Source organism: Sphingomonas sp. PP-F2F-A104-K0414 (assembly GCF_004340945.1).
Taxonomy (GTDB): domain Bacteria; phylum Pseudomonadota; class Alphaproteobacteria; order Sphingomonadales; family Sphingomonadaceae; genus Sphingomonas.
The window spans coordinates 340617-453121 of sequence record NZ_SLYD01000005.1 but is presented as its reverse complement, the minus strand read 5'-3'; the positions used below and the strand labels follow the sequence as shown (position 1 = coordinate 453121).

Annotated in this window: 110 protein-coding genes (2 of these 110 cut by a window edge); 62 read left to right on the top strand and 48 right to left on the bottom strand. The window is 64.5% G+C overall.

Going from position 1 to position 112505, the window contains the following annotated elements; translation table 11 throughout:
• The 5 genes from rodA to C8J46_RS14610 all read right to left on the bottom strand — a co-directional run.
• Nucleotides 1-858, bottom strand: the 5' portion of a protein-coding gene (rodA, locus tag C8J46_RS14630; RefSeq protein ID WP_132740894.1) for a rod shape-determining protein RodA. The gene continues 207 nt to the left of window position 1, outside the view; only the first 858 of its 1065 coding nucleotides appear in the window; it begins with the start codon at nucleotides 856-858; its stop codon lies beyond the left edge, outside the window.
• Between the two features lie 38 nt (nucleotides 859-896).
• A complete protein-coding gene (mrdA, locus tag C8J46_RS14625) occupies nucleotides 897-2939 on the bottom strand; it encodes a penicillin-binding protein 2 (protein ID WP_207894194.1) in 2043 nt (680 codons plus the stop codon).
• Nucleotides 2940-2965: 26 nt separating this feature from the next.
• The gene (mreD, locus tag C8J46_RS14620) at nucleotides 2966-3496 is read right to left on the bottom strand and encodes a rod shape-determining protein MreD (protein WP_132740565.1); all 531 of its coding nucleotides are present in this window, start codon (nucleotides 3494-3496) and stop codon (nucleotides 2966-2968) included.
• Nucleotides 3493-4365, bottom strand: coding sequence for a rod shape-determining protein MreC (mreC, locus tag C8J46_RS14615; protein ID WP_132740562.1), 873 nt, complete (start codon nucleotides 4363-4365; stop codon nucleotides 3493-3495). Before mreC ends, mreD begins: the two co-directional genes overlap by 4 nt.
• A gap of 106 nt (nucleotides 4366-4471) precedes the next feature.
• Nucleotides 4472-5515 carry a rod shape-determining protein gene (locus tag C8J46_RS14610; RefSeq protein WP_055878614.1) on the bottom strand — a complete coding sequence of 348 codons (1044 nt, stop codon included), beginning with the start codon at nucleotides 5513-5515 and terminating at the stop codon, nucleotides 4472-4474.
• 170 nt (nucleotides 5516-5685) lie between these two features.
• Here C8J46_RS14610 and mutL point away from each other — a divergent pair, with 170 nt between their 5' ends.
• From mutL to C8J46_RS14555, 11 genes are all read left to right on the top strand, one after another.
• Nucleotides 5686-7491 carry a DNA mismatch repair endonuclease MutL gene (gene mutL, locus C8J46_RS14605; RefSeq protein ID WP_132740559.1) on the top strand — a complete coding sequence of 602 codons (1806 nt, stop codon included), beginning with the start codon at nucleotides 5686-5688 and terminating at the stop codon, nucleotides 7489-7491.
• A 44-nt stretch (nucleotides 7492-7535) separates the two neighbouring features.
• Nucleotides 7536-7802, top strand: coding sequence for a hypothetical protein (locus C8J46_RS14600; protein ID WP_132740556.1), 267 nt, complete (start codon nucleotides 7536-7538; stop codon nucleotides 7800-7802).
• A gap of 310 nt (nucleotides 7803-8112) precedes the next feature.
• Nucleotides 8113-8358, top strand: a complete 246-nt coding sequence (locus tag C8J46_RS14595; RefSeq protein ID WP_132740553.1) for a hypothetical protein — start codon at nucleotides 8113-8115, stop codon at nucleotides 8356-8358.
• Nucleotides 8359-8512: 154 nt separating this feature from the next.
• A complete protein-coding gene (gene rpsM / locus C8J46_RS14590; RefSeq protein WP_056015521.1) occupies nucleotides 8513-8881 on the top strand; it encodes a 30S ribosomal protein S13 in 369 nt (122 codons plus the stop codon).
• A gap of 84 nt (nucleotides 8882-8965) precedes the next feature.
• Complete coding sequence (gene rpsK / locus C8J46_RS14585) at nucleotides 8966-9355, top strand: 30S ribosomal protein S11 (RefSeq protein WP_031395237.1); 390 nt, start codon at nucleotides 8966-8968, stop codon at nucleotides 9353-9355.
• A 97-nt stretch (nucleotides 9356-9452) separates the two neighbouring features.
• Nucleotides 9453-10523 (top strand): DNA-directed RNA polymerase subunit alpha, encoded by a 1071-nt coding sequence (locus C8J46_RS14580; RefSeq protein ID WP_031395236.1) that lies wholly within the window; start codon nucleotides 9453-9455, stop codon nucleotides 10521-10523.
• Nucleotides 10524-10703: 180 nt separating this feature from the next.
• Nucleotides 10704-11126, top strand: a complete 423-nt coding sequence (gene rplQ, locus C8J46_RS14575; protein ID WP_056047937.1) for a 50S ribosomal protein L17 — start codon at nucleotides 10704-10706, stop codon at nucleotides 11124-11126.
• Between the two features lie 94 nt (nucleotides 11127-11220).
• The gene (guaA, locus tag C8J46_RS14570; RefSeq protein ID WP_056482672.1) at nucleotides 11221-12777 is read left to right on the top strand and encodes a glutamine-hydrolyzing GMP synthase; all 1557 of its coding nucleotides are present in this window, start codon (nucleotides 11221-11223) and stop codon (nucleotides 12775-12777) included.
• Between the two features lie 73 nt (nucleotides 12778-12850).
• On the top strand, nucleotides 12851-13783 hold the full coding sequence (gene bla / locus C8J46_RS14565; protein ID WP_243643407.1) for a subclass B3 metallo-beta-lactamase: 933 nt from the start codon (nucleotides 12851-12853) through the stop codon (nucleotides 13781-13783).
• A gap of 5 nt (nucleotides 13784-13788) precedes the next feature.
• Nucleotides 13789-14454 carry a DUF969 domain-containing protein gene (locus C8J46_RS14560; RefSeq protein ID WP_132740550.1) on the top strand — a complete coding sequence of 222 codons (666 nt, stop codon included), beginning with the start codon at nucleotides 13789-13791 and terminating at the stop codon, nucleotides 14452-14454.
• Nucleotides 14451-15392: a DUF979 domain-containing protein gene (locus C8J46_RS14555; RefSeq protein ID WP_132740547.1), complete on the top strand. Its 942-nt coding sequence runs from the start codon at nucleotides 14451-14453 to the stop codon at nucleotides 15390-15392. The genes C8J46_RS14560 and C8J46_RS14555 overlap by 4 nt, the downstream gene beginning before the upstream one ends.
• 4 nt (nucleotides 15393-15396) lie before the next feature.
• On the opposite strand, the gene cysS is transcribed toward C8J46_RS14555, so the two are convergent.
• Complete coding sequence (gene cysS, locus C8J46_RS14550) at nucleotides 15397-16824, bottom strand: cysteine--tRNA ligase (protein WP_132740544.1); 1428 nt, start codon at nucleotides 16822-16824, stop codon at nucleotides 15397-15399.
• A 165-nt stretch (nucleotides 16825-16989) separates the two neighbouring features.
• Here cysS and rpsU point away from each other — a divergent pair, with 165 nt between their 5' ends.
• From rpsU to C8J46_RS14520, 6 genes are all read left to right on the top strand, one after another.
• On the top strand, nucleotides 16990-17196 hold the full coding sequence (rpsU, locus tag C8J46_RS14545; protein WP_055878578.1) for a 30S ribosomal protein S21: 207 nt from the start codon (nucleotides 16990-16992) through the stop codon (nucleotides 17194-17196).
• Nucleotides 17197-17356: 160 nt separating this feature from the next.
• Nucleotides 17357-17935, top strand: a complete 579-nt coding sequence (locus C8J46_RS14540) for an FKBP-type peptidyl-prolyl cis-trans isomerase (protein ID WP_132740541.1) — start codon at nucleotides 17357-17359, stop codon at nucleotides 17933-17935.
• A gap of 187 nt (nucleotides 17936-18122) precedes the next feature.
• On the top strand, nucleotides 18123-18839 hold the full coding sequence (locus C8J46_RS14535) for a Crp/Fnr family transcriptional regulator (protein WP_132740538.1): 717 nt from the start codon (nucleotides 18123-18125) through the stop codon (nucleotides 18837-18839).
• Between the two features lie 47 nt (nucleotides 18840-18886).
• Complete coding sequence (locus C8J46_RS14530; protein ID WP_132740535.1) at nucleotides 18887-19069, top strand: hypothetical protein; 183 nt, start codon at nucleotides 18887-18889, stop codon at nucleotides 19067-19069.
• A gap of 105 nt (nucleotides 19070-19174) precedes the next feature.
• Nucleotides 19175-21310, top strand: coding sequence for a M3 family metallopeptidase (locus tag C8J46_RS14525; protein WP_132740532.1), 2136 nt, complete (start codon nucleotides 19175-19177; stop codon nucleotides 21308-21310).
• A complete protein-coding gene (locus C8J46_RS14520; RefSeq protein WP_207894182.1) occupies nucleotides 21310-22605 on the top strand; it encodes an MFS transporter in 1296 nt (431 codons plus the stop codon). The genes C8J46_RS14525 and C8J46_RS14520 overlap by 1 nt, the downstream gene beginning before the upstream one ends.
• Nucleotides 22606-22749: 144 nt before the next feature.
• Here the strand turns inward: C8J46_RS14520 and C8J46_RS14515 are convergent, their stop codons facing one another.
• From C8J46_RS14515 to C8J46_RS14495, 5 genes are all read right to left on the bottom strand, one after another.
• On the bottom strand, nucleotides 22750-24123 hold the full coding sequence (locus tag C8J46_RS14515) for a HAMP domain-containing sensor histidine kinase (protein ID WP_243643406.1): 1374 nt from the start codon (nucleotides 24121-24123) through the stop codon (nucleotides 22750-22752).
• A gap of 38 nt (nucleotides 24124-24161) precedes the next feature.
• Entirely contained in the window at nucleotides 24162-24881 is a 720-nt protein-coding gene (locus tag C8J46_RS14510) for a response regulator (protein WP_132740885.1), read from the bottom strand.
• Nucleotides 24882-24950: 69 nt separating this feature from the next.
• Nucleotides 24951-25481: an EF-hand domain-containing protein gene (locus C8J46_RS14505; protein ID WP_165886558.1), complete on the bottom strand. Its 531-nt coding sequence runs from the start codon at nucleotides 25479-25481 to the stop codon at nucleotides 24951-24953.
• Nucleotides 25482-25601: 120 nt separating this feature from the next.
• On the bottom strand, nucleotides 25602-26378 hold the full coding sequence (locus tag C8J46_RS14500) for a thioesterase family protein (protein WP_132740523.1): 777 nt from the start codon (nucleotides 26376-26378) through the stop codon (nucleotides 25602-25604).
• Between the two features lie 90 nt (nucleotides 26379-26468).
• Nucleotides 26469-28076, bottom strand: coding sequence for a class I adenylate-forming enzyme family protein (locus C8J46_RS14495; RefSeq protein ID WP_132740520.1), 1608 nt, complete (start codon nucleotides 28074-28076; stop codon nucleotides 26469-26471).
• Between the two features lie 73 nt (nucleotides 28077-28149).
• Between C8J46_RS14495 and C8J46_RS14490 the strand changes: the two genes are divergently transcribed.
• Nucleotides 28150-28764, top strand: a complete 615-nt coding sequence (locus C8J46_RS14490; protein WP_132740517.1) for a glutathione S-transferase — start codon at nucleotides 28150-28152, stop codon at nucleotides 28762-28764.
• A 399-nt stretch (nucleotides 28765-29163) separates the two neighbouring features.
• Entirely contained in the window at nucleotides 29164-30468 is a 1305-nt protein-coding gene (locus tag C8J46_RS14485; RefSeq protein WP_132740514.1) for an MFS transporter, read from the top strand.
• A 146-nt stretch (nucleotides 30469-30614) separates the two neighbouring features.
• Here C8J46_RS14485 and C8J46_RS14480 read toward each other — a convergent pair whose 3' ends face one another.
• Both C8J46_RS14480 and C8J46_RS14475 read right to left on the bottom strand, forming a co-directional pair.
• Nucleotides 30615-30986 carry an STAS/SEC14 domain-containing protein gene (locus C8J46_RS14480; RefSeq protein ID WP_132740511.1) on the bottom strand — a complete coding sequence of 124 codons (372 nt, stop codon included), beginning with the start codon at nucleotides 30984-30986 and terminating at the stop codon, nucleotides 30615-30617.
• 97 nt (nucleotides 30987-31083) lie between these two features.
• Entirely contained in the window at nucleotides 31084-32328 is a 1245-nt protein-coding gene (locus C8J46_RS14475; protein ID WP_132740508.1) for a TetR/AcrR family transcriptional regulator, read from the bottom strand.
• 156 nt (nucleotides 32329-32484) lie between these two features.
• Here C8J46_RS14475 and C8J46_RS14470 point away from each other — a divergent pair, with 156 nt between their 5' ends.
• The 9 genes from C8J46_RS14470 (at nucleotide 32485) to C8J46_RS14430 (ending at nucleotide 40367) form a co-directional block, all read left to right on the top strand.
• Entirely contained in the window at nucleotides 32485-33768 is a 1284-nt protein-coding gene (locus C8J46_RS14470) for an acyl-CoA dehydrogenase family protein (protein ID WP_056062247.1), read from the top strand.
• Nucleotides 33769-33957: 189 nt separating this feature from the next.
• Nucleotides 33958-35040: a Zn-dependent alcohol dehydrogenase gene (locus tag C8J46_RS14465; RefSeq protein WP_056062250.1), complete on the top strand. Its 1083-nt coding sequence runs from the start codon at nucleotides 33958-33960 to the stop codon at nucleotides 35038-35040.
• Between the two features lie 20 nt (nucleotides 35041-35060).
• Nucleotides 35061-36104, top strand: coding sequence for a phosphotransferase family protein (locus C8J46_RS14460; protein WP_132740882.1), 1044 nt, complete (start codon nucleotides 35061-35063; stop codon nucleotides 36102-36104).
• A gap of 139 nt (nucleotides 36105-36243) precedes the next feature.
• A complete protein-coding gene (locus C8J46_RS14455) occupies nucleotides 36244-37008 on the top strand; it encodes an SDR family oxidoreductase (protein ID WP_132740505.1) in 765 nt (254 codons plus the stop codon).
• Between the two features lie 15 nt (nucleotides 37009-37023).
• Nucleotides 37024-37821, top strand: coding sequence for an SDR family oxidoreductase (locus C8J46_RS14450; protein WP_132740502.1), 798 nt, complete (start codon nucleotides 37024-37026; stop codon nucleotides 37819-37821).
• Entirely contained in the window at nucleotides 37818-38159 is a 342-nt protein-coding gene (locus C8J46_RS14445; RefSeq protein ID WP_132740499.1) for a hypothetical protein, read from the top strand. Before C8J46_RS14450 ends, C8J46_RS14445 begins: the two co-directional genes overlap by 4 nt.
• A gap of 148 nt (nucleotides 38160-38307) precedes the next feature.
• Nucleotides 38308-39015: a guanitoxin biosynthesis heme-dependent pre-guanitoxin N-hydroxylase GntA gene (gene gntA / locus C8J46_RS14440; protein WP_132740496.1), complete on the top strand. Its 708-nt coding sequence runs from the start codon at nucleotides 38308-38310 to the stop codon at nucleotides 39013-39015.
• Nucleotides 39012-39635: an urea carboxylase-associated family protein gene (locus C8J46_RS14435; RefSeq protein WP_132740493.1), complete on the top strand. Its 624-nt coding sequence runs from the start codon at nucleotides 39012-39014 to the stop codon at nucleotides 39633-39635. The genes gntA and C8J46_RS14435 overlap by 4 nt, the downstream gene beginning before the upstream one ends.
• A 117-nt stretch (nucleotides 39636-39752) precedes the next feature.
• Nucleotides 39753-40367 carry a superoxide dismutase gene (locus tag C8J46_RS14430; protein ID WP_132740490.1) on the top strand — a complete coding sequence of 205 codons (615 nt, stop codon included), beginning with the start codon at nucleotides 39753-39755 and terminating at the stop codon, nucleotides 40365-40367.
• Nucleotides 40368-40514: 147 nt separating this feature from the next.
• On the opposite strand, the gene ispZ is transcribed toward C8J46_RS14430, so the two are convergent.
• The 4 genes from ispZ to C8J46_RS14410 form a co-directional block, all read right to left on the bottom strand.
• The gene (gene ispZ / locus C8J46_RS14425) at nucleotides 40515-41117 is read right to left on the bottom strand and encodes a septation protein IspZ (protein ID WP_132740879.1); all 603 of its coding nucleotides are present in this window, start codon (nucleotides 41115-41117) and stop codon (nucleotides 40515-40517) included.
• A 152-nt stretch (nucleotides 41118-41269) separates the two neighbouring features.
• A complete protein-coding gene (ftsY, locus tag C8J46_RS14420) occupies nucleotides 41270-42205 on the bottom strand; it encodes a signal recognition particle-docking protein FtsY (protein WP_132740487.1) in 936 nt (311 codons plus the stop codon).
• Entirely contained in the window at nucleotides 42202-43449 is a 1248-nt protein-coding gene (gene mtaB / locus C8J46_RS14415; RefSeq protein WP_132740484.1) for a tRNA (N(6)-L-threonylcarbamoyladenosine(37)-C(2))-methylthiotransferase MtaB, read from the bottom strand. Before mtaB ends, ftsY begins: the two co-directional genes overlap by 4 nt.
• 312 nt (nucleotides 43450-43761) lie before the next feature.
• Nucleotides 43762-45387, bottom strand: a complete 1626-nt coding sequence (locus tag C8J46_RS14410) for an EAL domain-containing protein (protein ID WP_243643405.1) — start codon at nucleotides 45385-45387, stop codon at nucleotides 43762-43764.
• Between the two features lie 367 nt (nucleotides 45388-45754).
• Here C8J46_RS14410 and ffh point away from each other — a divergent pair, with 367 nt between their 5' ends.
• The 4 genes from ffh to rimM all read left to right on the top strand — a co-directional run bounded on the left by ffh (nucleotide 45755) and on the right by rimM (nucleotide 48631).
• Nucleotides 45755-47296 carry a signal recognition particle protein gene (gene ffh, locus C8J46_RS14405; protein ID WP_132740481.1) on the top strand — a complete coding sequence of 514 codons (1542 nt, stop codon included), beginning with the start codon at nucleotides 45755-45757 and terminating at the stop codon, nucleotides 47294-47296.
• 68 nt (nucleotides 47297-47364) lie between these two features.
• A complete protein-coding gene (rpsP, locus tag C8J46_RS14400; RefSeq protein ID WP_056486332.1) occupies nucleotides 47365-47811 on the top strand; it encodes a 30S ribosomal protein S16 in 447 nt (148 codons plus the stop codon).
• A gap of 162 nt (nucleotides 47812-47973) precedes the next feature.
• Entirely contained in the window at nucleotides 47974-48153 is a 180-nt protein-coding gene (locus tag C8J46_RS14395) for a hypothetical protein (protein WP_132740479.1), read from the top strand.
• Nucleotides 48131-48631 (top strand): ribosome maturation factor RimM, encoded by a 501-nt coding sequence (rimM, locus tag C8J46_RS14390; protein ID WP_132740476.1) that lies wholly within the window; start codon nucleotides 48131-48133, stop codon nucleotides 48629-48631. The genes C8J46_RS14395 and rimM overlap by 23 nt, the downstream gene beginning before the upstream one ends.
• Before the next feature lie 71 nt (nucleotides 48632-48702).
• Here rimM and C8J46_RS14385 read toward each other — a convergent pair whose 3' ends face one another.
• Nucleotides 48703-49608 carry an NAD(P)/FAD-dependent oxidoreductase gene (locus tag C8J46_RS14385; protein WP_132740873.1) on the bottom strand — a complete coding sequence of 302 codons (906 nt, stop codon included), beginning with the start codon at nucleotides 49606-49608 and terminating at the stop codon, nucleotides 48703-48705.
• 77 nt (nucleotides 49609-49685) lie between these two features.
• Here C8J46_RS14385 and C8J46_RS14380 point away from each other — a divergent pair, with 77 nt between their 5' ends.
• Genes C8J46_RS14380 through rplS form a run of 4 tightly spaced genes read left to right on the top strand, consistent with a single transcriptional unit; the run spans nucleotide 49686 to nucleotide 51458 of the window.
• The gene (locus C8J46_RS14380) at nucleotides 49686-49970 is read left to right on the top strand and encodes an AbrB/MazE/SpoVT family DNA-binding domain-containing protein (RefSeq protein ID WP_132740473.1); all 285 of its coding nucleotides are present in this window, start codon (nucleotides 49686-49688) and stop codon (nucleotides 49968-49970) included.
• Entirely contained in the window at nucleotides 49967-50341 is a 375-nt protein-coding gene (locus C8J46_RS14375) for a type II toxin-antitoxin system VapC family toxin (RefSeq protein WP_132740470.1), read from the top strand. Before C8J46_RS14380 ends, C8J46_RS14375 begins: the two co-directional genes overlap by 4 nt.
• A complete protein-coding gene (trmD, locus tag C8J46_RS14370) occupies nucleotides 50338-51069 on the top strand; it encodes a tRNA (guanosine(37)-N1)-methyltransferase TrmD (protein ID WP_132740467.1) in 732 nt (243 codons plus the stop codon). Before C8J46_RS14375 ends, trmD begins: the two co-directional genes overlap by 4 nt.
• The gene (gene rplS / locus C8J46_RS14365) at nucleotides 51066-51458 is read left to right on the top strand and encodes a 50S ribosomal protein L19 (RefSeq protein ID WP_031395442.1); all 393 of its coding nucleotides are present in this window, start codon (nucleotides 51066-51068) and stop codon (nucleotides 51456-51458) included. The genes trmD and rplS overlap by 4 nt, the downstream gene beginning before the upstream one ends.
• 977 nt (nucleotides 51459-52435) lie before the next feature.
• Here rplS and C8J46_RS14360 read toward each other — a convergent pair.
• Nucleotides 52436-52975, bottom strand: coding sequence for a pseudouridine synthase (locus C8J46_RS14360; RefSeq protein ID WP_132740464.1), 540 nt, complete (start codon nucleotides 52973-52975; stop codon nucleotides 52436-52438).
• Between the two features lie 318 nt (nucleotides 52976-53293).
• Here C8J46_RS14360 and C8J46_RS14355 point away from each other — a divergent pair, with 318 nt between their 5' ends.
• Nucleotides 53294-54283: a toll/interleukin-1 receptor domain-containing protein gene (locus C8J46_RS14355; RefSeq protein ID WP_132740461.1), complete on the top strand. Its 990-nt coding sequence runs from the start codon at nucleotides 53294-53296 to the stop codon at nucleotides 54281-54283.
• 62 nt (nucleotides 54284-54345) lie between these two features.
• Here the strand turns inward: C8J46_RS14355 and rpoD are convergent, their stop codons facing one another.
• Genes rpoD through C8J46_RS14335 form a run of 4 tightly spaced genes read right to left on the bottom strand, consistent with a single transcriptional unit; the run spans nucleotide 54346 to nucleotide 59170 of the window.
• Nucleotides 54346-56373 carry an RNA polymerase sigma factor RpoD gene (gene rpoD / locus C8J46_RS14350; RefSeq protein ID WP_120299182.1) on the bottom strand — a complete coding sequence of 676 codons (2028 nt, stop codon included), beginning with the start codon at nucleotides 56371-56373 and terminating at the stop codon, nucleotides 54346-54348.
• The gene (gene dnaG, locus C8J46_RS14345) at nucleotides 56373-58235 is read right to left on the bottom strand and encodes a DNA primase (protein ID WP_132740458.1); all 1863 of its coding nucleotides are present in this window, start codon (nucleotides 58233-58235) and stop codon (nucleotides 56373-56375) included. Before dnaG ends, rpoD begins: the two co-directional genes overlap by 1 nt.
• On the bottom strand, nucleotides 58235-58660 hold the full coding sequence (locus C8J46_RS14340; RefSeq protein ID WP_243643404.1) for a DUF559 domain-containing protein: 426 nt from the start codon (nucleotides 58658-58660) through the stop codon (nucleotides 58235-58237). The genes dnaG and C8J46_RS14340 overlap by 1 nt, the downstream gene beginning before the upstream one ends.
• Nucleotides 58661-58717: 57 nt before the next feature.
• Complete coding sequence (locus tag C8J46_RS14335) at nucleotides 58718-59170, bottom strand: GatB/YqeY domain-containing protein (protein WP_132740452.1); 453 nt, start codon at nucleotides 59168-59170, stop codon at nucleotides 58718-58720.
• A gap of 140 nt (nucleotides 59171-59310) precedes the next feature.
• Here C8J46_RS14335 and carA point away from each other — a divergent pair, with 140 nt between their 5' ends.
• Complete coding sequence (gene carA, locus C8J46_RS14330; protein ID WP_132740449.1) at nucleotides 59311-60612, top strand: glutamine-hydrolyzing carbamoyl-phosphate synthase small subunit; 1302 nt, start codon at nucleotides 59311-59313, stop codon at nucleotides 60610-60612.
• 18 nt (nucleotides 60613-60630) lie between these two features.
• Here carA and C8J46_RS14325 read toward each other — a convergent pair whose 3' ends face one another.
• Nucleotides 60631-61062 carry a type II toxin-antitoxin system VapC family toxin gene (locus tag C8J46_RS14325; protein ID WP_132740446.1) on the bottom strand — a complete coding sequence of 144 codons (432 nt, stop codon included), beginning with the start codon at nucleotides 61060-61062 and terminating at the stop codon, nucleotides 60631-60633.
• Nucleotides 61059-61304 (bottom strand): plasmid stabilization protein, encoded by a 246-nt coding sequence (locus tag C8J46_RS14320; protein ID WP_132740443.1) that lies wholly within the window; start codon nucleotides 61302-61304, stop codon nucleotides 61059-61061. The genes C8J46_RS14325 and C8J46_RS14320 overlap by 4 nt, the downstream gene beginning before the upstream one ends.
• A 56-nt stretch (nucleotides 61305-61360) precedes the next feature.
• Here C8J46_RS14320 and carB point away from each other — a divergent pair, with 56 nt between their 5' ends.
• The 3 genes from carB (at nucleotide 61361) to C8J46_RS14305 (ending at nucleotide 65901) form a co-directional block, all read left to right on the top strand.
• Nucleotides 61361-64693: a carbamoyl-phosphate synthase large subunit gene (gene carB, locus C8J46_RS14315; protein ID WP_060526860.1), complete on the top strand. Its 3333-nt coding sequence runs from the start codon at nucleotides 61361-61363 to the stop codon at nucleotides 64691-64693.
• Nucleotides 64694-64768: 75 nt separating this feature from the next.
• A complete protein-coding gene (gene greA, locus C8J46_RS14310) occupies nucleotides 64769-65245 on the top strand; it encodes a transcription elongation factor GreA (RefSeq protein WP_056052861.1) in 477 nt (158 codons plus the stop codon).
• 5 nt (nucleotides 65246-65250) lie between these two features.
• A complete protein-coding gene (locus C8J46_RS14305; protein WP_132740440.1) occupies nucleotides 65251-65901 on the top strand; it encodes a rhomboid family intramembrane serine protease in 651 nt (216 codons plus the stop codon).
• Nucleotides 65902-66549: 648 nt separating this feature from the next.
• On the opposite strand, the gene C8J46_RS14300 is transcribed toward C8J46_RS14305, so the two are convergent.
• The 5 genes from C8J46_RS14300 to C8J46_RS14280 all read right to left on the bottom strand — a co-directional run bounded on the left by C8J46_RS14300 (nucleotide 66550) and on the right by C8J46_RS14280 (nucleotide 68571).
• Entirely contained in the window at nucleotides 66550-66777 is a 228-nt protein-coding gene (locus C8J46_RS14300; protein ID WP_056051043.1) for a DUF4170 domain-containing protein, read from the bottom strand.
• Nucleotides 66778-66857: 80 nt separating this feature from the next.
• Nucleotides 66858-67337 (bottom strand): hypothetical protein, encoded by a 480-nt coding sequence (locus C8J46_RS14295; protein WP_132740437.1) that lies wholly within the window; start codon nucleotides 67335-67337, stop codon nucleotides 66858-66860.
• Nucleotides 67338-67437: 100 nt separating this feature from the next.
• Nucleotides 67438-67710, bottom strand: a complete 273-nt coding sequence (locus tag C8J46_RS14290) for a phosphatase (protein WP_132740434.1) — start codon at nucleotides 67708-67710, stop codon at nucleotides 67438-67440.
• Nucleotides 67707-68057: a phage holin family protein gene (locus C8J46_RS14285; protein ID WP_243643403.1), complete on the bottom strand. Its 351-nt coding sequence runs from the start codon at nucleotides 68055-68057 to the stop codon at nucleotides 67707-67709. Before C8J46_RS14285 ends, C8J46_RS14290 begins: the two co-directional genes overlap by 4 nt.
• Before the next feature lie 4 nt (nucleotides 68058-68061).
• Complete coding sequence (locus tag C8J46_RS14280) at nucleotides 68062-68571, bottom strand: hypothetical protein (protein ID WP_132740430.1); 510 nt, start codon at nucleotides 68569-68571, stop codon at nucleotides 68062-68064.
• Between the two features lie 175 nt (nucleotides 68572-68746).
• Here C8J46_RS14280 and eno point away from each other — a divergent pair, with 175 nt between their 5' ends.
• Both eno and C8J46_RS14270 read left to right on the top strand, forming a co-directional pair.
• Complete coding sequence (gene eno / locus C8J46_RS14275; protein ID WP_132740427.1) at nucleotides 68747-70027, top strand: phosphopyruvate hydratase; 1281 nt, start codon at nucleotides 68747-68749, stop codon at nucleotides 70025-70027.
• A gap of 25 nt (nucleotides 70028-70052) precedes the next feature.
• The gene (locus C8J46_RS14270) at nucleotides 70053-70379 is read left to right on the top strand and encodes a septum formation initiator family protein (RefSeq protein WP_055878455.1); all 327 of its coding nucleotides are present in this window, start codon (nucleotides 70053-70055) and stop codon (nucleotides 70377-70379) included.
• 7 nt (nucleotides 70380-70386) lie between these two features.
• Here C8J46_RS14270 and C8J46_RS14265 read toward each other — a convergent pair whose 3' ends face one another.
• Nucleotides 70387-71001, bottom strand: a complete 615-nt coding sequence (locus C8J46_RS14265; RefSeq protein ID WP_165886557.1) for a hypothetical protein — start codon at nucleotides 70999-71001, stop codon at nucleotides 70387-70389.
• Nucleotides 71002-71188: 187 nt separating this feature from the next.
• A complete protein-coding gene (locus tag C8J46_RS14260) occupies nucleotides 71189-72013 on the bottom strand; it encodes an alpha/beta hydrolase (protein WP_132740421.1) in 825 nt (274 codons plus the stop codon).
• Nucleotides 72014-72138: 125 nt separating this feature from the next.
• Here C8J46_RS14260 and C8J46_RS14255 point away from each other — a divergent pair, with 125 nt between their 5' ends.
• Nucleotides 72139-73878, top strand: a complete 1740-nt coding sequence (locus C8J46_RS14255; RefSeq protein ID WP_132740418.1) for a DUF885 domain-containing protein — start codon at nucleotides 72139-72141, stop codon at nucleotides 73876-73878.
• Nucleotides 73879-74219: 341 nt separating this feature from the next.
• Here the strand turns inward: C8J46_RS14255 and C8J46_RS14250 are convergent, their stop codons facing one another.
• Nucleotides 74220-75635 (bottom strand): MFS transporter, encoded by a 1416-nt coding sequence (locus tag C8J46_RS14250; protein WP_132740415.1) that lies wholly within the window; start codon nucleotides 75633-75635, stop codon nucleotides 74220-74222.
• A 58-nt stretch (nucleotides 75636-75693) separates the two neighbouring features.
• On the opposite strand from C8J46_RS14250, the gene C8J46_RS14245 reads away from it, so the two are divergent.
• Nucleotides 75694-77841, top strand: a complete 2148-nt coding sequence (locus C8J46_RS14245; RefSeq protein WP_243643402.1) for a prolyl oligopeptidase family serine peptidase — start codon at nucleotides 75694-75696, stop codon at nucleotides 77839-77841.
• A gap of 165 nt (nucleotides 77842-78006) precedes the next feature.
• Here C8J46_RS14245 and C8J46_RS14240 read toward each other — a convergent pair whose 3' ends face one another.
• Complete coding sequence (locus tag C8J46_RS14240) at nucleotides 78007-78558, bottom strand: glycine zipper 2TM domain-containing protein (RefSeq protein ID WP_132740412.1); 552 nt, start codon at nucleotides 78556-78558, stop codon at nucleotides 78007-78009.
• Nucleotides 78559-78662: 104 nt separating this feature from the next.
• Nucleotides 78663-78956, bottom strand: coding sequence for a hypothetical protein (locus C8J46_RS14235; protein WP_132740409.1), 294 nt, complete (start codon nucleotides 78954-78956; stop codon nucleotides 78663-78665).
• Between the two features lie 172 nt (nucleotides 78957-79128).
• Between C8J46_RS14235 and C8J46_RS14230 the strand changes: the two genes are divergently transcribed.
• Together C8J46_RS14230 and C8J46_RS14225 are read left to right on the top strand one after the other, a co-directional pair.
• Entirely contained in the window at nucleotides 79129-79416 is a 288-nt protein-coding gene (locus C8J46_RS14230) for a type II toxin-antitoxin system RelE/ParE family toxin (protein ID WP_132740406.1), read from the top strand.
• Nucleotides 79416-79712: a HigA family addiction module antitoxin gene (locus tag C8J46_RS14225; protein ID WP_132740403.1), complete on the top strand. Its 297-nt coding sequence runs from the start codon at nucleotides 79416-79418 to the stop codon at nucleotides 79710-79712. The genes C8J46_RS14230 and C8J46_RS14225 overlap by 1 nt, the downstream gene beginning before the upstream one ends.
• Before the next feature lie 433 nt (nucleotides 79713-80145).
• On the opposite strand, the gene C8J46_RS14220 is transcribed toward C8J46_RS14225, so the two are convergent.
• Nucleotides 80146-82437 (bottom strand): UvrD-helicase domain-containing protein, encoded by a 2292-nt coding sequence (locus C8J46_RS14220; protein ID WP_132740864.1) that lies wholly within the window; start codon nucleotides 82435-82437, stop codon nucleotides 80146-80148.
• A 395-nt stretch (nucleotides 82438-82832) separates the two neighbouring features.
• Here C8J46_RS14220 and C8J46_RS14215 point away from each other — a divergent pair, with 395 nt between their 5' ends.
• From C8J46_RS14215 to C8J46_RS14200, 4 genes are all read left to right on the top strand, one after another.
• Nucleotides 82833-83582, top strand: a complete 750-nt coding sequence (locus tag C8J46_RS14215; RefSeq protein ID WP_132740400.1) for a Bax inhibitor-1/YccA family protein — start codon at nucleotides 82833-82835, stop codon at nucleotides 83580-83582.
• Between the two features lie 89 nt (nucleotides 83583-83671).
• A complete protein-coding gene (locus C8J46_RS14210) occupies nucleotides 83672-84463 on the top strand; it encodes a transglutaminase family protein (protein WP_132740397.1) in 792 nt (263 codons plus the stop codon).
• A gap of 141 nt (nucleotides 84464-84604) precedes the next feature.
• A complete protein-coding gene (locus tag C8J46_RS14205) occupies nucleotides 84605-84904 on the top strand; it encodes a hypothetical protein (protein ID WP_060526722.1) in 300 nt (99 codons plus the stop codon).
• A gap of 237 nt (nucleotides 84905-85141) precedes the next feature.
• Complete coding sequence (locus tag C8J46_RS14200) at nucleotides 85142-85696, top strand: hypothetical protein (protein WP_132740394.1); 555 nt, start codon at nucleotides 85142-85144, stop codon at nucleotides 85694-85696.
• Between the two features lie 123 nt (nucleotides 85697-85819).
• Here the strand turns inward: C8J46_RS14200 and C8J46_RS14195 are convergent, their stop codons facing one another.
• The 4 genes from C8J46_RS14195 to C8J46_RS14180 form a co-directional block, all read right to left on the bottom strand.
• Nucleotides 85820-86548, bottom strand: a complete 729-nt coding sequence (locus C8J46_RS14195) for an extensin family protein (RefSeq protein ID WP_132740391.1) — start codon at nucleotides 86546-86548, stop codon at nucleotides 85820-85822.
• Between the two features lies 1 nt (nucleotide 86549).
• Complete coding sequence (locus C8J46_RS14190; protein WP_132740388.1) at nucleotides 86550-87308, bottom strand: NUDIX domain-containing protein; 759 nt, start codon at nucleotides 87306-87308, stop codon at nucleotides 86550-86552.
• 57 nt (nucleotides 87309-87365) lie between these two features.
• Entirely contained in the window at nucleotides 87366-88748 is a 1383-nt protein-coding gene (locus C8J46_RS14185) for a S1 family peptidase (protein WP_243643401.1), read from the bottom strand.
• A gap of 125 nt (nucleotides 88749-88873) precedes the next feature.
• Complete coding sequence (locus tag C8J46_RS14180) at nucleotides 88874-89878, bottom strand: polysaccharide deacetylase family protein (protein ID WP_243643400.1); 1005 nt, start codon at nucleotides 89876-89878, stop codon at nucleotides 88874-88876.
• On the opposite strand from C8J46_RS14180, the gene C8J46_RS14175 reads away from it, so the two are divergent.
• Entirely contained in the window at nucleotides 89877-91073 is a 1197-nt protein-coding gene (locus tag C8J46_RS14175) for a cupin-like domain-containing protein (protein WP_243643399.1), read from the top strand. The genes C8J46_RS14180 and C8J46_RS14175 overlap by 2 nt on opposite strands.
• Before the next feature lie 77 nt (nucleotides 91074-91150).
• Here the strand turns inward: C8J46_RS14175 and C8J46_RS14170 are convergent, their stop codons facing one another.
• Nucleotides 91151-92629, bottom strand: a complete 1479-nt coding sequence (locus C8J46_RS14170) for a tryptophan halogenase family protein (RefSeq protein WP_132740382.1) — start codon at nucleotides 92627-92629, stop codon at nucleotides 91151-91153.
• 458 nt (nucleotides 92630-93087) lie between these two features.
• Between C8J46_RS14170 and C8J46_RS14165 the strand changes: the two genes are divergently transcribed.
• Nucleotides 93088-96510: a TonB-dependent receptor gene (locus tag C8J46_RS14165; protein WP_132740379.1), complete on the top strand. Its 3423-nt coding sequence runs from the start codon at nucleotides 93088-93090 to the stop codon at nucleotides 96508-96510.
• Nucleotides 96511-96640: 130 nt separating this feature from the next.
• Here the strand turns inward: C8J46_RS14165 and C8J46_RS14160 are convergent, their stop codons facing one another.
• Nucleotides 96641-98725 (bottom strand): TonB-dependent siderophore receptor, encoded by a 2085-nt coding sequence (locus C8J46_RS14160; protein WP_132740855.1) that lies wholly within the window; start codon nucleotides 98723-98725, stop codon nucleotides 96641-96643.
• Between the two features lie 68 nt (nucleotides 98726-98793).
• On the opposite strand from C8J46_RS14160, the gene C8J46_RS14155 reads away from it, so the two are divergent.
• A complete protein-coding gene (locus C8J46_RS14155) occupies nucleotides 98794-100002 on the top strand; it encodes a heparan-alpha-glucosaminide N-acetyltransferase domain-containing protein (RefSeq protein ID WP_243643398.1) in 1209 nt (402 codons plus the stop codon).
• 62 nt (nucleotides 100003-100064) lie between these two features.
• On the opposite strand, the gene C8J46_RS14150 is transcribed toward C8J46_RS14155, so the two are convergent.
• Together C8J46_RS14150 and C8J46_RS14145 are read right to left on the bottom strand one after the other, a co-directional pair.
• Entirely contained in the window at nucleotides 100065-100649 is a 585-nt protein-coding gene (locus C8J46_RS14150; RefSeq protein ID WP_132740373.1) for a glutathione S-transferase family protein, read from the bottom strand.
• Nucleotides 100650-100753: 104 nt separating this feature from the next.
• A complete protein-coding gene (locus tag C8J46_RS14145) occupies nucleotides 100754-101023 on the bottom strand; it encodes a DUF1488 family protein (protein WP_165886556.1) in 270 nt (89 codons plus the stop codon).
• A gap of 230 nt (nucleotides 101024-101253) precedes the next feature.
• Here C8J46_RS14145 and C8J46_RS14140 point away from each other — a divergent pair, with 230 nt between their 5' ends.
• The 3 genes from C8J46_RS14140 (at nucleotide 101254) to C8J46_RS14130 (ending at nucleotide 103900) form a co-directional block, all read left to right on the top strand.
• The gene (locus C8J46_RS14140) at nucleotides 101254-101856 is read left to right on the top strand and encodes a LuxR C-terminal-related transcriptional regulator (RefSeq protein ID WP_332754324.1); all 603 of its coding nucleotides are present in this window, start codon (nucleotides 101254-101256) and stop codon (nucleotides 101854-101856) included.
• A 318-nt stretch (nucleotides 101857-102174) separates the two neighbouring features.
• Complete coding sequence (locus C8J46_RS14135) at nucleotides 102175-102942, top strand: bacteriorhodopsin-like (RefSeq protein ID WP_132740364.1); 768 nt, start codon at nucleotides 102175-102177, stop codon at nucleotides 102940-102942.
• A gap of 37 nt (nucleotides 102943-102979) precedes the next feature.
• Entirely contained in the window at nucleotides 102980-103900 is a 921-nt protein-coding gene (locus tag C8J46_RS14130; RefSeq protein WP_243643397.1) for a Brp/Blh family beta-carotene 15,15'-dioxygenase, read from the top strand.
• Here the strand turns inward: C8J46_RS14130 and C8J46_RS14125 are convergent.
• Together C8J46_RS14125 and C8J46_RS14120 are read right to left on the bottom strand one after the other, a co-directional pair.
• On the bottom strand, nucleotides 103897-104871 hold the full coding sequence (locus C8J46_RS14125) for an FAD-dependent oxidoreductase (RefSeq protein ID WP_132740361.1): 975 nt from the start codon (nucleotides 104869-104871) through the stop codon (nucleotides 103897-103899). The two genes, C8J46_RS14130 and C8J46_RS14125, sit on opposite strands and share 4 nt — an antisense overlap.
• A 160-nt stretch (nucleotides 104872-105031) precedes the next feature.
• Nucleotides 105032-106801, bottom strand: a complete 1770-nt coding sequence (locus C8J46_RS14120; RefSeq protein ID WP_243643396.1) for an alpha-amylase family glycosyl hydrolase — start codon at nucleotides 106799-106801, stop codon at nucleotides 105032-105034.
• 591 nt (nucleotides 106802-107392) lie between these two features.
• Here C8J46_RS14120 and C8J46_RS14115 point away from each other — a divergent pair.
• The 3 genes from C8J46_RS14115 (at nucleotide 107393) to C8J46_RS14105 (ending at nucleotide 109253) form a co-directional block, all read left to right on the top strand.
• Nucleotides 107393-108106: a replication protein A gene (locus tag C8J46_RS14115; protein ID WP_207894181.1), complete on the top strand. Its 714-nt coding sequence runs from the start codon at nucleotides 107393-107395 to the stop codon at nucleotides 108104-108106.
• A gap of 263 nt (nucleotides 108107-108369) precedes the next feature.
• A complete protein-coding gene (locus C8J46_RS14110) occupies nucleotides 108370-108894 on the top strand; it encodes a hypothetical protein (protein WP_132740355.1) in 525 nt (174 codons plus the stop codon).
• Entirely contained in the window at nucleotides 108891-109253 is a 363-nt protein-coding gene (locus C8J46_RS14105; protein ID WP_132740352.1) for a hypothetical protein, read from the top strand. Before C8J46_RS14110 ends, C8J46_RS14105 begins: the two co-directional genes overlap by 4 nt.
• Nucleotides 109254-109860: 607 nt before the next feature.
• On the opposite strand, the gene C8J46_RS14100 is transcribed toward C8J46_RS14105, so the two are convergent.
• On the bottom strand, nucleotides 109861-110406 hold the full coding sequence (locus C8J46_RS14100) for a hypothetical protein (protein WP_132740349.1): 546 nt from the start codon (nucleotides 110404-110406) through the stop codon (nucleotides 109861-109863).
• Between C8J46_RS14100 and C8J46_RS14095 the strand changes: the two genes are divergently transcribed.
• Nucleotides 110407-111543 (top strand): ImmA/IrrE family metallo-endopeptidase, encoded by a 1137-nt coding sequence (locus tag C8J46_RS14095; protein ID WP_132740346.1) that lies wholly within the window; start codon nucleotides 110407-110409, stop codon nucleotides 111541-111543.
• Nucleotides 111544-111645: 102 nt separating this feature from the next.
• Nucleotides 111646-111990, top strand: coding sequence for a hypothetical protein (locus tag C8J46_RS14090; protein ID WP_132740343.1), 345 nt, complete (start codon nucleotides 111646-111648; stop codon nucleotides 111988-111990).
• Nucleotides 111991-112000: 10 nt separating this feature from the next.
• On the opposite strand, the gene C8J46_RS14085 is transcribed toward C8J46_RS14090, so the two are convergent.
• On the bottom strand, nucleotides 112001-112505 hold the 3' portion of the coding sequence (locus C8J46_RS14085) for a hypothetical protein (protein WP_132740340.1). Its footprint extends 83 nt past the window's final position; the window shows 505 of its 588 coding nt (coding positions 84-588); its start codon lies beyond the right edge, outside the window — the gene reads right to left on this strand; the stop codon is at nucleotides 112001-112003.

The window sequence follows — 112505 nt, the reverse complement described above, 5'->3', positions numbered from 1 at the left end:
GCGGGTCTGCGCGCGCTGGCCGACCTCGATCCCCCAGCGGATCACCAGCAGGAAGGCGAGGATCAGCAGGCAGCCGCCGACCAGCCCCCATTCCTCCGCCATCGTCGCGAAGACGAAGTCGGTATGGCCCTCGGGGAGATAGTCGAGATGGCTCTGCGTGCCCTGGAGGAAGCCCTTGCCCCAGATTCCGCCCGAGCCGATCGCGATCTTCGACTGGCTGATGTGATAGCCGGTGCCGAGCGGGTCGCTTTCGGGATCGAGGAAGATCAGGATGCGGTTGCGCTGGTAATCGTGGAGCAGGAAGTTGATCGAGAGCGGGATCGCCACCGCCGCCGCGATCGCGCCGCCGACGAACAGCCGCAGCGGGATGCCGGCGAGGAACATCACCGTCGCGCCGCCCGCGCAGATCATCAGCGCGGTGCCGAGATCTGGCTGGAGCATCACCAACGCCGCGGGCACGCCGATAAGCATCGCCGCAGGCCAGATCGCGCCGAACCGTCGCGTCTCGTTGGGCGGGAGCATGTCGTAGAATTTGGCGCAGGCGAGCACGATCCCGGGTTTCATGAACTCGGACGGCTGCAAACGGATGAAGCCGAGGTCGAGCCACCGCTGCGACCCGCCCGACACTTTGCCCAGCACCTCGACCGCGACAAGCGAGACGACGAGGATAGCGTAGGTCGGCAACGACCCCGCCTTCCAGACGCTCTCGGGGACGTAGGAGAGCCCGATCGCGCCGGCCAGCAGCACGAAGAAGCGGATGCCCTGCGACAGCGCCCAGGGGTGCAGCGAGCCGCCCGCTGCGGAATAGAGCACGATCTGGCCGAAACAGCCGATCGCGACGACCAGCAGGATGACCATCCACGGCAGCTTGGCGAGCGGTTCGGGGACGATGCGGTTCACGGCTGACGGTCCCTTGAATCATCTTCGGCGACGGTATTGCCGGGCGTGGTGAGGGCTTCCTGCGTCGCGTTGGCCATGTCGGTGGCGTTCTCGACCGCAGGCGCGTCGCTGGGGACAATCGCGTCGGTCTTGGTCGCGATCGCCGCAGGCGGCGCGGATTGCGCCTTTCGGTACGTCTCCGCGGTCGCCGCCATGCGCGTGCGGATGTCGCCGCCCCAGGTCGGTTCGACCTCGGCGAGCGATTTCAGCGCCCGCTCGCGGTCGAGCATATAGGTCATGATATCGCGGCCAATCATCGGCGTGTCGAGATTACGCACGGTATGGCCGTTATGTTCGAGCACCACAGCAAGGGCATAGCGTGGATTGTCGCTGGGCGCGAAACCGATGAACAGCGCATGATCGCGCATCTTGAACGGCAGCTGGCCATTCTTGAGGACGCCCGACCGCCGCTCGGCCATCGTGATGCGGCGGACCTGCGCGGTACCGGTCTTGCCAGCGATCGCAACGCCGGGGATCAGCAGCTTGGCCGCGCCGCCGGTGCCGCCCTGGTTGATCACCCCGAACATCGCATCGCGAACGCGCGCGAGATGTTCGGAATCGATCGCGAGGGCAGGGGAGTCGCGGTGCACCTGGCCGGCGAGAATGCTCGGCTGCAACGCGCGGCCTGAGGCGAGGCGAGCGGCCATCACCGCGAGCTGCAACGGGTTGGCGAGCACATAGCCCTGGCCGATCGACGCGTTGAGCGAATCCGCAACGGTCCAGTCGTGCTTGTACTTCTTCAGCTTCCACGCCGGATCAGGGACGGTGCCGTAACGCTGCGTCGAGAAGGGCAGGTCGAACTTCTGGCCCATCCCCAGCGTGCGCGCGATCGGCGCGATCGCGTTGTAGCCGACCCGCCGCGCCATCTCGTAGAAATAGATGTCGCAGCTCTGCATGATCGCGTTCTTGAGATCGAGCGGACCGTGGCCGCTCTTCTTGTGGCAATGGAACACGCTGGTCCCGAGCCGCATCGCCCCCGAACAATTGACGCGGGTCGACGGATCGACGCCCGCGTTCATCAGCGCGAGGCCGTTCATCGGCTTCACGGTCGAGCCCGGCGGATACAGCCCCTGCGTGACCTTGTTCATCAGCGGCACGTGATCGTCGTCGCTCAGCATCTGCCATTCGAGATGGCTGATCCCGTCCGAAAAACTGTTCGGATCGTATGCCGGCATCGACACCATCGCGAGCATCTCGCCTGTACGGGTGTCGAGCACGACGACCGATCCGGAGTTCGTGCCGAGCCGCCTTGCCGCGTACTCTTGAAGCCCCACGTCGATCGTCAGCCGTGCTGTCTTGCCGGGGACGTCGGGCTTGGTCGCGAGTTCGGCGACCAGCTTGCCGCGCGCGGTGACCTCCACGCGCTTTGCACCGGCGACCCCGCGGAGCTCGGTCTCGAGCATCTTCTCGAGCCCGTCCTTGCCGAGCTTGAAGCCGGGCGTGACGAGCAGCGGGTCGCGCGTCTTCTTGTACTGCTCGGCGTTGGGCACGCCGACATAGCCGGTCAGGTGCGCGACCGCGGCGCCCGCCGGATAGCTGCGCGCGAACCCGCGGGTGGGCGCGACGCCGGGCAGTTCTGGCAGCCGGACGCTGACCGCGGCGAACCGCTCCCAGTCGAGATTCTCCGCCACCTGGACGGGCTGGAACCCGGCCGCGTGTTCGAGGTCGATCGCGATCCGTTCGACTTCTTCCGGGGGCAATTGGAGGATGCGGCCGAGCAGCGGCAGCACGCGCTCCTTGTCGCGGAGGCGGTCGGGGATGATGTCGACGCGGAAATCGGTGCGGTTGTTGGCGATCGGCACGCCGTGGCGGTCGACGATCCAGCCCCGACGCGGCGGCAGCAGCGTCATGTTGACGCGGTTGCTCTCCGACATTTGCGTGTAGCGTTCGTTCTGCGCGATCGACAGCCACGCCATGCGGCCGGCGAGCAGCAGCCCGACGCCGCCTTGCGCCGCGCCCAGCATCCACGCACGCCGCGAGAAGCTGTACGCCTGCGACATCTCGGTGACGATCCGCGGAGTATTCCTCACTCGGCACCGCGCTTGTTCTGGATCGCCGCGACGATGCGCGCCGCCAGCGGGAACATGAGGATCGTGACCGCGATCTGCGCGATCAGGATCGTGTCGACATGCGCGCCGACCGGCACCGCGATGAAGCGCCCGACCAGGATGCACGCGGCGATCAGCCCGCCGGCGATCAGCCAGTCCTGCCAGTAGTCGCGAAACGCAAGCCGCTGTTCGATCATGTCGATCGCGACGAACGCGAGCGACCACATCAGCACCGCGCTGCCGAGCGGCTGGCCGCTGACGAGGTCGTCGAAGAAACCAAGCGGCGCGGCGGCCCAGGGCTTGAACGCGAACCGCGCGAGCAGGCGCCACGCGAGCAGCATGACGAACCCGAACGGGGGGAGAAGGGGGATCGTTGCGACCACCGGGATGATCGTGATCAGCGATCCGGCCATCACCGTCAGCCAAGGGATCGCACGCGACCGGCCCGCCGGGATCTTGGTCTCGAACGGCTTGTAGTCGACGCTGTCGACGACGCGAGCGCGACTCATTGCTGCGCTACCGGGCGGGGCGGGGGCACCGGCATGAACATCCGCTCGACCAGTGCGAAATCGAGCGTGTCGGGATCGGCGAACGCGCGCGCCATCACCGAGTCCGACCCAGCCTTGGTCACGCGCGCGACGGGAACGCCCGGCGCGTAGATGCCACCGGTGCCGGTCGTCACGAACAGGTCGCCCGCGTTGAAGCGGACGTTGGTGGCATTCACCGAGCGGATGTCGATCATCCCGTCGCCCCGCCCCGCCGCGATCGCCGGCATCCCATCGCGCGTGCGGCGGACCGGCACGATGCTGTCGCCGTCGCTCAGTAACAGCACGCGCGCCGCGTTAGGGCCTGTCTCGACGACGCGGCCGATCAGCCCATCGGGGCCGCGCACCGGCATGCCCGGTAGCACACCACTCCAGCGCCCGGCGTTTAGCAGCGCATAACGCCGCCCGCTCGACGCGCTAGAACTCACCAGCCGCGCGGTCACCACCGGCGCGGTCGAGCGTTCGCGGATAGCGAGCAGGCTGCGCAATCGGCGGTTGTCATACGCGATCGTCCGCGCGCGCATCAGCAGCGCCCGCGTCCGCTCGCGATCGGCGCGCAACGCGACGTTCTCCTGCTTCACGAAGAAGTAATTGCCGATAGCATCGGGAATGCCCGAGATCGACGTGCCTACGGTAGCGAGCCCGGTCGACACCGGCGTCGTCACGCCCGCCACGCCCATCCGCAGCGCGGAAAACGCGGGCGGATTGAACGTCGACGCGACGAGCAGCACCAGGCCCACCACCGCACCAGCGACGGCGAGCACATAGCCCATGAACACACCATATTGCCGACGCCGGGAAAACCCCGTGCGCCGGTCGCGGGCTGGCGCCATGCGCCTGTCCCCCTGTCTCGGGCGCCGGCGAACCGCGAGGGCCAGATCCCCCGCGACTCGGACGACGCGATTTCGTGTCCGCGTGTCTTAAAGCAAAAACAAACTCTTAGCCGCTCATCAGCACGCCGCGGAACAACGGATCCTCGAGCGCGCGACCGGTGCCGAGCGCGACGCAGGTCAGCGGGTCCTCGGCGACCGTCACCGGCAGTCCGGTCTCGTCGCGCAGCACCTCGTCCAGACCTTGCAGCAGTGCGCCGCCACCGGTGAGCACGATGCCCTGGTCGACGATATCCGCGGCCAGCTCCGGCGCGGTGTTCTCAAGCGCGACGCGGACGCCCTCGACGATCGTCGCGACCGGCTCGCTGAGCGCTTCGGCGATCTGGCCCTGGTTGATCTGGATCTCCTTGGGCACGCCGTTGACGAGATCGCGGCCCTTGATCTGGATGATCATGCCGATGCCGTCGACCGGCGGCTTGGCGATGCCGACCTCCTTCTTGATCCGCTCCGCCGTCGCTTCGCCGATCAGCAGGTTATGGTTGCGGCGCACATAGGAGACGATCGCCTCGTCCATCTTGTCGCCGCCGACGCGCACCGAGGTCGTGTAGGCGAGACCGCGCAACGACAGCACAGCGACTTCGGTCGTGCCGCCGCCGATATCGACGACCATCGAACCAATCGGCTCGGTGACCGGCATGTCCGCACCGATCGCGGCTGCCATCGGCTCCTCGATCAGCCAGACCTGCGACGCGCCCGCGTTCGATGCGGCATCGCGGATCGCGCGGCGCTCGACCTTCGTAGAGCCGGATGGCACGCAGATCACGATCTCGGGCCAGCGCGCGAACTTGCGTGGGCCGTGGACCTTCTGGATGAAATACTTGATCATCTGCTCGGCGACGTCGATGTCCGCGATCACGCCGTCGCGCAAAGGCCGGATCGCCTCGATGTTGCCCGGCGTCTTGCCCATCATCATCTTGGCGTCGTCACCGACCGCCTTGACGCGCTTGATCCCGTTGATCGTCTCGACCGCGACCACCGACGGCTCGTTCAGGACGATGCCGCGGCCACGGACGTAGACGACGGTGTTCGCGGTGCCGAGGTCGATCGCCATGTCGTGCGACATGAACTTGAAGAAACGCGAGTAGAAGGCCATTCAATCAGGGTCCCGTATCCAGTCCGCCGGACGGGCGAACCGCCAGCAAAAACATGCGCACACACATCATCTCGCGGAGCCCGCCGGTGGTTTCGAGCACCGGGTGCCTATACTATTTAAGTGGCGTTTGCGGGTCGCGGGATGCCGTCGCTTGGTCTAGACGCAAACCCATGTCAATACGGCGTCTCCCCGAGCATCTGGTCAATCGCATCGCCGCCGGTGAAGTGGTGGAAAGACCCGCCAGCGCGTTGAAGGAGTTAGTCGAAAACGCGATCGACGCAGGCGCGGGCCGCATCGCGATTCTCCTTGTAGAAGGAGGCACTTCGCGGATCGAAGTCGCCGACGACGGCTGCGGGATGACCCCCGCGGACATGGCCTTGGCGCTCGAACGCCACGCCACCTCCAAGCTGCCCGACGAGTTTATCGAATCGGTCGTGACGCTCGGCTTTCGCGGCGAGGCGCTGCCCTCGATCGCGAGCGTCGCGAGGCTGACGATCGAAAGCCGGATTCGCGGCGCCGAGGGCTGGGCACGAACCGTCGACAATGGCCGCGTCGAGCGCGAAGGCCCGGCCGCGCTCCCGCCCGGCACGCGCGTCGTGGTCGAGGACCTGTTCGCGCGCGTCCCCGCGCGCCGCAAGTTCCTCCGCTCCCCCCGCGCGGAGTATGCCGCCTGCCTCGACGTCGTCCGCCGGCTCGCGATGGCTCGGCCGGATATCGGCTTCACGCTGGAGCATGACGGTCGCCGCGCGCTGTCGGCGATGCAGGTCGAGGACCGGCCGGGCAGGGTGGCGACACTCACCGACCGCGCGCTCGCCGACAATTCGGTCGCGATCGATCTCGAACGTGAAGGCTTGGTACTCGGCGGCGTCGCCAGCCTGCCGACCTACAATCGCGGCATCGCCGACCACCAATATCTCTTCGTCAACGGCCGCCCGGTGAAGGACCGCCTGCTGATGGGCGCGATCCGCGGCGCCTATGCCGAGATGCTCCCGCGCGACCGCCACGCCGTCGTCGCACTGTTCCTCGACATCCCGACCGACCAGGTCGACGTCAACGTCCACCCCGCCAAGACCGAAGTCCGCTTCCGCGATCCGGCGATGGTCAGAGGCCTCATAGTCTCCGGCCTCCGCCGAGCCCTAGACGCCGCCGGCCACCGCAGCCAACGCGCCAGCGAATCTGCCCTCTCGATGTGGCAACCAGAAAACATCTCCTCTCCCCCCGGGGGAGAGGAAGGGGCCCGTCCGCAAAGCGGATGGGAAGGTGAGGGCACGCCCCAAAGGCTCCCGCTGGAAAACCGTCACTACGGCGCGGTCAACGACTCCCGCCCGACCTTCTTCGCATCGCCCCCGCAGGCAAGAGCCGAACCCGCCTGGGCACCCCCGCCCCAAACCACCGCCTTCCCGATGGGCGTAGCGCGCGGCCAAGTCGCAAAAACCTACATAGTCGCCGAAGCCGAAGACGGCCTCGTCCTCGTCGACCAGCACGCCGCCCACGAACGCCTCGTCCTCGAACGCATGCGCGCAGCCCTGATCGGCGGCACCATCGCGAGCCAAGCCCTTCTGATCCCCGAAGTCGTAGAACTCGACGAATCCGCCTGCGACCGCCTCGAATCCCGCGCCGAAGAGCTTTCCGAATTCGGCCTGGACCTCGAACGCTTCGGCCCCCACGCCATGCTGGTCCGCGCTACCCCAGCCTTGCTCGGCCAAAGCTACCCCAAAGGCCTCGTCACCGACCTCGCCGACGAACTCGCCGCCTTCGACGAAGCCCTCTCTCTAAAGGAGCGCCTAGACGCAGTAGCCGGCACGATGGCCTGCCACGGCTCCGTCCGCGCCGGCCGCATCCTGTCTGTGACGGAAATGAACGCGCTGCTCCGAGAAATGGAAGTCACCCCCCATTCCGGCCAATGCAACCACGGGCGCCCGACCTGGGTAAAACTCGCCCACGGTGACATCGAGAAGCTGTTCAGGCGAAAATGACACTGCACTCTGATGTTGATCAGCTCGTTGGAACGCTCGAAGCAATGACGAGATTGCTAAGGCTGCACGGTGACGGCGGATGGGCCGAGCAGATCGAGCGGTGCAGATCGAGTATCGCACGGTCCGACTATCATGGCGTCGACCGGCTTTTGCGTCTCTACGCCGGAATGGGATCGCTGAACGACGTGATCCTGCAATCCGATGGCGTCGCGCCAGCGGAAGACAACGAACAGTTCGACGCGCTTCGCACCGACGCTTGGGAACGAGCACACGTACTGGCGCGGAACAAAGCGGGCGCGAACGGCGAATGACCGCTCAATTCTGTCATCCTGACGAAAGTCAGGATCCAGAGTTTAGTGCGGCCCCGCTCATGGCTCCGGATCCCGGATCAAGTCCGGGATGACGCGTGGGGAGGGCGCGTCATCCTCCTTCCATCTTGCACATTGGCTTCGTGGTAGTGGGCCGTCTCCTCCGTCATGCCGGGCTTATTCCGGCATCCACCGTTCCGCGAACTCGGGGCGTGGAGTTCGCGGCACGGTGGACCCCGGAACAAGTCCGGGGTGACGGGGCGTAACCGGCCAAACATAGCCTTTGCTCGCCATCCCGGGCACAAGGTCGCAAATGGACTCCCTCTCCCTATTCGGCCTAGCCGCGGTCTCCTTCACTCTGCTATGCTACGCCAAGGAAGCCGGTTCCCACTGGTGGACGCTCGGCTTCGCGTTCGGGTGCGTGCTCGGCTCGATCTACGGTTTCCTCCAGGGAGCCTGGCCGTTCGGGGTGGTCGAGCTAATCTGGACGGTCGTCTCGTTCCGTCGCTGGCTCAAGATGCGCCAGGCCGTGCCGCTCCACGCGGAACCGCTCGCTTGACAGCGCGTTTGCGCGCCCCTAGTTGAATTCTCCCCGACACGACGGTTCCGGCGGCGCTTGTTTGCGTTCGTCGCTATCGTGCGTTTCGGTTCATCGCTAAGAGATGGGGTCTGTGCAGCCATGCCGGACCTCGTGGAGCAGGAGAACCAAGTTCATGGCACGTATCGCGGGTGTTAATATCCCGACCAACAAGCGCGTGGTGATCGCGCTGACCTATATTCACGGCATCGGTTCGACCAAGGCCAAGGAAATCGTCGCGAAGCTCGGCATCGCCGATACCGCACGCGTCCAGGACCTGACCGACCAGGAAGTCCTGCACATCCGCGAGACGATCGACGCCGATCACACCGTCGAGGGCGATCTGCGCCGCCAGACCTCGATGAACATCAAGCGCCTGATGGATCTCGCCTGCTATCGCGGCCTGCGTCATCGCAAGGGCCTCCCGGTCCGCGGCCAGCGCACGCATACCAATGCGCGCACCCGCAAGGGCAAGGCCAAGCCGATCGCCGGCAAGAAGAAGTAATCCACTTTTTCAATGGATTACTCCGCCGGCGCTGGTCCCAACGGGCCGCCCGGCGTCACGCAGATACAGGTCAGGAAATACACCATGGCACGCGAACCTCAGCGCATTAAGCGGCGCGAGCGCAAGAACATCACCTCTGGCGTCGCTCACGTGAATGCCAGCTTCAACAACACCATGATCACGATCACCGATGCCCAGGGCAACGCGATCTCGTGGTCGTCGGCCGGCGCAATGGGCTTCAAGGGCTCGCGCAAGTCGACTCCGTACGCGGCCCAGGTCGCAGCGGAAGACGCCGGCAAGAAGGCCGCCGAGCACGGCGTCCGCACGATCGAAGTCGAGGTCAAGGGCCCCGGCTCGGGTCGCGAATCGGCACTGCGCGCGCTTCAGGCAGTCGGTTTCCAGATCACGTCGATCCGCGACGTGACCTCGATCCCGCACAACGGCGTGCGCCCTTCGAAGCGTCGTCGCGTCTGATTCTCCGCCTCCCGTGCGCGGTTGATCGCGCCGCACGGGTGTATTTTATTGGTCGGCGGACACACCCGTTCGCCGGCCCCCAAATTAGGGGAAGCATGTGTCTGTCAACGCAAAGAACTGGCAGGAACTCAAGAAGCCCAGCGGCCTGGAGAAAAAGGCCGGTGGCGACACCAAGCGCAAGGCGACCTTCATCGCCGAGCCGCTCGAGCGTGGCTTCGGCCTGACGCTCGGCAACGCGCTGCGTCGCGTGTTGCTCTCGTCGCTGCAGGGCGCGGCCGTCACCTCGATCAAGATCGAGAACGTGCTGCATGAGTTCTCGTCTCTGGCCGGCGTCCGCGAGGACGTGACCGACATCGTCCTCAACGTGAAGCAGATCGCGATCCGCATGCAGGGCGAGGGGCCGAAGCGCCTCCAGCTCTCGGCAACGGGTCCAGGTGAAGTCAAGGCCGGCGACATCGCCGTCTCGGGCGACATCGAGATCATGAACAAGGATCTCGTGATCTGCCACCTCGATGAGGGTGCGACGCTCAACATGGAGCTGACCGCCGACATCGGTAAGGGTTACGTGCCCGCGACCGCAAACCGCCCGGCCGATGCGCCGATCGGTCTGATCCCGGTCGATGCGCTGTACTCGCCGGTACGTCAGGTTTCGTACAAGGTCGACCCGACCCGCGTCGGTCAGGACCTGGATTACGACAAGCTGACGCTGACGATCGAAACTGACGGCACGATCACCCCGGAAGACGCTGTGGGTTACGCAGGGCGCATCCTCCAGGACCAGCTCGCGCTGTTCGTCCACTTCGACGATTCGTCGGTCACGCGTTCGTCGGCCCCGATCGGCCAGGCAGCACCCGCTGCCGGTGGTGCGGAGCCCGCAGGCGACACCCAGCAGATCAACCGTTACCTTCTCAAGAAGGTCGACGAGTTGGAACTGTCGGTGCGTTCGGCGAACTGCCTCAAGAACGACAACATCATCTACATTGGCGATCTGGTCGGCAAGACCGAAGCCGAGATGCTGCGTACGCCTAACTTCGGCCGCAAGTCCTTGAACGAGATCAAGGAAGTGCTGTCGTCGATGGGTCTTCGCCTGGGTATGGAAATCCCCGGCTGGCCACCTGAGAACATCGAAGAGATGGCCAAGAAGCTCGAGCAAGAGATTATGGGGTAAGCGCTTCCGGACCCCATGCCGTCACCCCAGCGGAAGCTGGGGTATCGCGGTTCGGGTCCGGTCCGCTCCTCATGGAGATCCCAGCGTTCGCTGGGATGACGGTAATTTGGGTGGGCTCTTCGTCCCCACCAGCTCCCGGGTACCTCACACGGCCCCTGAACGAACGAAAAGGTATTAAACATGCGCCATCGCGTAGGCGGCCGTAAGCTTCAGCGGACCTCGGCCCACCGTCTTGCCCTGTTCCGCAACATGAGCGCCGCGCTCATCAAGCACGAGCAGATCACCACCACCGTCGCCAAGGCGAAGGAACTGCGTCCCTACGTCGAGAAGCTGATCACGCTCGCGAAGAAGGGTGGCCTGTCCAACCGTCGTCTCGCGCACGGCAAGCTGCTCGACGATGCGCAGCTGATCAAGCTGTTCGACACGCTCGCGACCCGTTATGCGGATCGCAACGGCGGCTACACCCGCGTCATCAAGGCCGGCATCCGCATGTCGGACGCCTCGCCGATGGCCGTCATCGAGTTCGTCGACCGCGACGTCTCGGCAAAGGGCCAGGATTCGGGTCCGGTGATGTCCGACGAGGATTACAACGAAGCGGCATAATCCCCGCCTCGTACCAGTCGAATTGCAGGCCGCGTTTCCCATCCGGGAGGCGCGGCCTCTTTCGTTAAGGCCTCCATCCGGCTATGCGCCCGACATGGAGCACCCAGACAGCATTCTCATCGTCGATTTCGGCAGCCAGGTAACCCAGCTGATCGCCCGCCGCGTGCGCGAGGCTGGCGTCTATAGCGAGATCGCCCCCTTTCAGTCCGCCGAGGCCGCGTTCGACCGGATGCAGCCCAAGGGCATCATCCTCTCCGGCGGCCCCGCCTCGGTCACCACCGAGAACTCCCCACGCGTCCCGCAGCGCTTCTTCGAGGCGGGCATCCCGATCCTCGGCATCTGCTACGGCCAGCAGGTCATGTCCGCACAGCTCGGCGGCAACGTTATCGTCTCGGGCGATGGCGGCGAGTTCGGCAGCGCGTTCATCGAGGTCAAGTCCAACTGCGCGCTGTTCGACGGCCTCTGGGCCGAGGGCGAACGCCACCAGGTCTGGATGAGCCACGGCGACAAGGTCGACGCGATCCCGCCCGGCTTCACCCCGGTCGCCACCTCGACCGGCGCGCCCTACGCGATCGTCGCCGACGAGGCGCGGCGCTTCTACGGCGTCCAGTTCCACCCCGAGGTCGTCCACACCCCCGATGGCGGCAAGCTGATCGCCAACTTCGCGCGCCACGTCTGCGGCTTGAGCGGCGACTGGACGATGGCCGAGTTCCGCGAGACCAAGATCGCCGAGATCCGCGCGCAGGTCGGCAAGGGCCGCGTTATCTGCGGCTTGTCGGGCGGCGTCGACTCCGCGGTCGCGGCTGTGCTGATCCACGAGGCGATCGGCGAGCAGCTCACCTGCGTATACGTCGACCACGGCCTGATGCGCGCGGGCGAGAGCGAGCAGGTCGTCAGCCTGTTCCGCGGCGCCTACAACATCCCGCTGATCCACGTGAACGTCGAGGAGCTGTTCCTCAGCGGCCTCGCCGGGATCACGGACCCCGAGCTGAAGCGCAAGTTCATCGGCAAGACCTTCATCGACGTGTTCGACACCGAGGCGAAGAAGCTCGGTGGCGCCGAGTTCCTTGCGCAGGGCACGCTGTACCCGGACGTGATCGAGAGCGTCAGCTTCACCGGCGGTCCCTCGGTGACGATCAAGAGCCACCACAATGTCGGTGGCCTCCCCGAGCGCATGAACATGAAGCTCGTCGAGCCGTTGCGCGAGCTGTTCAAGGACGAGGTCCGCGTGCTCGGCCGCGAACTCGGCCTGCCCGAGATCTTCGTCGGTCGCCACCCGTTCCCAGGACCCGGCCTCGCGATCCGGATCCCCGGCGAAGTCACCAAGGAACGCTGCGACATCCTGCGGAAAGCGGATGCGATCTACCTCGAGGAGATCCGCGCGGCGGGGCTCTACGATACGATCTGGCAGGCGTTCGCGGTGTTGCTGCCAGTCCGCAGCGTCGGCGTGATGGGCGACGGCCGCACCTACGACAACGTGCTGGCGTTGCGTGCGGTCACCTCGACCGACGGCATGACCGCGCAGGCGTTCCAGTTCCCCGGCGACTTCCTGCCGCGCGTCGCGACGAGGATCATTAACGAGGTCAAGGGCATCAACCGCGTGACCTACGATTACACCTCGAAGCCGCCCGGCACGATCGAGTGGGAATAAGCTAGACGCGCACTACGCGATCCTCCCCCGCAAGGGGGAGGTGTCTGGCTCTTGCCAGACGGAGGGGGAGGACATGAAACAGATGGCATCGCATTCCGCCCCCTCCGTCAGGCTACGCCTGCCACCTCCCCCTGGCGGGGGAGGATCGTTCGGCTTTCGCGCAAGGTCGTTGGTCGGCGCTGTAGCGATCGCCGCCAGCGCACCGCTGCTCCTCGGCGGGGCCGACCCGCCAGCCTGGACGCGCGCCCACGCCCCGTTCCCGATCGCCGGCCCGATCACCTATGTCGGCAGCGAAGGTATCGCCGCTTACCTCATCAAGACCAGCGCAGGCGCGATCCTGATCGACAGCACACTCGCAGAGAATGCCGGCATGATCGAACGCAACATCGCCGCCGCTGGAGCACGCCCGCGCGACGTAAAGCTGATCCTGGTCACGCACGCGCACTTCGATCACGCTGCGGGTGTCGCTGCGCTCAAGCGCGCAACCGGCGCTCGCGTGGTCGCCGGCGCTCGCGATGTCCGCGCGCTCGAAACCGGCGTACCGCCCGGCGAGACCAACTACGGGGTCATCCGATTCCCGCCCGTCCATGTCGACCGCGGCGTACGCGATGGGGACAAGGTCACGCTCGGCAATGTCACGCTTACCGCACGCGCCACGCCGGGGCACACGCCCGGCTGCACGACCTGGACGATGCAAATCCCCGCCAAGCTGCGCGCCCTCAACGTTGTGTTCCCATGCAGCGTCAGCGTCGCGGGCAACCGCCTGATCGGCAACCGCGCGTATCCCGGCATCGTCGCCGACTACCGCCGCAGCATCGCCATGCTCGGCACGCTGCCCGCCGACATCGTCCTCCCCTCGCACCCCGAACTCGCCGACGTGATCGCACGGGGCAAACGCCACCGAGCCGGTGACACCACCGCGTTCGTCGACCCCACGCTACTCCCGAAGATCGTCGCGAAGGCCAAGGTCGCGTTCGACGCCGATCTCGCGAAACAGGCACGCTAGACGGCATGCTGGTCCTGTGCGGCATCGCGGTGATCGTCGCCGGCTTCCTGCTCCGGTTCAACCCGCTGCTCGTCGTCGCGGTCTCGGCACTCGTGACCGGCCTCGCCGCCGGCATCGCCCCGCTCGCGATCCTCGCCGCGTTCGGCAAGGCGTTCAACGAGAACCGCTACGTCACGGTGATCTACATCGTCCTCCCAGTGATCGGGATGCTCGAACGCCACGGACTCCAGGAACGCGCTCGGCTCGCGATCAGCAAACTCCGCGGCGCGACGGTCGGGCGACTGCTGATCGGCTACCTGCTGTTCCGCCAGCTCACCGCAGCCCTCGGTCTGACCTCGATCGCCGGCCCGGCGCAAAGCGTCCGCCCGCTGGTCGCCCCGATGGCCGAAGCCGCCGCCGAAGCCCAGGGAGTGCCACCCGGCGGCGACCGCATCCCCGCAATGGCCGCCGCCACGGACAATATCGGGCTGTTCTTCGGCGAGGACATCTTCATCGCGATCGGCTCGATCCTGCTGATGAAGGGCGTGCTGGAGGGCTATGGCATCGTCATCCAGCCGCTCCACCTCTCGATGTGGGCGATCCCGACCGCGATCGCCGCGTTCCTGATCCACGGCTTCCGCCTCTGGCTGCTCGATCGCCGACTGGCGCGCGCCCGGAGATCCGCCAAGTGATCGGCACCGGCTTCATCTACGGCGTTGCGGGCCTGATGTTCGCAGCATTCGCGATCTTGAGCGCGACCGACCGCACCAACCCGAAGCGTTTCGGCAACGCGGCGTTCTACGCGGTGCTGGCGATCAGCTTCCTGTTTGGTGGGCGATTGGGCGATATCGGCAACGGCGTTCTCGTCCTCGCGCTCGTCGCGATCGCTGGATCGGGCGCGATGGGGCGGGGTGGGCGTGCCACGACCACATTCAACGAGCGCCGCGCCGAAGCCACGCGGCTCGGCAACCGGATATTCCTGCCCGCACTGATCATCCCCGCCGCGGCACTCGGCGGTACCGTCCTCTTCCGCGCCGTCCCGAGCCTCGTCGATCCCAAACAGGCAACGCTCGTCGCACTGACCTGCGGCGTCCTGATCGCGCTCATCGCAATGCAGCTCTGGTTCCGCCCCCGCATCGCGACACCGCTCGCAGAAGGCGTCAGGCTGATGGATGCGATCGGCTGGGCCGCCGTCCTGCCGCAGATGCTCGCCAGCCTGGGAGCGGTCTTCGCGCTCGCCGGTGTCGGCGACGTCGTCGGCGGTCTCGCCGGCCACGCGATCCCCGAAGGGAGCCTGATCGGCGCGGTGCTCGCCTACACGCTCGGCATGGCGCTGTTCACGATGATCATGGGCAACGCGTTCGCCGCGTTCCCGGTGATGGCCGCGGCGATCGGCATCCCGCTGCTCGTGCGCCATTACGGCGGCGATCCCGCGGTGGTCGCCGCGATCGGTATGCTTAGCGGGTTCTGCGGCACGCTGATGACGCCGATGGCGGCCAACTTCAATCTCGTCCCTGCCGCGCTGCTCGAGTTGAAGGACAAGAACGCCGTCATCCGCGCGCAGATACCGACCGCCTTACCGCTGCTCGCGGTCAACATCGGCCTGCTATACTGGCTCGGCTTCCGCTGAGCCTCTAGCCGAGCTTCCAGTCCCAGCCGAGCGGATCTCCGTCCATCACCTCGACGCCCGCCGCCGCCAGTTCGTCGCGGATCGCATCGGATCGCGGAAAATCCTTCGCCACGCGCGCGTCCCGCCGCTCCTCGAGCCGGGCGTCGATCGTCGCCTCGTCCAGCTTCGCGTCGACCGGGCGGATACGCAGATCCTCGCGGCGGATCGTCGCCAGGTCGAGCCCCAGCACCGCGTCGAAATCGATCAGCGCGTCCAGCCGATCCGCCGGCGCGACTCGCTTGTCGCCGAGCATCTCGTCGAGGATCGGCAACGCGCGCGGCGTCGAGAGATCGTCCGACACCGCGGCATCGAGCCGGTCGCGGTAGGCGAGGGCGCTCCCCGAGGGTCCACCCGGCGGTCGCTGGCGCAATGCATCGACGGTAATCGCCAGCCGCTTCAGCCGCGTCTGCGCTGCGGCGAGGTTCTCCCACGAGAATTCGAGCTCGCTGCGATACTGCGCCTGAAGGCACATCAGACGGTAGGCGAGGGGGTGGAAACCGCGATCGATCAGCGTCTGCAGCGTGGTGAACTCACCCCCCGATTTGGACATCTTGCCCGACCGCTCGACCAGGAAGTTGTTGTGCATCCACAGCGTCGCGCCGGTATCGCCGCAGTCGCAATGCGCCTGGTTCTGCGCGATCTCGTTCGGGTGGTGGATCTCGCGGTGATCGATCCCGCCGGTGTGGATGTCGAACGTCGCGCCGAGATATTTCTTGCTCATCACCGAGCATTCGAGATGCCAGCCTGGCGCCCCGCGACCCCAGGGCGAATCCCATTCCATCTGGCGGTTCTCGCCAGCGGCCGATGTTCGCCAGATCGCGAAGTCCTGCGGGTTGCGCTTGCCCGCGACCGGATCGATCCGGCTCTCGCCCGCATCGTCCTGCGACCGCGCGAGGCGGCCATAATCGGGCACCGTCGTCGTATCGAAGTACAGGCCGTCGGGCAGGACATAGCAATGGCGCTCGGCAATCGACTCCGCGAAGGCGATCATCTCGGCGATATGATCGGTGGCGAGCGGGAATTTGCTCGGCTCGCGGATGTTCAGGTCGACGAGGTTCTGCTTGAACGCATCGGTATAGTGCTTTGCGATCGCCCAGATATCCTGGCCGCTCGCACGCGCCGCCGCCTCCATCTTGTCGTCGCCGATGTCCGCGTCCGAGGTCAGATGCCCGACATCGGTGATGTTGATGATGTGCGTGAGCGGATAGCCCTTCCACGTCAGCACGCGGCTCAGCGTGTCGGTGAAGACGTAAGCGCGCAAATTGCCGATATGTGCGTAGTTGTAGACCGTCGGCCCGCATGAATAGATGCCGACATTGGTCGGATCGTTCGGCCGGAACGTCTCGATCGCGCGCGAGAGACTGTTATAGAGCGTAAGGGGAATTCGGGTCATGCGCCGCTCCTAGCGCTACGGTACGGGTCTCGCAAACGACGCGATTCAACGGGGGGCGGGTGCACAGGCTTGAAACCTCGGGCAGGCGCTGGTAGGGGCCACGGTTCATGCGGCGCGGACCTGTTCGCGACGGCTAAATCTATTCGACCGGAGCTAAACGGGTTTATGCAGATCATCGTACGCGACAACAACGTCGACCAGGCCCTTCGCGCGCTTAAGAAGAAGCTGCAGCGCGAAGGCGTGTATCGCGAGATGAAGTTGCGCCGTCACTACGAGAAGCCGTCCGAGAAGCGCGCGCGCGAGCGTGCAGCAGCGATCCGTCGCTCGCGCAAGCTCGACCGCAAGCGCGCCGAGCGTGACGGCGCACGGTAAGCGTTGACCGGTCCCGCGGATCGATCGCCATCGTGCGATCGGTTGCGGGATCACGATGTTCGGGGTTGCGATCGTCGCAACCCCGTGATGATTCAGTCGCAAGACTTTACAACGGCACGCGCGGCGCTCCGGCGTGACCAGATGACCGGGGCCAGATCCGATGTCGACCGTCACCGCCGTGCCGCTGCAGCCGACCAAGCGCAGCTATCTCGTCTATCTTTGGGTTGGGATCGCGCTCGCGTTGATCGCGGCTGTCGCGCTTGCGCGGCAGGGTGATGATCCGCTGGCGCGCAACGCCCGTGCCCGCGGCGTCGTGGTGACGGCATCGGGTCTTCAGTACAAGGTGCTGGCGCCGGGTAAGACTGGCGCTGCGAAGCCGACCGATGCGGACGTTGCGCTCGTCAATTACGAGGGCAAGCTGCTCAACGGCACGACCTTCGACAAGTCGCAGCAGCCGACGCCGATGCCCGTCACCGGCGTGGTCCCCGGCTTTTCGGAAGCGCTCAAGCTGATGCCGAAGGGCGCGAAGTATCGCTTCTGGATGAAGCCCTCGCTTGGCTATGGCGACAAGGCGACCGGGCCGATCCCGGCGAACTCGACGCTCGTATTCGACGTCGAACTGCTCGACTTCCTCCCGCAGAGCGTCGTCCAGCAGATGCAGGCGCAGGCCCAGATGCAGCAGCGCGGCATGCCGGGCGGCGCCCCGGGTGCTCCCGGTGCGGTCCCCGTCCAGCCCTGATTTCGGCTAGGCTGGCAGGGAGTCGTTGCGCCGTTCGGTCGGCGCGCGACCCGTCGGCCTTGAAATTGCCTGATGTAGAGCTTGTCGGGTTTCATCCTCGGTGAGGTCTTGATGAAGATCAGTACGGGTCCCGATCTGTTCTTCTAGGTTCGACCACGGTACGAGGTCGCGCGAAGAGGGGACTTGGATGATCTCGGGTAAATTTCTGTTGGGTCGTGGCCGGCACGAACTGAGCGACGAAGAAAAGCGGGTGCTGGAGGACAGCATCGGGTCGGTGCGGCAGGTCGCCGCCCGGAAGCAGATCGTACGCGCAGGCGCGATCATCGAGACCAGCACGTTGCTGCTCGAAGGGTTCGTATGTCGTTATATGGACGACCGTGAGGGGCAGCGGCAGTTGGTCGCGGTGCATGTCCCGGGCGATTTCGTCGACCTCCATGCCTTCCCGATGAAGCGGCTCGATCACGACATCGCAACGCTGGGGCCGGTCAAAATCGCCTGCTACGATCATAGCACGCTGCAGACGATCACCGAACGCTACCCGCACCTCACCCAAAAGCTTTGGTTCAGTACGTTGCTCGACGCAGCGATGCACCGCGAGTGGATTTTTAGATTGGGTCGCCTGGGTGCCGAGGGTCGGGTCGCGCATTTGTTCTGCGAACTCAACGAACGGCTCGAGATGGTCGGCCTTGCGGCCGATGGCCGGTTCATGTTGCCGATGACCCAGCCGGACATCGCCGAGGCCAGTGGGCTGACGGGGGTGCACGTCAACCGCGTGTTGAGAGCACTGCGCGAAAAAAATATGCTGACATTCAAGGCAAATGAGGTCCGTATTCTGGATCGGAAGGCGCTCGCAGCCGTTGCGGAGTTCGAACCACAATATCTGTACGGCTCCAAAGGCGACTGACTGTAACCAAGCAGCTTGTCGAGGGGACCGCTGCCGGGAGCGCGATCATGTTGGAGCCTGAAACCATCCCCGGCGTCGCCGCGGCGGAAAATGGCGTGGTCACGTTAGATGGACCCGATGGACTGGCGATCGCGATGACCCCCGAGGCGGCTGCGGAAACGGGGCGGCGGCTGATCGCAGCGGCCGAAATCGCGGCGACTCAGGCGACCGACGAACTGCCGTTGGACTGAGCGTCAAGCATGCTAGGCTAGCCCGGCGGGGGCTAATTGCCCCGCGCGGCTTCCTCTGTGTGACTTTATCACTATGCTACCCGGTACATCGACCGGGAGATCCATGTGCAGTTTCTATACCTCGCCGCCAGTGCCGTTGCGCTGATGGCGTCTACCTCCGTCGTCGTGCGGGCTGGTGCGGCCACGACGACACCCGCCGCAAATCCTCTGCTCGCCGATTGGACCGGCCCGATGGGCGGGGTGCCGCCCTGGGACAAGGTTCGCCCCGAGCTGTTCCCGCAAGCGTTCGAGACGACGCTGGCCGAGCGCACCGCGGACTACCGCAAGATTGCCGACAATCCGGCCAAGCCGACCTTCGCCAACACGATCGTGCCGATGCAGCTTGCCGGCAAGCGCTATGGGCAGGTGATGACGCTGTTCGGCGTGATGACCGGCAACATGAACACGCCTGCGTATCAGAAGCTCGACCGCGAATGGTCGCCCAAATTCTCCGCGGCGTCGGACGCGATCACGTTCGACAAGCCGCTGTTCGCACGGATCCAGGCGATCTACGCAGGCCGCAATTCGAGCGGGTTGAACGCGCAACAAATCCGCCTCGTGACTCGGATCTACGACAGCTATGTGCGCCAGGGCGCCAAGCTGAACGATGCGCAGAAGGCGCAGCTCTCGCAGTATAACCAGCAGCTCGCGACCGCCTTCTCGACGTTCGGCGAGAAGCTGCTCGCCGACGAGAGCAAGGCGATCTCGGTCACCGACGAAGCGCAACTGGCGGGGCTTCCCGACAGCGTGAAGGCGGTCGCCAAGGCTGCCGCTGCCGAGCGGAAGCTGCCGGGCTTTGCGATCGTCAACACGCGATCGGCGGTCGATCCAGTCCTCACCTACGCCACCGACCGTGCGCTGCGCGAGAAGGTGTGGCGCGCGTTCGTCAATCGTGGCGACAATGGCGATGCGAACGATACGAACGCGACGATCGCGCAGATCGTCAAGCTGCGCGCCGACCGCGCACACCTGCTCGGGTTCAAGACGCATGCCGATTGGCGGATGCAGGACACGATGGCGAAGACGCCTGCTGCGGCGATGGACCTGATGATGCGCGTTTGGCCTGCTGCGAAGGGACGCGTCGCCGAGGAAGTCGCAGACATGCAGAAGGTCGCCGGCACATCGCTGACGATCGAGCCGTGGGATTACCGCTTCTACCAGGAGAAGGTGCGGAAAGCCCGGTACGACCTCGATCAGGCGCAGTTGAAGCCGTATTTCGAGCTCGGCAACATCATCCAGGGGTCGCTGTACGCCGCCAACCGGCTGTACGGGCTGACCTTCAAGGAGATCACCGGCACCGTTCCCGTGTTCGAGCCGAACATGCGCGTGTGGAGCGTAACGGACAAGGCCGGCAAGGACGTCGGGCTGTTCTACCGCGACGATTTCGCGCGGACCGGTAAGCGATCGGGCGCGTGGGCGAACACGTATCGTGGTCAGCGGGGCCTCGCGCCAGCGCAGCTCGTGCTGTCGTCGAACAACAACAATTTCGCCAAGGGTGCGCCTGGCGAGCCGATCCTGATCAGCCTAGACGATGCGCAGACGCTGTTCCACGAGTTCGGCCATGCGATCCACGCAATGCTCCAGAACGTCTATTATCCGGGGCTCGCCGGGACGCCGCGCGACTTCGTCGAATATCCGAGCCAGGTGAACGAGCATTGGCTGCTGACCCGCGACGTGCTCGACAAGTACGCGCGGCATTACCAGACCAAGGCCGCGATGCCGCAGGACCTGCTCGACAAGATCGAGAAATCGCGGACCTTCAACCAAGGCTTCGCGACCACCGAATATCTGTCGTCGGCGATCGTCGACATGAAGATCCACACCGTCCCCGACGGCGTGATCGATCCGGACGAGTTCGAGGCCGCGACGCTCGCCGAGATCGGCATGCCCAAGCAGCTCGTGATGCGCCACCGCGTGCCGCAGTTCCAGCATCTGTTCGCGTCGGACAGCTATTCCGCGGGCTATTACAGCTACCTCTGGTCCGAAACGATGGACGCGGACACCTTCGCGGCGTTCGAGGAAGCCGGCAGCCCGTGGGATAAGGCCACGGCGGACAAGTTCGCCAAGCTGCTGCTGTCGACGGGGAACGAGACCGATCGTGCCGAGGCGTATCGCGCCTTCCGAGGCCGCGATCCGGATGTGAACGCGCTGCTCAAGAAGCGCGGCTTCGCCCCAACTTCAGCTGTGCAGGGAGCTAAATGATGGCGAGCACGACACTTCCACCGGAGAAGAACCACCGCCTCAAATCGATCCTCGGCGGGTCGGCGGGCAACCTGGTCGAGTGGTTCGACTGGTATGTCTATTCGGCGTTCGGACTGTATTTCGCGCCGGTGTTCTTCCCCAAGGGCAATGCGACCGCGCAGCTGATGAGCGTCGCCGCGGTGTTCGCGGTCGGCTTCCTGATGCGGCCGATCGGCGCGTGGGTGATGGGCATCTATGCCGATCGCCACGGGCGCAAATCCGGCCTGACGCTGTCGGTGACGCTGATGTGTGCGGGCTCGTTCCTGATCGCGATCACGCCGGGCTTCGCGACGATCGGCTGGATTGCGCCGGCGTTGTTGATCCTCGCGCGATTGATGCAGGGCCTCAGCGTCGGCGGCGAATATGGCGCGAGTGCGGTGTATCTGTCGGAGATGGCGGGCAAGTCGCGACGCGGTTTCTTCTCCAGCTTCCAGTACGTCACGCTGATCGCCGGGCAGTTGCTCGCGCTCGGCGTGCTATTGCTGTTGCAGTCGACGCTGGACACGGCCCAGCTCGACGCCTGGGGCTGGCGCATTCCGTTCGCGATCGGCGGTGTGCTCGCGCTGGTCGTGTTCCGCATCCGTCGCGGTCTGCTCGAGACCGAGAGCTATCAGAACGCCAAGGCCGACGGGACGCCGAAATCGAGCGGATGGCTCTTGTTCAGCAAATACCCGCGCGAGGCGTTCACCGTGCTGCTGCTCACCGCCGGCGGTACGCTCGCCTTCTATGCGTACACTACGTACATGCAGAAGTTCCTAGTCAACACGAGCGGGTTCAGCCGCGAATCCGCGACGCTGATCATGACCGCGGCGCTAGCGCTGTATGCGGCGTTCCAGCCCTTGGCGGGGGCGTTGTCGGACCGCATTGGGCGGAAACCGCTGATGGTCGGGTTCGGGATCGCCGGCGTGCTGTGCACGGTGCCGATCTTCACCGTCCTCGAGACCGCGACGAACCCCTATCTGGCGTTCGGCCTGGTGGTCGGATCGTTGTTCATCGTCACCGGCTACACCGCGATCAACGCGGTGGTGAAGGCGGAGCTGTTCCCGGCGCACGTCCGCGCGCTGGGCGTGGCGTTGCCGTATGCGCTGGCGAACACGATGTTCGGCGGGACGGCCGAGTATGTTGCGCTGTGGCTCAAGAACGAGGGCATGGAGCGCGGGTTCTACTGGTACGTGACGGCGATGATCGGCGTGTCGCTGATCGTCTACCTGCGCATGAAGGACACGCGGACCAACAGCCAGATCATCGAGGATTGAGCGCGCCCCAAACTGACCCAACCCTCCCGTCATCCTGACGAAAGTCAGGATCCAGAGCCTCACGCCGAGGCTTTCGTTGCTCTGGATCCTGGCCCGAGCCCAGGATGACGGATGGGGTAGCGTAGCCCCAAGTCCAAACCTGTCCTAGCGCGGGAGTTCGATGATCGCGTCGAGGCCGCCGCCAGCCTGATCCGACGGAGCACGGTTCACCAGCCGGATTTCTCCCCCAGCCTCGCGCACGATCGCGCGGGCCAGCGCCAGCCCAAGCCCGATCCCTCCCGTTTCGCGGTTGCGCGAACTCTCGAGTCGCGTGAAGGCGTCGAACACGTCGCCCATCCGGTCCTCGGGAATGCCCGGGCCTTGATCGGCCACCACGATGGCCACGGTCTTCGCACCCGCCTCGACCCGCACCTCCGCCGAGACACCATACTTCACCGCATTCTCGATCAGGTTGCGTACCGCGCGGCGCATCAGCGACGGCCGCAACCGCATTCGCAACCGATCCGCCTCGACGAAGCTCACCTCGCTGCCGATGTCGCGAAAATCCTCGACCACCGCATCGACCAACGCGGCCAGATCGACATCCGTAGGCGGCTCGCTCGGTCGTCCCAGCCGCGCCAGCGACAGGATGTCGTCGAGCGTGCGGTTCATTTCAGCGACGGTGTCGATCATCTTCGCGCGATCGATGTCGTCCTCGACCGACTCGATCCGCACCCGCAGCGCGGCGAGCGGCGTGCGCAGATCATGCCCGATCGCGCCGAGCATGCGATCCTTCTCGTCGAGCATCCCCGTCACGCGCAGCCTTAACGCATTGAACGCGGTGATCAGCGCTGCGACGTCGTCGGGCCCTTCCGCCGGCATCGGCGCGCCCGGTTCGCCGGGCCGAAACCGCTCCGCCGCCACGCGCAGATCGCGCAGCGGTCGCGACAGCCTGCGGACGATCCACAGCACCGGCAACAGGACGATGATGTAGAGGATCGCGGTCTGGCTCAGCAACGCGAACAGCAGACGCGCGCCGGGTTGCGGCCACGGCGCGGTGATCGTCAGCCAGCCGCGGCCGGGCTGTTCGACCGCGATCAACAGCGTGGCGCCATCGCGCTCGCCACGGCGGATCCCCGCACGGCGGCGATTGTCGCGGTCGCTGTCGTCGTCGAGCGTCGAGGGCTGCAGCCCGGTATCGATCCGCCCTACCGTCACGCCCTGATCCGCGAGCTGGCGGCGAAGTTCGGCGGCGACCTCGGGATGGCTTTCGTTTCCGGCGTTTCCGATCCGTCGGATCGGATCGGCGGGAAGACGGCGGACGCGGCCGCGGTCCGCGGTCAGGGGACGCCCGCCATGCGCCTCGCGGTCGAGCGCATCGGCGATCCGGGTCGCGACGGGGCGGGTCGCCTGCGAAAGGCGAAACTCGATCCGATCGCGCAGGACCAGACCGAAGTTGATCGCCTGCGCGACGAACAGTGCGAGCGCGATCAGCAACGCCATCTGCCCGGCCAGATTCCGCGGCCAGGGGCGGGTCATGAGCGTATGATCACGGGCGGGTAATCACAGGCGCGAGATCACAGGCGGGTCACTTCGGCGGCCAGCGTATAGCCGCCACCCCAGACCGTCTTGATCAACTCGGGCGTCTTGGCATCGGTCTCGATCTTGCGTCGCAACCGGCTGACCTGATTGTCGACCGCGCGATCGAACGCCGCGGCCTCGCGTCCCTGCGTCAGGTCGAGCAACTGGTCGCGCGTGAGCACTTGGCGCGGCCGCGTTACCAGCGCGAGCAGCAGATTATACTCGCCGGTCGACAGCGGCACCGACACGCCCTCGCGGTCGACCAGCGCGCGCTCGCCCGATTTCAGCACCCAGCCGGCAAAGGCATAAGCGTTCGCCTCGGGCGCATGTTGCCGCGCCCCGCCCGCGGTCGCGCGGCGTAAAATGACTTTCACGCGCGTCGCCAGCTCGCGCGGCGAGAACGGCTTCACGACGTAATCGTCCGCGCCCATTTCGAGCCCGACGATCCGGTCGGTCTCCTCGGTCCGCGCGGTCAGCAGGATAACCGGCACGTCACTGGTCGCGGCGATGTGGCGGCACAGCGACAGCCCGTCCTCGCCCGGCATCATGATATCGAGAATGACGAGATCGATCGCATACGCCGTCAGCCGCGTTCTTGCGCTCTCCGCATCACCCGCCTGCGTAACGCGAAACCCCTGTTTGGTGAGGTACGCGGCCAGCGGCTCACGGATCGAGCGCTCGTCGTCGACGAGCAGCAGATGCGGCATATCTCCCATCGGGGCAGTGTCTAGCATGGCGGCTGTCCAGGGGAAGCACCGGGACGTGGTGCCTCCCACCTTTCCGAATTATTGAGCAGGAGCGGGCGCTGGTGTCGTTGGCGCGGGCGGGGTGACGCCTTCGCGACGTTCGCGACGATCGACGTGGCGCATCTCGGCGGCATTGGCGCGCTCGGTCGCGTCGATCGTGCCGTCGTGATTGGCGTCCATCCGGTCGAACCGCTTGAGCGCGCGCGCCTCGAACTCTTCGCGGGTCACGCTCCCGTCGCCGTTCGGATCCATCCGGCGACCCATGCCGTCATGCTTGGCACCACCCGGCGGCGGCACCGGCACGTCGCGACCGCTGGCGATCATTCGGTCGTGCATCGCGGTCCGATATGCGCGCATCTCGCCGGCGGTCACTCGGCCGTCACGGTCGGTATCCATCTGCGCGAACCGCCCATCGGCCTGTGCGATCGCTTCAGCACGCGTGGCGACACCGTCGCGGTTGGCATCCTGATGCATCGGCGGACGCGGCGTAGGGGTAAGGGCGGTTTGCGCACTGGCAGCGGACGTGATCGCGCTGGCGGCGAGCATCAGGGTGAGGACGGTCTTGCGCATGTCGAACTCCGGCTGAGTGGGACGAATTCCCATCGAATAACGCCGGTCTAAACCCTGGTTGTCTCAGGCTTTTGCCGCCGCGCCGCCAATGTGTCGCAAGATATGTCGAACACGCGAAGTTCAGGCGAAGATCGCGACGCTCTGCATCTGTTCGGCAACCGGCGTGCCGTCGGCGTTCCAGATCGCCATCTGCTGGCTCGAACTCCCCTCCCGCGTGTAGTCGGTAGTCGCGCGGAGCAGCCACCAGCCGTCGCGCGTCAAGGGCTGCGGCCCGAGGATGTTGAGCAGCCACGTCATCGAACTGAGCGGGGCAGGGCCGCCAAGCAACTTCAGTGCGGCAGGCGGCAGGCAGTCCGCGATCGCGATCAGCTCGACCATCGGATCAAGGCCATCGCGCTCGACCAGCCGGGCCCAGCGGAGCCATTCCGCCGGCCCGACGCTGTCGTCGCGGCGATCGAGTAGATCGAAGTTGCGCGAAAACGCGACCGCGCTGTGGCCGCGGAACGTCTGCGTATCGGGCTCCGGCATCGGAAAGTCCGGCGCGCGACCGGTTTGGTGATCGACCCGCGACTCCACCGCACCCATGAACACGAACGTCGCCCGTAGCCCCAGTCCCGCCGCGCTCTCGACATCCGCCTGGACGAACGCGGCATTGCGACCGCGCCGCAACCGGCTCGCCCGAATCACGATCTCGCCCGACAGTGGCCCGATAAACGATACCTGCGCAGACCGCAGCGGCGGCAGGTCGACATCGGACTGCTGCGCGGCATGGAGCGCGAGCGCGGCGGAGAAGCCACCATATGCCGTTCGGCCCTGCAGCCAATTCTCCGGCACCGTCCCGCGCCAGCCATTTTCGGTCCGCACCAGCGTATCGATCGCCTGTTTGAGATTGGTCATCATGGTCCTTTCATCCTCCGTCATCCTGGGCTCGACCCAGGATCCAGAGCCAGATGCGCCAGCAATCGTAATCCTGGATCCTGACTTTCGTCAGGATGACGGAGCGGGCGGGGATGTCGGGGACGCGCTCAGCCGATCCCGCAGTTCGCGCTTGAGCACTTTGCCGATCGCGCTGCGGGGCAGTTCGTCCGCGACATGGAGGGCGGACAGTCGCTGCGTCTTGCCGACTTGTGCGTTTGCCCAAGTTAGGATCGCGGACGGATTCTCGGTCGTACCGTTTCGCGGCACATAGAACCCCACCGGCGTCTCGCCCCACGCCTCCGACGGAACCCCAATCACCGCGCAGTCCGCCACCGCGGGATGCTGCGCCAACACCGCCTCCAGATCAGACGGATAGATGTTGAACCCGCCCGAGATGATCAGGTCCTTCTTCCGGTCCATCAGCGTGAGAAAACCTTCTTCGTCGAACCGCCCGACGTCGCCGTGGCGGATATAGCGGTTGCCGTCCGCGTCATGCCATTCGGCGTCGCGCGTCGCCTCGGTACGGCCGTGATAGCCGTTCATCATCGCCGCGCTGCGGCCGACGACCTCGCCCATCTCGCCCGGCGCGACTTCGTTGCCCTCGTCGTCGATCAGGCGGATCTCGTGGCCCGGCATCGGCTGGCCGACGGTGTGGAGCTTGGTCGGGTTGGCGGTCGCGTTCAGCGCGCAACTCGCGCCACCCTCGGTCATACCGTAAAATTCGACCAGCAATCCCGGCCAGCGCGCGACGACGTCTGCCTTCAGCGCGGCGGAAAAGGGCGCGCTGGTGCTGGTCTTGAAGCGGAACGCGGACAGGTCGAAGTCATCGAAGTCAGGCAGCGCCATGATCCGCTGATACTGGACCGGGACCAGCATCGTGTGCGTCGCGCGGTAGCGCTCTGCGAGGTCGAGATACGCGCGTGCCTCGAACTTCTTCATCAGCACTACGGTGCCGCCCCAGCCGAGCGTCGGCAGGAAGCTGACCAGCGTGGTGTTCGAATAGAGCGGCGTGGCGATCATCGTCACCGCGGTGTCGAACCCCGCGGCGGTGTTGCGCGAAATGTGAGCCCAGCGCATCGCGTGGCTCTGGACGATGCCCTTCGGCGTGCCGGTCGTGCCGGAGGAGTAGATTATGTTGAACGGGTCTTCGGGCGAGATTGCAACGGGGGTGGGTTTGGCGCCATCGGGAGCGAGCCAATCCTCAAAAGCCTGAAAAGCTTGTTCCCCCGCGAAGGCGGGGCCCCAGTCTGGGCCCCCGCCTTCGCGGGGGAACAAGACCACGCGGGCCATCAACAGTTGCCCTTCCAAAGTCCGCGCATTCTCCGCATCCAGGAACACGATCGGCGCTCCGCTATCCGCAATCATCGCCGCGATCGCCGCCGGCGTAGCGGACGGAGCGATCGGCGTCGCCACACACCCCGCCCGTACCGCACCAAGGAATACCGCGGCATAGTCCGTCGTCGGCGCCGCGACGATCGCCACCGCAGTCCCCGGCGCTACCCCGTCGCGCCGCAACGCTACCGCGACCCGGTCCATTGTCGAGTCGAGTGTCCGATAGTCGATACTGCCCTGCGCATCGGTAACGGCCGTACGATCCCCGCGTTCGAGCGCATGCGCGCGGATCAAATCGGGCAGCGTGGCGAAGCCCGTGGCGAGCATGTCTGCGGCAGTCGTCATTCGCGCATCGCTAGGCGAACGCGCCCGGCAATGCCATACGGTATATTCGAAAACCGATATCGAGGAGACGCCGATGCTGTTCTACGATAGCGCGCTGCCCGCGCCCAACCCGCGTCGCGTCCGCATATTCCTCGCCGAAAAGCATATCCGCGTACCGATGGCGCAGATTTCGATCCCCAAGGCCGAGCACAAGGCAAAGGCGTTCCTGTCGGTCAACGCGCTTGGCCAGACGCCCGCGCTGGCGTTCGACGATGGCCGCGTGCTGACCGAAAGCGTCGCGATCTGCCGCTATTTCGAGATGCTCCACCCCGATCCGCCGCTGTTTGGCCACGGCGCGCACAACGTCGCTGAGATCGACATGTGGACGCGGCGGATCGAATTGCGGCTGATGACGCCGCTGTCGATGGTCTGGCTGCACACGCACCCCTGGACCGCGCGGATCGTCCAGCCGCAATATACCGAGTTCGGCGAAAGCCAGCGCCCACGCGTGCTGGCCGCGATGGCAGAGTTCGATCATGCGCTCGCGGGTCGCGACTGGCTCGACGGGGAGCGTTACACGATCGCCGACATCGTCCTGCTGACGACGATCGACTTCGCCAAGTTCGTCGGCATCGCAGTGCCTGACGAACTGGTGCACCTGAAGGCCTGGCACGCCCGCGCCACCGCCCGACCAAGCTCCCAAGCGTGAACGGCAGCGGCACATCCAGCTGTCCGATTTTACCAAGACTGCCAGGATCTGCAAAAGTCGCTTTGCAAAGCCGCGAATCTATGCGAGGGGGCCGCATACCCGGTATTCAGATTGCCCGGACGCTCCGCTCCATCGATGATGCGAGACGAGCCCGGCCACGACGTTGGAGAGGGGATAAGGCGGAAGAGCGACCCGAACGAGGACGCATCTTCCGCCGTCCTTCCCGCGAACCACCGGCCACACCCCGAAACGCGCAACGCTATGCTCCGGCGCGATAATTCCGCCTTGCGACGGCATGCCCTCGGCTCGTCGCAGATGTGCCCGGCGTGCAGCTTTAGCTTGTCTGGTACGCCCCGATTGCCCTAGCGTAAGGTCTGTTTCGACTTCGAGGTATTGCCGATGGCCGCAGCGTATCAGTCCCATCCCGAGATCGCCGATGCCTTGGCAATGAAGCGACGGGGCCTGACGCTCGCGCTGCTCACCTTCACCTATTTCTTCAGTTATATGGACCGCCAGATCCTCGCCATCCTGCTCGAGCGGATCAAGGCGGACCTGCTGCTGACCGATACGCAGCTCGGGTTGCTGTCCGGACTCGTGTTCGCGATCTTCTATGCGACGCTCGGCATTCCGGTTGCTCGACTCGCGGATCGGACCAGCCGGCGGAATATCATCGCCGCCAGCCTGACGATCTGGAGCGCGATGACGGCGCTGTGCGGGCTCGCGCAGAACTTCACGCAGCTGATGCTGTTCCGGATCGGCGTCGGCATCGGCGAGGCGGGGTCGAGCCCGCCCAGCCATTCGATCATCGCCGATCTCTATTCACCCGAGAAGCGTGCCAGTGCGATGGCGGTGTATTCGCTCGGCGTGGTGCTCGGCGCTGGCTTCGGCACGCTGATCGGTGGCGTCGTCGCGCACTCTTACGGGTGGCGGATCGCGATGATGACTGTGGGCCTGCCGGGTATTGTCTTGGCCGTGCTCGTCCGTCTGTTCATGGTCGAGCCTCGCCGCGGCTTGTCCGACGCGGCACGCGCCGTAGCGGCGCCGATGCCGAGCGTCGCGCAAGGCTTCGCCTCGATGTGGGCGAGCGCACCGGCGCGACACTTGGTGGTCGGCGTCACGCTGACATCGATGATCGGCTACGCGCTGACCGGCTGGGGCCCGAGCTATATCCAGCGGTCGCTCGGCATCTCGATGCTCGACATCTCGCGCTATATCGCGCTGCCGGGGGCGCTGTTCGGCGCGATCTCGGCGCTGGCGGGCGGCAAGATCGCGGATGTCCTCGCCAAGCGTCACGGCCTCCACGTCCAGGCCTGGGTGGTGCTGGTGATGAAGGGGCTTTCCCTCCCGTTCGCGCTCGCCTTCTACCTGATCGACGCGCCGGCGATCGCGATCGGCAGCTATTTCGTGTCACTGATCTTCGCCAATTCGTATCTTGGCCCGAGTTTCGCGCTGATCCAACATCTGGCGCCGCTGCAGATACGCGCGATGTGGGCGGCGATCACGCTGCTGGTGATCAACCTGGTCGGGCTGGGACTGGGACCGACGCTAGTCGGCTGGTTGAGCGATCTGCTGAAGCCGGGCTTTGGCGAAGATTCGCTCCGCTATGCGCTGATCATCATTGTGCTGATGACGCCGTGGGCACTGTTCCATTATTGGCGTGCGGGTGTCTTGCTGAAGCGCGCGGAGGATGCGGCGGTTCGATAGTCCCGCCAAAGCCGTCATCCTGCGCAGGCGGGAATCCTGACGCTCGGACTGCAGTAATGTCGCGGGGGCAACCGGTATGTATCCTGCCTCCGCTGAAATGCTGGAAGAGGTGTTGGGGGCTCGCGGTTTCCGGTGAAATTCCTGATCTAGACTGGCCCATCGTCGCGCATCCACGCCAGCGCCGTCTCGCGGTCGTCGAAGACCGCCATGTCGTCGCGCACCGACGCGATCCGCTTGACCTGCAATCTCGCAAGCTTGCCGTCGGTATACAGCGCAACCTTGCGCGATTTCAGCGGCATCGACACCGCGACGCGTTGCAGCATCGCGATCACCTCCTGCGGCTGGATCGCCGACTTCGAGAAATTGCACAGCAGCATGTGCCGCTTGCCGGTGGCCAGCACGCGCCGTCCCTCGCGCTCCAGGTCGCGCAGGAAGTCCTCGACATGTTCGATCGTCCAGAAGCCGGACGCATCGACCTCGATGATCCCCGTCGCAAGATCGGTCGTGATGGTGTGCATACCGCCTCCGTGGAGGCGCCGGAGTCAGCCGTCAGCGGTTAACGCCGCGTAACCAAACCGTTCCTGCTGCAAACCCGCACCAGTCCGGGGAGGGCGCTCAGGCCTTTGCCATCCGGTCGTCGAACAGTCCGAACATCAATGTCGAGGCGTACATCGCGATCGCCCGCTCGCGCGGCATCGTCGAGGCCCATTTGCGCATGTCGAACGCGGCGTTCTGGAGCGCCATCAACGCCTGCGCCGCAATCAGCGCATCGACCGCGCGGATCGAGCCTTCGCCGATGCCGTCCATCATCATGCCCGCATAGCGTCGTGCGATGCCGTTCGAGCGGTCGACCATCGCGTTGCGTACGCCGACCGGCAGGCCGCTGAGCGCCGTCGTTCGTAGCAGCGGGCCGCGCTCGGCGAACTGCACGTCGAGTAGCGTCGCGACGGTGCTCGACAGCTTGTGCCAGTAGCTCCCGCCCTCGGCCTCGCCGCGGCTCTGGGCATCGGCGATCGTGTCGAAGCTGCGGCGGTAGCACGCGATGACGAGGTCGTCCTTCGCATCGAGATGGTGGTAGAAACTGCCCTTGGTCACGTTCAGCTCGGAGGCGATCTTCTGCACCGATGCGCCGCGATAGCCGAGTTCGTTGATCAGGCGCGTCGCCGCCAGCAGGAACGCCTCGCGGCCCGGTTCCGCCTCGTCATGGCTGAGATCGAGCAGGGTAGGCGACCATTTGGCGGCCTTGCCCGCGATGCCGTGCGCGAACACGTCCATCAGCCGTTCCTCGACCCGGCCGTACTGGTCGGGCTCGTACCGCGTCAGCCAGATCGGCAGCCAGAACGTATTCTCGAGCAGCACATGCGCGCGTGCGCCGTTGAGATCGGTCTGCGCGCGCGACGAAGTCGGCCCCCACAACAGCCGCGTCCGACGGAACACCTCGCGCCAGCCCGCCATCAGCCGGCCGCGCATCGGCTCCTCGGTCGCGCGCAGATCGGACAGGACCGCGAAGGCCTTCTCCTCGCCGCGCTGGATCCGCCCGAGCCGGTCCATGTTGAGTGCGAGATAGCGCCGAACGCGTTCTTCCGGTGTCGCTTCTTCCGCCGCGACGTCGAGCATCGCGATCAGCGATTCGAGCGTGTTCTCGAACGCTGCGGCGGCAAGGTCTTCCTTGCGCTTGAAATAATAGGTAACGCTCGTCGTGTTGAGCCCGACGCGCCGCGCCACGTCCGCGAACGTCATGCCCTTGGCACTCTGTTCGTTGATCGCTTCTGCCGCCGCGGCGAGGATCGCGTCACGCTTCGCACGGAAGCGCTTGGTCCCCTGTTCGCTCTCGTCGCTGGCCTCTGCCGGAACCTTCATCGAAACACCCTAACAGCTTCGATTTGAAGATACAGTGCTTTTTAGGCGCTTTCAGGGCGGACTTGAAAACATGCTTTCCGGGGCCCTCCACACGCTTTACCGAATACGCGGTATGGTCTAACCCGCCTCCAAAGCGATGACGAACGGAGAGCCCGCATGGATTTTACGCTGAGCGAACGAGAGACGTATTTCCGGGATCGGGTCCGGGATTTCATCGACCAGAATATCCGCCCCCGTCAGGCCGATTACGACCAGCAGGCGCATGAGGGCGAGCGCTGGAAGGTGATTCCGGTGATCGAGGAGATGAAGGAGAAGGCCAAAGCCGCCGGCCTCTGGAATTTCTTCATGCCGCCGCATTCGGGCCAGACGCACGTCGACGATTCGTTCGAGTTCGAAGGCACGCAGCTCACCAATCTCGAATATGCGTTATGCGCCGAGGAGATGGGCAAGGTCAGCTGGGCGAGCGAGTGCTTCAACTGCTCGGCGCCCGATACCGGCAACATGGAAGTGTTTCACCGCTATGGCACGCGCGAGCAGAAGGACCGGTGGCTCGGGCCGTTGATGCGCGGCGAGATCCGATCGGCGTTTCTGATGACCGAGCCCGCGGTGGCGTCGTCGGATGCGACCAACATCGAGACGTCGATGGTTCGGGACGGCGATCACTATGTCATCAACGGCACCAAATGGTGGTCGTCGGGCGTGGGCGATCCGCGCTGCAAGATCGCGATCGTGATGGGCAAGACGAGCTTCGAGGGTTCGCGGCATCAGCAGCAGAGCCAGATCCTCGTGCCGATGGATACGCCGGGGGTGACGATCAAGCGCATGCTGTCGGTGTATGGCTATGATCACGCGCCGCATGGGCATGGTGAGGTCGTGCTGGAGAACGTCCGCGTGCCGGTCGAGAACGTGCTGCTCGGCGAGGGACGCGGGTTCGAGATCGCGCAGGGGCGGCTTGGGCCGGGCCGTATTCATCACTGCATGCGCACCATCGGCGTGGCCGAGACCGCGATCGAGGCCATGGCACGCCGCCTGCTCGACCGGGTCGCGTTCGGCAAGCGGATCGCCGACTTCTCGGTCTGGGAAGAGCGGATCGCGACCGCACGGATCGACATCGAGATGACTCGTTTGCTGTGCCTCAAGGCGGCGGACATGATGGATAAGGCGGGCAACAAGTCGGCGCAGATCGAAATCTCGATGATCAAGGTCGCCGCGCCGAACATGGCGTTGCGGATTCTCGACGATGCGATCCAGGCGCATGGCGGTGGCGGCGTCTCGGGCGACTTCCGGTTGGCGCATGACTGGGCGGCGATGCGGACTCTGCGGTTCGCGGACGGTCCGGATGAGGTCCACAACCGCTCGATCGCGCGCAACGAGTTCGGGAAATATGGGGACTTCCGTAAGGGCGGCGTTTCCAGCGGGGATGTCGGGGTGAGCCGGTAGGTTTTCTCCGTCCGTTCGTCCGCTATCCCCCGTCATCCCAGCGAAAGCTGGGATCTCCCCATTCGGGTCGCGGCGCCTGCCAACCGGGATACCCCAGCTTTCGCTGGGGTGACGGATTTGGTGGAGGGGCGGACTTCGGAATAACGGGCTGGGTGGAGTGCCCCGACCACAAAAATACGAAAGGCAGACATGAAAGCCGCAGTCCTTTTCGAAGCCAACACCCCGCTCAGCATCGAGGACGTGACCGTCTCGAAGCCGACGGCGCATGAGGTACTGATCCGCACCGTCGCGGTCGGCGTGTGCCGGTCCGACCTACATTTTGTCGACGGCGCCTATCCGCACGCGATGCCGACGATTCCGGGGCATGAGGCTTGCGGTGTGGTCGAGGCGATCGGCGACGAAGTGCGCGGCGTGAAGGTCGGCGACCATGTCGTCACCTGTCTCTCGGCCTTCTGCGGCCAATGCGAGTTCTGCGTCACCGGACGGATGTCGCTGTGCATCGACGCTAGCGTGCGCCGTCCTAAGGGCGCCGCACCGCGCCTGATGCTCGGCGACCGGCCGATCGCGCAGATGCTCAACCTCAGCGCCTATGCCGAGATGATGCTGGTCCACGAACACGCCTGCGTGGCGATCGACCGCGACATGCCGATGGACCGCGCGGCGCTGCTCGGCTGCGCGATCACGACGGGGGCGGGGGCGGTGTTCAACACCACCGACGTGACGCCGGGCGAGACGGTGTGCGTGGTCGGCTGCGGTGGGATCGGGCTGGCAGCGGTGAACGCCGCGAAAATCGCGGGCGCTGGCAAGATCATCGCGCTCGATCCCGTTCCCGAGAAGCGCGCGATGGCGGAGAAGCTCGGCGCAACGCACAGCATCGACGCGCTGTCCGACACCGCCGCGGACGAGGTCGTCGCGATCACCAAGGGCGGCGTGCACCATGCGATCGAGGCGGTCGGCCGTGCGCAATCGGCGGCCACCGCGGTGAAGGTCCTGCGTCGCGGCGGCACCGCGACGATCCTCGGCATGATGCCGCTCGGCGAGAAGGTCGGACTGTCGGCGATGGACCTGCTGTCAGGCAAGCGGTTGCAGGGCGGGTTCATGGGCTCGAACCGCTTCCCGGTCGACATCCCGCGGCTGGTCGATTTCTACATGCGCGGGTTGCTCGATCTCGACACGATCATCGCCGACCGAATGCCGCTGGAGCGGATCAACGACGCGTTCGACGAGCTGCGGCGCGGCGACACGACCCGCAGCGTGATCACCTTCTCGTGACGAGCGACGCTTCGACCAGCATGGTCGGCACGATCGCCGTCGGGGACAAGGACCGCCTCGACCTTGACAAGCTCGACGCATGGATGACCGCCAACGTGCCGGGCTATTCCGGGCCGCTCACCTACGCGAAGTTCGCCGGCGGCCAATCGAACCCGACCTACCGCCTCGACACGCCGGAGCGCGCCTACGTCCTGCGTCGGAAACCGTTCGGGCCGATCCTGCCAAGCGCACACGCCGTCGATCGCGAATACCGCGTCATCGCCGGCCTCTATCCCACCGGCTTCCCGGTGCCTCGGCCTTACGGGCTTTGCGAAGACGCGGCCGTGATCGGCTCGGCCTTCTACGTCATGGAGATGGTCGAGGGCCGGACGATCTGGGACGGCGCGATGCCCGACGCGACCCCCGCAGAGCGCACCGCGCATTACGAGGCGATGGTCGACACGCTCGCCGCGCTCCACAACACCGATTACGCCGCAGCGGAGCTGGGCGACTACGGCAAGCCCGGCAATTATTTCGAGCGCCAAGTCGGCCGCTGGACCAAGCAATACCGCGCCGCCGAAACCGAGCACATGGAGTCGGTCGAACGCCTCATCGACTGGCTCCCGCGCACACTGCCCGAGCAGACGCGGACCTCGATCGTCCACGGCGACTACCGCATCGACAACATGATCTTCGCGCCGGCTGAGGCCAAGGTCATCGCGGTGCTCGACTGGGAGTTGTCGACGCTCGGCGATCCGCTCGCAGATTTCTCATATCTGTTGATGAGCTGGGTGACTGAACCCGAAGGGCGGTCCGGCGTGCTCGGCATGACCGGGCCAGAGACGGGCATTCCGACGATCGAGCAGGTCGTCGAGCGTTATTGCGCCGCCACCGGCCGCGACGGGGTGCCCGATCTCAACTGGTATTTCGCCTACAACCTCTTCCGCCTGACCGGGATCGTCCAGGGGATCAAGAAGCGTATCGTCGACGGCACCGCGTCGAGCGCGCAGGCGGAGAAGACGGTCGCGAAGATCCACGGGCTGGCGGATGCGGCGTGGGGCTTCGCAGTGAAGGCGGGGGCTTAGTTCATGCCCCCGAATTCTCCCGTCATCCCAGCGAAAGCTGGGATCTCACGGTTTGGATCGTAGCGCCAGCCAACGGGGATACCCCAGCTTTCGCTGGGGTACGGGCTTGGTTCGAGATAAGTCGCTACGGGAGAAGAAGATGTCGCAGTTCGACCTAACGGGACAAGTCGCGATCGTCACCGGATCGTCGCGAGGAATCGGCCTCGCCTCCGCCCGCGAACTCGCCGAGCACGGCGCAAAGGTCGTGATCTCCAGTCGCAAGCAGGACGCCTGCGACGCTGTCGCGGCGGAGCTCAACGCCCAGCACGGCGACGGTACCGCGATCGCCATTGCCGCGAGCATTTCCGACAAGGCAGCCCTGCAACACCTCGTCGACGAGACCCGCGCCCAGCTCGGTCGCATCGACATCCTCGTCTGCAACGCCGCCTCGAACCCCTATTACGGTCCGCAGGCCGGCATTGCCGACGACCAGTTCCGGAAAATTCTAGACAACAATATCGTCTCGAATCACTGGCTGATCCAGATGGTCGCACCCGAGATGCTGGAGCGCCGCAGCGGCAGCATAATCATTATCTCGTCGATCGGCGGCCTGCGCGGCTCGCCCGTCATCGGCGCGTATTGCATCAGCAAGGCTGCCGACATGCAGCTCGCACGCAACCTCGCGGTCGAGTTCGGCCCGTCCAACGTCCGCGTGAACTGCATCGCGCCCGGCCTGATCAAGACCGACTTCGCGCGGGCGCTGTGGGAGGATCCCGGCCGTATCGAGGCGGCGAACACGCGCGTCCCGCTTCGTCGGATCGGCGAGCCCGAAGAGATCGCCGGCGCGGTCGTCTTCATGGCGTCGTCGGCGAGCAACTTCATGACCGGCCAGACGATGGTCATCGACGGCGGCGTCACGATCTAACCGAAGGACCATGCGATGCGCTTTACCGACAAATCCATCATCGTCACCGGCGCAGGTTCCGGCATAGGCCGCGCCGCCGCGCTCCTGTTCGCGAGCGAAGGGGGCAGGGTCGTCGTCGCCGACAAGACCGAGGGCGCGGACGAAACCGCGCACCTGATCACGCAAGCCGGCGGCGCGGCGAAGGCGATCCGCATCGACGCCGGGCTCGAAGAGGACGTGATCCGTACCATCGCGCTCGCCTGCGACAGCTTCGGCGGCCTCGACGTGATGTTCGCCAATGCGGGGATCTCGGGCGGCATGGCGAACCTGTTCGACACCGACGTCGCGCTGATCACCGAAGTGCTGCGCGTCAACCTGATCGGCCCGTTCCTCGCGATCAAGCACGCCGCCCCGCGCATCGCCGAGCGAGGGAAGGGCGCGATCGTCCTCACCGCGAGCGTCGCCGGCATCCGCTCGGGCGCCGGCTCGCCCGCATACTCTGCGTCAAAGGCCGGTGTCATCAACCTCGCAGCCGTCTCCGCGCAGCAACTCACCGGCTCGAACGTCCGCGTCAACGCGATCTGCCCCGGCCTGACCGAGACCGGCATGACCAAGCCCGTCTTCGATTACGCGCGCGAGGCGAACAAGATGGACCGCGTCGGCCGCCTCAACCCGCTCCACCGCGGCGCGCAGCCCGAGGAATTGGCAAAGGTTGCACTGTTCCTGGCCTCCGAAGACGCGAGCTACGTCAACGGGCAAGCGATCGCTGTCGACGGCGGTCTCTCGTCGAGCCATCCCGTCACGCGGCAGGAGTACGGCAAGACCGCCGCATGACTCGAAACGCGGACAAGGCCCCGCCGCTGTCGACGCCCGACGGTCGTTACATCGTCGTCCGCGGTCGGTTGTGGCGCAAGGCGAACCCCGATCTGTCCGATGCAGATCGGGATCGTCTGGTGCACGATCTGATGGATGCGCGACGTGCTGTGGCACAAGCCCGACGGCGCAGCGATGTGGAAGGCGAGCATGCCGCACATGCCGCGGTCGACACGGCTAAGCGAGGCCTCGGGGAAAGAGGCCCGGTATGGTGGACGGATGGCGCCCCCGATTTGAACCGGCATATGGCAAGGACGACGTCCTATGCGGAATGGTTTTCTATAGCAGACACATCGTGACGTTGTGCGTTTAGCACCCGGCAACTCTCTAAAGTTACGCGATATTTACTATTAGGCGTCGTGAGATGTTCTGCCGAACCGCCCCCGTAATCGCCTTAACCCACGGCAATGCAAGGAACGGGTAGCGTCGGAAAGCGTCCTTGCTCCTATGGAAATCCAGCAGTCATCATTATTTCCCTGGCGCCACAAGGATCAGGACACGCACGTCGCGCTGCTCCGCGATCACATAGCGGAAGCGACCTTCCCGTGTGTCGGCGCAAAAGCCGCGGTGGCAAAAGGCACGTTGGAAGTGCTGTCTTGCAATAGGATCGATTCCGCGTGGGACGACGTTCGTATCCATGACGGTCTTTTGACCTTCGCAGCCGCATACCGCGCAGATCCGGCGCTGTTCCGGAGCTTTGCCGTCGTGTTCGACGAGCCGGTGACGTTCGACGAGCCGACCTTCGAGCGGCATCTCTGGAACCGTATCCAGTCGCTATCCGATAAGGATGTCTGGCGCGGACAGGATTACGACGAGCGCGTGAGTGCCGATCCGGACAGCCCGCATTTCTCGCTAAGCTTCGGTGGCGAAGCGTTCTTCGTGGTTGGCCTGCATCCCAATGCCAGCCGGCCCGCGCGACAGTTCGCGCGCCCGACGATGGTCTTCAATCTGCATGACCAGTTCACGCTCCTGCGTGCGCAAGGCCGTTACGAAACGATGCGCGAAAAGATCATGGTGCGTGACGAGGCTATCGCAGGGTCGCGCAATCCCATGCTGACGCGTCACGGCGAAATGAGCGAGGCTCGGCAGTATAGCGGGCGCTCGGTCGACGAGGTCTGGCGCTGCCCGTTTTCCTATCAGGGTGCATCGTCATGACGGGCGTAACAGACGCGCTAGCCGTGGTCGAGATTCCGGAGCGCGGCGGCACCGCGTTTCGTCTCGCGCGGGGCGAGACGCTGACCGTGATCGACCCCCGTGGCGAGCAGGTTGCCGATCTGCTCGCGTTCAACGCCGACGATCTCGACGAGGTCATCTCCTCGGGGCGGACGCTTGACTATGCCGAGACGATCTACCTTACGACGGGTCACATTCTCTATTCGAACCGGTCGCAGCCGATGCTGGAGATCGTCGCGGATGACGTCGGCCGGCACGACTTTTTGCTGACGCCGTGCTCGTACGACACGTTTCATCATTTCTATCCGACGCTGACTCCGCATCGGGGGTGTTTCGGCAATCTCGCGGCGGCGCTTGAGCCTTATGGCGTGGTCCCCGATCGGATTCCGACGGCGTTCAACTGTTTCATGAACGTGCCGATCGACGCAGATACGGGCAAGCTCAGTGTCCTGCCGCCGATCAGCAAGGCGGGCGACCAGATCGTCTTCCGCGCGGCGATGGATCTCGTAATTGGCCTAACGGCGTGTTCCGCACCGGATTCGAACGGCGGCACGTTCAAACCGATCCATTATGCGATCGGAGCCAATCCTCGACTGCGATAGGATGGCGCAAACTCAGGGTGCGCATGGCGCGCGCTACGCTTGCGTAACGACTTTGTGGGGACCATTTGGGGCGTGCGGGCGTTTGACGTCCGACCCTATTCACGAAGGAGAATCCTGATGGCTTTCGAACTCCCACCGCTGCCCTATGCCTATGATGCGCTTGAGCCGGTGATCGACCAGGAGACGATGAAGTTTCATCACGACAAGCATCATGCCGCGTACACCGCGAAGTTGAACGAAGGTGTCGAGAAGGACTCCGCGCTGCAGGGCAAATCGATCGAGGACATCCTCGGCATGATCTCGTCGCAGCCGCCGCTGGTCCGCAACAATGGCGGTGGCTTCTGGAACCACGACTTCTTCTGGAAGACGATGGCGGCCAAGAACGGCCAGGCCCCGTCGGGCAAGCTCGCCGAGGCGATCGATCGCGACTTCGGCAGCCTCGACAAGCTGAAGGAAGAGTTCAACACCAAGGGTGCGGGGCAGTTCGGCTCGGGCTGGGCATGGTTGATCGCGGACGCGAGCGGCAAGCTGAAGGTGACGAGCACGCCGAACCAGGACAACCCGCTGATGGACGACGCTAAGGAGCCGGGCACGCCGCTGCTGGGCAACGACGTCTGGGAGCATGCCTATTATCTGACGTACAAGAACGATCGCCCGGGCTATCTGAAGGCCTGGTGGGACATCGTGAACTGGGACGTCGTTGGCGAGCGCTACGCGAAGCTCGCGGGCTGAGCCCAATTCGAACAACCCCGACCTCAATAACCACCGTCACCCCAGCGAAAGCTGGGGTATCCCGGTTGGCAGTCGTCTCGGCTAGAACCGGGAGATCCCAGCGTTCGCTGGGATGACGTGTCCGAGTCGGGATGACGGATAGTGAGATTACCCTTCGGGCGGCAGGTCGGTCACGGCCTTGTCGCCCGTTTGCAATCCATGCTTCAACAGCATCGGAATATTGGCGAACGCGAACAGCAACGTGAGCGGGATCGCGCCCCACAGCTTGAAGCCGACCCAGAAATTCCACCCGGCGTCCTTGCCCCACGCGGCCAGCGTGTAGCGCCAGACGAATTCGTTCAGCAGCGCCATGAAAATGAAGAACACGACCCAGTTGCGCGTCAGCTTGTGCCAGCCCTCGGCGGTGAGGCCGGGATACGCGCTTTCAAGCAACGATTGGAGCAGCGGGCGCCCGGTGAGTAGCCCGAACAGCAGGATCGCGGCGAACATCGCGTAGATGATCGTCGGCTTCATCTGGATGAAGCGCTGGTCGTGGAAATAGATCGTCAGTCCGCCGAACACGACGATCAACGCACCCGACAGCCACAGCATTGGCGAGATATGCCCCGCCTTCACCTTCGACACGATCATCGCGGCGATGGTGGCGATGATGAACGCGGTGGTGGCTGCGATCACGCGCGCGATCGGCAGGCCTGGGGTGAGGAAGTTCACCGCGAAGAAGATCGCGAGCGGGCCGTAGTCGATGGCCATGCGGAGGCCGGGGGAGAGCGGGGGCTTGGTCACTATATTATCCAGAAATCACGGTAAAATGCCGTTCGTCCTGAGCGTAGTCGAAGGACATTGCCACAAGCTGACTAGTCCTTCGACTTCGCTCAGGACGAACGGGGGGCGCGGGGCAGGTGTTACTTTCGAACGCTCTCCACACCTGCGATAATCCGGCTGACCTCGTTCGCATCGAAGGGGCGCAGATCCGTCATCCCCTCGCCGATCCCGATCGCATGGATCGGCAGGCCGTATTTCTCCGCCGCCGCCACCAGCACGCCGCCGCGCGCGGTACCGTCGAGCTTGGTCATCACGAGGCCGGTGACGCCTGCAACCTCCTTGAAGACCTCGATCTGCTGGAGTGCGTTCTGGCCGGTGGTCGCGTCGAGGACGAGGACGATGTCGTGCGGGCTCTCAGGGTTGATCCGGCCCAGCACGCGGCGGATCTTCGCCAGCTCGTCCATCAGCTCGCGCTTGTTCTGGAGGCGACCGGCGGTGTCGACGATCAGCACGTCGATGCCGGTCTCGGTCGCCTTCTTGACCGCGTCCCACACGACGCCCGCCGCATCGCCGCCCTCGGGACCGGTCACGATTGGCACGCCGACGCGCTCGGCCCAAGTCCGGAGCTGACCGATCGCGGCGGCGCGGAAGGTGTCGCCGGCGGCCAGCATCACGCCGTAATCCTGCTCCATCAGCAGATGCGCGAGCTTGGCGATGGTGGTGGTCTTGCCCGAACCGTTGACGCCGATGACGAGGATCACCTGCGGCCGCGGGAAGGCGTCGATCTCGATCGGCTTGGCGACCGTGGCGAGCACCTTTTCGACCTCTTCCGCGACGATAACGCGGATGCCGAGTTCCTCCATGTTGCGCTCGAAGCTGCCCTCGGCGAGGCGGTGGCGGATGCGGCCGGCGGTCTCGGGGCCAAGGTCCGACGCGATCAGCGCCTCCTCGATATCGTCGAGCGTCGCGTTGTCGAGCCGCGCGCCGCCGAGGCCGGCGAGGTTGCCGACGAGCCGGTCGGAGGTGCGCTTGAAGCCGCCGATCAGCTTGTCGTGCCAGGTTGGGGTGGTGCTCATGATGGTTCTCGTGTTGCGCTGAGGCGGTCGGACGTGGCGCCGGTGATCGTGATGCGGACGATGTCGCCGGGTATGGCGGGTTCGTCCAGTGCGACTTCGGCGAAATTGCCGATATGGCCGCGGTCGCCCGGGCGTTCGACGAGTACGTCCTGCGATGTGCCGACCAAGGTTTGCAGCCATCGCGCGCGAGTTGTCTCGCCAGCCGCGCGCAGGAGGGCGGCGCGGTGGCGACGGACTTTTGGCTCGACTTGCGGCATGCGCGCGGCGGGAGTGCCGGCGCGCGGCGAATAGGGGAAGATGTGCGGATGGACGATGTGGCAGTCGTCGATCAGCGCGAGCGTGTTGGCGAACATCGCCGCGTCCTCGGTCGGGAAGCCGGCGATCAGGTCTGCGCCGATCGCGATGTCGGAGCGCGCGGTCTTGAGGCGCTCGACCAGCGCGACGCTTTCCGCGCGCGAATGGCGGCGCTTCATCCGCTTGAGGATCATGTCGTCGCCCGCCTGGAGCGAGAGATGGACGTGCGGCATGATCCGACGCTCGGTGGTGAGCAGATCGAAGAGACGGTCGTCGATCTCGATGCCGTCGAGCGAGGAGAGACGCAGGCGTTCGAGCTTCGGCACGTGGTGTAGGATGCGTTCGACTAGGTGGCCGAGCGTCGGTGCGCCGGGAAGGTCGGGGCCGTAGCTGGTCAGATCGACGCCGGTAAGGACGATCTCACGGTGGCCGGCGTCGACGAGCCCGGCGATCCGCTCGACGACCGCGCCCGCGGGGACCGAGCGGCTCGGCCCGCGACCGAACGGGATCGCACAGAAGGTGCAGCGGTGGTCGCAGCCGTTCTGGACCTCGACGAACGCCCGCGCGTGGGCGGAGAAGCTGGCGGCGAGGTGCGGCGCGGTCTCGCGGACCTGCATGATGTCGGAGACGACGACTTTTACATCAGCCTTCCAAGCTGAATACGTCAGCTTGTCGGCATTACCGACGACGCGGTCGACTTCGGGCATCGCCGCAAAGCTCGCCGGATCGATCTGCGCGGCGCATCCGGTGACGACGATCTGAGCCTCGGGCCGGTCGCGTTTCGCGCGGCGGATCGCGACCCGCGTCGCCTTCACGGCGGCGTTGGTGACCGCGCAGCTGTTGACCACGACCATGTCCCGCCCGGCGACGAGCGCGCGGATGGTCTCGCTTTCGGCGATGTTGAGGCGGCAGCCGAGGCTGATGACCTCTGGCTGCGGGGCAGATGGCATGGAGCGCGATTTAGGAGGGGTGGGGGGCGAAGTCCACGCTTTGCATCGTGGTAGTGACGCATCCGACGTCCTGTTCTCCTGCGAACGCAGGAGCCCAGGGTACCGATCGAAGCACTGCTGGATTCTGGGCTACTGCTTTCGCGGGAGAACGAGAACTTATGGGGCTGCCTTATACACCGCACACCACCCCGGCGGAGGCCGGGGCCCAGTTGGGAGACGATGGTGGTGAGGGACGGTCCGTCGTTACTGCAGCCTTTCCAACTGGGCCCCGGCCTCCGCCGGGGTGGGGCTGTGTGAGTGGCTGGCAAAACCTCAGCCCGCCAGCCGCGGCGCAATCCCCGGCGGCGGCGGCGCATCACGGTCCGGCCGCTGGGCCAAAAGCCGCTTCTCCGCCAGCAACCGCCGGACCTGTGCCGCGCCGAGCGGCCGCCCGTACAGATACCCCTGGCCCTTCGCGCACCCGATGGCGCGCAGGCGTTCCTCGATCACGGCGTCCTCGATTCCCTCTGCGGTCGTCGGCAGGTTGAGGCTGTCCCCCAGCCGCGCGATGGTGTTCACGATCGCCATGCTCTCGGGATTATCCAGGATCGAGGTGACGAAGCTCTTGTCGATCTTGATCCGATCGAACGGCAGCGCCCGCAGATGCGCCAGACTCGAATAGCCCGTCCCGAAATCATCGAGCGCAAGGCGGATGCCCTGGTTCTTCAGGCTCCCCACGATCGACTGTGCGAGCGGGAGATTGTCGAACAATGCGCTCTCGGTAATCTCGATCTCGAGCCGGCTCGCGGGGAACCCCGTCTCGACCAACGTCTTAATGATCTTCTGCGCGAGCCACGCATCGCGCAACTGCAGCGGCGAGACGTTGACCGACAGCGTGAGCCCCGCGTCCCAGTCGCGCGCGGCAGCGAACGCCTGGCGCATGATCGACAACGACAGTTCGCCAATCAATCCGATCTCCTCTGCGATCGGGATGAACACGTCGGGCGCGATGATGCCCTTGGTCGGATGTTCCCAGCGCGCAAGGACCTCGAAGCCGGTGATGCGGCCAGTGGTCAGGTCGACCTGCTGCTCGAAATACGGGACGATCTCCTGCGCCGGGATCGCGTTTCGCAAGCCCGTCTCGAGTTCGCCGCGCAGTTGCAGCGAGCGCTCCATCGATCGGTCGAACCACGCATGGCGGCCGCGCCCAGCGGTCTTGGCGGCATGCAGCGCGATATCGGCGTTGCGCAGTAGCGCGTCGATCGATGCGCAGTCGCTGTCGGAGCGCGCGATGCCGATCGATACACCGGTATGGATGTCGACGCCATTGCTGCGGAACGGCAGCGCGAGGCCGGCGACCATCCGCTCGGCGATCCGGTCAGCGACGTTTTTGTGTGCGGAGTCGAACACGAACGCGCAGGCGAATTCGTCCTCGCCGAGCCGCGCGAGCAGGCTGGTGCTCGGTGCGATCGCGGCGATCGTCTCCGCGACATAGGCGAGCAGCAGGTCGCCGACCGCATAGCCGTGCAGGTCGTTGACGCTCTTGAAATGGTCGACGTCGATCGTCAGCATGGCCATTGCCTTGCCGCGGCGGCGGGCGCTGGCAAACAGCGTCGCACCGTCTTCGGACAGGCTGCGGCGATTGAGGAAGCCGGTGAGCGGATCGCGTTGCGCCAGCGCTTGCGCGCGGTGGCCGGCGTCGGTCAGGTCGCTCAGTTCCTCGGCGAGCGCACGGTAGCGGAACCAGCCGAACAGGATCAGCGCGACGTTCAGCAGCATCGCCGCGATCAGTGTCCGGTCGATCACGGCGGTGCTGCCGCGCAGATTCGCCAGCGCCTTGACCAGGACCGTGCCGCCGGTGCCGACGAACAGCAGGATCGCGGCGCCTGTCACGGCGCCGGTCATGAATTCCCGACTGATGTTGCGGGGCGCACGCGTCGCCGCCGACTTTGCGGTCATGGGAGTGTCCGGTCGTTGATTGGTCGCCGGTGTGGCATGCGACAGGTGTAGGAGATGTTAAGGCGGCGTCGGCTCGGGGCAGGGCGTGGCGTGGGTGCGACTGGTTGATCTACATTGCATCAATTGGTTCTCCCGGAAGGGCAGGAGCTCAGGCTGAGCTTCTGCCCTTCCGGGAGAATAAGGAGGTGCGCCCGCTCGACAATTGCGCTCCACGACTCGATCTTGCATCCGCGGCTGCATTCCAGTAGGTGGCCACCCACGTTCCGTTACGGGGCGCATTGGACGAGCATCCAAGGATGCACGCTGGCCGGCGAGGTTTCGCCCGCCGGCGCTTTTGCGTTTGGTAGCGGTGTATGGGAGTATTTCGATGTTCGAAAGCCTGAGCGATCGACTTGGCGGCGTCTTCGACCGCCTTCGCGGCCGGGGTGCGCTGACCGAAGCGGACGTGCGTGCGGCGATGCGCGAAGTGCGCGTCGCGCTGCTCGAAGCCGACGTCGCGCTGCCCGTCGCGCGCGAGTTCGTCGAGAAGGCGACCGAGAAGGCGATCGGCCAGAACGTCCTGCGCTCGGTCACGCCGGGGCAGCAGGTCGTCAAGATCGTCAGCGATGCGCTGGTCGAGATGCTCGGCTCCGATGCCGTCGAGCTGGAGCTGGGCGTCACGCCGCCGGCCGTCATCATGATGGTCGGCCTCCAGGGCTCGGGCAAGACGACCACCACCGCCAAGATCGCCAAGCGGTTGGCGGCGGGACAGGCCAATTTCGGCCAGGCCGGTCGCGAGCGCAAGAAGGTGCTGATGGCGTCGCTCGACGTCAATCGCCCGAACGCGCAGGAGCAGCTGGCGACGCTCGGCACGCAGATCGACGTCGCGACGCTGCCGATCGTGCAGGGCCAGCAGCCGGTCGATATCGTCCGTCGCGCGATGCAGGCGGCCAAGCTCCAGGGCTATGACGTCCTGATGCTCGACACCGCGGGTCGACTCCATGTCGACCAGGCGCTGATGGACGAGATGAAGGCGGTCGCCGACGTCGCGAACCCGGCCGAGATCCTGCTGGTCGTCGACTCGCTGACCGGCCAGGACGCGGTCAACGTCGCGCAGAACTTCAGCGATCAGGTACCGCTGACGGGTATCGTGCTTACCCGCATGGACGGCGATGCGCGCGGCGGCGCGGCGCTGTCGATGCGCGCGGTCACCGGCAAGCCGATCAAGTTCGCAGGGACCGGCGAGAAGCTCGATGCGCTCGAAGCGTTCCATCCCGAGCGCGTCGCTGGCCGCATCCTCGGCATGGGCGACGTCGTCAGCCTGGTCGAGCGTGCCGCGGAGTCGATCCAGGCCGAAGACGCCGAGCGCATGGCCGCCAAGATGGCCAAGGGTCAGTTCGACATGAACGACCTGCGCGCCCAGCTGGCGCAGATGCAGCGGATGGGCGGGCTCGGCGCGCTGGCGGGCATGATCCCCGGCATGAAGAAGGCGCAGGGTGCGGTCGCGTCGGTCGGTGGCGAAAAGGTGCTGGTGCACATGGACGCGATGATCGGTTCGATGACGATCAAGGAGCGCAACAAGCCCGAACTGATCAACGCCAAGCGCAAGATCCGCATCGCCAAGGGCTCCGGGACGACCGTCCAGGAGGTCAACAAGCTGCTGAAAATGCACCTCGAAATGTCGACCGCGATGAAGAAGATCAAGAAGATGGGCGGCATGAAGGGCATGATGGCGATGCTCGGCAAGGGTGGCCTTGGCGGCGGTCTCGGCGGCATCGGCAATGCGATCGGCGGGCCGCAGATGGGCGACATGCTCAACAAGGCTGGCGCGGGTGGCCTGCCCGGCGGTGGCGGTGGTCTGCCGGGGCTTGGTGGCCCCAAGATGCCGCAGATGCCGGCCGGTTTCGACGATTTTCTGAAGAAGAAATAACCTCCTTATCCAACCACGACACCTCGGCTCGCGCCGGGGGAGCTATCTAGAAAACGAAGGAAAATATCATGGCAATCAACATTCGCCTCGCGCGCGGTGGCTCCAAGAAGCGTCCTTACTACAAGATCGTCGTTGCCGATGCGCGTTCGCCGCGTGACGGCCGCTTCATCGAGAAGATCGGCAACTACAACCCGCTCCTCGCCAAGGACAACGAGCAGCGCGTTCAGCTCGACGCCGACCGCGCGAAGCATTGGCTGAGCGTCGGCGCGCAGCCGACCGACCGCGTCGCGCGCTTCCTCGACCAGGCTGGCGTGCTCGAGCGTTCGGCCCGCAACAACCCGAACAAGGGCAAGCCCGGCGAGAAGGCCACCGAGCGCGCCGAAGAGCGTGCGACCAAGGCGGCTGAAGCTGCCGAGGCTGAGGCCGCTGCGAAGGCTGCACCTGCCAGCGGTAGCAACGAAGAGACCGAGCAGGTCGCCGCTGCTGAAATCGAAGACGCAACGAGCGCTTCGTAAGATCCGGGGGCGGTCGGGACATCCCGGCCGCCCTTGTTCCGTCATCCCAGCGAACGCTGGGACCCAGAGCCAAGCGCGGCAACGTTCGTGACCCTGGGTCCTGGGTCGAGCCCAGGATGACGACGAGGGTAACGGACGCGTTCCGCACCCGAACCGGACTTCATGCGTTCTACTTTCGGTAACCCCGAACAGGAGCGTATGATGGCCCCCGAAACCGACCCCCGCACAGCCCCCGCACCCGAGGACATCGAAGATGCCACCAACCAAGGCGTCTCCGCCGACGACCCCGCCGAAGGCTCCGACGACACCCCCGGCCGCGATGAAGGCTCCGCGCAAGGCTGATGTCACGCTCGCCGTCGTCATCGGTGCGCACGGCATCGGTGGCGAGGTACGGCTGAAGGTCTTCGCCGAGAATTTCGGCAGCTATAAGAGCTTCAATAACGGCGCGCTGTCGCTGAAGTCCGCGCGAAATGGCAACAACGGCATGATCGCGCGCTTCGCCGAGGTCGCCGATCGCAACGCCGCCGAGGCGATGCGCGGAACCGAACTGACGGTGCCGCGGTCTTCGCTGCCGCCGCTGGAAGACGGTGAATATTATCACACCGATGTGATCGGGCTCGATGTCGTCTCGACCGATGGTGAGGCGATCGGACACGTTGTCGCTATCGATAATTTTGGTGCGGGCGACGTGATTGAGATCGAACGTCCTTCTGTGGACGACAAGCCTGGCAAGCGGTTCATGATCCCGATGCGCCCCGAAGCGGTTCCTGAATGGGATGCCGACCGTCTCGTCGTCGAGGCTTCGTTCGCCGCCGAGTAAGCGTTGTTCTCCTGCGAAGGCGGGAGTCCAGTCTGGGTCCCCGCCTTCGCGGGGAAACAATTACGGGACGATTACCGCCGAAGTGGTCGCTGTTCGGCGAGCATGTTGCGGATCGTTGTCGCGGCGACGCCGGCTTCACCCATTGCGTGGCTGATCTGGTCGAGGCCTTTCACGACGTCGCCCGCCGCGAACAAGCCGGGGATCGACGTGCGCTGGTGCGAGTCGACTTCCAGGCAGCCGTCCTCAGATGCGCGCGCGCCTGCGGCGACGGCCAGTTCCGAACGGATAACCGACCCGAGCGCCGGATAGATGCTGTCGAACGACAATCGTCCCTCGACTGTATCCAGCGCTAACGTGTCGCCTTCGATCGCGTAGTTGCCACAAGGACCACCAACGCTGACGATCCCGGCTTCGTCTAGCGCCGCGTCGCAGGTCGGATCAAGATCGTGGCCACCCTTGGGCGCGATCAGTGTCACGTCTTTCGTGTAGCCGCGCAGGAACAGGGCCTCGCGCATGCCGTGGTCGCCGGTGCCTATGATGCCGACGCGCTTGTCGGTGACTTCGTAGCCGTCGCAGATCGGGCAGTAACGGAGTAGCCCTGCCTCAAGCGCTTCGTCGTGGATCGCATCGGGCATGTCCGGACGGTTGTTCACGACTCCGGTGGCGAGCAGCACGCTCCGAGCTCGCGCGCGGCGATCGCCGAGCCGTACGGTGAAGCCGTCGTCGTCGACCTCGATCGCGTCTACCCGCACACCCTCGCGGACCGCGCCATAATTCTCCGCCTGCGCCAGCATCCGCGCGAGCAAGTCAGTCCCGCGGATGCCTTCCGGATACCCCGCATGATTATGCGTGCAGGGTATCAGCGCCGCGCGACTGCTCCCGCAGTCGAACAACCGGATCGAAAGATGAAACCGAGCGAGATAGATCGCCGCGGTGAGCCCCGCCGGGCCGGCGCCGATGATGATGCAATCGTCCATCCCGCGCGAGCGTTTCGCAGGCGTAATTGTTCCTTGCACCGGTTTCGTATATACGCCGTGTGCATACGGAGGCGGCAATGGCCAAGGAATATCGTGCGAAGGTCTTCAAGTCGGGCAACTCGGTCGCGTTGCGCTTGCCCAAAGCCCTGGGGATTGTGGAGGGTGCGGAAATGACCGTGCGTGAGGACAGCGGCAAGTTCATCGTCGAGCCTTATTCGCCAGTGCCCAAGAAGATCGATCTTACCGGCATCTACGGCTCGATCCCCGGGTTGAAGCTCATCTACCACGAAGACCGGATCTTCGACCCCTCGCCGCGTCCGTGGGATGATCCGTCCTGGCCGGGGCGGACCGACGAGCCGTGAAGTATCTGCTCGACACCAATATCTGCATCCTGTTGCTTGGTGGTAATGTCCCTCTGCTACGGCGACGTGTCGAGCGGTGCGACGAGGGTGAGCTGGGCATGTCGGCCATCGTCTTTGCCGAACTGGCAGTCGGCAGTTGGCAGGGCAAGCTGCCGCCTTTGCAGACGGTCGATGCGTTCAGCCGGTGGGTGCCGGTACTTCCGTTCGACGAATTGTCGGCCAAGACATATGCACAATTGCCTTTCAAGCGCGGGAGCTTCGATCGGCTGATCGCTGCGCACGCACTGTCGCTTGGACTGACCGTGATCACCAACAACGAGCGCGACTTCGCCGACGTGCCCGGCCTTCGCATAGAGAATTGGACGCTGTGACTTTCGCTGCCACGATATTGACGCTGTATCCCGAGATGTTTCCGGGGCCGCTGGGGACGTCGCTTGCGGGGCGGGCACTGGGGGAGGGGCGGTGGTCCTGCTCGCCGGTGCAGATCCGGGACTTTGCTACCGACAAGCACAAGTCGGTGGACGATACGCCGGCGGGGGGCGGGGCCGGGATGGTACTGCGCGCCGACGTGGTGGCCTCGGCGATCGACAGCGTGGCGGATGGGCGGCCGGTGCTGGCGATGACGCCTCGGGGGAAGCCGCTTACCCAGGAGCGGGTGCGGGCGCTCGCGCAAGGCCCCGGCGTCACGATTCTCTGCGGCCGGTTCGAGGGGTTCGACGAACGGCTGTTCGAGGCGCGGGAGATCGAGGAGGTCTCGATCGGCGACTACATCCTGTCGGGGGGCGAGATGGGCGCGCTGGTGCTGCTCGATGCTTGCATTCGGCTGCTGCCCGGCGTAATGGGCGCGGCTTCTAGTGGGGATGACGAGAGCTTCGAAACGGGGCTGCTCGAATATCCGCATTATACCCGACCTCAATCATGGGAAGGGCGCACGATCCCGCAGGTGCTGCGATCGGGGGATCATGCGAAGATCGCTGCATGGCGCAAACGCCGCGCGGAGATCGATACACGGTCACGGCGACCGGACCTTTGGGAGCGCCATGAGGGCGTTCGGGTCCAGTCGCCCTCTGGCGCGCAGCGACACGAGGACGAGACATGAACCTGTTGCAGACGATCGAAGCCGAGAACATCGCGAAGTTCCTGGCCAACAAGACGATCCCCGATTTCCGCCCCGGCGACACGCTGAAGGTCGGCGTGAAGGTCGTCGAAGGCGAGCGCACGCGTATTCAGAACTACGAGGGCGTGTGCATCGCGCGCTCGAACAAGGGCATGGGCTCGAACTTCACCGTGCGGAAGATGAGCTTCGGCGAGGGCGTCGAGCGCGTCTTCCCTCTTTACTCGCCGAACGTCGATTCGATCGAAGTCGTTCGCAAGGGCGCCGTGCGTCGCGCCAAGCTGTATTACCTGCGTGGCCGCACCGGTAAGGCAGCGCGTATCGCCGAGCGTCGCGACATGCGCCCTGCAAAGGGCACCGCAGCCGCCGAGTAATCGGACCGCTAGAGTTGGAGAAGGGCGCGGGGGCGATGGTCCCCGCGCCCTTTTTCGTTGTGCGCCTGAAATCAATGCGTTGCGCCGATGCTGCAGTGCGGAAGTGCACGAAGTTCACAGTCTCAGAGCGTTCTGCACATCGCCCGATATGGGGGCCGAGAGGGGCGTTCTGGGCCAAGGGTGATGCAGGCGGGATAGGGGCGGGGTCGGGCATCCGCTGAGGGTGCGCTCCGAGGCGCGTGTAGGACAGCGGATTAGCACGTCGGCCAGCGGCGGCCGTGGTGTCTGGGCGATTTCTCCGTCCTGGGCGTCGGAGGTGGTTGTCGGGTCGGACAGGCGCGCGCGTTCCTTCGCAGGCCGACTTCCGCGTCCTTGTTCTCCCGCGAAGGCGGGAGCCCAGTCTGGGTCCCCGCCTTCGCGGGGAAACAGGTCTTGCTGGCGGATGAGATAGCTGCTCGTTTGAGGTGAGAGGGGCGGTGCCATGCTGAGCGCGCTTGCGTGGACATACCCCACCCCGACCCTCCCCTGAAGGGGAGGGAGTTTCATAGTGCCACCATGCAATTTCGGCGCGTCATGCAACGCACTCCCCGCGCGGGCGGGGAACGCTATCCTCGGGACTTATGATCACATTGCGCCACGGAGCGTAGCTCAAGGAATGGATCCACGCGAAGGCGCTAAGGCGCGAAGAGAAGACCGGGCAAGTGCGCTAAATAGGCTGCTTCTCTTCGCGCCTTAGCGCCTTCGCGTGAACATGCCCTTCTCCGTCATCCTGACGAAAGTCAGGACCCAGGATCACGAACACCGCGCTGCTTGGCTCTGGGTCCTGACTTTCGTCAGGATGACGGCGTGGGTGGGGAGGCGTTCCGCTTGCAATCGCCAACGCTGCCGTCTGGAGGGCGTACTTCGGGGGGCGTGCGAGCCTCAGAGGCCCGCAGACCGCCGCCAGCTCTCCTCGACCACCCGTCAGGCGTCGGGTCTCAGGCGTCGCGCCACGTGCCGGGCTCCAGGCCCGCCAGCGTCCAGTCGCCGATGCTCCACCGGACCAGCCGCAGCGTCGGGTGGTCGATCGCGGCGGTCATGCGGCGGACTTGCCGGTTACGGCCTTCGCGGATGGTTATCTTCAGCCAGCAATCGGGGATGCTCGCGCGGACCCGGATCGGCGGGACGCGCGGCCAGAGGTCGGGGGGGGCGATCCGCTCGACGTCGGCGCGGGCAGGGCCGTCCTTCAGCAGGACGCCGCCCCGCAACCGATCGAGCGCGTCCTCGCCGGCATCGCCCTCGACCTGCACGAGATAGGTCTTGGCCAGCTTGAACCGCGGGTCCGCGATCCGCGCCTGGAGGCGACCGTCGTCGGTCAGCAGCAACAGCCCTTCGCTATCGCGGTCGAGTCGCCCCGCCGGATAGACGCCCGGCACATCGACGAACTGCGACAGCGTCGCGCGCGGGGTCGGACTGTTCACGTCGGTGAACTGGCTGAGCACGTCGTACGGTTTGTTGAACAGGATCACGCGGGGCATGTTGAGGGCTTTAATGTGATTTCTGATGGGATTCGATCACGATCTGCTGTGCCGCGATGTTGCTCAGTCAGCCAAAAGGTAAAAGGAATGCTCTGCTCTTGGCTGACGAATTGACGGTTGATGCCTAGCGGCTCTGGAATGTTACCGAACCGTTGGATGCGTCAAGCTAGCCGTGATACCCACGTGGGCGCACTGTGATCGACTTAACTGGTTGATCGTAGCCACAGCAATACCACGGTATATTCGAAAATAATTCCGTATCACGCATACTTGAACCACGACGCTTAAAAAGCGTGGGCAAAAAGATAGGTGTTTTGAATGAGCGGTCCCCCATCCGTTTTTATGTCTTATTCGTGGGATACCGACGAGCACAAAGCCTGGGTGAGGGAACTTGCAGAACGCCTGGTATCTAATGGAGTTCAGGTCCACCTCGACCAGTGGAGCCTAGTTCCGGGTGATAGCCTCACCGAGTTCATGGAGCATCAAATCCAAGCATGTGATTTTGCGCTTGTGATATGCACTCCAAACTATGCATCGAAGTCGACGGCGCGGGCAGGGGGCGTTGGGTACGAGCAGCAAATTATCTCGGGTAGCTTGGCTACGGGAGTTGAACGTCGAAAGTTCATACCGATAGTCCGCGCTGGTGAGATGAGGGTGGGGCCAGATTTGGCGATCCCTCCGCATTTTCTCGGTATTCTTGCAATTGATATGCGCGGCAGCCGGGGTATCGACGGGCAATTAGAAGCGCTCTTAAGGGCTATCTTTAAGGTCCCCGCAGTTGCTGCTCCAGCGCTTGGATTGCCACCTGCATTCGCTCAGAATGCTGGTAAAACATCCAACACGGCAGTGCCAGCGAAGTCCGCTCGGCTGTCTATGATTGAATTTGACGGTTGGCATTTAGTGAGCGGAGTTGCGATGAACGAGCAACATCCCGATACCTTCTCGATCCCAAGTGTAGAAGAGCGATCAAAAGTCGTTCCAACCGATTTCGTGAAGCTTAGATTTGAGATCGCCAATGAAGATTCGGAAAACGCCGGGGGCGTCACAACCTTGAGTGAGCGGATGTGGGTCGAGGTTCGTGGAGTTTACGGTCCGTACTTGTGGGGTACGCTATCAAATCAACCGAGCTTTGATGGAGCGGAGATAGACCTTAATTTTGGTTCTCAGGTAATTTTCTTGCCAGAGCACATTCTAGATATTGTCGATGCCGAGCGGCAGAAAATCGAGGAAGCGCAGATGATCGCTCTTTCAAAAGCTAAAACGAAAGATGCAAAGGTTAGTAAGGCGCGCGCAGCGAAAAAACGATGAATCAAAAGAGGGCTGCGGTTCATCACCGCAGCCCTCCCATGTAGTCGGAAAAATCCCAAACCTTACTGGTCGAGGAAACTCCGCATCTTCCGGCTACGCGACGGATGCTTCAGCTTCCGCAGCGCCTTCGCCTCGATCTGGCGGATGCGCTCGCGGGTGACCGAGAACTGCTGGCCGACTTCCTCGAGCGTGTGGTCGGTGTTCATGCCGATGCCGAAGCGCATGCGCAACACGCGCTCCTCGCGCGGGGTAAGAGACGCGAGCACCCGCGTCACCGTCTCCTTCAAGTTCGCCTGGATCGCGGCGTCCACCGGGATGATCGCATTCTTGTCCTCGATGAAGTCGCCGAGATGCGAATCCTCCTCGTCGCCGATCGGCGTTTCGAGGCTGATCGGCTCCTTGGCGATCTTCATCACCTTGCGCACCTTCTCCAGCGGCATGGAGAGGCGCTCGGCCATCTCCTCCGGGGTCGGTTCGCGGCCCTGCTCGTGGAGGAACTGGCGGCTGGTGCGGACCAGCTTGTTGATCGTCTCGATCATGTGGACCGGGATGCGGATGGTCCGCGCCTGATCCGCGATCGAGCGGGTGATCGCCTGGCGGATCCACCACGTCGCATAGGTGCTGAACTTGTAGCCGCGGCGATACTCGAACTTGTCGACCGCCTTCATCAGGCCGATATTGCCCTCCTGGATGAGATCCAGGAACTGCAGGCCGCGGTTCGTGTATTTCTTGGCGATCGAGATCACCAGCCGCAGGTTCGCCTCGACCATCTCCTTCTTGGCGATACGCGCCTCGCGCTCGCCCTTCTGGACCATGTTGACGATCCGGCGGAACTCGGTGAGCGCCATGCCGGTCTGCTGCGTGATGTCGGCGATCTCTGCACGGATGCGCTCGACCGCTTCGCCCTCGTTGGCGACGAACGCGGTCCACTTCTTGTCGACCTTGTTGACCGTCGCCAGCCAGTTCTCGTCGATCTCGTGGCCGATATAGCGATCGAGGAAGTCCTTGCGCGGCACCTTGTGGCGCTCAGCGAGGCGCAGCATCTGGCCGCCCAGCGCGGTCAGGCGACGGTTATAGGCATAGAGCTGATCGACCAGATATTCGATCTTGGCGTTGTGGAACTGGACGCTCTCGACTTCCGCCGTGAGTTCCTCGCGCAGCTTCTGGTATTTCCGCTCGTCGGCCGCGGAGAAATCGCCGCCAATGCCCATCGCGTCGACGCGGGCTTGCTGGATCTTGCTGAACTTCTTGTAAAGCGCGGTGATGCTGGCGAACCGCTCGAGCGCGATCGGCTTGAGCTGCTCCTCCATCTGCGCGAGGCTGAGGGTGTTGTCCTCCTCCTCGTCGTCCGATGCGCGCGGGGCACGGCGTTCGCCGTCCTCGTCCTCGTCGGCGGACGGCTCTTCGGGCTCGGCCTCTTCCTTGAACGAAGGGCCGGCGTTCTTCTCGCTGATCTCGCCGTCGTCGGCTTCGCCGTCCTCGGCCATCGCTTCGGGGGCGGGGTCCTTCGACAGCATCGCGTCGAGATCCATGATCTCGCGCAGCTGCATCGTGCCCTCGTTCAGCGCGGTCGACCAGTCGATGATCGCGTTGAAGGTGATCGGCGATTCGCACAGGCCGAGGATCATCGTGTCGCGACCCGCCTCGATCCGCTTGGCGATCGCGATCTCGCCCTCGCGGCTGAGCAGCTCGACCGCGCCCATCTCGCGCAGGTACATGCGGACCGGATCGTCGGTGCGATCGATCGTCTCTTTCTTCTTTTCGATCGCGGGGCCTGTGTCGGCATCCGCGTCGGCGGCCTCCGGCTCGTCCTCGTCGTCCTTGGCGGGCTCGGTCTCGCCGTCCTCGCCGGCTTCGTCGTTCTCGACGATGTTGATGCCCATCTCGCTCAGCGCGGCGCTGATGTCCTCGATCTGGTCGGACGACATCTCGCCCTGCGGCAGCGCTTCGTTGAGCTGCTCGTAAGTGATGTAGCCGCGCTTCTTGGCGCGCGCGATGACCTTCTTGATCGACGCATCGTTCATGTCGATCAGCGGCGCATCGCCGGTTTCGTTCGTCTCGGCGGGTTCCGCCATGTTCGCCTTAGCCATCAATCGCCCTCGGTACCCAACGCTCGGGCGTCTTCGTTCGACTGTACAAGATTTGCAAGTCGGACTTCCAACGCCTGTTTCTCTCTTACCATAGCCACTTGTCGTTCGAACGCATCTTCGGTGAAGTGCGTCTGCATCGCCGCGGTCGCCTGCTTGAGTGCCGCGTCTACCTCAGGGCGGGCGACCATGATCGCGATCGCCTCGTCGAGGTCGGCACGGACGCGGGCTGGATCGGCCGTGGTCTGCGTGAACGAATAGGGCATCGTATCGGCTCTCAACAGGTCACTCGCGACTGAATTGAAACCGGACCTCGCCAATATGGTGAGCAAGCGCCCGCTATCAAGCTTCTGGTCCTCAAGTGCAACATCTACGACCGCTTCGAACAATCGCCCGAGCGCGCCGTCGATCATTTGGAGGGAGCCGAGCACCTCCATGTGGCGCGCGATCTCGACCGGGTGGCGGATCAGGCCGGCGAGCACGGCCTTCGCCAAGACGCGGTCGATGCCGGTCGCGAGGAAGGCCTTGGCGTCTTCGGTCACGGGCGCGGCGGGGGGCTTCCAGCCGCCCTTCGGGCGCTCGCCTCTGGGCACGAAGGGGGCGCGCACCGGTTTGAAATGCTCGTAGAAGCGGTTCTTGAACTCGGCGTGATATTGCTGCTTCACCGAAGGGTCGGCGATGCCCTCCGCGAGTTCGTGGAGGCGGCGCTTGAGGCCGGCGCGCTGTTCGGGGGTGTCGAGCGCCTCCGCGGCGACTTCGGACGCCCAGAGCCGGTCGACGAGCTGTTCGGGGGTTTTGAGCAACGCCTCGAACGCCCCGGGGCCGCCGGCGCGGACGAGGTCGTCTGGGTCCTGACCTTGCGGGAGCGTGACGAAGGCAAGACTGCGGCCGGGCGCGAGTAGCGGGAGCGCGCGGTGGGCGGCCCGGAGCGACGCCTTCTGGCCGGCACCGTCGCCGTCGAAGCAGAGCAACGGCACGTCGACCATCCGCCACAGCCGTTCGAGCTGCGCTTCGGTCAGCGCCGTGCCGAGCGGGGCGACCGCTTCGCCGAAGCCCGCCTGGGCGAGCGCGATGACGTCCATATAGCCCTCGACCACCAGCACGCGGCCGGACTTGCGCGAGGCGGGGGCGGCCTTGTCGAGATTGTAGAGCGTGCGGCCCTTGTCGAAGAGCGGCGTGTCCGGGGAGTTGAGGTATTTCGGCTCGCCACCGTCGAGCACGCGGCCGCCGAACGCGATCGTCCGACCGCGGGGGTCGCGGATCGGGATCATCAGGCGGCCGCGGAATCGGTCGTAGGGGTCCTTGCCCTCGACCGAGATGAGCATGCCGGACTCGACGAGCATCGGGTCGCCGTAGTCCTTCAGCGCGGTCTTGAGCTTGCCGCGGCTGTCGGGGGCGAACCCCATGCCGAACGCGCGCGCGGTCTCGGACCTGATCCCGCGGCGGTCGAGCAGGGCGCGCGCGTCGGTGCCGGGGAGGCCGTTGAGTTGCTCGGTGAACCAGTCGGCGGCGTCGGACATGACCTCGTGCAGGCCCTTGGCGCGTTCGGCCTTGGCGGCGGACTGGCGGTCCATCGCGGGCATGTCCATCCCGGCGGCCTGCGCGAGTTCCTTCACCGCGTCCATGAAGGGGAGGCCACGCTGGTCGGTCATCCACTTGATCGCGTCGCCGTGCGCGGAGCAGCCGAAGCAGTGGTAGAAGCCCTTGTCGTCGTTGACGTAGAACGAGGGCGTCTTCTCGTTGTGGAACGGGCAGCAGCCCTTATGCTCGCGCCCGGCCTTTGTGAGTTTGGTGGTCTTGCCGATGAGCGCCGAGAGCGAGGTGCGGGCGCGGAGTTCGTCGAGGAATTGTGGGGTTAGGGCCACTAGATCGCCCCATGCACGACAGAGCCCCCCCGCCCGCTTGCGGGAGGGGGCTGGGGGGTGGGCACGCGCTCGGTTCCGATCGCAGCGTTCAGAATGGTTTCCAGCACGCCGGGCATGTTCGAGGTCAGATCGTTGTTCCAGAAGCGGACGACGCGGTAGCCCGCGGCTTCGAGTTGCACCGTGCGGGCGTCGTCATGGGGTTGGCCTTCGACATGCTGGCTGCCGTCGAGCTCGACGATCAGCTTGTGCGAGCGGCATACGAAGTCGGCGAAATACCCGGCGATCGGCATCTGGCGGCTGAACTTCAGGTCCTGCAACCTGGAGCGTTTGAGTTGCCGCCATAGCATCTGCTCGGCATTCGTCGCGTCGTTGCGGAGGTCGCGCGCTCTCTCGGTTGGTCGGTCCAGACGATGGCGCGGGCCCACCCCTCGGTCCCCTCCCGCTTGCGGGAGGGGAGGAAGAAGGGGGCCGCCCTTATCCATTTACGACAGTGCCGCCTTTACCAGGCTGCTCGCCTTGCTCATGTCCAGCTCGCTGGCGTGGCGTGCCTTCAGTTCGGCCATCACGCGGCCCATGTCCTTCATGCCGGTCGCGCCGAGTTCCGTCTTGATCGCCTCGATCGCCGCCGATGTTTCCGCCTCGCTCATCTGCTGCGGCAGGAAGCGTTCGATCACCGCGACCTCCGCCGTCTCCGCATCGGCGAGCTCCTGGCGGCCGCCCTTCGAGAACATCTCGATCGACTCGCGGCGCTGCTTGACCATCTTTTGCAGAACTTCGATCACCAGCGCGTCGTCGCTCTCGGGCGCCTTGCCGGTCCGCGCCTCGATGTCGCGGTTCTTGATCGCGGCCTGGATCAACGAGATAGCGTTGCGGCTCTGCTTGTCGCCGGCCTTCATGGCGGTCAGCTGCGCAGCCTTGATGTCGTCGCGAATCATGTACTGGTCTTTCAGGCGGTTCGGGATAGCCCGACGGGATAGCGCGTCCGCCGTCCGTTTAACAGATTGACGCTGCGGCACGCCGGCCTTAGCGGACACCACTTAGCGACATCGTCAACGTAAAGAGAGTGCCCAGCCTGATGGCCGACGCCCAGCCTATAGCCATGCCTGCCGGTGCAACAGGCGTCCTCGTGCTCGCCAATGGCGACGTGATCTGGGGTCGCGGGTTCGGCGCAGAGGGCAGTGCGGTCGGCGAAGTGTGCTTCCACACCGCGATGACCGGCTATCAGGAGGTGCTGACCGACCCGTCGTTCGCCGGGCAGATGATCTGCTTCACGTTTCCACACATCGGCAACGTCGGCGCGAACCCCGACGACGTCGAGGCGGACGACCCGCACGCGCTCGGCATCATCGTCCGCGAGGATGTAACGCAGCCGTCGAGTTTTCGCGCGGTCGAGGGTCTCGACGGCTGGATGAAGCGGCATGCGCGGATCGGCCTGTCGGGGGTGGACACGCGTGCGCTGACGCGGCGGATCCGGGTGGCGGGCGCGCCTAATGGCGTGATCGCGCATTCGGCGAGTGGTGAGTTCGATGTGCCGGCGTTGCTGGCGATGGCACGCGCGTGGCCGGGGCTGGAGGGCATGGACCTCGCCAAGGACGTGTCGACCGAGATGCATTATGGCTGGGGTGAGGATGCGCCCGGCGGTGTCTGGAAGCTGGGCTTCGGCTATGGGGACAGCGCGCAAGCAGGAGAGGGCGCTTCTGCTCCCCTCCCGCTTGCGGGGGGGGGCGGGGGAGGGGCTGATCAATCAGCGCTGACCCCGCCTGAGGCCATGCCCTCCCCCAACCCCTCCCGCGATGCGGGAGGGGAGCAGAAGGCGCGCCCGCATGTCGTCGCGATCGATTATGGCAGCAAGCGCAACATCTTCCGCAACCTCGTCGAGGCCGGCGCGAAAGTCTCCGTCGTCAGCGCCACCGCCAGCTTCGAAGACGTGATGGCGCTCGCCCCCGACGGCATCTTCCTGTCCAACGGCCCCGGCGATCCCGCCGCGACCGCCGACTACGCCGTGCCGGTGATCCGCCAGCTGCTGGAGACGGGCAAGCCGCTGTTCGGCATCTGCCTCGGCCACCAGTTGCTCGGCCTCGCGGTCGGCGCGACCACGACCAAGATGTTCCAGGGCCACCGCGGCGCCAACCACCCGGTCAAGCGCCTGTCCGACGGCGCGGTTGAGATCACCAGCATGAACCACGGCTTCGCGGTCGAGCGCGACAGCCTGCCGGCGAACGTCCGCGAGACGCATGTGTCGCTGTTCGATGGGTCGAACGCGGGGCTGGAACTGACCGATCGGAACGCGTTCAGCGTGCAGTATCATCCGGAAGCTAGCCCGGGGCCGCAGGACAGCCTGTATCTGTTCGAGAAGTTCGTCGGGTCGCTGCGGTGATTGGGACTTCGTCTGGCCTTACGTGTCCGCAGGAGATTCTTCCTGCCACGGATCGATCAGCGCGAGTCCCAAGCCGTCGAAATGCTTCGTGTTCCGTGTTGCGAGCGCCATCCCGCGAGCCAGCGCGGTCGCTGCGATCTGCGTATCTGCCGTACCCGGATTGCGGCCGGCTCGTTCCTGAAGCGCCAGCACGATCGCAAAATGCCGTGCCGCATCAAGGTCGAAGGGCGCTATCCGGTCACGGTAGGTATCCAGGAGCACCGCATATCCCTGCTCGATCGTCGCTCGCTTGCGCCCAACTGGCATCAATTCGGCGCCTGCCAACAGCTCGCCGGCTACGATGGTCGATAGCCACAGTCGGTCGGCGTTGTGTTGCGCCCATTTGCGCACGGTCGGGTCTGGTGTTGACCGAAATGCCTCGCTCCAGACATTGGTGTCGACGAGGATCATTCGTCGTCGAACGTCGGCACTCGAGCCCGGCTCCGCGGCGGGATCGGCAAGTCGACCCCCGGGCGGCTAGCCTCGTACAGCATCTCGAACATGCCTTTGCGCGGTTCGGACGCGTCGGGCCTGACCAGCGCGATCAGCGCGCGGCGCGCCTCGTCTTCGAGCGACCGACCATTGCGCGCGGCCCGTTCCCGCAGATCCTGCTCTACGTCGTCGGGCAGGTTCCGGATCGTCACGCTCGCCATGCCGCGTCTCCTGTGATGGCAATGCCATCAACGTATCCCATGATTGCAGGTTAACAATGCCAAAACGCACCGACATCTCCTCGATCCTCGTCATCGGCGCAGGACCTATCGTCATCGGCCAGGCGTGCGAGTTCGATTATTCGGGCACGCAGGCGATCAAGGCGTTGAAGGAGGAGGGCTATCGCATCGTCCTCGTCAATTCGAACCCCGCCACGATCATGACCGATCCCGAGCTGGCCGACGCGACCTATGTCGAGCCGATCACGCCCGCGATCGTCGCAAAGATCATCGAGAAGGAGCGCCCGGACGCGATCCTGCCGACGATGGGCGGGCAGACCGCGCTGAATACCGCACTCGCGCTGTTCCATGACGGGACGCTGGAGAAGTTCGGCGTGACGATGATCGGGGCAGATGCCGATGCGATCGACATGGCGGAGGACCGGCTGAAGTTCCGCGATGCGATGGACCGGATCGGGCTGGAAAGCGCGCGCTCGGCGATCGCACATACTGTCGAAGAAGCCTTGGAAGGCCTTGAGAAGACGGGACTTCCGTCGATCATCCGGCCGAGCTTCACGATGGGCGGCTCGGGCGGCGGCATCGCGTATAATCGCGAGGAGTTCATCGCGATCGTCCGCAACGGGCTCGACCTGTCGCCGACCACCGAGGTTCTGATCGAGGAATCGCTGCTCGGCTGGAAAGAATACGAGATGGAGGTGGTGCGCGATCGGAACGACAACGCGATCATTATCTGCTCGATCGAGAACGTCGATCCGATGGGCGTCCACACCGGCGACTCGATCACGGTCGCGCCGGCGCTGACGCTGACCGACAAGGAATACCAGATCATGCGCAACGCATCGATCGCGGTGTTGCGTGAAATCGGTGTCGAAACAGGCGGTTCGAACGTCCAGTTCGCAGTCAATCCGAAGGACGGCCGGCTGGTCGTCATCGAGATGAACCCGCGTGTTTCGCGCTCGTCCGCGCTGGCGTCGAAGGCGACCGGCTTCCCGATCGCGAAGGTCGCGGCGAAGCTCGCGGTCGGCTACACGCTCGACGAGATCGAGAACGACATTACGGGCGCTACGCCCGCCGCGTTCGAGCCGACGATCGATTACGTCGTGACGAAGATTCCGCGGTTCGCGTTCGAGAAGTTCAAGGGCGCGTCGAACACGCTGGGCACCGCGATGAAGTCGGTCGGCGAGGTGATGGCGATCGGTCGCAACATCCACGAATCGATGCAGAAGGCGTTGCGCGGGCTCGAGACGGGCCTGTCGGGGTTCAACCAGGTCGATCATCTGGTCGGTGCGCCGCGTGCGGAAATCGAGGCGGCGCTGGCCGTCGCGACGCCGGACCGGTTGCTGGTCGCGGCGCAGGCTTTGCGCGAGGGCTTCACGGTCGCCGAGGTGCATGCGATCGCCAAGTACGATCCGTGGTTCCTGGAGCGGATCGCCGAGATCATCGCGGCCGAGGCCGAGGTGATGAAGGACGGCCTGCCGATCGACGCGCCCGGCATGCGCCGCCTGAAGAGCATGGGGTTCAGTGACAAGCGGCTTGCGTGGCTGGCGCTGCAATCGGCCAATCTGCGGGGCATGAACCGCGGGATCGCGCGCGGCTCGGGGCTGATCCATGAGGTCGTCAAGGCGATGACCGGCGGCGTGACCGAGGAGGAGGTGCGCCAGCATCGCCTGAAGCTCGGCGTTCGGCCGGTGTTCAAGCGGATCGATACGTGCGCGGCCGAATTCGATGCAAAGACGCCGTATATGTACTCGACGTACGAGGCGCCGAGCTTCGGTGAGCCAGAGAACGAGTCCGAGCCGACCGATCGCAAGAAGATCGTGATTCTCGGCGGCGGGCCGAACCGGATCGGGCAGGGGATCGAGTTCGATTATTGCTGCTGCCATGCGTGCTTTGCACTCGCGGATGCGGGCTATGAGACGATCATGGTCAACTGCAACCCGGAGACGGTGTCGACCGATTATGACACGTCGGACCGGCTGTATTTCGAGCCGCTGACCGCGGAGGACGTGCTGGAGATCCTGCATGTCGAGCAGCAGAACGGCACTTTGGTGGGCGTGATCGTGCAGTTCGGTGGGCAGACTCCGCTGAACTTGGCGCGGGCGCTTGAGGCGGCGGGCATTCCGATCCTCGGGACGACGCCGGACGCGATCGATCTGGCGGAGGACCGTGAGCGGTTCGCGGCGCTGATCACCAAGCTCGGGTTGTTGCAGCCGGCCAATGGCCTCGCGCGGAGCCGGGACGAGGCGGTCGCGGCGGCGGAGCGGATCGGGTATCCGGTGCTGATGCGGCCTTCGTACGTGCTCGGTGGCCGGGCGATGGAGATCGTCGACACGATCGGGCAGCTCGAGCATTACATCGCGACCGCGGTGCAGGTGTCGGGCGACTCGCCGGTGCTGATCGACCAGTATCTGCGCGATGCGATCGAGGTCGATGTCGACGCGATCTGCGACGGCACCGACGTGGTGGTCGCGGGCGTGTTGCAGCATATCGAGGAGGCGGGCGTCCATTCGGGGGACTCTGCGTGCTCGATCCCGCCTTACTCGCTGTCGGCGGAGATCATCGCAGAGATCGAGCGGCAGACGGTGGCGCTCGCGCATGCCTTGTCGGTCGTGGGCCTGATGAACATCCAGTTCGCGGTGAAGGACGGCTTGGTCTACCTCATCGAGGTCAACCCGCGTGCGTCGCGCACCGTGCCGTTCGTCGCCAAGGCGATCGGTGCGCCGATCGCCAAAATCGCCGCGCGCGTCATGGCGGGCGAGAAGTTGGTCAATTTGCCGAAGATCGACCGGCATATCGACTATTATGCGGTGAAGGAGGCGGTGTTCCCCTTCAACAAGTTCCCCGGCGTCGATCCGGTGCTGTCACCGGAAATGAAGTCGACTGGCGAAGTCATGGGAATCGATCCCGATTTCACGATCGCGTTTGCGAAAGCGCAGCTTGGCGCGGGGACGATCCTGCCGACCAAGGGCAATGTCTTCGTCAGCGTGAAGGACGGCGACAAGGCGATGATCGTCGAGGCGGTGAAGGCGCTGGTCGACACTGGCTTCTCGATCGTCGCTACCGGTGGGACGGCGGATCATCTTGCTCTTGCCGGCTTGCCGGTCGAGAAGGTCAACAAGGTCGCCCAAGGCCGGCCGCATATCGTCGACCGGATCAAGGACGGCGATATCGCGCTGATCTTCAACACCACCGAGGGGTGGCAGAGCCTGAAGGACTCGCAGCCGATCCGCGCTTCCGCGCTGGGACAACGCATTCCGTACTTCACGACCGCGCCGGCTTCGCTCGAGGCGGCGAAGGCGATCGCCAAGCTTTCGACGCACAGCCTTGAAGTACGGCCGCTGCAATCCTATTATTCGCAGTCGCACGACTGATCCCGACATGAGAATGATGTGTGGGCGGGGCTGGTACAGGGCCTCGCGCGGGGAAATGGATTTGGGGACGAGATGATGGCGACCGTCGAAAAGATGCCGATGCTGCAGGAAGGCTATGAGACGCTGAGCGCGGATCTGAAGCGCCTGAAAGCCGAACGTCCGACGATCGTCGACGCGATCGAAGAGGCGCGCGCGCACGGCGACCTGAGCGAGAACGCGGAATATCATGCGGCGAAGGAGCGTCAGGGCCAGGTCGAGGCATCGATCTCGGACATCGAGGACAAATTGTCCCGCGCGCAGATCATCGACCCGAAGGATTTGTCGGGCGACAAGGTCGTGTTCGGCGCGACGGTGACGTTGCTCGACGAGAACGACAAGCCGGTGAAGTACCAGATCGTCGGCCAGACCGAGGCGAATGCGAAGACTGGCCGGATTTCGTACAACTCGCCGCTCGGGCGTGGGCTGATCGGGCGCAAGCTTGACGAAGAGGTCGAGGTCACGGTGCCGGCCGGCGAGCGGTATTACGTCGTCTCCAAGATCGAGTTCATCTGAGCCTTATGCAATTCTTCGAGACGCGGGCGACGGCGATCATCACGATCGTGACGGTCATCGTCTCGGGGTTCCTGGTGCTGAGCGGATCGCTTGGCTACTGGGCGGTGAACGCCGGGTTCATCCCGTTGCGGATGACCGATCTTGGTATTCCGAGCGAGCATATGTTCGTCGTGCCGTCTTGGGCGACGCCGCTGACCGCGACGTTGATCCATGGCGGCTGGGCGCACATCGCGCTGAACCTCGTGATGCTGGTGTATTGCGGGCAGTTCGTCGAGAAGGCGCTGGGGACGGTCGGGTTGGTCGTGCTGTACGTGCTAGGCGCGTATGCGGCGGCGGCGGGGCATTGGGCGTTCGGGCCTGAGTCTACCGCACCAATGATTGGCGCCAGCGGTGCGATTTCGGCAGTCGTTGGGGCTTATGCGCTGTTGTATGGCGAGCGGCGGGCGCAGGCGATCGGGCCGGTGCCGGCTGGGGTCGTGCACGTGGCGTGGCTGGCAGCGGCGTGGATCGGGATCCAGTTGCTGATGGGGCTGGCCGGGTTCGGGGCTTCGGTTGGCGCTAGTGGGCCGATTGCGATCGGCGCGCATATCGGTGGGTTCTTAGCGGGGCTGGTTCTGGCTCGGCCGCTGTTGCTCTGGCATTACCGCGCGGCTTGAGCGCCCTATCCCTGACAAGCGATCGCCGCCCCACGCTAGTCTACACCCACACCCTCACACCCTCACACCCACACCGTTCGTCCTGAGTAGCTGCTGAGCTTGCCGAAGCGGTGTATCGAAGGATGGGTTGGCGCTCGGGACCTGTGCTTCGATACGAGCCCTCGATACGCTCCTGACGGAGCTACTCGGTCTCTACTCAGTACGAACGGGTGGGGGGAAGGGGCGGCGCGAAGGACATGCGCGCTTGTGCGCCTTCGTCGGGTGTGCCGACGTTATCTCTACCCTATCTAGGCGGAGGTAGAGCGTGAGTGGAATGCGTCAGTCAACTAGCCAGCGCGAGGGGTGACGGGAGCACTGCTCGGCGTGCCCTCACCCATCGCCGCATTCGGCGTTTCTCCCTCTCCCGTCGGGAGAGGGGAGGGGCCCGCGGTTGCTTGGCCGTGGGAAGGGTGAGGGCAAGTTGTTTTGCGCTATGCCAGTTTCGCTAGGTCATGAGCACAAGCTTACTTCGGCGAAGGCAGACGTGCCGTCGCTCAACACCGTTATCCCCGCGCGGGCGGGGATCCATAGCCTATGCCGTTGCGATCAGTTCGCGACGTTAGCCAATATGGGTTCCCGCCTCCGCGGCAATGACGGCCCAGAGGTAGTTCAGGCTACCGTCGCACCCAAGTTCGGCTCGAGCATGCGGTGCAGATGCACCACCACGAACTTCATCTCCGCATCGTCCACGGTCCGCTGCGCTGCAGCACGCCAGGCCTTCTCGGCGCTGGCGTAGTCAGGGAAGACGCCGACGAACTCGATCTTGCTCAGATCGTTGAAATCCAGGGTGCGCGGGTCGCTGACGCGGCCGCCGAATACGAGGTGGAGCTTGCTCATGCGCTGCTTGTCCTTGGGAGGGAGGTTGCAGGTGCCCTAGCGTGTTCGACCCGCGCTTTGAACCCTTAGTCGGTCTCTATTTAGACAGCTGGCTTTTGCGAAACGGCCTTCGCACCTGCGGTACCCGCGGTGGTCAGCGCCTTGACGACGCCTTCGAGCATACCCTTGGCCTGACCGCGGGCATTGTCCTTGGTAAGGCCGAGCTCGCCCAGTTCCGACTGGCCCGCAGCCTTGGCGGCGGCGGTGGCGGCAACGACGGTCTCGCTGAGACGCTTGCCGACCGGCGCGAGCAATTCCTTCTCGCGCGCCGAACGCGGGATCAGCGCGCCGGCGAGCGCGCCGACGGCGAGACCGCCGACGAGGATGCCGAGCGGGTTGGATTCGAGGTTGTTGACGACGCGCTTGGTCTTCTCGCGCGAGACTTCGAGAACCTCGGAAGCCTTGTCGCCGGCCTCGTGATAGACCTTCGATGCGGTCTCGCGGACGGTGTCGAGGCCTTCGCGCAGACGGCTTTCGGTCTCGTGGGCGGCGTCGTTTGCGGTGGTCTTTGCGTCGGTCATGGAAATGTCCTTCTGATGGCAAGCTGCTCGCCGTTCAATTCAATGGGGGTTCAACGCGAGCCGGGACTTCAAGGTTTCAATGCGGTGACCGCAGTTGCAGTCAGCGCCCGCGGCGGAAGAGTCCGACGATCCGGTGTCGCGCGAGGAACAGCCCGGCGACCGCGGCAAACCCCGCGGTCGGTCCCGGATTGCGCTTCACCGTCTCGACGCTCGCGGTCAGCGCGGCGGTGCCGGCATCGGCGACGTCGCGGCTGGCGTTAAGCGCGAGCTTCCGCGGGTTGAGCCGGTCCTGCAACTGCCCGACCGTCATCATTACGCGCTGGCGGGCGAGGGCGGCTTCGATCTCTGCGGCGGCGACTTTGGCGGATGTCATGATACGGGCTCGCTTTTGGTCTGAAGCTTCGACTTGCCGATCATCGCCAGGCTGCCGGCCAGCGCCAGCACCGCAACGACGACGATCACGGTCGACCATCCAGGCCCTACCAGCGTTGCCAGCGTCAAGATCGCACCGACCAGCAGTGCGATCAGCGCGGCCAGCGCCAGCACGCCGGCAACTGCGAAGAACATCGCCGCCGACTTGTATGCGCTGGCCGTCTCGCCGAACTTCGCCTTGTAGACAGCGACTTCCGCGGTCGCGAGACTCTTCGTCTCGGTTGCCAGCCGGCCGACGATCGACGAAAGGCTTTCGTCTTCGCCGGTCAGCATCACGGGATCGGACAAGGCGTCAGGCCTTCGGGTTGGCGTCTACGCCCGACTGGACCAGTCGCGCGATGACGAAGCCGATGGCTGCTGCTGCGCCGACCGCGATCGCCGGCGACTTGCGGACCAGTTCGCGCGCGTCGTCGACCAGCTCGTCGATGTCCTTCGCCTTCACCTGGTCGGCGAAACCCGAGACGCTGTCGGCGGCGCTGCGGGTATAGCCGCCGTACCGGGAGCCGAGCTTGTCGTCGACCTGACCGGCGGCATCGTTGAGCAACTGCGCAATCTGCTCGAGCGCGCCGCTTGCACGGGCCTTGCCGTCCTCGGCGAAAGTGCGTGCCTTGTCGGCGGCCTGCGCGCTGTACTTGCTCGCGCTTTCCTTGATCGCCTGCTTGGCGTCGGCGGTCTTGCCGGAGAGATCGCTGGTGCCGTTGTCGCCCATCTTGTTATCGATCGTCTTGCTCACCTCGGTGCCGACCTCGTTCGCGGTCGTTTTCAGGTCGTTGACGGTATCGTTTACGCTGGAGTCGGCCATGACGGTCCCTTTCAGAATTGTTACGCCCTCAACACCGCCGCCGGAGCACGGTTCCCGAACCATCGCGCGATTGCACGACACTATTCTCGGGTGTCCGCGCGATTGCCCGATATGGCGCGAGACGGTAGAGGCGGCGCGAACGACCCGGCACCGGGATTTGTAGGAGCATCGTTACGTGACCGCAATCATCGACCTTCATGCACGCCAGATCCTCGACAGCCGCGGCAATCCGACCGTCGAGGTCGACGTGCTGCTCGAAGACGGCAGCTTCGGCCGTGCCGCCGTGCCGTCGGGCGCCTCGACCGGCGCGCACGAGGCGGTCGAGCGCCGCGATGGCGACAAGACCCGTTGGGGCGGCAAGGGCGTCGATGGCGCGGTCGACGCGGTCAACGACGAGATCACCGACACCGTGCTCGGCATGGACGCGGAGGACCAGTCGGACCTCGACCGCGCGATGATCGAACTCGACGGCACCGAGAACAAGGGCCGACTGGGCGCGAACGCGATCCTCGGCGTCAGCCTGGCCGTCGCCAAGGCGGCTGCCGAAGCGCGCGGCCTGCCGCTGTACCGTTATGTCGGCGGCGTGCAGGCGCATCTGCTGCCGGTGCCGATGATGAACATCATCAACGGCGGCGAGCATGCCGACAACCCGATCGACTTCCAGGAGTTCATGGTCGTGCCGGTCGGCGCGTCCAACATCCTCGAGGCGGTCCGTTGCGGCTCGGAGATCTTCCACACGCTGAAGAAGGGCCTGAGCGAGAAGGGCCTGTCGACCAGCGTCGGCGACGAGGGTGGCTTCGCGCCGAACATCGGCAGCACCACCGAGGCGCTCGACTTCATCATGTCGAGCATCGAGAAGGCTGGGTACAAGCCCGGCGAGGACGTGATGCTCGCGCTCGATTGCGCGGCAACCGAGTTCTACAAGAACGGCAAGTACGACATTTCGGGCGAGGGCCGGATCCTCGAGAGCGCCGAGATGGCCGAGTATCTGGCCGACCTGACCCGCCGCTACCCGATCTTCTCGATCGAGGACGGCATGGGCGAGGACGATTGGGAGGGCTGGAAGACGCTCACCGACCTGATTGGCGACAAGGTCCAGCTGGTCGGCGACGATCTGTTCGTGACCAACCCGAAGCGTCTGAAGCGCGGGATCGACGGCGGCTATGCGAACTCGCTGCTGGTGAAGGTCAATCAGATCGGCACGTTGACCGAGACCTTGGAGGCGGTGTCGATGGCGCAGCGGGCGAAGTACACCGCGGTGATGTCGCATCGGTCGGGCGAGACCGAGGATGCGACGATCGCCGATCTGGCGGTCGCGACCAACTGCGGGCAGATCAAGACGGGCAGCCTCGCGCGGTCGGACCGGTTGGCGAAGTACAACCAGCTGATCCGGATCGAGGAAGAGTTGGGTGACGCGGCGCGCTATGCGGGTCGCGACATCCTGATCGGCGGCTGATAAGCTGGAGTTCGGGAGAACGAGCATGGCACGCGTGACGACGAAGACCAGCAAGCTGCGGAAGACGATGCGCAAGGCCGCGTGGCCGGCGCTGGGGCTGACGCTGATGGCGTTCTTCGGCGCGTATGCCGTGCTCGGGCCGAACGGGATGTTCGCGTATGGCGACTACAAGCGCCAGCTTGCGAAGCGCGAGCAGGACTATGCCGCGCTCGATCGCAAGCGTGAGGTTCTGAAAAACCGCGTTGCTCTATTGAACCCGGATCATGCAAATCCGGATATGGTCGACGAGATGGTCCGCAAGGAGCTGAACGTCGCGCATCCGGACGAGGTTATCGTCCCGCTGGGCAATTGATGCCGGCTTACCACCACTGCACATAGGAAGGGCACGGGAACACCGTTTGTGGCCCGGAACGGCGTGAACGGGGTCGCCATACGCGCACGGCCTCGTAACTCGCTTGGCGCTTGAGGGCGATGCAATAGCGCCACGGCCGGCGGAGTGGGACCACGTTCGTCAGTACGTGATAGTCGCGTTTGGAGATGCGAATATCGTCACGCTCACCCTCCGATCCGATCGATAGGAAGGGCGTCGCCTTTGCAAGGTCCACCGCGTGGATGGGGAAAATGGTGGTGACGACGGGCTCGTCGGATCGCCAGAACAGGGCGACGTCGACCATTCGATAGGCGACCGTCGCGCCGACGATCACGCCAAAGACAAAGCCGATCGTAGCCATCAGGCAGCGGACCACCCAGGGTCGCGCCTTCGCTTTGTGGTGGCCGACCGCACCTTCTACCACACCGATCACGATGCCGGTCCGAAGCCCCGCCATACCGCCGAGCAAACTGATCGCGGTGACGAACCAGATGTTGATGGGTGAGACGACGATCGTCGAGGTGGCGTTGATCGTGACGACCCAGCCAAGGAAAGCCGCAACGGAAACGCCGATGGCGGCCCGATAGGCTTGGCGTGTCGGCAAGACGCGACGAGGCGCGCGAGTTTGGTATGAGAGGGCCACGCGGATGTCGTAGCTGGGAAACTGTAAACAAGTTAATTGAGCGCGACCGAGGCTGGTTTTTCGACCCCCGTTCCCGGTTCCACCTAATCCAGGGTTACTGGCGAGCGCCAGAACCCTGGATCAGAACGATGTGGAGACCCGGAAAGCGTTACTTACCCAGGAACGTCAGCAGATCGTTGGTGAAGCGATCGCTCTCGGTGATCGTCAGGCCGTGCGGTGCACCGTCATATTCGACGAGCTGCGAGCCGGCGATGCCCTTGGCTGCAGCACGGCCGGTGGCGTCGATCGGCACCGTCTTGTCGCTCGTCCCGTGCACGATCAGCGTCGGCACGCGGAACGCCGCCAGATCGCTGCGGAAGTCGGTGTGGCCAAACGCCTCCGCACAGCGCAGCGTCGGATGCAGGCCTGCCTGCATCGCCAGGCCCCAGGCCCAGTCGACAACCTCATCGCTGACCGGCGAGGTGATAAACCCGACGCCGAGGAACTGCTGGAGGAAGGTCTTGAAGAACGCCGGGCGGTCGTCCTCGATGCCCGCGCCGATGCTCGCCAACGTTTCCGCATCGACACCGTCGGGGTTGTCGTCGGTCTTGAGCATGTACGGCACCACCGACGCGATCAGCCCGGCGGCGACCACGCCCTTGCCGTCGTAGCGGCTCATGTAGCGCGCGATCTCGCCGCCACCCATCGAGAAGCCGACGATCGTCGCATCGGTATTCGCGCCGGTCGCTTCCATGACATCGGCGAGATCGTCGGTGAGCGTGTCGTAATCGTAACCGCTCCAGGGCTGGCCCGAGCGGCCGAACCCGCGACGGTCATAGGCGATTGCGCGGAAACCGGCGTGTGCGAGCGCCATCGCCTGCGCGTCCCAGCTGTCGGCGTTGAGCGGCCAGCCATGCGTGAGGATCACCGGGCGGCCGGTGCCCCAGTCCTTGACGTAAATATCGGTACCGTCACGGGTTTTTACGTAGGGCATGAAGCAATCCTGTCTCTCGAGGGAGGTGTGCGTTCAACGGCTCATCGTGCGGGCCGTTCCGCATGCTGGCGTACCAAGACTTCGACTGGCAGCATGGCGCCAGACGAATCGGAATTGGAGACAGGATGCGGATCGGACTTTTGACGACGGCGCTCGGCGCGGTCCTCGCCTTGAGCGCGTGCGGCCCTGCGCAGACGACCGCGAACACGCAGGCTCCTGCTGCGCCGACGACCGCCGCGAAGGGCGACTGGGCGGGGTTCCGCGATGGCTTCATCGACGGCTGGTTCAAGATCGATCCGGCCAACGCGGTCTACCAGGGCAAGCATGAGTATGATGGCGGGCTCGGCGACTGGAGCGCCGCGGGACTGAAGCGACAGGCGGACTTCCTGCACGGCGCGATCGACAAGGCGGGGGCGTTCAAGGATCTGAAGCCCGCCGAGGCGTTCGAGCGCGACTATCTCGTGCAGGTCGCCAAGGGTAAGCTGTTCTGGCTCGAGGATGCCGACCAGCCGCATCGCAACCCGGCCTGGTATGTGAGCGCGGGGCTCGATCCGAACACGTATATCGCGCGCAATTATGCCGATGCGCCGACCCGAATGAAGGCACTGACCGCGTTCTTCCAGAAGATCCCGGCGGCGGCGGGCAACATCAAGGCGAACCTGAAAGCCCCGATGCCGCTAAGCTATGTCAATTACGGGACGGCGGCGTTCAACGGCTTTGCCGACTATTACGCGGGCGACGCGGTGAAGGCGTTTGCCGGCGTGAAGGATGCGGCGGCACAGAAGCAGCTGGCCGATGCGGCAAAGGCGGCGGCAGCGGCGATGCGCGATCTGGGGACGTGGACCGAGGGCCAGCGCGCGACCGCGACGCAGGATTTTGCACTGGGGGCGGACAAGTTCGCACGGATGGTGGCGATGACCGAGGGCGTCGATACGCCGCTCGACCAGCTCGAGGCGGCGGGTGTCGCGGATCTGAGGCGCAACCAGGCGGCGCTGGCGCAGGCCTGCGGCGTGTTCGCCAAGGGGCTGTCGATCACGGCGTGCATGGACAAGATGAACGCGAACAAGCCGGTCGGCGGCCCCGTCGCGGAGGCGCGGCGACAAATCCCGACGCTGCGTAAATTCGTGGTCGATCACGACCTACTGACAATCCCGGGGACCGAGCAGGCGCTGGTCGAGGAGTCGCCGCCGTATAACCGGCAGAACTCGGCGTATATCGATCCGCCGGGACCGTTCGAGACGGGCGTGCCGTCGATCTACTATATCTCGCCGCCAGACCCCGCCTGGACCAAGACGGTGCAGGACGCGTTCGTGCCGGGCAAGGACGACCTGCTGTTCACATCGGTGCACGAGGTGATGCCGGGGCATTTCGTCCAGTTCCTGCATGCGAACCGGTCGCCGTCGCTCTTCGGACGGCTGTTCGTCGGCTATGCGTTCGCCGAGGGCTGGGCGCATTACGCTGAGGAGATGATGTGGGAAGCCGGGCTCAACAACGGCGATCCCGAGACGCACATTGGGCAGATCTCGAACGCGTTGCTGCGGGATTGCCGGTATCTTTCGGCGATCCGGATGCATGCGAAGGGGATGACGCAGGAGCAGTCGTTCCGGATGTTCGTCGACGAATGTTACCAGGACGAGGGGAACGCGAAGCAGCAGGCTGCGCGGGGGACGTATGATCCGGCGTATCTGAACTATACGATGGGGAAGTTGATGATCCGCAAGTTGCGGGCGGATTGGACCGCGACCAGGGGCGGGCGCAAGGCTTGGAAGGCGTTCCATGACCAGTTCCTAAGCTATGGCGGGCCGCCGATTCCCTTGGTGCGGGCCGCGATGATGGGGGAGGCCAAGGCCAGCGCAGCGTTTTGAGTTTGGGCTGATCCTCCCCGGAACGGGGAGGGGGACCAGCGAAGCTGGTGGAGGGGGCTCTCCCGGCGAGATACGGTCGTTAGTATTCCGGGTTGCGTTCTGCTGAAGCGGTTGCCGAGTTCGCTCTTCAAGGCGGTACGCTCCGGGTGATCCCCCTCCACCCCCGCTCTGCGAGCGGCGGTCCCCCTCCCCGTGCCGGGGAGGAATAGCGGGGTGAACATTGTTCTGCTGCTCCCTCTCCCCCTTCAGGGGAGAGGGCTGGGGTGAGGGGGAGCCAAGCAGTGCAGCGTTTGAGGCTGCCCCTCACCCCGACCCTCTTCCCGGAGGGGAGAGGGAGTAGGTCACCTCGCTTGGGAGGCCGGCTGGACGTCCTGCGTTTCTTCGGTCGGCGGGTTGCGGATCGAGGGGCGGAGGCGGCTCAGGCTGCATAGGCCTGCCACTAGCGCTAGACCTGCTGCGACCAGCGGCGGGGTCATGCCGGCGCCCACGCCCATCGCCAGGAGGGCGGCTACCAGGGTGGCGCCGGTGGTCTGGCCTACCAGGCGGACCGTCGAGACGAGACCGCCTGCTGCTGCGGCGCGTTCGCGGGGGGCGGAGCCGATGATGAGGCGCGCATTCGGCGCCATGAACATCCCAAACCCCGACCCGCACAACGCCATCCGCCACGCGATGTCGAAATACCCCGGATCCGCCGGCATGTAGGCGAGCAGCAGCAGCGCACAGATCGAGACGCTCATCCCGATCCCGCCGAGCAGCCCCGCCGGATACCGATCCGACAACCACCCCGACAGCGGCGCCACGACCATGTTCGCCAGCGGCCACGGCGCGATCGCCGCACCGACCTCCGCAGCGCTGAACCCATAGGCATGCGTCAACCGGAACGGCGTCGACAGCAGCAACGTCATCTGCGCGATGAACGCGGTGTACGCCCCGATCGCCGACAGCGCGAGCACCGGCCGGGCGAGCAGGTCGATCGGCAGGATCGGCTTGGTCTCGCCTTGTTCGCGCTTCACGAAGAACCAGCCGATCACCACGCCCGTCAGCACGATCGCCGCCGACACGATCGGGCTGTCGCCGTGCACCGCGCTCTCCGCGCCACCGATGACGAGCCCGATCATCGCCGCGCACATGACCGCGCCGAGCACGTCGAACGGCTCGTCGCGGCGGTGTGGCTCGGGCAGCGCCCGGCCGAGTAGCAGCGACGCGATCGCGAACGGCACCGCGCTGGCGAACACCCACGGCCACGGCGCGATCGCCAGCACCAGCCCGCCGATCGTCGGTGCGAGTGCTGCCGAACTCGACACCACGACCGAATTGATCCCAAGTCCACGGCCAAGCTGCTTGGCGGGATAGATCGAGCGGATCAGCGCCGACGAGACGCTCAGCGCCGCCGCTGCACCCAAAGCCTGCGCGGCGCGGACGACGAGCAGGAACGGCAGGCTCTTCGCGAAGAAACACAGCAGCGTCGCGACCGTGAACAGCAGCTGGCCGTACTGGTACATCCGCTTCAGCCCGATCCGGTCGCCGAGCCCCGAGAACGGCAGCAGCGCCATCGCCAGGATCAGCTGGTAGACCGTGACGACGGTCACCACCGCGCTGCTGCCGACGTTCAGGTCGCGCGCGATCGTCGGCAGCGCGACGGTGGCGATGCCGCCATCGATGATCGTCAGCGCCGTTCCCGCCGAAATCGCGGCGATCGCCATGAAGCGGCGGGGCTTGGGCAGGCCGTCGGCGGCCGATATCTGGTCCGGTTGCATTGCGGACCGCGATAGACCCCGGCATGTATCGCGCCAAGCAAATCAGGGAGATACGGTGATGCGGGTTCTGGCTTCGATGCTTGCGGCGACGATATTGAGCGGGACGGGGATATTGAGCGGGACGGGCGGCCTTGCAGGCGGCGCGGCGCTTGCCCAAGTCGCACCGATGACGAAAACCGACACTGCCGCCGACCCCTATATCTGGCTCGAGGACAAGGATGGCGCCAAGCCGCTTGCCTGGGTCGAGGCGGAGAATGCGAAGACGCTCCCGCGGCTCCAGAACGATCCGCGCTACAAGACCTTTTATGCCGAGGCACTGGCGATCGCGTCGGCCAAGGATCGCATCCCGATGCCGAACCAGATGTTCGGGCGGATCTACAATTTCTGGCGCGATGCCGACCATCCGCACGGGCTGTGGCGCTGGACGAGTGCGGCAGATTACGCATCGGCAACGCCAAAGTGGACCACCGCGCTCGATCTCGATGCGCTGGGCAAGGCCGAGGGCAAGCAGTGGGTCTGGAAGGGCTCGACCTGCCTCGAGCCCGAGCAGCGGCTGTGCCTCGTCGCGCTGTCCGAGGGCGGCGAGGATGCGGTGACGTATCGAGAGTTCGATCTGCAGACCGGTGCGTTCGTCGCGAACGGCTTCACGCTGCCCAAGTCGAAGCAGGATGCGAGCTGGGTCGACAAGGATACGCTGCTGGTCGCGCGCGATTGGGGTGCGGGGACGACGACGCAGTCGGGCTATGCGTTCGTGATGAAGCAGTTGAAGCGCGGCCAGCCGCTCGACGCTGCAACAGAGGTCTATCGTGGCGCCGCGACCGATCAGGGCGGCACCGCGGCGAACGTGCTGACCGACGAGAAGGGCAACCGCCTGATCGTTATCCAGCGCCGCAAGACGTTCTTCGGCGCGGACAAGCTGGTGTGGACGCCGGCGGGTGCGCGACCGCTTGCATTGCCCGACCGGACGTTCCCGGCAGGGATGATCGACGGGCAGGTAATCTTCTCGACCAGCGACCCGTGGGGCAAGATTCCCGAGGGCGCGATCGCGTCGGCGCCGCTCGCCGAGGTGGAGAAGGGCACGATCAACCCGACGATCGTCTTCGCGCCGGGACCGCGTCAGTCGGTCGACGGCATGGGGCTCACGAAATCGAAGCTGTTGCTGGTCGTGTCGGACAATGTCCGCGGCCGTGCGTCGGTATACACGCATGGGGCAGGGGGTTGGACCGCCAAGCCGATCGCGCTGCCCGACAACGCCTCGATCGACGTGGCGAGCACGACCGATCGCAGCGACGACGCCTATCTGACGGTGACGGGGTTCCTGACGCCGACCTCGCTCTATTCGCTGGATGCTGCGACGGGCGCTGCACCAAAGCCGATCAAGACTCTGCCGCCCAAGTTCGACGCGTCGAACGACGTCGTCGAGCAGTTCGAGGCGACCTCGACCGACGGGACGAAAGTGCCGTATTTCGTGGTCCACAAGAAAGGCATCACGCTCGACGGGACCACGCCGACGATCATGACCGCCTATGGTGGGTTCGAGGTGTCGATGACGCCGAGCTATTCGGGGAGCACGGGCAAGTTGTGGCTGGAACGCGGCGGGTCTTACGTGCTCGCCAACATCCGTGGTGGCGGCGAGTTCGGGCCCAAATGGCATGACGCTGGGCGGAAAACGAAGCGGCAGGTGATCTATGACGACTTCGCCGCGGTGGCGAAGGACCTGTTTGCGCGGAAACTGACGAGCCCGGCCAAGCTCGGCATTTATGGCGGGTCGAATGGCGGTTTGCTGATGGGGGTCGAGTTCAACCAGCATCCGGACCTGTGGAAGGCGGTGACGATCCAGGTGCCGCTGCTCGACATGATCCGGTACGAGGGGATCGCGGCGGGGGCGTCGTGGGTCGACGAATATGGCTCGGTTAGCGTGCCGGAAGAGAAGGCGTTTCTCGAAAAGATCTCGCCGTATCAGAACATCAAGAAGGGCGTCGCGTATCCGGAGCCGTATATCTGGACGACCACCAAGGACGACCGCGTCGGGCCACAGCATGCGCGCAAGTTCGCCGCGCGTCTGAAGGAGTACGGCCTGCCGTATCTTTACTACGAGGATACCGCGGGCGGTCATTCGGGCGATGCTGATATCGAGCAGGGGGCCCGGTTGCAGGCACTGCAGATGACGTACTTCACGCAGAAGCTGGTCGAGCCGGCGAAATAGGGGCTGTTAAAAGAGGGTTGCGGTAATCCTCCCCCGCCAGGGGGAGGTGGCTGGCGCTTGCCAGACGGAGGGGGAGGCGGGCGAAACGCCTGATCCGTGTCCTCCCCCTCCGTCGCCTTCGGCGCCACCTCCCCCTTGCGGGGGAGGATCAGGGTTCGCGACCGATCAGCGGCAACGAACCTGGTTGTTGCTCTGCTCCACCGCACGCCCGGCGAGACCACCCGCCGCGGCGCCCAGCAACGAGCCGACGATCCGCGAACGGCCGCCATCGATTACGTTACCCAAGATGCCGCCACCGGCCGCACCGATGATCAGCCCGGTCGTGCCGTCGTTGCGCTTGCAGTAATAGCGCCCATCCTGCCCGGCATAGACGCGGTCGTTGGTCGCCAGCGTGCGCTCTTGGTAGTTCGGACCCGCACGGTAATAGCGCGAGGGATCGTAATTGCCCTCGTCGCGCTCGTCTGGATACGCTTCCTGATAGCCGCCGCTGCGATCGGGCGCGGTACGATAGCCGGTCTGCGGCGCATAACCGCCGCGATTGCCACGCACCGACTGGTAGCGATCGAATTCCGTGCGGAAGATCTGCAACTCGCTGTCGAGCCGCGCCTGCGCCGCCGCGAACCGCGCGTCGTCGGCCTGCGACTGCGCAAGCGCGGGCGTGGCAACGGAAAGGCACGTCGCCGCAATCACCGCAGCCGTACCGAAGAAACGCTTCATGATCCAAATCCTCGTCAAAGGGTCACATGCAGGGACGGACGGCGGCGTCATGCCACCGCCCGCCTGGTGCCGACGCATTATACTACGCGCCGGCTCGGCTTACATCAGCGGCAGATCTGCACGCGACGATGGTTGCGCCATTCGGTGCGGCAACGGCGATTGTTGTTCCAGTTGCGACGATCATCGCCGCGGCCGCGATAGCGCCGGTCGTCATGGCGATCGCCGCGGTGATCGTCACGGCGGAAATCACGCCGATCCCCACGGTGATCCCCACGATGATCGTTGTCGCGATACTGCTCGCTATGCCCGCGATCACGCTGCGCTTCGGCAGGAGCGGCGGCGCCGAGGCCGAGCGTTGCAAAGGCCAACCCGGCGGCGATGAGATGCGTAAACTTCATGAGATGTCCTCTCGAACCCGACAATCGGGATGTGCCGGTGATACGGCTGTCGAGAGACATCGTTCCTGAACGGGGTTGTCGGCTGCGGTACAGGTTTGGAGACGCGAGTGACGACGCATGTAAAGCGTCACTTGTCGGTTGACGTCAAGGCGAGTCCGGCGCAGCATCGGGAATGGTCATCGACTCCATCCGGCATAAGGCCTTGCGGTCGTTTGCCGAAACCGGTCGGGCCAAGGGGTTGCCGGGCAACCTGGTCGATCGATTGCGTCATATGCTGGCGTATATCGCAGTGATGGAGAGCGTCGACGAACTGGCCGTACCGCCCAATTTCGGCGCGCATCGACTGACCGGCGATCGCGCCGGTCTATGGTCGCTGACGGTGACGAAGAACTGGCGGATGACGTTTCGGATCAACGATGCCGGTGGCGTCGAGGATCTCGATCTGGAGGATTATCACTGATGGCAATCAAGTTGCATGCAAGCTTCGCGGTCCACCCCGGCGCATGGCTGCGCGCCGAAATCGTCACGCCGCACGGGTTGAGCGTAACGGACGCCGCCGCCAAGTTGCGCGTGACGCGACAGGCGATGAGCAACCTGCTGGGAAGCCGTGCCGGATTGTCGGCCGAGATGGCGATCCGGTTCGAGAAGGCGTTCGGCTTGCAGGCCGAGACGCTGATGCGAATGCAGGCCGCGTATGATCTGGCACAGGCGCGGGCGCGTGAGGGCGACATCGAGGTTGAGCGAGTGGCGGCTTAGGCGCCGTCAAAAAACGACTATCTGACTGGTCTACATTTGGTGGGTCAACGCTTCAGATACGCGTCCAGGATTTACATTGAATTTCTGTGCCACGTCGCGCTGGTGTAGTTTTGGAAACCTAGCGGCGAATACCCTGATATCTTCCGCGAGTTCTGGTGTAAAATGCGCGCTTCGCACCGAGGCACGTGTGACGGGCGAATTTCGATACGTTTCGTCGGCTAGATCGTGAAGTTCTTCGATGCCGAACTCGTCTGCGATCTCACGAAGTCGAGAACGTATCTCAGGAATCGTTCGCTTGTTACCCGACATGTATCCGTCCTCGACTCGAAGTCTTGGGGAATGATCTCAAACTTACCGGATATTTGCAAGTTTACGGGAATGGGCGAAAAATGATCGGTTGAATTCGGCAAGTAGCGAGTGCCGACGCTTTACTTCACCCTATGGTCACGAAACTATCCATCACCCGCTTGCGCCCCGACTGTTCGAAGTCGATCTCCAGCTTGTTGCCTTCGATCTCGGCGATCGCGCCGTAGCCGAACTTCTGGTGGAACACGCGCATGCCGAGCGAGAGGTCGTCGCGGCCCTTGTTGCCGAGGCTGATCGCGCTGGCGCGGCTTTCGACGACGCGGGCGGGTTTGGTGGAGAAGCTGCTGCCGGTGCCCGCCGCACTCCCCGACGCGCGTTGCCAGCCGGGACCGCGGCCGGTGCCGCGCGCGACGTCCGCGAACGGATCGGCGCGGTCGGACCAGTTGGCCTGCCACAGGCTCGCGCCGCCGGACATCGTGGTTTCCGTATCGATATGCTCAGGTGGGAGTTCAGCAACGAAGCGTGACGGGATCGAGGAGTTCCACTGGCCGTAGATGCGGCGGTTGGCGGCGTGGATGATGACGGCGAGCCGGCGGGCGCGCGTGATCGCGACATAGGCCAGGCGGCGTTCTTCCTCGAGGCTCTTCACGCCGCCTTCGTCCAGGGAGCGCTGCGACGGGAACAGGCCTTCCTCCCAGCCGACCAGGAATACCGTGTCGTATTCGAGGCCTTTCGCGGCGTGGATCGTCATGATCGTGACCTGTGGATCCTGCGCCCCGCCCTCGTTGTCCATCACGAGCGACACGTGTTCGAGGAACGCGCCGAGCGAGTCGTATTCCTCCATCGCGCGGACGAGCTCGCTGAGGTTCTCAAGGCGCCCGGTCGCCTCGACCGATTTCTCGGCCTGGTACATCGCGGTGTAGCCACTCTCGTCGAGCAATTGCCGCGCGAGTTCGGCGTGTGGCAGGCTGGTCGCCATGTCGCGCCAGCGGGCGATGTCGCCGACCAGCCGGCCGAGCGACTTCTTAGCAGCCCCGGTCAGTTCGTCGGTGTCGAGGATGCGCGCGGCGGCGGTGGTCAGTGGCGTGCCGGTGGCGCGGGCGAGCTGGTGGATGCGCGCGACCGCCTTGTCGCCGAGGCCGCGCTTGGGGACGTTGACGATGCGTTCGAAGGCGAGGTCGTCCGCCGGTTGGTTGACGACCCGGAGATAGGCGAGCGCGTCGCGGATCTCGGCGCGTTCGTAGAAGCGGAAGCCGCCGACGATCTTGTACGGCATGCCGATCGCGATGAAGCGGTCCTCGAACTCGCGCGTCTGGTGCTGCGCGCGGACCAGGATCGCGACCTCGTCCAAGGATTTGCCCGAGCGCCGGACGATGTCGATCTCCTCGCCGACGCGGCGCGCTTCCTCGGGGCCGTCCCAGACGCCGATGACCTTCACCTTCTCGCCGACATCGCGCTCGGTCCAGAGCTGCTTGCCGAGCCGTCCGCCGTTGTTCGCGATCACGCCCGACGCGGCGCCGAGGATGTGCGGCGTGCTGCGATAATTCTGTTCGAGGCGGATCACCTTCGCGCCCGGAAAATCGCGTTCGAACTTCAGGATGTTCTCGACCTGTGCGCCGCGCCACGAATAGATCGACTGGTCGTCGTCACCGACGCAGGCGATGTTCTTGCGCTCCTGCGCGAGCAGCCGCAGCCAGAGATATTGCGACGAATTGGTGTCCTGATACTCGTCGACCATGATGTATTTGAAGCGCTGCTGATACTGCGCCAGCACGTCGCGGTGTGTCTTCAGGATGACGAGCATGTGGAGCAGCAGGTCGCCGAAATCGCACGCATTGAGCGCGATCAGCCGCGCCTGGTATTGCTGGTACAACTCGCCGCCGCGACCGTTGGCGTAGCGCTCGCTCTCGCCCGCATCGATATCGGCGGGGACGAGCCCCTTGTTCTTCCACTGGTCGATCAGCGCAGCGAGGCTGCGCGTCGGAAAGCGCTTCTCGTCGATGTCGGCGGCGAGGATCAGCTGCTTGAGCAACCGCAGCTGGTCGTCGGTGTCGAGGATGGTAAAATTCGATTGCAGCCCGACCAGTTCGGCGTGGCGACGCAGCATCTTCGCGGCGATCGCGTGGAACGTGCCGAGCCACGGCATGCCCTCGACCGCGTCGCCGACCAGCCGGCCGACCCGCTCGCGCATCTCGCGCGCGGCCTTGTTGGTGAAGGTGACGCTGAGGATTTCCGACGGCCATGCCTTCTTGGTGAAGATCAAATGCGCGAGCCGGGCGGTGAGCGCCGCAGTCTTACCGGTACCCGCGCCGGCGATGATCAGGACCGGGCCGTCGGTGGTCAGCACCGCCTCGCGCTGCGGCGGATTGAGGCCGCGGAGATAGGGGGGCTCGGCATGCGGCGCGGACGTTTGGGCGATCTGGTTCACCGGTGAACAGGTAGGGAACGGGGGACAATGGGGCAAGCGGGTAACGCTCCCGCGATGCGGCGATGTGTGGAACAAGAAGGGACCATTTAGCGAAGACGGCACCTGCGGGAGGGGGCTGTTCTATACCAACGCCGCGTATCTGCCGGGGATCGTCGACGCAGGCATATCCGCATCGTCCTGCCAATAATGGGTCGGCTCCCATTAAGTCAGCAAGCTCCGATGGATAGCCAACGAAGCGCAAACGGCAACAAGACGGCACTATGGAAATTGCGGCAGGTTAACCGCGAACCACAGCGCCGATGCAACCACTCAGCTTGAAAAGCGTCCTGTAAAAGACGATATTCACCGCAACCGGCACCATGCCGGACAAAGGAGCTGATTTCACAATGGCTAATTGGTCTGACCCCCGGCCCCGCGCCGCGCCGTTCGGAACGACGGCCACGGGCCAGCGTACTGAGGCCTATGACGCTGGTCTCCGGTCGTACATGCTGTCCGTGTATAACTACATGGGCTCGGCAGTCCTTCTGACGGGCATCGTCGCGATGCTGTTCGCGTGGGGTGGCGCAGAGTCGCCTGCCGCACAGGTGTTCGTCAACGGCGGCATCCTGAAGTATGTCATCATGTTCTCGCCGCTCGCGATCGTATTCGGCATGAGCTTCGGCCAGAACCGGATGTCCACGGGCACGATGCAGTTGCTCTTCTGGGGCTTTGCCGTCCTGATGGGCCTCTCGATGTCGACCATCTTCCTGGTCTATAGCGGCACGTCGATCGCAGGTGCGTTCTTTGCGACCGCAGCCGGTTTCGCTGGTCTCAGCCTCTACGGCTACACCACCAAGCGCGACCTGTCGGCGTTCGGCACGTTCCTGATCATCGGTGTCGTCGGCCTGCTGGTCGCGAGCCTGATCAACATGTTCCTGCAGTCGGGCGTGATGCAGCTGGTCATCAGCGGCGTCGGCGTGCTGCTGTTCGCGGGGCTCACCGCCTACGACACGCAGCGTACCAAGAGCCTTTACGCGCAGGTCGCGGGCACGGACATGGTCGGCAAGGTCGTCATCATGTCGGCGCTGAGCCTGTACCTCGACTTTATCAACATGTTCATGTTCGTGTTGCGTCTGTTTGGTAGCAGCCGCAACTAACTCCCGCTAAGGGTTGTAAGAACGCAGGGCTCGGCGGGACACCGCCGGGCCCTTTTCTTTATGGCCTTGAGACAGGAATGGGACGCGCAATGCGGCTCTCGATCGACGTGCGTCTGGATTACGGAATCACGGGGGATGCCGACGTGCTCCTCCAGATCGAGGCGGCGGCGATGGCCGACCAGAAAATCGAGTCCGAGTCCCTCACTCTGTGGTCCGACAGCGCGATCCGCGCGGTGCGCGGCGAAGACGGGATCGGCCAGCGCTGCTGGTCGCGCGGGCATGGCCGGTTTACCGCCGAATATAAGGCCATCGTCGCAGTGAACCGCGAGCGCGTTCAGCTCGAGCTGTATCCGGCGACGCCGCCGCGGATGCTCGACGGCGAGCTGACGCCGTATCTTATGCCGAGCCGCTATTGTCCGTCGGATCGGTTCGAGGGTTTCGTCGCACGCGAGTTCGGCGGGCTGGAAGGTGGGCCCCTGGCGGCGGCGCTGACCGAGTGGGTGTACCAGTCGCTCGATTATCGCTGCGGGTCGAGCAGTGGGGAGACGACCGCACTCGATACGTTCGCGTCGCGATCGGGCGTGTGTCGGGATTATTCGCATTTGCTGGTGTCGCTGGCGCGCGCGGGCGGAATCCCGGCACGCTGCGTGTCGGCCTATGCGCCGGGCGTCGATCCGCCCGACTTCCATGCGGTCGCGGAATTGTGGCTGGCAGGGGACTGGCGGCTGATCGATGCGACCAAGATGGCGACGTGCAGCGATATCGCGCGGGTCTGCGTCGGGCGTGATGCAACGGATATCGCGTTCATGACCGTGTTCGGGCAGGCGTATCTCTGGGAGCAGACGGTGAGGGTGACGCCGCTCGACTCTCCGTCATCCTGACGAAAGTCAGGACCCAGGGTTCCGGGGGGCGCGTTTGTGGCTCTGGGTCCTGACTATCGTCAGGATGACCGTTGCGCTTGCGCAGGAACGCTCCGCCCCTTCGACCGTTGGTCACCGCCAAGATTAAAAAGGGACGTCGCAATGACCGACATAGACAAGAGCGCGCTGGACAGCCTGTCCGTAGCGCCCGACGACAAGGATGCAGAAGGCAAGAGCTCGGGTCGCGATCCGCGCCAGGAAGCGGGCCAGGACAAGTCGATCGGCAAGCGCCTGCAAAAGAACCCCGACAGCGCCGACGCCCGTCTCGACAACGGGCTCGACGAGTCGATGGACGGCAGCGATCCAATTTCCGCGACGCAGCCGGGGTCCGGCAGCGAGCCGGCCAAGTCGTCGGGCTATGACGAGGACGCAGAGCGGGCATTGCGCGAAAAGCAGGCGTAACCCGAGCATCTGCTCAACGAACAGGCGTCGGTCGGCAACGACCGGCGCTTTTTTTGTTGCCCAAACGCCTCGCAACGCAATCGAATCGCACGATTTCGTTCGGTTCATCGCAGCCTTGTTGCAGCGCAACAGCTTTCATGGTCGCTTGGCGTTACGGAAAGATGACGCGCGATAGGAACGTTGTTAACCATCCGAGCGCATAGTCTGCCGGTTCCTTGACGAGAGCGGGGTGACGACATGGCTTCCAGAATGAAACCGGCACAAGGCTCGATGACGCTGGCCGAGATGAAGGAATTTGCGGCTTTTCCGAGTTCGACGCAGCGGTACATCCGCCGTTCGCTCGACGTAGGGCTCGACCGCGAGGACGCGATGCTGCGCTGGTCGCGCGACGTCGTCGAGGCGGCAAGCATCCGGGCGCAAGCGCGGCTCTACAATAATCTTCCCGATCTGCGCGCGATGGTGCCCGACGATAGCGGCCTCGATGCGATCGAACCGTTCCTGGCGCCGTTGATGACCCTGGTAGCGTTCGACTTGGGGCAAGGGCGGCTGACGAGCTTTTCGGCGCTGCGGTTTCTGTACGAGCGATTGATCGGCGCGGAGGTTAGGCCGTGGTTGCCGTCGGCGTTCTGTGCCGCGGCCGCGTTGCCGCATCTACATCCGGAACTGCGGCGGAAACTGCTTCAGTCGATCAGCGAGGCGGCAGCGACGGCGTCGGGCTGGTCGAACCGGCAGCCGGCGTTTTTCCCGTACTGGGTCGAGAAGGTGGATTCCGGCACGACGCTGGCGAGCTGAGGCTAGTCCCGTTCGCCCTGAGCGAAGTCGAAGGGTCTGTCTCGCGCGCAGGTGCTTCGACTTCGCTCAGCACGAACGGGCAGAGGGGCGGGCAAAGGGGCGGGCAGAGGGGAGCACGGTGGATCACCGGCACGCCCGCCAGCCCATCGCGCCACGATCGGCCTGATCCAGATGCAGATGGTCGGCGTGCGCGGCGTTGTAGTCGGGGGACAAGGTCGTCGCGAACACCTTGCACGCGCCGTCACGCACGTCGCGCAGGAAGGCTGATTTGGCGTCGTCGCCCTTCCAGTCCCGCGCGACGGTGATGCGCGTGCCGTCGGTCAGGCGGAATCCGGCGATGTCGACCGCGTCGGCGGTTGAGTGTTCGCTCCAGGTGCCGGCATCGCGCCCGTAGATCCGCCGGCAACTGTAACTCCCGAAATGATCGATACTGGCAACGCGCGCCCCGAAATGGCGTTGGGCTGCGGGCTGGACGACGTCCCATTCCCACATCGATAGCGCCGCGGCGACCGGGCAGGCGACGCCGAGGCCTGCGGGCACGAACGCGATCGTCCGAGCGCCATCGGTCAGCCTGACGCCATCCGAATACCCGCATTGCCCCTCGCCCTTGCGCGGCGGCAGGACGGTGTAGCGCACCCCCGCGCGATCGAGCAACGCGCGGCATTGCGGGAAATCCTCGGTCAGCGCAGTGAGCTTTCGTCCGGTGAGCATCCCGATCGGCTGACCGAGATCGAGCGGCGTCCAGGGCAGATCCTGCGGGCGCCCGCGTAGCCCCGACCAGAGCATCATGCCGAGCGCCGCGACAATCGCCAGCCCGACGAGCCAGCCGAGCGTCAGTCGCACCGTCCGCATGTCAGCCGCGCACCGCGTCCGATATCGGCTCCGAGGTGATCGGATAGCCGAGATCGTGCGGGATACAGAGATGTTCGACGCCGTCGCGCGTTTCGGTCCACGGCGTCACGGTCCGCACCGGATGCGCGCGCGCGTGCTCCACGGCGGCAGCAAAGTCGGCGAACTGTGTCAGCCGTTCGAGATTGCGCCGCGTCGGAAAAATGATCGTCGCGCGCCCCGCATCGGCTTCCGCCAGCACGTCGGCCGCCGTTGCCCAGAACAGCCGGACATTCTCCGTCGCATCGACCTGCGCTTCGGGGGCGCCCGCCGGCAACCGCGCCAGGTAGAAGCGCGTATCGAAGATCCGGGCATGCGCATGCGCCGGTCGCCAGCGCGCGAAATATTCCAGCGCATCCAGATCGAGACCGACGGCGGCGTCCGTCAACGCCTCGCCGAACGCGGTCCCGGCGTGGAGCGCCGCGCGCATGCGGGCGAACGCGGTCGGGGAGGGCATCGGCGATAGCCCGATCGGCAGACCGGCTTCCTCGATCGTCTCGCGTACGGCGGCGATCCGTGCCGCGCTTTCGGCGTCTCCCGTCCCGAGTACCGCGGCCAGCGCATGATCGCCGGGATCGACTCGCCCGCCGGGAAAGACCAGCGCGCCGCCTGCGAACGCCATCGCCTTGGCGCGTTCGACGAACAGGAGTTCCGGCGGTCCGTCGCCGGCGTCGCGGAACACGACCAATGTGGCGGCGGGAATTGCGGGCGGCGTGTCGGTCATATCGGGGCGTAACGCGTCAATTGCCGATCGGGTAGCGCAAGCGGTGTCCGTGCAACCTCAAGGCGTGACCGGGGCGGGGTTCGTGGCGGCGTAGGCCAGCGACCAGCCCGGCGGCAGATAGTCGGTCGACATGTAGTAATAGAACAGGCACGCGCCATCGCGCCGGTACGTTCCGCCCTTCACGAGACCGAGCGCAACATTACCGTCGAACACCGGCGCGCCGCTGTCGCCGGCCTTGCAGGTCGGGCCTTCGACCGCGATCCAGGTCGGCAGGCACGCGCCGCCGCACAGATCGCCCGCCGGTGCGAAATCGACCATCGCGACCAGCGCGCAACTATACCCGGTTCGTTCGCCGCGGTGGCAGACGAAATCCCCTGCACGCGTGCTCTCGCGGTTGCGCCAGGTCGAGACGGAGCGGGTCAGCGTCTTCGCGGTGTCGGCATAAAATAACGCGGGGAGCGGCGCGCCGGCGGCGATCGTGTTCACCTGCACGTCTTGATAGCCCCAGCCCCATTGCCCGACAAAGTCGAGCGGGACGTTGCCTTGGCGCGCGTCGACATAGGTCAGCGCGTCGGGACAATGCGCGGCGGTGGCGATGCCGGAGCGCGATCCGTCGGTGACGACGAACCCAGTCGTGCAGGCATAACGCTTGCCAACGACCGTCCCCACGACCCGCGCGCCGCCCTCGACCGACGGCGCCGGGGGCATCGGCGCGGGTGGCGGAACGATATCCGGGATCGGCGCGGGCAGATCGGGAGCGGCCTGGGTCTGAGACGGCAGCGCGTCCGTCTGGTCGTTGGTCGTACGGTCGATAGCCTCGATCCGGACGGGCACGCCGGTCATCGTCTCGATCTCAGCCTGCAACGCGCCGTCTCGATCGAGTTCGGCGTCGCGGCCGCTGATCATGACCAGCAGCGCGCCCGTCCGCGGGTCGATCCCAAGGCCGGGCGGATGTGGCAAGGCCGCGCGGATCCGCGCCTGATACGTGGCGATGATCGCCAGCATGCCCGTGCGGTTCATCGCCGCGCCGGTGCGAAACACGATCGGGACGACCATCCCGCCGGCCATGACCGACTGGTCCGGAACAGGGGCGGTGCCGGTCAGCAGGATGACGATCCGATAGGTCGGACTATGATCGATCGCGATACCCGCCCAGCGGTCGAGGTAGGTCTCGCGCAGGCGATCGGTCACCGCGACGCTGTCCGCCTGGGCGCGCAACCGGTGCATCGCCTCGTCGAGCGTGACGCCGAACGCGCGCGCATATTGGCCGGCATCCTGCATCAACGCGTCGACCGGCAACTGGATGCGCGGTCCAGCCGGCTGCGTGACCCCGCGCGTAACGGGCGGCGGAACGATCGTCGGAACCTGCGCTGCCGCGGGTAGCGGTATCGCGGTCAGCAGGGCGAGGGCCAGCAATTGCGGGACTCGAAACATCGACATGGACTGGGCATCGCACCGGAGAGGCAGGCGGGCGCACCACGCGGCACGTCCAGCGCGATCAAACGCATGCACCGCGGTGTCCGATCCCGTCGGCCGTCTTGCGGCGCTCTGGGACGTGGATACGATCAACCGCACGTCACGGCGGGTGGCCCAGCGAGCGCAGGGACCGTGGGTGGCCCGGCCAGCGAGGGCGTTGGCCCTGGTCGCGACAGGTCGAGCGCGGCGGCATAATAGGGATCGGCCTCGGCCTCTCCGAGCGTCACAAACCGAAAGCCCATGGCTTGGTACAGGGCCAGGAGGCGCGGCATCATGCGCGCATCGAACGCACCGACATGAAGCAGAAGGACATAGGGAATGTCGCGGCCGAGCTGCGCCTTTGCGCGCGCGCGGGAGGCGATCGCCGCGGCACGGGCATCGGCCAGAAAGCTGTCCTCGAGGCGACGAACCGCATCGGCGTCCCGACCGATATTGCACCCGGCATAGGGCGGATTCCATTTATAATCGTCGAAACTCATCGTCACGGCAGCGACCCGGTAGCCCTTCGCCCTGAGGCTTGCACGGGCGGCATCGCGTGTCGCGGGCGTCTTGCCTTCCGCCAGGAAGGGGTAGCGAAACCAGTGCCAGTCCGACTCCTGTATAGCTCCCCGTGCAGCCGCTTGTACGGCCCCTCGTACAGCAGCGGTGAGCGGCGCTTCGTTACGAGCGATATCGGCGGAAAAGGCGGCCGCGCCGATGTCGTCGAGATTGGCGTGCGAATAGCTATGGTTGCCGAGCGGCAGGCCGGCCGAGCGCCAAGCCGCGACCGCCTTGGCCGAGCCGGCCGGGTCGTCGGTCCCGAAGCCGCCGTTGAAAAAGCCGAAAGCCGGCGCGTTCGCCGCGCCCAGCGCGCGCACGAGATCGCGGATGACGTCTACCCGTGTCGTACCGGCAGGCAGGGGACCGTGCGCGGGAATATCGTCGAACGTCAGGGCGATCGCCGGACGCGATTCGCGATGGTGGGGTCGAAGTGCCGCGGCGGCCTGCGCCGGCCGGTCCTGACGATCGGTCGACATGCGCCCCGCACCGCCGGTCCGCGCGACGTCCCGCTGCGCCGCGGCGGCGCCAGGCCCCTTGGCCGCGACGACACTCATGGACGCCAGTATCAGCGCCGTCCGCCACCGCATCATCGTCCACTCCATGGTCATCGTCGTTCGCCGCATCACTAACGATGCGCGTCACGGTATCGCAAGTGGTTGGACGCGCGGTGAAAGTAGCAAGCCGATCGCGGTTGCGGTATCAAGCGGCATGAAGATCGATCATCCCGCCGCCACCGATGCGCGCGTCGAGGAACGCGCCGCAGTCGATGCCGCGACGTTCGCTGCCGAAGTCGCGACCAGCTCGACCCCGATCGTCTTGCGCGGGCAGGTTTCGCACTGGGCGAGCGTGCGCGCGGGGCTCGACGGCGATCGTGCGATTGCGGCCTATCTGGCGGGACTCGGCAATGGCGGCCAGCCGATGGAAGTGCTGATCGGCGGACCGGAGTTCGGCGGCCGCTTCTTCTACCGCGGCGACCAGCTCGAAGGCTTCAACTTCCACCGTGAAAAGGCGTCGCTCGGCGCGCTACTCAACGAGCTGCTCCGCCTGTCGGCGCTCCCCGAAAACGCGCGGCATATCCTTTATGCCAACGCCGCGACCGCGCCCGAGCACCTGCCCGGATGGTCCGCGGCGAACCCGCTCGACCTGCCGATGGGCGGCGCCGTGCCAAGGCTGTGGATCGGCAACGGGACGCAGACCGCAACGCATTATGACGGGTCGACCAATCTCGCCTGCGTCGTCGCCGGTCAGCGTCGCTTCACGCTGTTTCCACCCGATCAGGTCGGCAATCTGTATATCGGACCGCTCGACCGCACGCTGGCGGGGCCACCGGCGAGCATGGTCGATCCTCTGGCGCCCGATTTCGATCGCTATCCGCGCTATGCCGAGGCGCTCGGCCACGCGCTGGTCGCCGATCTGGGGCCGGGCGACGCGATCTTCATGCCCGCGATCTGGTGGCATCATGTCCAGGCGTTCGGTACGCTCAACGTGCTGTGTAATTATTGGTGGTCGTTCGATCCGACCGTTTCGGCCTTCAACGCGGTCGTGCATGCGCTGATGGCGGTACGCGATCGGCCTGCGGCGGAGAAAGCCGGCTGGCGGGCGTGGTTCGACCATTACGTGTTCGGCGACGACGCGGCGGCGGCGGCCGATCATCTGCCGATGGCGGCGCGCGGTGTACTCGGGCCGGCAAGCGACGAGCGCACCGAACGCCTCCGCAACTATCTGCTCAAGTCGCTCCAGCGCCGCTGATCGATACGGGTTCGGGCGATACGGGTTCGGGCGATACGGGCCCGATCGATACGGGTTCGGGCGCGGTGCGGCTTTGCTCAGCCGCGTTCGAGCCGCGCCAGCGCGTCGGCATGCGGCGGCATATGCGCCAATGAGGCGGTGACGACTTGCTCGATCTGCGCAATACGGTGCGCCGCACGCGCGATCGGCAGCGCCGCACAAAGCGGGTCGTGACCATCGACGACGGCGTTCTGCCCGATCAACAACGCAAGCCAGCTCGTCTCGTTGAACAGTTCGTCGGGTTCGCGGAAGATGCGCCCGCCATCCCGAAACATCGCGAGTTTTTCGGCAAGGCCCTCGGGAATCGGTGCCGCTGCCCGGTCGCGCCAGAAGTGTTCGGGTCGCGCGTTGAGATGATAATGCGCGACGAGGAAGTCGCGGATGCGGACGAACTCCGCGGTCATCACGCGGTTATAGCGCTCGATCACGACCGACGACGCGACACCCGTACCCGGCAGCATCCGCAACAGATGCTGGAGCCCACTTTGCACCAGATGGATGCTGGTCGATTCGAGCGGTTCCATGAATCCCGCGGCGAGCCCCAGCGCAACGCAATTGCCCGACCAGAATCGACGGCGGTGCCCGGTCGCGAAGCGGATCACGCGCGGATCAGCCAACGCCTCGCCCTCGATCCTGTCCAGCAGACATGCGGTCGCCTCATCCTCGCTCATGTAGCGGCTCGAAAAGACGTGACCGTTGCCGGTGCGGTGGCGCAGCGGGATGCGCCAGCGCCATCCGGCGGGTTGCGCGATCGCCCGGGTCAGCGGCAATGGGGCGGCGTCGGCGGACGAGGGCACCGCGACCGCACGGTCGCACGGCAGCCATGACGACCAATCTTCCCAGCCCGCGGCCAGCGCACCCTCGATCAGCAATGCACGGAAGCCGCTACAGTCGATGAACAGGTCGCCTGCGATCCGCGTCCCGTCGGCCAGGTGAACCGCGGCGATGCCCGCCGGGCCCTGTTCGACACGCACCACCATGCCTTCGCAGCGGACGACGCCGTGTGTTTCAGCTTGCTTGCGGAGGAAGTCGGCATAACGCGCGGCGTCGAAGTGATAGGCGTAACCGATGCGCGACAGCGGTGAGTCGCCGTTGGCGATCGGCTTAGAGAACCGTCCGGTTTCGGCTGCGCGTGCTTCCAGCGAATATTGGCCCAGGTCCTCGGCCTCGCCCGCCTGCCGGGCACGGAGCCATTGCGCGGCGAACGACAGGCCGGCGATCTCGGTGCCGATCTGGCCGAATGGGTGGACGTAGCTCTCAGTCGGATGCGACCAGCCTTCGAACCGGATGCCGAGCTTGTAGCTGCCACCGGTCGCAGCCAGGAACGCGTCTTCATCGATCCCAAGCATGGCGTGAAAAGTGCGGATCGGCGGGATCGTCGCTTCGCCGACGCCGACGGTTGCGATCGTGTCCGACTCGACCAACGTGACGCGGCCACCGGCCGGGACGAGCAATCGGCCGAATGCGACGGCGGCCATCCACCCAGCAGTGCCACCACCGACGATGACGACGGTCATGCCCCGCGCAGTTTCGGATCTGTCGGGTGATGGATTGGAGCTCATGCTATCCTCGGGGAGGGCGTATCTATGATGGGCGGCGCAACACGCCTTATGCCGGTGGTAAGGCCGATCTGGTCAATACCCGATCTCCAATTATCCCCGATACCGTAATGCCGGGCGCGTCCGCGGCCTGAGATAGTGTCGCCCTTAATCGATGTTAGCGCGGGTTGGCGGACTCACCAAATCCGCCCGAACTATTCGCCTATATCGTATAAATAAGATCGTACGCCGCCTGTTATCGTATATTTGATTGGCTTAATCCAAGGTATTGCCCGCTACGTGGTACCGTTACAAACAATGTAACAATTGTGGCGATCTGTTGCATTTTCGCACTAGCTGTCCGCTCACGTGCGCGCTACCAAGTGCCTTGTCAAAGCGCGCAATTCACAAATGATAGCGCTATCAGGGAAGAGGGGATGCAGGGCATCATGCAGCGAGAGTCTGGCAATACGCAGTCGTTTGTTCGCGGTGCGGCGCTGAAGAGTGGCGTGTCGCTTTTTGCGGTGTGTCTGGCCGCTTTGCCGTACGCGGCGATGGCGCAGTCGGTCGACGCTGCGGGTGACGCGCCCGCGTCGCAGAGCACGCCGACTCCTAACGCGCTACAGCGTACCGCACCTTCTGATCGCGCCGCCGCGGCACAGCCCTCGGCCGCAACCGGATCGCAGCCGTCTGCCAATGCACAAGTACCGTCCGGCGGTGCCGACGTGACTAAGGCGGAGCAGTCCACGGCGACCCCGCAGCAGGAAGCCGCGACACAGGACGTCGTCGTCACCGGCATCCGTCGCAGTCTGCAGACCGCGCAGGCGATCAAGAAGAATTCCGAAGTCGTCGTCGACTCGATCTCGGCAGAGGACATCGGTGCGCTGCCGGATCGCTCGGTGACTGAGGCGTTGCAGCGCGTTCCCGGCGTCTCGATCAGCCGTTTTGCGGCAGGGGCCGATCCCGATCACTTCTCGACCGAAGGTTCGGGCGTCGTCGTCCGCGGACTGACCTACACTCGCTCCGAGATCAATGGTCGCGATTCGTTCAGCGCGAACAATGGTCGCGGCCTGTCGTTTGCCGACGTGCCGTCCGAACTGCTCGGCGGTGTCGACGTGTTCAAGAGCCCATCCGCGGACATGATCGAAGGCGGCATCGCTGGCACGGTCAACCTGCGCACCCGGCTGCCGTTCGATTCGACGGGATTCACGCTCGGCGGCACGCTCGAGAACAATTATGGCGACTTCGTCAAGAAGTCGGCGCCGACCGTATCGGTCCTGCTCAGCGATCGCTGGGAGACGGGGATCGGCCAGTTCGGCCTGCTCGGCAGCTTCGTCCGCTCTCAGGTGCGCAGCCGTGCCGACAGCGTTCAGATTTCGAACTGGGGCGAGCGGCCGCGTGGCACCGATGGCGCCTATTATCAGCTCAACCAGTATAATGCCGCGAACAACCTGATCACGCGGACCGACGGATCGACGGTTGCGGGCGACGGTCTTTTCTATGTGCCGCGTGGCGCCGCCGTGCGCAGCCAGGAATTTAACCGCACGCGCTACGGCTTTTCGGCCGCGGGGCAGTGGCGCAGCAACGACGGGACGATGAACGCGACCGCGCAGTTCCTGCGGTCCGACTCGCGTGAGGCCTGGACCGAGAACTCGATCGAGGTCGCGACCGACAATGTTCTGTCGGCAGGCGATTCTCAGCCCTATCCCGGCACCAGCTTCACGTTCGACGACGACAATGCGTTCACCAGCGGTCTGATCACCGGCCCGAACGGGTATCGCGCCGACCAAGGCACCGACATGCGCACGCCGACCAACGGCCTGCAGAGTAACAACATCGCCCGCGGCAATACCGGGCGCTTCATCACCAACGACGCAAGCTTTAACTTCAAATGGCAGCCGACCACGCGGCTTGGCGTGACGGTCGATTACCAGCATGTCTGGTCGAAGGTGACGGTGACCGATCTGACGGTCTGGGGCACGACCTACCAGAATGCGGACATCCGCCTGAACGGCAACGATCCCGCCTATGTGAACTTCGTGCCGGTCGCGAACACGCCGAACAACTATCAGAACGCAGCGCATCCGAGCTATCTCGATCCGTATAACAGCTTCTACCGCTCGGCGATGGATCACATCGAGGACAGCGCAGGCAACGAGGACGCCGCGCGTATCGATCTGGACTATTCCTTCCCGGAGGAGAGTTGGCTGACCTCGGTCCGTGCCGGCTACCGGTTCTCGGATCGTCAGAACGAAGCGCGCTCGACCGCCTATAACTGGGGTGTGCTGAGCGAGATCTGGGGCGGTGGCGACGGCAGCGGCGCAGGTGCCGGTGCGGCTGGCGGACCGGTGTGGTTCGATCGCCCGATCGACGGCAATCCGACCACCCGCGATGTCGGCACGCCGGGCCCGCAACAGGCGTTCCTATACGACAATTTCTTCCGGGGTCAGGCCAATGATCCGTCGAACGGCGGGCGGGTGTTCTTCCCGGGCAACCAGCTGCAGGATTACGGCAGCGCGGTACAGCAGATCAGCCAGATCGCCCGCGAGTGGCGCAACTTCACGTCGACCAACTCGGGCGCCGACGGCTGGGTGCCGCTCGCGCAGCGCTCCGGCGTCATCGCGGGAACACCGTTCCGTCCCGGCGAGGTCAACCCGGTCACCGAGCGCAACAACGCCGCCTATGTCGCGGTCCGGTTCGGCAACGACCTGTCGAACGGCTGGAACGTCAGCGGCAATGTCGGTGTGCGCTACACCAGGACCGAGCGGACCTCGTCGGGCTTCTTCGCGTTCCCCAACCAGTCGTTCAACTGCGTGGCGCCAACCGATGGCTCGGCGATCTCGCGGTTCTGCGCCTTGCCGGACGCCACGCGTGCCGCCGCCGCGGCGTTCCAGAACGGCGCGCTCGTCGCCAACGACGCCAAGCTGACCTATGATTATTTCCTGCCCAGCTTCAACGCCAAGCTCGCGGTCGGCGGTGGTCTCCAGTTCCGCGCCGCGTTCAACAAGAGCGTCGCGCCGCCCGAATTCGGCCTGACGCGCTCGTTCTACAATATCGGCCTGAACACCAGCGACCAGACGATCCTCTTTAACGGCGGTCCGGTCGCGATCTTCGACGTCGGCAATCCGAACCTGAAACCGGTGCGCGCCGACAATTACGATCTGACCGCGGAATGGTATTTCTCGAGCGTCGGTCAGCTGACCTTCTCCGCGTTCGCCAAGAACCTGTACGGCGTCCAGTCGGTCGGTACGCAGCGATTGAGCTTCACCAACAATGGCTCGACGTTCGACGCGATCGTCACCACGCCGCTGAACTCGACCGAGACCGGCAAGGTGCGCGGCTTCGAAGTCGGGTATCAGCAGACCTATGGCTTCCTGCCGTCGGTCCTGAGCGGGCTCGGCTTGTCGGCCAACTTTACCTATGTCCACTCGACCGGCGTGTCGCAGCAACAGCTCGACCCGAACGATCCGAACGTTGCCGCCGGGATCATCTCGTCGGTCGATACCAGCAAATTGCCGTTGCAGGGGCTGTCGAAATACCAGTTCAACATTGGGCCATTCTATCAGCGCAACGGGCTGGAGCTTCGTGCGGCGTATAACTGGCGATCGCGCAACCTGTTGACGATCCGCGACGTCATCACGCCGTTCTCGCCGGTCTATGCGGAATCCTATGGCCAGCTCGATGCGTCGATCTTCTATGCGGTGACACCGTCGATCCGGATGGGTTTCCAGGGCGTGAACCTGACCAAGTCGGTCACGCGCACCTCCTATGTGATCAACGACGACCTGCTGACGCGTCCGCGCAACTGGTTCATCAACGACAGCCGCTTCACCTTCTCGATCCGCGCCTCGTTCAAATAGGCGCGATCGGACTCGCCGAACGGCGGGGCAATCTCCTGCGCCTGGGGCGTTCCGTTCGCGGGGCGCCCTTTTTTTGGAATCGGGCCCGCCGCCGCGCGAATAGTTCAGGGCTTGGCGGAGAGCCGAACCCTCAATAGCTCAGGCGAACCGACATCCGCACGGTGCGCGGCGCGCCGGGGAAGACCCAGACCGGACTGTACGAGCTTTGCGCATACCGGGCGTCGAACAGATTATCGGCTTCGAGACGTGCGGCGAGCGTCGGCGAGAAGGCATAGTCGACCGCGGCCTTCGCCTTGAGATAGCGCGGCAGGACGAGGCCGCTGGTGTCGATCGCGCCCGCGCGGGCGCCGACATAGCTGGCGCCAGCGCTGATAGACGCACCGCGGCCGCCGGGGTCGAGAAACCGGCCGAGGACGAACAGCGTGGCGGCGTGCTCGGGTACGTTGAGTACGCGATCGGTGGCAAAGCTGCGATCGTCGGTCCGCGCATGAGTCCAGGCATAGTTGGCGACCAGTTGCCAGCGGGCGGCTATCCGCAATGATGCGTCGAACTCGATCCCGCGGCTGGTCAGCGACCCAACCGGCGCCAGGAAGTTCGGATCGACCGGGTCGTTCGTCAGGATATCGCGCTTGGCGATGTCGAATCCGGTCACCGCGATATCGAGACCGGGAAACGCCACGGTAATGCCGAGCTCATAGCCTTTGCCGCGTTCGGGGGCGAAGCCCTGACCGTCGCGCCCTGTCCCCGAGTTGAGCAGGAAGCTTTCTCCCCAATTGGCATGGACCGCGAACCGCTCGTCGATCGCATAGCGTCCGCCGAACCGGACATGGACGGGCTCGTCGATGCTCCGGCCGGTCTGCCCCGTGCGGTTGTTGCGGACCTGTTGGCGATAGGCGTCGAACCGCACGCCACCGGTGAGCGTCAGCCGCTGCGTCACGTCCCACATGTCCTGGATGTAGAGCGTGCCCACGCGACGCGTCTCGTCATTGTCGGTGAACGGCAGCAGGGGCAGCGCCTGGCCGCCATAGAGCGGCGCGAAGACATTGATCGCGTGCGGCGCAGCGGCGGTCGGGTTCCTGCGGAGCAGGCCTTCGTGATAGTCGAGCGTATAGCCTTTCATCCCGACGCTGGCCCGGTGCGCGCCGAATTCGCCTGTCAGTTCGAGCCGTGCCGAGAGATCCTCGACCGTGTAATCGCGCGCCCGGCGCTGACGCCACAGCGTGTCCCCTGCGACCAGACGGGACTGGTCGGACGAGAATCCCCGCAGCGATCCCGTGCGTCGCGCGATACCGCCGTTCAGGGTGATCCGGTCGGTGACGGCAATCTGGCCGGACAGTTGATGCCGGATATTGCGAAACCGCGTCGTGCCATCGGAGGGCTCGCCATAGAAACGCGATCGGGGCAGCGCGTTCGCGTCGCCGCCGATCGCCGGAATACCGCGGTCGAACGGTGCATCGAACTGCGTGATCTCGCCGACATAGGTAAGCCGGATGCCATCGCGCGGCGCCCAGGTCAGCGATGGGCTTACCACCCGGCGGCGCAACGTGACGAAATCGCGCCAGCCGTCACTGTTCTCGGCTGCAACCACGATCCGCGCCGCGAGCGTGCTCGATAGCGGACCGGTCACATCCAGTTCGGCACGCCGCGTATCGAACGAGCCATAGGTCAGCGTCGCGGTCGCCCTCGGGGTGAAGCGCGGCGTCTTGCTGACGATGTTGACCCGGCCACCGGGATCGATGTCGCCGAACAGCGCGCCCGCCGGGCCCTTCAGCACCTCGATCCGCTCGGTCGTCGCGGGATCGCGGGGCGGGCCGAGGCCCCGGTTCGCCAGGAAGCCGTCGACATAATATTCCGCGCCGCCATCGGGCGTGCCGAGAAACCCGCGAATGGCAAAATTGTCGAGGAAGCCACCACGATTGTTCTGGTTGCTCACGCCGCTGACCAGTTCGAGAGCATCCGACAACCGGTACGTTCCCGCCGCGCTTAACAGGTCGCGTTCGAGCGACCGGCTGGACGGCGACATGCGTTCGGTCGAAATATCGGATGACAATGTCCGGTCGGGCTGCATGCCTCGGGTACCCAGCACGACGATCTCTTTACCGTCCGCCTCGCGGACGATTTCGTCGCCGTCCGCCTCGCGGTCGAGATCCTGCGCGGCCAAAGGAAGCGGCAGCGCGAAGCACAGGAGTGCGGAAATGTGGCCGGTACGTCGCATGAAGGTCGACAAGACTGGTTGCCTTTTTGGTAATGATGTATCATCGCAATGACGGAGGTATGACGATGATGTCAATGACGAGAAACGCGGCGGTGGTGTCCGGCGAGGCGCAGGCGCGGGTTCAGCCAACCTCCGCCAAGCGTCAGCGGATCGTGTCGATCGACGCGTTGCGCGGGCTCGTCATGCTGGTGATGCTGGTCGATCACACCCGCGAGTTCTTCTATCTTCACGCGCAGGTCAGCGATCCGATGACGATCGCGACGACGCCGCCCGGCTTGTTCTTCTCGCGGCTTGCGGCGCATGTGTGCGCACCGGTGTTCGTTCTGCTGACCGGGCTGGCGGCATGGTTATACGCAGAGGGCAGGGCGCCGGAGCAACGTCGCGCGGCGGCATCGTCCTTCCTGCTCAAGCGCGGGCTGTTCCTGGTCGCGCTCGAATGGACCATCGTCAATTTCGCGTGGACGTTCGATCCGACTCCGGCGATCGTCTATCTCCAGGTGATCTGGGCGATCGGGCTGTCGATGATCGCGCTCGCGGCGATCGTGCATTTGCCGCGCACCCTGGTCGTCGTGCTCGGACTGGCGATCGTGTTGGGGCATAACCTGCTCGATCCGATCGCGATCGCGCCGGGCGAGCAGGGCCACGCGATCTGGGCGGTGCTGCACGATCGCGGCCTGCTCGACCTGCCGTTCGGTGGACAGGCTCGAACATCCTATCCCGTGCTGCCGTGGATCGGCGTGATTGCGCTGGGTTGGGCGATCGGCCCCTGGTTCGCACATACCGTCGATTGCGATCAGCGCCGCCGTCGCCTGCTGGTCGCGGGGGGCGGCGCGCTCGCGCTGTTCGCGATCCTGCGGACGATCAACGGCTATGGCGAGCCACTGCCGTGGCAGGACGGCGGCGGGACGCTTGCCACGGTCATGAGCTATCTCAACCTGACGAAATATCCGCCATCGGCCGACTTCCTGCTCCTGACCTTGGGGACCGCGGTGATCCTGCTCGCCGCGATCGAGCGGATGCCCGCGCGCGTGACGACGCTGTTGGCTGTGTTCGGATCGGCGCCGTTGTTCTTCTACATCCTGCATTTGTATGCCGTGCATGCGTTGAACATCGCGGCCGGACTGGTGCTGGGCTCGGATGGCAAGCTGCTGAGCGTGCCGAATGTGGCGGCGCTCTGGCTGGTCGCGGCGCTGGTCGCGGTGCCGTGCTGGTTCGCATGTCGAAGCTTTGCCGCCTTCAAGCGTACGCGGACCGGCTGGTGGTGGCGGTATCTCTGACGCCAGGTTTTGACGGCGGCGCAGGATGATGCGCGCAGGATCGCTGCGCGCATCGCTCGTGGTCAGATCAGGCCTTCGTGCTGCATCGCCTTCTGAACGGACGGACGCGTCATCAACCGGTCGCGGAACGCGGCCAGATTGGTGGGGACGGTGATTTCGTTCTTTCGTGCCCACAACAGCATGACGAACAGATAGAAATCGGCGACGCTGACGTCCGCGCCGAACAGGAAATCACCCTGCATCGTGTCCGCCAGATAGGTCATCCGCTTGACGATCGTCTCGGCGGCCTTCGCCTTCTCGTCATCCCCCGCACCCGAGAAGAACGGCTTGAAGCTCTTGTGTATCTCGGTCGAGATGAACGCCAGCGCTTCGAGAAGATGCGTATGCCCCATCGCACCCGCGGGCTTCAGCGCCGTATCCTGATGCGCGATCCAGTCGAGGATGGCGATGTTCTCGCTCAACGTCTCGCCGGAATCGAGCGTCAGGGCCGGCACATAGCCCTTGGGATTGATCGTCGTGAAATCGACACCGCTCTCTGTCCGCTTGGCCTTCAGGTCGACCTTTTCATGCTCGAACGGGATTCCCGCCTCGTGCAGCGCGATATGATCTGCAAGGCTGCAGGCGCCGGGCGAATAATAGAGCTTCATGATGGTCTCTCCGTGGTGAACGGCGTGAACGCGCAGGATCTCGATCGGCTGCCCGGGGCGAAGCGGACTGGAAACGGACTCGAAACGGTCGGGGCGTAGGCCGCTTATTCGAGATCGTCGTCGTCGATGACGACCACGTTCGCGTTGGGACGCTGGTCGGCGACATCGGCACAGACGTCGAGGATTTCATCGCTGAACCGTTCGAACAGTTCGAGCGCGTCGTTCTCGGGCTCGTCGCCGCTGAGTTCGCGGAGCACGGCATATTTCACTGCGAAATCGCGCTCGTCGCCATCGATCTCGGCGGTGAACTCGATCTGGTGGGCGACGTCGTTATCGGTAAGGCTCGCTTGGTCGACGGTGATACGGCTTGGCATGGCTTTGCACTCCTGGAAAAGGACAGGCCCTGCCCAAGAGCGTTGGCGCAAGCAAGGGGTTCGCGTCGGAGAAGAAAGATTGAGCATCGTCACGGCGAATATCGCGGTGCACGCTTGGCACAGATCCATGCTACCCCTTGCGAGCGCCGGCAAACGTCGGGCAGGCGTCTCTACGAGGACGCAGACGGATGAAAGGGGCTGGGGGGAAGATGGTTTTGGCGGAGGTATCGGTGCCGTCCAATCGGCGGCTGATCCAGTTGGTTACCGACAGTCCGATTCCCTCGGTCATCAGTGATCCGCGGCTTCCCGACAACCCGATCGTTGCCTGCAATCAGCCATTTTGCGATCTGACCGGCTACCCCGCCGAGGATGTCATCGGGCGTAACTGCCGATTCCTGTCGGGACCGGCGACCGAGCCGTGGCTGTCCGAGGAGATTCGGCGCGGGGTCCGCGAGCACAAGCCGGTGCTGGTCGAGATCCTCAATTACAAGCGTAACGGGCAACCGTTTCGCAATGCCGTTCTGGTCGCCCCGCTGTACGACGAGGAGGACCGGCTGCTGTACTTTCTGGGCTCGCAGGTCGAGATCGATACCAATGCGGCGACGCCGACCAGCATGCGACGGATTCGCGCCGCCGAGATGGTCAAGGCGCTCTCGCCGCGCCAGGGGCAGGTGCTCAAGCTGGTCGCGCAGGGTCTGCTCAACAAGCAGATCGCCGGAGAACTGGGACTCGCCGAAAAGACCGTGAAGATGCACCGCGGCATCCTGATGGAGCGTCTCGGCCTCAGGACCACCGCCGACCTTATCCGATTGGCGGTCGAAGCCGGTCTCTGAACCGCGGTTCGGGGCCGCGATCCGGACACCGCGCGGCGAGTCAGCGGCGTGCGATGTAACGACCGATATGGACCAAGTTCCGTATCGCAGGCGGGTCTGGCGGGGCGTATTCCGGACTCGGTCGTCACAGCGGCCAGGGCGCGGGGCGTATCAGCCAACGCCGCGGGTCCTGGGTGGAACTCCCTCCGATACCCTTCAAGGTCGCTGTGGCGCCATCCTCGGGTGAGACCGAACCGGCGATGATCGGCTCGCATCGCCCGCAACTAGCCCGGCATGCCACTGTAGCAAGCCCGGCGCAGCAAGGTGATGGAGATCCCGATGGACATCATAACCCCGTTCCAGTTCTCGCTGGTCTATAATGCGTTTTCGTTCACGTTCGCGACGATGGCCGCGGCGACCGCTTTTCTCTGGCTCAGTCGATCGCAGGTCGCACCGGCGTATCGTACCGCGGTCACGATCTCCGGGTTGGTGACCGCAATCGCGGCGTATCATTATCTGCGCATCTTCGAGAGCTGGAATGCGGCCTATACCCTCAAGGACGGCGTGATCGCGGCGACCGGTTTCGCCTTCAACGATGCCTATCGCTATGTCGACTGGTTGCTGACCGTGCCGCTCCTGCTGGTCGAGCTGGTGCTCGTGATGCGGCTGTCGCCGGAACAGACGTCGTCGAAGACGGTCCGGCTCGGATCGGCCGCGGCGCTGATGATCGTGCTGGGCTATCCCGGCGAGATCGCGGCCGATATTCCGACCCGTGCGCTGTGGGGGACGCTGTCGGCGATCCCGTTCGTCTACATCGTCTGGGAGCTGTTCCGCGGGCTTGGTGAGTCGATCGAACAGCAGCCGGTCGCGGCCCGCGATCTGGTCCGCCGCGCGCGCCTGCTGACGTTCGCGTCCTGGGGATTTTATCCAATTGTATACATGGCGCCCTACGCCAACCTAACCGGCGCCACCGCAACGACCGTGATCCAGCTTGGCTACACCATCGCAGACATCGTTGCGAAGGCCGGCGTGGGCGTCCTGATCTTCATGATCTCGGTGCGCAAGTCGCAGGTCGAGGCGCACAGCCCGCTGGTTCACGCCGAGTGATCGCGGTGCCCGGCGCCGCATGATGGGTGCTGTCAGCATGAACCACCACCGCGTCCAGATTGGGCGCGGTGGTGTCGTGCCGGCTGCGTTCTGGCTTGCCGGCGTGTATCTCGTCATCGCGTCTGCCGCGCAACTGCCGCTCGATGGACCTACCGGGACGACAATTGCGACCCTGGTCTTCGTTGCGGGCGGATTGCCGCATGGCGCCTACGACATCGCGCTGCTCGCCCGCTCGACCCGTCTCCGCAGCGGCGGGTTGGGGCTGGCGGTTATGGCGTACATCGGTGTCGCAGCCGCGATGGCAGTGCTGTGGTTGGTCGCCCCGGTAGCAGCGCTGATTTTGTTCCTGATCGTTGCAGCGATCCATTTCGGTGAGGACTGGACGATGATCGACGAGCCGCTGCTCAGAATGGCAGCGGGCACTGCGATCATCGCGGCGCCCGCGATCGGCCACCCAGCGACGGTCGCCCAACTCTTTGTCAGCATGGCGGGCGGCCCCGGCGGTGAGGTCGTCGCGCAAGCGATGATCGCATTGGCGCCGGTTGCGTTGCTGGTGACCGGCGTGGGGATCGGGGTGGCGTGGCACGAAGGCGCGCGCGAGTGGGCAGCGGCGACGGCGTTCGCGATTCTGGCTTTGATCGTGATGCCACCCGTCGCGGGCTTCGCGCTTTTCTTCGTGTTTCTGCATTCGCCACGCCATATCGCTGCCGCCCGTACAGTGCTGGCCGGAATGTCGCGGACGATGTGGCTGGCCACCGGAGCAGGGATGTCCGCGTTCGCGATCGGCGGGTGGTTGGTTTTTGCGACGCACGTCGAGGGCTTGCCGACCGATATGACGGCACAGGCGTTTCAGTTGTTGGCGGCCGTCGCCCTGCCACATCTGCTGTTGTCGCGCTGGCTCGAACGGCGGCTCGAACGGCGTCTGGAACTGCCGTCTGCAGTGTTACGGCAGACCTAGCCGCCCAACATCCGATCCGCGAGCATGCGGCCCGATAGCCACGCGCTTTCGATCCGCGGCGCGAGCAGCCAATCGCCCGCGGCGCCAAGTCTTGCCTCGGCGTTCCACAGCGCGCCGTGATTGGCAGCGGTGGCGCGGGCGTAACGCCAGCGATGCCCGGCGCGGACGATCGGCTCGGGCATTGGCTCTTCGGCATGATCCGCCAATGCCGTGAGGAGCCGCCCGACAACGCTGTCCGCCGAGTCTTCGAGATGGGTCGTCGACCAATCCGGCGTGGCCTGGACCACCCACGCCTCCGGGCCGTGACGCCCCGGCTTGGCGCTGTTGCGCGCCGCCCAGCCGATGATGCCGGCGTGTCTGATTATGTCGTCGGCAATCGCCACGGGTTGGGCAAAGGCCAGCATTACAGTCCAGCTCGGCGAGGAGCGGCAGGCCTCGGCCTCGGCCGCCATTACCGGATTATGATCGGCCAATAGCGGTGCGGCCTGTTCGGCGGGAACGGCGATAACGACGGCGTCGAACGGGCCTGCTGTAAGAGAATTGGTCGGGGATAGGTCGCTCGGAGCGAGATCGGTCGAAGACAGCGCGATATGCCAACCGGCATCGCTGCGGCGGATCGCGGTCACTCGGTGCCGCCAGTGAACGTCGGCTTGGTCGGCGAGATACTTGACGATCGCGTTCATGCCCGGGGTGCCGACCCAGGCATCGTCCCCTGCCGCGGGCCAGCGGGCGATCACCCCAGCCGCCGCCCATTCGCCGACCGCTGTGACAAAGGCCGGATCGCGTGCCGTCAGATATTGTGCGCCGTGATCGAACGCTGCCTCGCCCGCAGACGTCTCGACACGTCGTGTCGACATCCGCCCGCCCGCACCGCGGCCCTTGTCGAACAGCGTGACACCGTGGCCGGCGTCCTGCAGGCGGAGCGCGCAGGACAGACCGGCAATGCCCGCACCGATGATCGCGATTCTCATGACGGTCTCCGTTATACCCGTACCGCCGGGGGCGGACACGCACCGCATGAACGGTCCGCTCCAACGCTACAACACCGGTAGGTCGCCGATATCCGGCATCCTCGTGGGAAGTTGATTTCCCTCAACCTGGCAGGGCCGTGACGATGCCGCATGTCGTTGGTCAGCGCGGTGTGGCGAGCGCGCAGACCGCATAGCCGAGCGGAGGTAGCGTAACGGTAAGGCTCCCTGGGGCGGCAACCTTGCCGCAGCCCGTGCCGGCAAGCGTCCGCGCCGATGTCGCGTCGACGCCGATCTCCACCTGCCGGGTCAGCGCAGTCGTCGCGGTGTTGAACGCCAGCAGGACTTCCGCCTTCGTGACCGGATCGAAACGCGAAATCGCGAGCAGCCCCGGCATGTCCTCACGCGCGCGGAGCGTCTGCCGGCCGCGGGTCAGTGCGGGCGTGGCGGTGCGGAGTCGTGCCAATATGGCCGTCTGGCGAAACAGCGGATTGTCGCCGCCGAAATGCGCGGTGGCGGTCGTGCTGTCGGTGCCGATCAGATGATTGTCGTTGTACACGGCGACCTTGCTGGCGAACATGTCCTCGCGGGCGTCCTGATCGTTGCCGTCGCTCACAAAGCCTTGTTCGTCGCCCGAATAAATCGTGGGCACCCCGCGTAGCGTCAGCAGCATTGCGTTGGACAGCATCACCCGCGCCAGCACTTCGTCGTCGCCAGCCCGCGGAAATGCCTTGCGAACGAAGGTCGCGAACCTGCCGTCATCATGATTGCCGGTAAAGGTCGGCAACGTCACCGCGGTGTCGAAGCCTCGGGCATATAGCGCGTCACCGTCGAACAGCGCCTCGAATGCGTCGGTCCCACGCGTACCCGCAACCGTCTCGACGATCGCCTGTCGGAATGAGAAGTCGAGTACCGCGGGTAGTTTGTCGACGATCGTGTGTTGCGCGAGTACGGCGGGGCGTACCTCGTGGTCCGAAACTTCGCCAAAGATGTGGAAATTGGGAATGCCCTTGGCAGCGGCACGGGCCTGCATCGCAGGGACGAACGCAGCCCAGAATTCGGGGTTCACGTGACGCGCGGTGTCGATGCGGAAGCCATCTACACCGTAGCGATCGATCCAGTCGCCGAAAATGTCTATCATCCCGGACACGACCCGAGGATTCTCGGTCATCAGATCGTCGAGACCGACGAAATCGCCCATCGTCGAACTTTCGTTGCGATAGGTCGTGTCCCCACGATTGTGATAATAGCGCACGTCGTTAAGCCAGCCAGGAACCTTCACGTCCCGTTCGCCGGCGGGGACGAATGGCGTATAGGCATAGTCGCTGCGGGTGAGCTTGGCGAAGTTGTCGGCGGTGTGGACATCGTCGCCGGCGAAGCCTGGATTGATCGCTGCGCCATTGGCGCCAAGCCGACGCTGGTACGGATAGTCTGCCCGGCTGCGATAGGGGCATTCGCGTTTGCCGACGCACTCGCGGTACTGGATTACGTCCGCGGTGTGGTTGATGATGATGTCCATATAGACCTTCATCCCGCGGCCATGCGCGGCTGAGACCAGCGTCGCAAAGTCCGCGTTGGTGCCGAGATGCGGGTCGACCTGCGTGAAATCGGTGATCCAATAGCCGTGATAGCCGGCAGATTGCTGGCCCGGAGCGCCCTGTACGGGCTTGTTCTTGAACACCGGTCCGACCCAGATTGCGGTTGCGCCGAGGTTCTGGATATAGTCGAGGCGCCGGGTCAGGCCTTTGAGATCGCCGCCGTGGAAAAAGCCCTTGGCAGTCGGATCGAAGCCGGTGACCTGCGCGCCGCCGCTCAATCCACCACGATCATTGGAGGGGTCGCCGTTCTCGAACCGATCGGGAAGCAGGAAATAGATGACCTCGTCCTGCGGCAGCCGCGCGCGGTAGTCAGCGACCTTCGCGGGCACGGTCATTGTCGGCGGGGTCCTTGAGGCCCCAATCTGCGCGGCGACCAAAGGAGTCTGCTCGGCTACCACAGGTTTAGGGGCGGCCAACGCGTGAGGCGCGGCGAAGGCCAACGCTAGCAGTATCGTGGATCTCGCGGCCAACCTCGACATGCACTTCCCCTCCATCACCGCATGCCCGATCGTGCCGACCATGTTACCGTTCGCTGTGCGGATGCTCGGTCGCGAAACCAAGCATGGCGCATACGTATTCACGCGGTCCGCAAGCGCAGGGGGCTGGATAGGAAGGCGAGTCCAACAAAGCGGGGGACGGCGCAAACCGTCTGAGCGGGGCGGCTGATTGAAGCGACTATCGAAGATATCGGGCGTCTGTGCCCGGGCGCTTTCACCCATCCTCACGCCTCTCAAACCGCAACATCCGCGGAAGGCCCCGGAACATCATCGGAATGAGGATTTCCGATAATGCTAGAAAACGGCGGAAAGCCTTGGTGCACCCGACTGGTCTCCAATAACCGCAGGATCTCAGCATGTTGGATCGGCTAACCGCTTTAATTTTGCCCACGGAATCCCGTCAGTTCTCGCAAAATTGGCTAACCGGTCATGAGCGCCCGTTCGCTCTACAAGATCGTTGGCGGAAAAGCCTCGAAGGGTCATCGGACCGGCCAGCCGGTTCGCCGCAGCAGCTTCCGAGCCGGTGAGCGCGAGCCGCGATACTGGCGGCCGTTTAACAAGGCTGAACGCAATGCGCGCATGCGTGCTGCCGAAACCTACGACCAGAAGCACAAGATCGCTGGCAAGCGTAACGGGCCCTTGGGCGCGATCGGCGTCGACGTGCTGCGCGAGCTGATGCGAATGATCGACTTCAAGACGGGCAGGCTCGAACCCGCCATCGCGACGTTGGCGACACGGCTAAGCCGTTCGCGCGGCGCGATCGTCAAGGCGCTCGCGCGTCTGAAGGATCATGGCTTTCTCAACTGGATCCGGCGGTTCGAACCGATCAAGGACCCCGACACCTTCGGCCCCCAGGTCAAGCAGGTGACGAACGCGTATTGGTTCGGCCTGCCAAAGGAAGCGGCCGACATGGTCCGCCGCATGATGGGCAAGGGGCCGATGCCGGACGACGAGGTGACCCGTAGGAAGGCTAATGAAGAGGAAACCGCGGCGATGCTGGCGACGATCTCGGCCGAGGACCTCGCGGCTTTCCGTGCCGGCGACGAGTCCCCTCTCGCGAAAGCTCTCGCTTCGCTAGGCCGTCGCGTAGACCTCTGTAACGCGAATTCACCGGGTGGTCAGAACCCAACCCTACAAGGTTAAATATAAAAGGAACGCCGTTGGCGTGCGCAGATTTGCTGCTCCACCAAGCCCCCAAGGGCCCGAACCCGACGGGTTCAACATCCAGCGACCGCGGGTGAGCGTGCCGGCTTGCGCCGTCCCGTGCATCCTAGCGAGGATGCGGAAAATCCGTCAGATCTTCCTAAGATACCTCATTCTCTGTGCGACGAAATGGGAGCTTAACCGGTTATGGATTGCTCCGAACACTTCGCCGATGTACCCCGAGGCGAGGGGATAAGCAGTAAATGCAGTTTTTATTCGATCCAGGAAATGCGGCTGCTGTGGGAGCGTGGGGATTAATTCTCGGAATCCTTGGAATAGTTTTAACTTTGGTTGGTTTTATCATCTCCATCCGACAGATACGTCAGGCAAAAAGTGTGGCACAATCGGCCGCCGATGCCGTAAGCGCCGTGCAAATTCGTGTTAGTCGATATGATGCAGCAGTTGATTTAGCAGAGGCGAAGTCTTCTCTGCAAAATGCCCGTCATTATGCCAACTTGGATGCTTGGCCTCAGTTTGTAACCTGCTACGAAATTACATCGGAGGCACTCGGGCGGGTGGCACTTCAGGCAATGTTTACGGAGGGTAAAGTTGCGGAAGATATTAAAAAATCTAGATCGAGAATTTCTAAAATCTGCAATCTGATCGAAAAGTTTTTGGAAGGAGCCGGTCCGGTGCCTAAGAAATCAGATATCAACAAAGCAATTCGAGGCGAAATGACAATTGTTCAGGAAGCCGAGCAAAAAAACTGGAAGGGAGCTATCGCGTGACGAAGGAAGAGAAGCAGGCGATGATCGTCAATGCGCTAGTGAAAAGTAATCTACAGGGTAAACTTACTTGGAAACCTTTTGAGCCAGTTCCGGGCACCGTCTACACTGAGGTAGGGGGTAAAATGGTGTATCTAAGCAACGTCCGCAATAATGAATTGGACTCAATTCAGGTCGAAATATACGCTGACGGTGGATTGGCGGATAAATTCGTAGATGATGACTTGGTAGATGCCCAAGTTGCTTCTGTCTCGAATGACACGTGGTTCTTGACATTGACAGGACTTCTAGTAAGCGCCCGCCGCAAATCGACTGGGGCAGATGAGGTTCTAGATAGTTTGTTGAAAGATCTAGAGGAATAGCGATTATATCGAGGATTGACTTAGAACGTCGACGACCGCTGAATGACTACTGTTGTTAATTTACGGTTGGGTGCTGAGGTGGGGTAGTGCCGGGCCAGTTTGTCGATCGTTGGAAATCGCGTGATATTACCGCTTAATATTAGCTCTCGAAAAAGTCCGATCCACGTCACCTCGGTATCTGTGAGCAAGTGCATCAATCCGCATCACCGTCAGAGCCCTCCGCGGACCTAGAAGCGCTCGGTTACAGAGGGCCTGCATCAAATAGCAGTACTGCATCAAAAGCGACCTACAAAGCGGGCGGGCGAGGCGGGGGGAATAGCGCGTGATTTGGGGTCGCAGGTTCAGGGGCAGGCGACGCGCTTCGGTTGCGACCTAGGGGGGGGGCAGGGGCGGTCGAGCGCATTGGTGCCGACGTTGACCAAACGTTAGACCGCCTCTGTGCGGGGTTCCTATGGGGCCGCTGTTGCGAACTTGCCATTCCGCTTGCGCCCATGATCGGTCGTTCCGGACACATTAGATCGCTGCCTATAGCGGACGTTCGTTCAGCGACGTGCCACACCGTCGGCGGAGGGGGCGTGCGTATCTCGCCAGCACATTCCTATCACCGTCAAAGTTGGCGATCATTAGGCACCCCTTTAACCTTTAGCCCCAGCGTTTTCGCCGTGACCCGCTTCTCAGCCTCGCCGACCTTCTTCGCCACGGCCTGACAGCGCCAGCTAATGAGGATGCTCGACCCCATAAATATCAGCACCGGTAGCACCAGATAGATGAAAAAGATAAACCAGACGCCGTCCTGTCCAGCATCCAAGTTTTGGTAGGCAGTGGTATACGCGAAGTAGGCCAGACTGGTCGAGAAGAGTGCGAACACAACGGCCAGCAGACGCCGGTTCAGGTCGTGAAATCCAATCTCCAGACCGCTTACATCGTAACTCAGTCGCTTGGCGTTGCCGATCTCCACGGGCCCCATGTTGCCACTGACCACGGCCTGCCTAAGGGTCGCCACTCTACGCGTAAGACCCGCCACGCCGGTCGTTGATACTGCTTGAATAACTGCGAGCGCGAGATACAATCCTAACCCGACAGTTTGCACGTTGGCCATCTGACCAAAGGTAAGCCCCGCCTTCGTCGCTTCCCAAGGCCATTCGATACACAAGTGAAAATTCCCGCTGTAGCCCTCAAGTCTGCTCTTATCGCGAGAGGCCTCGATGTGGCTACCCTCTCGCAGCGCACTGGCGTGCCTAAATCCGTCCTAAACCGAACGCTTGAGGACAAGGGTGAGCTGGACGAGGATCAGATTAGGTCCATTTCGGAAGAATTGGCGGTTCCGATTCAGGCGCTGTTCGCGCGCCAGCAGCTGAACCTCTTCCCGGCCGTTGATTTTCGCTCCGTGACGCCCGGCGTGGGTGAGTTCGAGAAGGGCACGCTCCAAGCGATCAATTTCGTGGAGCGCCTATCCAGCACTATTACCGCGCTCGACATGGACGTGGAACTAGATGACAGCGTTGAGCAATTCACCACCACGACCTATTCCCAAAAAGAGGCCATCGATCTCGCGAAGAAGTGGCGCAAGACGTGGGGTATCAGCGATAACCAGCAGCTGGAGTGGCAAAACGCCAATAAGCTCTACACCAGTCTGCGTGACTTCATCGAAGGCTTGGGCGTTCTCGTTCTGCATAGGCAGTTCAAGACGCGGGAAGCCGCAGGATTGTATCTGCAGGCCGATAATGGGCCCCATACCATCGTCATCAATACAACGGGTAGTAGCAAGGCCCGCAAGCTGTTCACGCTCGCGCATGAGTTTGGCCACCTGCTTCTAAGAGCCGAAGGTGCATCCAACCCGTCCGTGTTGAAGAACAAGGTCGAAAGATTTTGTAACCGCTTCGCAGCTTGCCTCCTGGCGCCTAGGCGGATCATCGAATTGGCGCTTGATCGGTTTGGCTACACGCCGAGAGCCGATGACACGTTCATTCGCCTATTTGCCGCGAAGCTAGGTATCAGCCAGGAAGCGACCTATCTTCGGATGGTAGAACTGAACTATCTCACCCCTTCCGACTACGCGAAATGGAAGGCCAAGTTCGCGAACAACGGGTCCGTGCCAACCGGCGATTTGAGCGACGGTGCTGGCGGCGGCAGTTCTGACGTGCTTCGCGACAAGCAGACACAGTATGGATCGACCCTTCTCAACCTGCTCGCACGCGCTCGTCGCACTGGTCAGCTGGACGAGATCGACATTTTTCGCCTGTGCGGCTTAAAACCCAAATATCAAAATCAGCTGTTTGGGGTCGCCTAGCGGATGGCGGCGAAACCCAAGAGTAAGCCGGAGCCTAAGTGGGTAATAGACCTGCATGGCATCAAGGAGGCGCTTACTACTCGATCAAATGCGAGAGCCAGGGTGATCGACGCCATCGAGAGCGGCGAAATGGTTGTCATGCGTTCCGTGCAGAGCGAGCTTGCCGCCGCCTATCCCGAGATTTGGCCTGATTTCGTCGCAATCAAGGGCAAGAAGTATCGCGACACGCCAATGGCGGTCTATGATGCCGCAGGTCAACTTCAAGGCACCCACGGCACCTCCTTGCTAGGTGGCATCCCCGACTTCGCCCACTTCGAAGCGGTGGCGCTTGCTCGTTCAATGAAGTGTCGGCTCGTGTCCGCAGGCAAAGGGCTTGCGCACTGTAAAAGCATCGCCAGCAAATGCGGCATCCCGGACGGTGAAGTGGCGAACATCAACGCGGTCTAGGCCCGTGCGTTCACCCACCGTTTCCGCCCCTGCGTTGCATGAATGTCGTCGCGACGAGCGCGAGCACCCCTAGGGTCAGGGCACCTAGAAGCCACTGCGTCAGGTTGTAGATTTGATCAACGCTGGCCTTAATCATCGCGATGCTCTGCTGATTGCCATCCTTAATATTCTCGATGTCCCGCTTCATCAGCGGCATGGTTAGCGCCTCCTCGGGGCTACGCTGGATCGCCTCCTCCAACTTGGCCTGACGAGCGGAGATCACGTCCAATTTAGAGCTGAGTCGCGCCAACTGGATCACGGTCCGATCACCCTCAGACAGCTTCGCCATCACATCCTGCTCACGACGTACCGCGGTGATTTCCTGCTGAAGGTTACCGGTAATGCGAATGAGGCGGGCATCGAGTTCAGCGCGTGATGCTAACACACGGTTGGATCCGAGAATGTCGATGTTGTTTTTTTCACTGAAGAGCGCCGTAACGGTTGCACCTACCGACACCGTAGCGAATGTGAATACT

Coding starts and splice junctions, on each gene's coding strand:
- mrdA (WP_207894194.1), bottom strand. CDS start 2,939: ATGTCGCAGGCGTACAGCTTCTCGCGGCGTGCGTGGATGCTGGGCGCG.
- mreD (WP_132740565.1), bottom strand. CDS start 3,496: ATGAGTCGCGCTCGCGTCGTCGACAGCGTCGACTACAAGCCGTTCGAG.
- mreC (WP_132740562.1), bottom strand. CDS start 4,365: ATGGCGCCAGCCCGCGACCGGCGCACGGGGTTTTCCCGGCGTCGGCAA.
- C8J46_RS14610 (WP_055878614.1), bottom strand. CDS start 5,515: ATGGCCTTCTACTCGCGTTTCTTCAAGTTCATGTCGCACGACATGGCG.
- mutL (WP_132740559.1), top strand. CDS start 5,686: ATGTCAATACGGCGTCTCCCCGAGCATCTGGTCAATCGCATCGCCGCC.
- C8J46_RS14600 (WP_132740556.1), top strand. CDS start 7,536: ATGACGAGATTGCTAAGGCTGCACGGTGACGGCGGATGGGCCGAGCAG.
- C8J46_RS14595 (WP_132740553.1), top strand. CDS start 8,113: ATGGACTCCCTCTCCCTATTCGGCCTAGCCGCGGTCTCCTTCACTCTG.
- rpsM (WP_056015521.1), top strand. CDS start 8,513: ATGGCACGTATCGCGGGTGTTAATATCCCGACCAACAAGCGCGTGGTG.
- rpsK (WP_031395237.1), top strand. CDS start 8,966: ATGGCACGCGAACCTCAGCGCATTAAGCGGCGCGAGCGCAAGAACATC.
- rplQ (WP_056047937.1), top strand. CDS start 10,704: ATGCGCCATCGCGTAGGCGGCCGTAAGCTTCAGCGGACCTCGGCCCAC.
- guaA (WP_056482672.1), top strand. CDS start 11,221: ATGGAGCACCCAGACAGCATTCTCATCGTCGATTTCGGCAGCCAGGTA.
- bla (WP_243643407.1), top strand. CDS start 12,851: ATGAAACAGATGGCATCGCATTCCGCCCCCTCCGTCAGGCTACGCCTG.
- C8J46_RS14560 (WP_132740550.1), top strand. CDS start 13,789: ATGCTGGTCCTGTGCGGCATCGCGGTGATCGTCGCCGGCTTCCTGCTC.
- cysS (WP_132740544.1), bottom strand. CDS start 16,824: ATGACCCGAATTCCCCTTACGCTCTATAACAGTCTCTCGCGCGCGATC.
- rpsU (WP_055878578.1), top strand. CDS start 16,990: ATGCAGATCATCGTACGCGACAACAACGTCGACCAGGCCCTTCGCGCG.
- C8J46_RS14540 (WP_132740541.1), top strand. CDS start 17,357: ATGTCGACCGTCACCGCCGTGCCGCTGCAGCCGACCAAGCGCAGCTAT.
- C8J46_RS14535 (WP_132740538.1), top strand. CDS start 18,123: ATGATCTCGGGTAAATTTCTGTTGGGTCGTGGCCGGCACGAACTGAGC.
- C8J46_RS14530 (WP_132740535.1), top strand. CDS start 18,887: ATGTTGGAGCCTGAAACCATCCCCGGCGTCGCCGCGGCGGAAAATGGC.
- C8J46_RS14520 (WP_207894182.1), top strand. CDS start 21,310: ATGGCGAGCACGACACTTCCACCGGAGAAGAACCACCGCCTCAAATCG.
- C8J46_RS14515 (WP_243643406.1), bottom strand. CDS start 24,123: ATGACCCGCCCCTGGCCGCGGAATCTGGCCGGGCAGATGGCGTTGCTG.
- C8J46_RS14510 (WP_132740885.1), bottom strand. CDS start 24,881: ATGGGAGATATGCCGCATCTGCTGCTCGTCGACGACGAGCGCTCGATC.
- C8J46_RS14505 (WP_165886558.1), bottom strand. CDS start 25,481: ATGCGCAAGACCGTCCTCACCCTGATGCTCGCCGCCAGCGCGATCACG.
- C8J46_RS14500 (WP_132740523.1), bottom strand. CDS start 26,378: ATGACCAATCTCAAACAGGCGATCGATACGCTGGTGCGGACCGAAAAT.
- C8J46_RS14495 (WP_132740520.1), bottom strand. CDS start 28,076: ATGACGACTGCCGCAGACATGCTCGCCACGGGCTTCGCCACGCTGCCC.
- C8J46_RS14490 (WP_132740517.1), top strand. CDS start 28,150: ATGCTGTTCTACGATAGCGCGCTGCCCGCGCCCAACCCGCGTCGCGTC.
- C8J46_RS14485 (WP_132740514.1), top strand. CDS start 29,164: ATGGCCGCAGCGTATCAGTCCCATCCCGAGATCGCCGATGCCTTGGCA.
- C8J46_RS14480 (WP_132740511.1), bottom strand. CDS start 30,986: ATGCACACCATCACGACCGATCTTGCGACGGGGATCATCGAGGTCGAT.
- C8J46_RS14475 (WP_132740508.1), bottom strand. CDS start 32,328: ATGAAGGTTCCGGCAGAGGCCAGCGACGAGAGCGAACAGGGGACCAAG.
- C8J46_RS14470 (WP_056062247.1), top strand. CDS start 32,485: ATGGATTTTACGCTGAGCGAACGAGAGACGTATTTCCGGGATCGGGTC.
- C8J46_RS14465 (WP_056062250.1), top strand. CDS start 33,958: ATGAAAGCCGCAGTCCTTTTCGAAGCCAACACCCCGCTCAGCATCGAG.
- C8J46_RS14460 (WP_132740882.1), top strand. CDS start 35,061: ATGGTCGGCACGATCGCCGTCGGGGACAAGGACCGCCTCGACCTTGAC.
- C8J46_RS14455 (WP_132740505.1), top strand. CDS start 36,244: ATGTCGCAGTTCGACCTAACGGGACAAGTCGCGATCGTCACCGGATCG.
- C8J46_RS14450 (WP_132740502.1), top strand. CDS start 37,024: ATGCGCTTTACCGACAAATCCATCATCGTCACCGGCGCAGGTTCCGGC.
- C8J46_RS14445 (WP_132740499.1), top strand. CDS start 37,818: ATGACTCGAAACGCGGACAAGGCCCCGCCGCTGTCGACGCCCGACGGT.
- gntA (WP_132740496.1), top strand. CDS start 38,308: ATGGAAATCCAGCAGTCATCATTATTTCCCTGGCGCCACAAGGATCAG.
- C8J46_RS14435 (WP_132740493.1), top strand. CDS start 39,012: ATGACGGGCGTAACAGACGCGCTAGCCGTGGTCGAGATTCCGGAGCGC.
- C8J46_RS14430 (WP_132740490.1), top strand. CDS start 39,753: ATGGCTTTCGAACTCCCACCGCTGCCCTATGCCTATGATGCGCTTGAG.
- ispZ (WP_132740879.1), bottom strand. CDS start 41,117: ATGGCCATCGACTACGGCCCGCTCGCGATCTTCTTCGCGGTGAACTTC.
- ftsY (WP_132740487.1), bottom strand. CDS start 42,205: ATGAGCACCACCCCAACCTGGCACGACAAGCTGATCGGCGGCTTCAAG.
- mtaB (WP_132740484.1), bottom strand. CDS start 43,449: ATGCCATCTGCCCCGCAGCCAGAGGTCATCAGCCTCGGCTGCCGCCTC.
- C8J46_RS14410 (WP_243643405.1), bottom strand. CDS start 45,387: ATGACCGCAAAGTCGGCGGCGACGCGTGCGCCCCGCAACATCAGTCGG.
- ffh (WP_132740481.1), top strand. CDS start 45,755: ATGTTCGAAAGCCTGAGCGATCGACTTGGCGGCGTCTTCGACCGCCTT.
- rpsP (WP_056486332.1), top strand. CDS start 47,365: ATGGCAATCAACATTCGCCTCGCGCGCGGTGGCTCCAAGAAGCGTCCT.
- C8J46_RS14395 (WP_132740479.1), top strand. CDS start 47,974: ATGCGTTCTACTTTCGGTAACCCCGAACAGGAGCGTATGATGGCCCCC.
- rimM (WP_132740476.1), top strand. CDS start 48,131: ATGAAGGCTCCGCGCAAGGCTGATGTCACGCTCGCCGTCGTCATCGGT.
- C8J46_RS14385 (WP_132740873.1), bottom strand. CDS start 49,608: ATGGACGATTGCATCATCATCGGCGCCGGCCCGGCGGGGCTCACCGCG.
- C8J46_RS14380 (WP_132740473.1), top strand. CDS start 49,686: ATGGCCAAGGAATATCGTGCGAAGGTCTTCAAGTCGGGCAACTCGGTC.
- rplS (WP_031395442.1), top strand. CDS start 51,066: ATGAACCTGTTGCAGACGATCGAAGCCGAGAACATCGCGAAGTTCCTG.
- C8J46_RS14360 (WP_132740464.1), bottom strand. CDS start 52,975: ATGCCCCGCGTGATCCTGTTCAACAAACCGTACGACGTGCTCAGCCAG.
- C8J46_RS14355 (WP_132740461.1), top strand. CDS start 53,294: ATGAGCGGTCCCCCATCCGTTTTTATGTCTTATTCGTGGGATACCGAC.
- rpoD (WP_120299182.1), bottom strand. CDS start 56,373: ATGGCTAAGGCGAACATGGCGGAACCCGCCGAGACGAACGAAACCGGC.
- C8J46_RS14335 (WP_132740452.1), bottom strand. CDS start 59,170: ATGATTCGCGACGACATCAAGGCTGCGCAGCTGACCGCCATGAAGGCC.
- carA (WP_132740449.1), top strand. CDS start 59,311: ATGGCCGACGCCCAGCCTATAGCCATGCCTGCCGGTGCAACAGGCGTC.
- C8J46_RS14325 (WP_132740446.1), bottom strand. CDS start 61,062: ATGATCCTCGTCGACACCAATGTCTGGAGCGAGGCATTTCGGTCAACA.
- C8J46_RS14320 (WP_132740443.1), bottom strand. CDS start 61,304: ATGGCGAGCGTGACGATCCGGAACCTGCCCGACGACGTAGAGCAGGAT.
- carB (WP_060526860.1), top strand. CDS start 61,361: ATGCCAAAACGCACCGACATCTCCTCGATCCTCGTCATCGGCGCAGGA.
- greA (WP_056052861.1), top strand. CDS start 64,769: ATGGCGACCGTCGAAAAGATGCCGATGCTGCAGGAAGGCTATGAGACG.
- C8J46_RS14305 (WP_132740440.1), top strand. CDS start 65,251: ATGCAATTCTTCGAGACGCGGGCGACGGCGATCATCACGATCGTGACG.
- C8J46_RS14300 (WP_056051043.1), bottom strand. CDS start 66,777: ATGAGCAAGCTCCACCTCGTATTCGGCGGCCGCGTCAGCGACCCGCGC.
- C8J46_RS14295 (WP_132740437.1), bottom strand. CDS start 67,337: ATGACCGACGCAAAGACCACCGCAAACGACGCCGCCCACGAGACCGAA.
- C8J46_RS14290 (WP_132740434.1), bottom strand. CDS start 67,710: ATGACATCCGCCAAAGTCGCCGCCGCAGAGATCGAAGCCGCCCTCGCC.
- C8J46_RS14280 (WP_132740430.1), bottom strand. CDS start 68,571: ATGGCCGACTCCAGCGTAAACGATACCGTCAACGACCTGAAAACGACC.
- C8J46_RS14270 (WP_055878455.1), top strand. CDS start 70,053: ATGGCACGCGTGACGACGAAGACCAGCAAGCTGCGGAAGACGATGCGC.
- C8J46_RS14260 (WP_132740421.1), bottom strand. CDS start 72,013: ATGCCCTACGTAAAAACCCGTGACGGTACCGATATTTACGTCAAGGAC.
- C8J46_RS14255 (WP_132740418.1), top strand. CDS start 72,139: ATGCGGATCGGACTTTTGACGACGGCGCTCGGCGCGGTCCTCGCCTTG.
- C8J46_RS14250 (WP_132740415.1), bottom strand. CDS start 75,635: ATGCAACCGGACCAGATATCGGCCGCCGACGGCCTGCCCAAGCCCCGC.
- C8J46_RS14245 (WP_243643402.1), top strand. CDS start 75,694: ATGCGGGTTCTGGCTTCGATGCTTGCGGCGACGATATTGAGCGGGACG.
- C8J46_RS14240 (WP_132740412.1), bottom strand. CDS start 78,558: ATGAAGCGTTTCTTCGGTACGGCTGCGGTGATTGCGGCGACGTGCCTT.
- C8J46_RS14235 (WP_132740409.1), bottom strand. CDS start 78,956: ATGAAGTTTACGCATCTCATCGCCGCCGGGTTGGCCTTTGCAACGCTC.
- C8J46_RS14230 (WP_132740406.1), top strand. CDS start 79,129: ATGGTCATCGACTCCATCCGGCATAAGGCCTTGCGGTCGTTTGCCGAA.
- C8J46_RS14225 (WP_132740403.1), top strand. CDS start 79,416: ATGGCAATCAAGTTGCATGCAAGCTTCGCGGTCCACCCCGGCGCATGG.
- C8J46_RS14215 (WP_132740400.1), top strand. CDS start 82,833: ATGGCTAATTGGTCTGACCCCCGGCCCCGCGCCGCGCCGTTCGGAACG.
- C8J46_RS14210 (WP_132740397.1), top strand. CDS start 83,672: ATGCGGCTCTCGATCGACGTGCGTCTGGATTACGGAATCACGGGGGAT.
- C8J46_RS14205 (WP_060526722.1), top strand. CDS start 84,605: ATGACCGACATAGACAAGAGCGCGCTGGACAGCCTGTCCGTAGCGCCC.
- C8J46_RS14200 (WP_132740394.1), top strand. CDS start 85,142: ATGGCTTCCAGAATGAAACCGGCACAAGGCTCGATGACGCTGGCCGAG.
- C8J46_RS14195 (WP_132740391.1), bottom strand. CDS start 86,548: ATGCGGACGGTGCGACTGACGCTCGGCTGGCTCGTCGGGCTGGCGATT.
- C8J46_RS14190 (WP_132740388.1), bottom strand. CDS start 87,308: ATGACCGACACGCCGCCCGCAATTCCCGCCGCCACATTGGTCGTGTTC.
- C8J46_RS14185 (WP_243643401.1), bottom strand. CDS start 88,748: ATGTCGATGTTTCGAGTCCCGCAATTGCTGGCCCTCGCCCTGCTGACC.
- C8J46_RS14175 (WP_243643399.1), top strand. CDS start 89,877: ATGGACGCCAGTATCAGCGCCGTCCGCCACCGCATCATCGTCCACTCC.
- C8J46_RS14180 (WP_243643400.1), bottom strand. CDS start 89,878: ATGAGTGTCGTCGCGGCCAAGGGGCCTGGCGCCGCCGCGGCGCAGCGG.
- C8J46_RS14170 (WP_132740382.1), bottom strand. CDS start 92,629: ATGACCGTCGTCATCGTCGGTGGTGGCACTGCTGGGTGGATGGCCGCC.
- C8J46_RS14165 (WP_132740379.1), top strand. CDS start 93,088: ATGCAGGGCATCATGCAGCGAGAGTCTGGCAATACGCAGTCGTTTGTT.
- C8J46_RS14160 (WP_132740855.1), bottom strand. CDS start 98,725: ATGCGACGTACCGGCCACATTTCCGCACTCCTGTGCTTCGCGCTGCCG.
- C8J46_RS14155 (WP_243643398.1), top strand. CDS start 98,794: ATGTCAATGACGAGAAACGCGGCGGTGGTGTCCGGCGAGGCGCAGGCG.
- C8J46_RS14150 (WP_132740373.1), bottom strand. CDS start 100,649: ATGAAGCTCTATTATTCGCCCGGCGCCTGCAGCCTTGCAGATCATATC.
- C8J46_RS14145 (WP_165886556.1), bottom strand. CDS start 101,023: ATGCCAAGCCGTATCACCGTCGACCAAGCGAGCCTTACCGATAACGAC.
- C8J46_RS14135 (WP_132740364.1), top strand. CDS start 102,175: ATGGACATCATAACCCCGTTCCAGTTCTCGCTGGTCTATAATGCGTTT.
- C8J46_RS14130 (WP_243643397.1), top strand. CDS start 102,980: ATGAACCACCACCGCGTCCAGATTGGGCGCGGTGGTGTCGTGCCGGCT.
- C8J46_RS14125 (WP_132740361.1), bottom strand. CDS start 104,871: ATGAGAATCGCGATCATCGGTGCGGGCATTGCCGGTCTGTCCTGCGCG.
- C8J46_RS14120 (WP_243643396.1), bottom strand. CDS start 106,801: ATGACCGTGCCCGCGAAGGTCGCTGACTACCGCGCGCGGCTGCCGCAG.
- C8J46_RS14115 (WP_207894181.1), top strand. CDS start 107,393: ATGAGCGCCCGTTCGCTCTACAAGATCGTTGGCGGAAAAGCCTCGAAG.
- C8J46_RS14110 (WP_132740355.1), top strand. CDS start 108,370: ATGCAGTTTTTATTCGATCCAGGAAATGCGGCTGCTGTGGGAGCGTGG.